The organism is Nostoc sp. (assembly GCF_036919675.1).
In the GTDB taxonomy this organism is placed as follows: domain Bacteria; phylum Cyanobacteriota; class Cyanobacteriia; order Cyanobacteriales; family Nostocaceae; genus Nostoc.
Map to the genome: position 1 here is coordinate 115,343 of NZ_JBALCP010000129.1, position 115,343 is coordinate 230,685.

Here is a 115,343-nt window from a genome sequence, read left to right on the forward strand (position 1 = left end):
AACATTTAGAAAAGTTCTTCTGGAAAGATGTTTTTTGGAACGGGTCTTATTTTGTGGCTAGTTGTGGCGGAGTCACAATTTCAAAGCTTAAAGAATATATTGAGAATCAAAATAATCCAGAATGAATATAGGTCATGGCTCGACATAGCAATTAATTGTTTTGGCTACGCCAAAAAGCATTAATCACTATCTCTCCCCACTCCCGCGCATTCATCCCACACTCCGTCTAGTGAGTGTGGGGCTTCTGCTCTTTTAGCTAAAATATGGAAAAAAAATTAAGAATGTGATTAAATATCATAGCAATCATTTTGGTGTGGCATCTCTAGCTCACAATAAAAAGAAAGCGATTCAGGGATTGAGTGAGCAGCTTATGCTCTATCCTGGCAACAGGAGGATACTCAAGGTCTACCAGCACTAGCAACAAGAGTAGTGGTGCATTCCAGTTACATCGGTAGGAAATGCTAGGGCGATGTCTAACGACAAGCCGCTACGCCAAAAAAACCCCCAGTGGGCGTTAGCCAACGAGGGGAGTTAGTTATCAGGGTGCATCTACCAATTAAATGTTCTCAGGTTAAACACCATACTCCGGATAAATCTGTACAAAGGTCAGTTATTTTTTTAAATAAAAACCCCCCAGTGGGCGTTAGCCAACGAGGGGAGTTAGTTATAAGGGTGCATCTACCAATTAAATGTACTCAGGTTGAACACCATACTCCGGATAAATTTGTACAAAGGTTAGTTATTTTTTTAAATAAAAACCCCCCAGATGGTGTTATTCTACTAGGGGAGTGAGTGATCAGGGTGCATCTACCAGTAATTTTTTCTAGGGGCAGCAGTATCTTCCTGAGAAAATGGTAAAAATCAGGGTTGATGGTAATGTCTATGAGGGGCGTAGCTGCGGCAACTAGAAAAAAATCCCCAATGGGTGTTAGCCAACCAGGGGAGTTAGTTATCAGGGTGCATCTAGCAATAATCTTTTCTAAAGTAAATGGGTAGCTAGCGAATAAATTAACAGAGGTTAAAATTGTTGCTGTTTAGCCACCAGAAAAAACCCCCAACGGGTGTTAGCCAACCAGGTGAGCTAGTTATCAGGTCACAGCTACCAATTAAATAACCAGTGCGCTGCCTTAAAAAATTGATGCGTTAGAGATGATTGCTGCTTACTTTCTTCATAAAAAAACCCCCAGTGGGTGTTAGCCAACCAGGGGAGCTAGTTATCAGGGTGCATCTACCAATTAAGTGTTCTAGGTTTAACCACCATCCTCCGGATAAATTTACTAGAAAGTTGATTATTGTTGTGTGTAAAAAAAACTCTAGTGAATATTAACTGAATTAGGGAGTTAAAAATCAAGCTACATTCATCTAGTAATCAAGTATTCTAGGGTTAAGCACTATTTTCTGGGAGAGAATATCTGCGTTAGAAGTTGCTGTAGTTTGCCAAAATTGAAAAAAACCCCCAGTGGGTGTTAGCCATCTAGGGGAGTTGAAGATCAAGGTGCATCTACCAATTAAGTGTTCTAGACCCAAGTAATCCGATCCGGATAAAGTTGTAAAGGCAAAAAAAGCAAAACAACACCGAATCAGAAACATTCAGGGGTAGGATGCATCTAAGTTATCAGAGGAAGCGAAAAATCGACTTGAAACTTTCGCGTTTCAAACCAGATTTAGGAGGCGGACAGGAGAAGCTGTGACCCAGGAATTTCATATTTCCGTGACCCCAGTAGGGCAAAATGACTACTTGGTGCGGACGGAACAAGTCGCGCCTGGGGTACCATTGGCAGAAGAATTGGTGAGTTGGCCTGTAGCTGATTGGTTGATGGCTGCTGGACATTTGATGAATGACCCGTTGAAATCGGTGTTGCAAGGAGATCCATTCGCCTCTGGTGGGCACGAAAGCAATATCGCCAGAAACTCTGTTAACTTGGTGGCGTTGGGTCAACAATTTTATAACGCCCTATTTCAAGGCACTCTCAGAGATAGTTGGATTACTGCCCAAGGTATTGCCCAAAACCACCAACAAGTACTACGCTTACGCTTGGGGCTAAAAGACACTAGGTTAGCTCGTCTGCCTTGGGAAGTGATGCACGCAGGCGATCGCCCTCTGGCTACTGGGCCTTATGTGGCTTTTTCTCGCTTCCAAAGTGGAATTTTGGGGGCTTCCCGTTTGCGATCCCTGCGGGGGGCTACGCCTACGCAAAATATGCCCACACTACCAGAAGGTGGTGTCAAAGTATTGATGGTAATTGCTTCCCCCTCAGATCAAGTCCGCCTTGATTTACAGAAACAGGAAGCTATTAAACTGCAAGCTGAACTTCACCGGCAAACATCACGACTGGCTGAAGGTAGCAATCGTTTCCCCCAAATTGAACTCACTGTATTAGACCAACCAGGACGGGAAGAATTAACGCAAGCCCTAGAACAAGGCAGATACCACGTTCTCCACTACTCTGGTCATAGTAACTTAGGTTCCAATGGCGGAGAAATTTATCTTGTTAGTCGCAGAACTGGCTTAACGGAAATCTTGACTGGGGACGATCTGGCTGGTTTGCTCGTCAACAATAATATCCAAATGGCAGTGTTTAACTCCTGTTTGGGGGCGTACACAGCCGCATCCGATCCCTCTGGAGATACTGGTGAACGTAATCTGGCAGAAAGTCTCGTGAAGCGCGGAATCAGAAGCGTTTTGGCGATGTCAGAACGGATTCCTGATGAAGTGGCACTGACGCTCACACAATTGTTTTACCGCAACTTGAGTCAAGGATATCCAGTAGATTTGTGCGTCAGTCGCGTGCGTCAAGGATTAATTTCTGCCTATGGTTCTCACCAGATGTACTGGGCATTACCGATTTTGTATCTCCAGCCAGAGTTTGACGGTTTTCTGAGTGAGGAAACTGAGTTATCTGAAAGTGCGGAGTCGCTGAATCAGTATAGTTCGCCTTTAGGGGCAACTTCCACAATGTACTCTGCGATCGCAGATGATACCGAGATGCCTTTAGGAATCGAGCAAATGATCCCTTCTGGTTTGGCGCATGACTCTTCTGGGTTAGACTGGCTAGGTGACGATACTTGGGGCGATCTCGTTGATGAAATTGAGTATGATGACCCCAGCTATGAAGAAGATTCTGCTATAGTTTCAGATTTATTTCGTCAGTTAGATAACCAAAAAGCTCCAACTGAACCGGATGAACAGATTCGAGAAAATAGTCTTCACCAGAGCCAGGTTTCAGAGGAAATGACTTCCCCAGAAGAGGAAGCAGATTTGTGGGGAGAAGTTCCACCGCCGCCACCCCCAACTGCTGCGAACCTTGAAGGAAATTGGCAAAATTCTGCTGATTTTTTGCGCTCGCAACCAGCCCCGCAACCAGTCCCACCAAGACCTCGTACCCAACGCCGCAAGCTGTGGCCGATTGTGGGTATTATGGGGATCAGTGCTTTAGCAGCTGCGATCAGTTTAAATTGGTGGTGGCAAAATCGACACCAAGTAACTCTGCCTAACATACCAGCAATACCTACCGAGTCTCTACCCGTTCAAAAGCAGCAAAATATCGACTTACAGACAGCAGCGACTGGGATTGTCACCACCACCGCCACTGAAAAATTGAGCCAGGGCGACTTGGAAGGTGGGTTATTGGCTGTAGAAGAACTACTCAATCGTGGCGCACTGGCTGCGGCTGAAACTGCCCTGAAACTAATTCCAAATAAACAAGCTGATGATCCATCTGTCAACTTTTACAAGGGACGATTAGCGTGGCAGTCTATCCAAACTGGAGACAATAACTATAGCGTCGATGATGCCCGCCGTTACTGGGAAACTGCTGCAAAAGCTAAACCAGAATCGCCTTTGTATAATAACGCCTTGGGATTTGCCTACTACACGGAAGGCAATCTGAATCGAGGTAATGATTCTTGGTTCAAAGCTTTGAATTTAGCTCTCAAAGAGCAGAACACACAATCAAGATCCACAAAGACAGCAGTGCCTCAGGATGCTTTAACTTCCTATGCTGGTTTAGCTCTCGGATTGTATAAATCTGCACTTAGTCAATCTAATGGTAAGCAGATACAATATCTCAAGGAAGCGATCAAGTTGCGGCAAATGGTAGTTAAGTCTGATCCAGTAAATTTCCAGGTAGATAAATTAGCTAAAAATTGGTTGTGGACGGAGAAGGCGATCGCAGATTGGCGATCGCTCCTTCAGGAAAAGAGCGAAGAACAGTAAGATGTTGCAGTGGAGCGATCTCAGTTGATTAAATAGCAGTTCTCAATTCCATGTAATATAGTCGGTTTGTAGGGGCACAGCAATGCTCATACGTGTCAACTTAAGCTCAAAGGCAGGCATGTCCCACAGGCGTTTTACCCCCCTTAATCCCCCCTTAGAAAGGGGGGAAACAGGAAATTTAGTTCCCTCCCCTTCACAAGGGGAGGGTTAGGGTGGGGTAACGCGGATCGTGATGGGAAGCCAGAGAACTGAATATCACGTCTTGACAAGGGTTTCACATTAAGTTGACACGCATAAGCATTGCTGTGCCCTTACTGCGTGTTGCTTTTGCAAGAGGGTTCACAATTTTCACGATTCAAATAGGATTTTTCTATACTCTTATTTATTACCTTGAAACTGCTTAATAATATTGCCAATTAAAGGCAACTGTTCCAATACCATTTTCGTCAAAACTACAAAAGATTTCTCAGAAAGGCGATCATCTCCACGCAGTTGTAAGACTCCGATTATGACTATAAATAAAACAGTACCAATAATGACTAGGGCTAGTGAATAAATTGGTAAGATACCTGCAAATATCCCAACTGTATTAAAGACTATTGCGAATACAAGTAAATAGAACATTCCATTTCGATAAGCCCAAGGAAGTGTAACTTGGTATTCTGGTTTAGAAGTTTCTGCCTGTTTATATGGTTTTGTCATAGAATTATTGTCTGGGTTTGATCCCTGAATTATAACTGTTTTAACATTTCCCCCTATTGTGACAGAAGAATTAGGCTGAAAATCGCCACCCATCTGCTGTTCTACTGGACGTAACTTCCCTTTATGCATTACATCATCAATCAAGCCCCAGACATTCACCATTTTGTATGGTTTTTTGCGACATTGAATCTGGTCTTGCTTATCAGCGATAAACTGTCGCAATTCTTCAAATAGATAAAAGTGTGGCTCTTGGCTATCTTTGCATGTGTCACAATTACAGGGGATTAACTTGTGGTACTTTAGTCGCTGGTACGAGGCATGAATTTCATCGAGTTTAAGCGTAACTTCGGTCATCAAATCTCTTTTATGACGACCTGAAACTCGAATCTTAATCTCCCGCTTGCCGTAATATTCAATCACCTCTGCCTTTGTCTGCTCTTTGCTGAGAACAACGCCGCTTTTCCAGACACATTCTTGTTGATTAATCAACTCATGCATGGCGACGATGAACTGGGTAATGATGCCCTTGGGCATGAACTCGTAAGTGTAACGCAGAATCAGGTTGTTGGTTTCATCCCACTTATATGGGGGTTGATTGGCAGATAGCAATTGTGGGGCAATATAATTTCCTTTGCTTCTAGGAATTTCGTAGCACAGCTTGAAATTGATCATCAGGCGCAAGAGTTCATCATGCATCGTGGTGTATTCGTCTTCACACCAGATGTTTGCCAAGTCAGACTGGGTAAAACTGCCCAGCTTGCGAATCACCTCTTCATTATCCAGCACTTTGTAGACTGCATCAGTTCCCCACTTGGGTTTGAGGATGATGGTTTTGTTCAAAAGTGGGTCTTCCTGGAAGTGCAAGCATACTCCCAAATCGTGCAGATAGCTGCTCAACTGCAACTTGTCATTTCTTTGGGTGAACCCATTTTGTTGGCAGATGTTCAGGTATTCATCCAAGCCGATGTAATTGCGTGCGTCACTCTCCAAAGCTTCCCGGACTCTAACCCAGGTTTTTGGGAGCGGACTGCCAATATGAGGTAGATTTTTAACGTAATGCTTGATTTGTTCTAAAACTTGTTCTAAACCTCTGTTGGTAGCAAGGTTTGTTGGTAAAGTCTCCTTCAAGTTAGTAAACTGCCCCCGTAACTGGAGTTCATTAATTTCCCGGTGGCGGTTTTGCTTCTCATTTTTAATGATTAGTAGGGGACTGTTATCGCTCAACAGTTCTACTACATTTAACCAGTAATAAAAATCCGTATCTTCCTTGCGATTATCCGCCACTAAAACGTAGAGGGAACGCTTAGTGAGGAAAAACTGGTGAGTCTCATGGTAAATCTCTTGCCCCCCAAAGTCCCAAATGTTGACTCGAAATTCTCGCCCGTTTTCCATTGGGAAACCCCACTGGATGACCTCAATTCCCTTCGTTGAGTCTTCCTCTTGAAGTTGATAATTTTGGTCTTCAATTTTCTTCGTCAGTGTTGTCTTCCCTGCTCCTCCTTCGCCGATAATTAGTAACTTTGCTTCACATAGATAATCTGTACCTTCTGCTTGCAGTTGCCGGAAATAATCCCTAATTGCCTCAATACCTTGTTCAACAATTTCTGGTGGCGGCTTTTCGATGGGATTGCCGCTTAAATTTAGGATAGTGAGTTGTTGCAGGCGGGCGATCGCTTCTGGCAACGTCTTTAATTGGTTGCCGCTTAAATACAGGGTAGTGAGTTGTGACAGGCGGGCGATCGCTTCTGGCAACGTCTTTAATTGGTTGCCGCTTAAATCCAGGGTAGTGAGTTGTGGCAGGCGGGCGATCGCTTCTGGCAACGTCTTTAATTGGTTGCCGCTTAAATTCAGGTAAGTGAGTTGTGGCAGGCTGGCGATTGCTTCTGGCAACGTCTTTAATTGATTGTCGTATAGATACAGGGAAGCGAGTTTTTGCAGGTGGGCGATTGCTTCTGGCAACGTCTTTAATTGGTTGCCGTATAGATACAGGGAAGTGAGTTGTTGCAGGCGGGCGATTGCTTCTGGCAGTGTAGTTAATTGGTTGCCGCTTAAATTCAAAACCTCCAACCATTCCAGTTGAAACACCTCAGCAGGAATCTCTGTTAATTTTTCCTTGTTATCAGTACGCCAATCATTGCTTAAATCTAATTCTTTAAGCTGTTTTTCTTTCGCTTCTCGGATTTTTTTAAGGTAACGTTGAGGCGTATTTGCCATACTGAGGTTCACCTATCAACGAAAGTTATATGTAATGCCCCTGATTTGCTAAAGAATCTTGCAACTATTAATATTTTGCACTAATCCCAACAACCGCCATAGGTTTCTAACCTATGGCTGATAGCAAAAGTCCTCTTCAGAGGACTAAATTCCTTCTAGACTTGGGTTTTAGTCCACATTAAGTAGACTTTAGCTATAAGCCTGGAACTTCGAGTTTCAGGCGATCGCGGCTGCTAATTGAGAATGCTGCAAGATATCAAAGCAATCTACTATGCTGTGTAAGACTACACGAGCGCTAATAATTTTTACGGTATTTTAAACAGAATTTATCATTACCAATGTTTAGGTTGACTCGTGAATGAGTCTTTGATACTCATTAATGGAGCTATGAACTCCGTTAATGAGTCTTTTATCCTCGTTCACGAGTATATTTTGCCAGTTCACGAGGATATTTTGTCGGTTCACGAGGATATTTTGCCAGTTCACGAGTATATTTTGCCGATTCACGAGTCTTTGATACTCGTAAATGAGTGTTTGTATCTCGTCGGTGAGTATCTGAGACTGATTAATGGAGTTACGAACTCCGTTAATTAGTCTTTGATATTCGTGGATGGGGCTACGAACTCCGTTAATCAGTCTTTGAGACTCGTCAATGAAGTCTTTTTTCCTAGTGGATGAGTGAAGCGAATAAAATTCGGGGAGTTTACAGGCACACAAACGGAGGTGTACCCCTACTCTTAAGCGAACTACGTTTAGCGTTCGGTAAAAGTCTATAGCAATCCTAAATTATTCGCAAACAACAAGATCCCCTACTTCTTGAAGAAGTTGGGGATCTGAGGCTGACGATTTTCACTAATCAAATAGGATTGCTATACTATCTACCTGCTGCTATCAAACGTTGATGCACTAAATACTCAAATTGATAAAGATAGGCAGCAATAATGACTCGAATTATGGTTTGGACTATCAGCAGAGGCTGCGCTTGAATCTTAAATAAACTGAACAAATTGAGTAAATCAGGAGATGGCAAGAAAAGCATTATAATACCAAATGCTATGATTAGCGAGAGAATATTCACCAACCAGCCATACAATCCTTCCCACCAACTGATCAAACTAGGAAAAACTCCTGTTGTTGGCTCTGTTTGTGGTAGTTGGCTCTCAGGAAAGAAGCTATCTAAAAATCGATGCAGCCAATGGTGAACCAATGCGACTACCACGATGGGCAAAAGTTGGATTAGTAAACTTAATAAGTACAAGAATTTGAGAGAAATAGGCTGGGGTAAGAAGTTAATCAGGGTGGAAATAATATTCCACAAATAGACGATCGCATACTGTAAACCAATTATCAACAAAATGAGGGCGATCGCATTTACCCAAAACCGGGGAGTAGGAATCCAAGATGGCCAATTTCGCATAAATTTTTTCGTGGATAAAAAATTTTAATCAGAACTGGATTAAAATCTTTTGGTGATTTTTTGCCAGTATAATCTATGCCATAAAGTTAGTGAAAATAAGTAGCGATAAGCCTTGATTCATACTTTGCCCCCTTGCTTTATGTCAAATTTGACCTCTCTCCAAACCTCTCCCTAACACGGAAAGAGGCTTAATCAGCGAACTAAGGTTAAACTTTCGCCGCAGCAACACTTGGTAAACTTACTTTCAACCGCTTAAACATCGCTTCCCGCGCTTGTACAGCAAGATTATCATCTAAAGGTTGCAATGCGATCGCCTGCTGATACTTTAGCCGCAGTGCTGTTTGAATTAACCAATCGGCGACAAAAGGATTTTTTGGTAACAAAGGGCCGTGAGAATAAGTTGCGATCGCATTCTGATAAAATGCTCCTTCTGTCCCATCTTCACCATTATTTCCCAAACCGTACACCACTCGCCCCAATGCTTCCACTTTCCCCAGTTTGGTACGTCCGCCGTGATTTTCAAAGCCTACCAAATATGGTGTGCTACCCGTCATCTCTTTTAAATCTCGCGCCAGACGTGAGGCTGTGACTTCAATTACCAAGTTACCAATACAGCGCTTAGTATTTTCACCAGGATGCACAGAAACTAAATCGAGTATTCCCAAACCATCAATCCGTTGTCCTAATCCTGGTTCATAATAGTGTCCCAGCAACTGGGGGGAACCACAAGTAAACACTCCTGGCGTACCATTTTCGATTTTCTCGCGCATGGCGTCAGCTTTTGCGCCTTGCAAATCACGCATGACAAGTTCTTGCTGACGATCTTGTGCGCCACCACCAACTATTACATCTACAGTTTTAATATCTGCGGCTGTGGCATTTTGATCCAGGGGTAACACTTTAACATCGTATCCCCGCCACTGGGCGCGACGTTCTATAGTAATTACATTACCGCGATCGCCATAGGTACTCATCAGCGTTGGGTACAACCAACCAATTGTTAATTCCAATTTTTGGGAACTCATAAATACTCTTGATTAATAACTAATAGTTTTTATCAACTTATGCTGAAATCACTCTGTGCATATCCAAACTTGGAGGAGCAATTTCCGTTTGGGTTAGCATATCGTGAATTTGTCCTCGGTGATGTGTCTGGTGGTTGAAAACTCTTTGGGTAACGAAATATGGGGCATAGGGAAAAATTTCTCTACTTCCCACTCCCCAATTTAAAGAATTTTTCGACCAGTCAGCACTTCTCGCACTTCTAACATTGCTGAATAGGTAGGCAGAATGTGCAAAGTTTCATTCTCTGGTGTATGCTCTAATGCAGTAGCGATCGCCTGTCGCAAATCTTCTTCGACTATTAAATTTAACTTACTCTCACAGTACTTCTCACTGTAACGTAGACGTAGTGCCATATCATAGACGCGATCGCCACTCACTACTAAAGTCCCTCCGCGTTCGACTAATTTCTCAGTATCCACGTCCCAAATCCAGGATACATCAGTGCCATCGGGCGTGCGATCGTTCAATACTAGCAGTGTGGTTTTATCTGTGCTTTGAGTAACCACACGAATGGTTTCATTCGTTCCTACAGGATTTTTTGATAACAGAATCCGCACCCGTTTACCGTTAATTACTAAATCTTCTGCCCGACCAAATGCAGCTTGAAAGGTGTTAATAGTATCTCTAATTGTTGCTTGATCAACTCCTAACTCAATAGCCGCAGTCGCAGCTGCTAAAGTATTATATTTGTTGTATAAACCAACAAGAATTTGCGACCATTCACCACTTTCGAGAGTCGGTTTACTTTTAGTAAAACCACACTTGGGACAAGTAAAATCTCCCAAATGAGACAAATAAACACCCTTGTAATCTAGAGAATGTCCACATCTAGGACAATAGATAGAATCAACAGCGTGAGGAATAGCTTCTAAATAATGTTCTGGTTCATTCAAGCCAAAGAATAACACTCGTTGAGGTAACTGCTGACCGAGGTTAGATAAAGTTGGGTCATCAGCATTGGGAATTACTACCGTTTCTGCTGGTAGGGTAGAAATAACTTTTGTCCAACGCTTACTAATTGTGTCTACTTCCCCGTACCTATCGAGTTGGTCGCGGAATAAGTTTAAACAGAGAATAATTCGTGGTTGGAGTGGCGTTAATACTCTTGGGACAATATTTTCATCCACCTCCAAAATGGCGTAATCAACATCTAGTGTACCTAATAAGGTGGTGCTTTCTAACAGCGCACTTATCAAGCCATTTTCTAGATTTGCACCTGTAGAATTATGAGCGATGCGGTAACCCTTGCGTTCTAGGATCGTGCATAAAAGCAGTGCTGTAGTGGTTTTGCCGTTAGTACCAGCAATTAAAATCACCCCGTTTTTAACTTGCTGACTCAATAATTGTAAGAGTCGGGGTTCAATGCGACGAGCAATCGAGCCTGGTAATACACTAGCAGCACCGAGACGGAGCGATCGCACTATAAACGTCACACTTTTTGCCACTGACACCGCGAAACCCAATCGCAGCCTATCTATGAATTGTATTTTGTTTCCCACATCGGTATCCTAGTCTTCTGGCGGTTGCTAATTGAAAGTATTTAATTACAAATTTAATATGCGTGAGTTTAGCGAATCCTGGCTGAAAAAGCCAGCCTCAAAATCAAGTTAGGGGCTGCTGGCTCCAGTCAGACATTGAGCCAGAGGCTCGATGAATGCATTCCCATGCAGAGCATGGGAACGAGGGAAGAAAATCAAGATGCAGGGGATGAGGGGGGAGTGGAGAAATGGGAGATTGAGCCTTTGAGGCTGAGACTTGAGCTTTTGAGGCTGAGACTTGAGCTTTTGAGGCTGAGACTCGAGCTTTTGAGGCTGAGACTTGAGCTTTTGAGGCTGAGACTTGAGCTTTTGAGGCTGAGACTTGAGCCTTTGAGGCTGAGACTTGAGCCTTTGAGGTCGAAACTTGAGCCTTTGAGGCTGAGACTTGAGCCTTTGAGGTCGAAACTTGAGCCTTTGAGGTCGAGACTTGAGCCTTTGAGGTCGAAACTTGAGCCTTTGAGGCTGACACTTTAAGTTCTAACTCTTTCCTGATTCCCCACTCGCCACTTACGAGAGATAATCTCAGTAGGCGTTATCTTAAAAAATAGTGCCCGGGCGTAATTACATATCCAGCCCAGTTTGCCGAATTCAGCACAAACTCACGACAAGTAGTAGCTTGCAAGGTTCCTTTTGATGAATAGCACAAAGTTTCTTTTTTTAGATAAACAAATTACTGGCTGGCGAAGGTTGCTGTCCAAATGCCTGTTTTTGCTTGCAAGTCTTTTCATTATAAGTATGCAACCTGCATATGCTGGTCTTAATAATGATTTATATGATGGCAACATCTTTGTCGTTTATGCAGGCAATGGTTCATTGGTTCCTCCCAGACAGACACTTGCACAGACTTTAGCGGAACATAAACCCATATTTTTGGCCTTTTATGTGGATGACAGCAGCGATTCCAAAAGATATGCCATTTCCATTTCACGGGTACAGGAATTCTATGGTCGGGTAGCAGAGATTATGCCTATTCATGTAGATAGTATCCCACCTAAACAGACCTATGACCCTACAGAACCAGGATATTACTATTCTGGGACTGTTCCTCAAGTCTTGGTGTTTAATAAATCAGGTCAGGTAGTTTTAAATAAAAAGGGTCAAGTACCTTTTGAAGATATAGACGATCAATTTCGTAAAATATTTGATTTGTTACCACGCACAGAAACAGCACTGCTAAAGCGGCGAGCTTTCAATGAGTTCAGTAGTGAGTTAGCTAGGTAACTTATGGGGTAGACCAAATTGGTCTGCCTTAATTTTTCGTGCTTGTTACTACATTTATGCTGATGTAAAAGCATAACATTAGAATATCTGTGTTAACCATTTAGGAAGTTAATCTATAGTCCCTTATAAAGTGTATTCTGATGTCAAAGGTTTACACCACCCAGGAGCTAATTCAAATTTTGGCAGCCGAACGCCAAGCTTGCCTCAACGGAAAACGCCTAAAATTAGAAATCACAGTCTCTGGCAATCCTGTAATTGACCAGTTTATCAGAACTGATGGGCTGCAACAATTCACAGCCTATCAAGATTTCAAAGCTGCAATTCACGACTATCAGAAAGAAAATCAAGTTTCAGGTATTATCTGGCGGGAGGTAACAGTCAAAGGTAAAAACTTGAACTATCCCGAAGTAAACACTGAGTTAATAGCCCTCACCAGTGACTTAGAGATATTAAAAACTGCTAAAAATTCCATCGTCGAATTTTGGCATCAAGTCTCTATGGGGATGGATTTATACTTGAGTTTCAATAATAGTAAACAATACCAACAAATTCTCACATTTGATGTAGAGAGAATTGTTCAAAGAACAGAATGGGCAAGTTTGTGCAAGTGGGAAAATTCTAACTTTTTGGAAATGATTTTGCAGCTAGGATGGGGTAAACCAGAAGAAGCCTACTATAAACGAGGAAGACCGCGATCTGGTAGTGAATATATTCATGCAGTCAATCCTGGTAATCGCCCCATTGGTTGACCAAACATTCTTGTCTCCTACCTTCTTCAAGGTTGATTTTGCTCGATCAGACTGACGATCGCTGTAGCTAAATCCCCTAGTTCGACGGGTTTAGGTAGGTGTTTTTGAAACCCTGCTGCCATTGCTTGGTTGTAGTTAATTTCTCCAGCATAAGCAGTCAAAGCGATCGCCGGAATTTGCCCCCCTAGCTCTGGCGGTAATTTTCTCACCTCGCGCAGCAACATATAGCCATCCATCAAGGGCATTCCAATATCGCTTAACAGGATATCTGGCTTTGATTGGGCTAATGTTTCCAACGCTTGGGCGGCTGATTCAACTGCTGTTACAATTGCTCCATATTGTTCTAGCGCAAAGCTAAAAAACTCTCGCACATCAGCTTGATCGTCCACCAGCAGGATTTGCACTCCAGCAAGTAATGTGTTCTCAGTACTGAGTTCTGGTTGAGAAGCCTCAGTACTGCTGACTCGCAACTCAGAATTTTTGAGCAAAGGTAGTCTGACTGTAAAGGTAGCCCCTTGTCCTTCTCCCAGACTCTCTGCCTGAACTGTACCACCGTGAAGTTCTACTAAATGACGCACAATTGCCAGTCCCAATCCCAGTCCGCCAAATATCCTGGTTGTCTTGGCATCTGCTTGTCGGAAGTAGTCAAATACGTAAGGCAAAAACTCTAGGATGATTCCCTTACCTGTATCAATCACCTGAATTTGAGCATCTGACCCAACTTGCTCTAAACGCACTTCTACTCGTCCTTCTGTGGGTGTGAATTTAACGGCATTGGAGAGGAGATTCCACATCACTTGTTGTAAGCGATCGCCATCGCCCAGAACTTTGCCGATATCATCACTCAGCACTGTTTGAATTTCAATTGACTTGGCTTCTCCTGCTAAACGCACCGTTTCTAGTGCAGCTGCGATCGCTACTTTCAAATCCACTGCGTAAAGATTTAGGTTTACTTTACCTTGTAGAATCCGCGAAACATCAAGTAAATCTCCAATTAATTGGGTTTGTAACTGGGCATTGCGCTCGATTGTTTCCAATGCCCGGATTCTAGTAGCTTCATCAAACTTGCGGGTTCTGAGTAACTTTGCCCACCCTAAAATAGGATTCAGAGGAGTTCTGAGTTCATGGGAAAGGACAGCGAGGAATTCATCTTTAATTCGGTTGGCTGTCTCGGCTTGTGCCCTTGCAGTCTTTTCAGCTTCATAAAGTTGAGCGCGAGCGATCGCTTGTGCACACTGCTGTCCCAATGTCAACATAAATCCCCGGTCTTCTTGATTAAATATTTGTTCATTGGTAAAGCTCAATCCCAGTCCCCCAATTACTTTGGCTTCTGCTATTAAGGGAATGGAAGCGCAGGCATTATTCCCTGTGAGAGCCACAGCATCTGCTAAGTTGGGATATTTAGCAATCATGGCTGCTAAATTTTCTAAAAAAATCGGCTGCCTAGTTCTGACTGTTTCTGCTATTTGGTTAGGGGCAGTGATCGGAAAATTTGTCCAGGCATCTATGAGTGATTGTGAATAGCCAATTGCTTGCACAACCTTCAGGGTAGTACCTCCCTCAGTAAGTAAGACAACAGAACCAGCAGTGGCTTCCAAGGCGGCAATCCCTTGGTTTACGATCACATCAGCCACCTGTTGGGGAGTTAGCGCTTCCGAGAGGGCAGCAGTTATTCTTTGTAAAAGTAGCGTGCGATTGACAGACCGTTCAGCTGCCTGTTTTGCTTGTTGAGTTTCCTGGTAGAGTCTGGCGTTGTCGATGGCTGTCGCCGCCCGAAGAGCAATATCCTCTGCTAAAGCCAAGTCTGTCTGTTTGTAGTGCCGACCTGACTCGGCTGTAAAAAAAGAGATTGCTCCAAATAATTGCCCACGGGAACGAACTGGAATCACCATTAAAGAATGAATACCCAGACTTCGCAGCAATTGCAGATGTTCATCGTCTTCAGCCATCTGGACAAGATGAGACTGAGATAATTCGGGATAAAAAACAGATATTCCCAACTGTAGGCGCTGCACAAGCTGTTTTGCTCTGGTTTGGGGTGGATAACGCCGTTGGATTTCGTTTAAAGTATTTTGTTTTGTGGGATCGGCAATTGCGATCGCAATTTGTTTACTTGACCAATCTTCCTGGAAAACATCTACAATACACCAGTCAGCTAGGGTAGGAACTGCTAGATTAGCCACACTTTCCAAGGTGATTTCATAATCCAATGAGGCAGCTAGTAAGGTGCTGGCTTCAACTAAAAAGTTTTGTGTAATTTCAACTCGTTTACGTTTACTAATATCTTCAATAATGCCTAATGCATACTTTGGAAGTCCATTAGCATCCCAAACTGCTGATGAAGTTAGGTTTACCCAAACAATGGAACCATCTTTGCGGATGTAGCGCTTCTCTAGGGAATAATCATTAATTTCTTTTGCTAAAACTCGCCGAGCATTCTCCGAATCAACTTCTAAGTCGTCAGGGTGGGTAATTTCTTCAAAGTTCATTTGAATTAACTCTTCATGGCTATACCCAGTAATTTCGCACATAGCAGGATTAATTTGCAGAAATCGTCCATCTAACGTTATTAGAGTAATGCCCACAGCTGCCTGGTTAAACATTGCCCGGAACCTTTCTTCGCTTTCCCGCAAAGCAACTTCTGTTTGCTTTGCTGCTGTCACTTCTGCCAGAATAATTCCAATTCCTACCGTTTCGCCCATTGTGTTGTTGACTGGGTAATAGTTGCCCAGCCAGTAGCCGTACCTTCTAGGTTGTCCCCTTGTCTCAGCGCTAATTTCTACATTCAGCAGAAGTTCTCCAGTATCCAACACCTGCTGTAACAGTGGCTCCAACTCAGCCGTCATCTTTGGCAACACTTCCCCAAATTTGCGTCCTAGATGTTCTTCTATGGTCAAACCGTTAATCTCAGCAAAAACTTGATTAATTCGGATATATCGCAGTTCCCGATCCAAAAAGCATACTGCAACAGGAGCAGCTCCTAAGAGCGCATCTAGAAGAGATAGAGATTCGGCATAATGGACTAAAGCCTGGTGGATATCTCGATAAAGTCGCGCATTTTCCACTGCTAAGGCAGCACGATGGGTAATATCTGTTGCTAAAGTTAAATCAGAGCGATCGTAGCGACGGTCTGATTGAGCGATGATAAAGCTGATGCAGCCAAGGACTCGCCCTTGTGCGATTAACGGCACAATCATCACAGACTTCATCCCCAATTGCCGAACAAGTTCTAAGTGTTCCTGATTCTGAGTAGTTGCCACTAATAGCGAGTCAGATACTTCTGAGATTAATTCGCTTTGCCCGGTTTGCAGTACTCTAGTAATTGCACTTGCAACCTTATAATCTGTGACATACTCCTGAAGTTTACGCGCCAACTCCGCTTTAGATGGGTCTGCATAAGCAATAGGTAGGCGGCGAATGGAACCATCTTCATTTAAAATGTCAACGCTACACCAATCAGCTAGCTGGGGAACTGAAATTTTGGCGATCTGTTGCAATGTTTGTTCATAATCTAGCGAAGTAGAGAGTACACTACTAATTTGGGCGATATAGCGGAGTGTTTCCTCAGCCTGCTTACGCTCTGTAGTATCGAGAACAAAAAAAGCTCCTCGATCTACAGTCCCTTCAAAATGGCTACCACCTGCCAAAATCGGCAAGCGTGAGCCGTCTTTACGGATATATTCTTTTTCATAGGGTGTGCAAAAGGGGCTGTCTTGAAATTGAGTCAGTGCTTGCTTATCGAGTTGCACGTACTCTGTAGGAGTCAAGTCTTGCCAGCGGAGTATTCCGGCAAGTAATTCTTCACGGGTATAACCCACCATATTCAGCAAGGCATCGTTCGCGTCTGTAATCCTACCGTCTTTATCCCAGAAGCCAATACCAATCATATTTGACTCAACCACGCTGCGAAACTTCGCTTCGCTTTCCCGCAGTGCTTGCTCAGTTTGTTTGAGTTGAGTAATATCAATTGAACTAATGCCTACTCCCAACAACTGCCCATCTGGCAAACATACTGGATAGTAGCTGACAAGACCATAACGATACACCCCAGGCGGATAAGTTTCACCGCTCATTTCCTGGTTAAGCAAGGATTGCCTAGTTCTCATCACTTGCTCAAAAACAGGTTCAATTTGCGCTGCCCATTCCGGTAGTACTTCCCTAAAGGTACGACCAATATGTTGACTTTGCGGTACACCGTTAATGGCGGCTAGCGCTTCATTAGCATGAACGTAGCGAAGTTCAGTATCGAGAAAAGCCAGCGCCACTGGTGAACTAGTAACCCAAGCATTAAGCAATGCCAGAGATTCGTCTTTTTGCTGAATAGCTTGCTGAAGTTCCTGATGCAACCTGGCGGTTTCTAGTTCTGCCTGTTTGCGCCCAGTAATATTCACACCTGCACAGGTAATACCCTGAATGTTATTGTCTGTATCTCTTAGCGGTTCAACCAGCAAATCATAGTAACGATCTTCTCCAGCAATTGTCAGATAAACCTCTTCACGGGTTGCAACACCAGTCTCTAATACCTTCAGCTTAATAGCCCTCAATTTCTCTGCTACTAAAGCTGGAAATAATTCATCATCAGACTTTCCTAACATTTCCTCAGCAGTGTTTAAACCTTGAGGATTATGAATCCACTGATATCGCAAATCGCGATCCTGCTGAAAGACCAGGATATCTGAACTGCTTAACGCTAATCGAAATCGCTCCTCACTAACTTTCAGCTTTTGGAGGTTTCCATCAGCCCATCTTTTAGCAGTCTTTAATACCTCACATAAAATGCTAAAGAGTAATCCTTGTAATCCAAACAACCCAATTCGCACAAAATTGGATAAGTCCAAACTCAACTCATAAACTGGAGGGAGAAAGAAGTAATCGCTCAGTAACACAGACAAGGAAGTTGCTAACAGCCCTGACTTTAAACCACCATACCAAGCACTCACCATTACAGCGCTAAAAAACAGCAAGAAAGGAGTTCCACTCATGCTGAACCAGAGGTCTAGTATCAACATTGGTATTAATGTAAATGCAACAATTAATACAACAATGCCATAACGCAGTAACTGGGAATAATGAATATGGGGCATGAAAATGTCTTGGATCAACCAATACTTATTGCAGCGGCTGTACATACCCTAAGCTAGTTTGTATATTTTAGGAACTTATCCACAGATAGATTTTTATTTAGTTTTAATAACCTCTTTTGTTAGAAGCTAATTCCTCAAGAATATAGTATTAAAAATAAAAAATTATCGTTAATTATATATAGTAATCCTGTTTGATTTGTAAAAATTCAAAGCCACAGAATCCCTGACTTCTCAAATAAGTCAGAGATCCTGTTTAGGATTACTATAAGTAAGTGGGCGTGAATAATTAAAGGTTTGTAGTCAGCGACTCCAGCCCTTAGAATAGGGCTGGAGTCGCTTTCTAGGTTCCGATTTAATTAATTTTACATTGCGTAATATAGTTTGGTTTATTTTTACTCTACTTACTTAGAAGCTCACGAGTCAAGAGATATCCTTCAGCACTGCTACCAATTTGTCAATATGTGCTGCTTCATGAGTTGCCATTAAAGATATTCTGATCCGACTTGTGGGCACCGTGGGAGGACGAATTGCTGGAGCAAAAATGCCAGCATCTCTTAGCTGTTTTCCAGCTTTGAGAGCATCAGTCGCACTGGGCAATTGAAAACATAATATAGGTGATTCCGAAGGCAGTAATTTTAGATTAGGTAACTGTTGTTGCAGCAAATTTTTCAAGTAATGTACATTTTGCCACAATTGGGCACGGCGTTGCGGTTCTTGTTGCACTATCTTGATTGCTCCTAAGGCCGCAGCTGTATCAGCAGGTGAAAGCCCAGTGGTGTAAATCCAAGTGGGTGCGCGGTTTCGCAAGAAGTCAATTAGGGCGCTACTTGCTGCTACATACCCGCCTAAACTACCCAAAGCTTTACTCAAAGTGCCAACTTGAATTAACTGCTTTCCTGTACATCCAAAATGTTCCACACACCCAGCGCCAGTTTTTCCTAGTACCCCAGTGGCATGAGCTTCATCAACTAGCAGCATACAGCTAAACTCATCAGCGAGATCCAACAGTGCTGGCAACGGGCATAAATCGCCATCCATGCTGAAGACAGTATCAGTAAGAATCAAACAGCGTCGATAGTTTTGTCGCTGCAAATTCAACTGGATTTTTAGTACTGCAAGATCACAGTGCGGATATTCCACAACTGCTGCACCGCTGAGAATCGCCCCATTTTTCAGACTGGAATGATTGTACTGGTCAGATAAAATTAAATCACGCTTGCCAACGAGGGCGGTAATTGTACCCAAATTGGCTAGATACCCGGAACTAAATACCAAGGCATCCTCTGTTTGTTTGGTAGATGCGATCGCCTCCTCTAATTCCCTGTGTAATTGTCGATGCCCACTGAGTAATCTAGAACCAGTACTACCAGTTCCAAATTCTGCGATCGCAGCAGTTGCGGCTGCCATCAACCGCTCATCCCCAGTCAGCCCCAAATAGTCATTACTGGCAAAATTAATTACCTCTTGACCAGCTAAAACCACCGTTGCACCCGGACGACCGTGGATTGTTTGTACTGAACGATACCAGTCTGCGCGATGAATTGTTGTTAAGGAATGTTCTAGCCAGGTATAAGGGTCAGTGGGCATAGGGGGAGTAGAGAGGCATACTTCGACTGCGCCCTTCGGCTACGCTCAGGACAAGCTCAGTAACCAGGGGAGGCAGGGGAAGAATAACAAAGGACAAAGGACAAATGACTATTAAACTTGTTCGCTGCTGAGATGAGCGATCGCTTGTTTAATCCAATCTTCGACATAGGCGTCTTTGGGTAGTCCGATATCTTCACTCACCACATGCAAGGCGTTACTGACCTCATGGGCAGTATATCCCAAGGCGAAGAGGGTCATTTGCACCTCTTCGAGAATTCCGGGTGCTGGCCCACCTGTGGCGACGAAGAACCCGGCTGATTTGCGCCATTCGACTAACTTGCTTTTCAGTTCCAAACAGATGCGTTCGGCGATTTTTTTACCGACACCGGGAGCCTGAATTAAGATTTGTGTATTGCCAGCGATAATTGCTTGGACTAAATCTGGTAGTTCCAGAGTGTCCAAGAGTGCGATCGCTAAGGCTGCACCAATACCGGTGACAGTCAGCAAGTGGCGAAATAAATCGCGTTCGGATGGCGAAGCAAAGCCATATAGTAACGGCACTTCTTCACGAATTTGGAAATGCGTAAAAATTTGTGTCACTCCTCCCGACTCTGGTAACTGGTTTGCTAGCCGTTGGGGAACTTGCAAATCATACCCCAAGCCATTCACTTCCAGAGTCAGGATCACGCGATTAGCGCCAATTGTTTGGATACCAGCGACTATACCTTTTAGATAACTAATCATTACAAGAGACCAAAATATTTTAATCCTTCGATAATTCCACCTGCACAAAAACCTTTTGCCAGGTAGTGATGATCAGCGGGATACTCATCGTGCCATTGGAGTAACTCTTTTCGGGCATTCCCCACAATGATTCCCCGTTCGTTGCCTACAGCAAATAAAGCAATATCATTACCTGAATCACCACAGACAACTGTTTGTTCTGCTGCAAATTTCCACTTCTGGCGTAAAAACTGCATTGCCTGACCTTTATCGCTGCTATGGGGTACAATGTCAAGGTCTATTCCGCTACTGTAGATTAACTTTACATTTAATTTATATTTCTGCAACTCCGCCTCAAGTTGTGGTATCACACTTGCAGATGCCTCTTGTTGTAAGAAAAAACTCACTTTGAAGGGACGCTGTTCTGAATCTGGTTGCAAAACTAACTCAGGATATTTTCTAGTAATAGATAATACTGTTTCCCGTTTCCATCCCGGAGAGAGGATTTCTGACCAACCTGAGTCTGGAGTATCAGTACCATCAAAGTAAATCTCAGTACCTACAGAAAGAACAAGAGCATCCGGTTGCAAAAGATTTTTTTGAGCTTGAAGTTCTTTGTAAAGTACAGGCGATCGCCCAGTAGCATAAACAATTTTCGTGCCGTATTCTTGGCGATGTTGATTCAGCAGTTGATTTAGTTCTGGTAAGGCGCTGTCATCGCCCACAGTGCGATATACGAGGGTGTCATCCAAGTCAGTCACAAAAAGAAATTTAGCCATAACCACCTCTTTTGCCAGCTTTACCATCAAAAAGTTTATGTCCTTTTTGCACTTATCTAGCAACGCCCCACAACCTCCGATCAATTGATCTGCTCACTCCTGGCGCTGTAATGCGTCTAGTGAAACACAAAAAAGCTCACCCTGTAAGCGTTTAGGATGGGCTTTTATTTGGATAGAACTGAATTTTTTGTGCCTACTATAATTTCATTACAACGATTGTTGCAATGACTTAAGCATTGCTTATAAATGAAAGAGCATTTGTTATTTCGGAGAACCCATTTGTTATTTCGGAGAACCCATTTGTTATTTCGGAGAACCCATTTGTTATTTCGGCGAACCCATTTGTTATTTCGGCGAACCCATTTGTTATTTCGGAGAACCCATTTGTTATTTCGGGGAACCCATTTGTTATTTCAGCGAACCCATTTGTTATTTCGGCGATCGCTAGTTCAATTCTCATCAAATCAAAGGCAGGCATCATTTCAAGCTATGCGATCGCCTTAGAGGTTGTTTGAAAAGTGGTATGTTGTGATTTTAATCGAATTATTACCCCCCTTATAAAGGGGGGAAATAAGAAAATCCGGTTCCCTCCCCTTTATAAGGGGAGGGTTAGGGTGGGGTAAAAAATATCTGATACATCAATCATGACTTTTCAAACATCCTCTAAAAGTTATTGATGAATAGCGATCGCTTATTTGTTCTTTAATAGCTGTAAAGCTTGAATTTGCGATCGCCCCTGGAGTTAGAAAAGTCTATTTAGCAGAGGGAAGCTTTAGTTGGATATTTAATTTGTTCCCTATTTCCATAACATTGTTTGCAAAGTCTGTCATACCTGCGATCGGAGCAGCGACTAAAGTAGCAGCAGCTAGTAAAGCTAGTAGACGCTTTTTGAGTTTGGGTAAATTGCGTTCTTTTTCTGGCTTTTGAATTTCTGCTTCTACATCATCAATATCAATGATGATGTCGTCGCGGGTTTCTGGCGGGAATTGGGCTACAGTTTGGCGCAGGTTGCCGATCAGTTGCAGAATTTCGCTGATGTTTGCGCCGCTTGTTTGGGTGAAGTTAGAGGCTTGCTGACTGGCGTTGTCTTTGACTTCGTTGGCAAAGTTGCCGATGTTTGCGCCTTTGAAGTCATTTTGGATTTTATCACCTGCAACGTTATCGCCTTTGCCGAATTGATTGATGGTGTTAGACATAGTTTTTAGGGGTTTGTAATGGAGTTTAAGGAGTTGATGGGCTGGTAAGGCTTGCATAGCATAGGTTTGACCGTCATCATCGCTAAATTCTACTTCGTATACTTCGGGGGCGAGAATTTCGACAATGGTTCCCACTTGACCTGCAAGGAGGTTATGTTCGGATAAGGGAGTTTTAAGAGCAACAATATCTAATAAATTGAATTTGTTTGGGGTCGCAAGCATGGGCATTATCTCAAAATATAGCAACTAACGAGACGGGGAAAATCATCGGTGGGGCGGACGATCCAAGTTGTGCGAATGTTAGCAGTGTTTTGGTTGCGGGTGATGGGGAAATCGACGATATAGCGTTGACCATATTCATCTAACAGGCTGGGAATTGCTTGATAATTTTGAATCGCATCTTCGATTAGCAGTTGCAGAATTTCTGCATCATCGCTACCTAAATCTAGGATAGCGGCAAACAGTCTGGCCTTATGCTTTCCGCGATCATGTTGGGAGTTAAGGCTATAGTTCCGCAGTTTGTTGCGATCGATAAAGGCTAATTCAAAGTTGGGTAACTTCATCCAATTTTATTGCCTTCGACCTCATCGCCAGCAAAGTTATCGCCTTCTCCATGTTGGTTAATGGTTTTAGAACGGCGATCGCTAACATTGACATTAACTGTAAGAGGTGAGTCGTCTGTTTCTATATCAATAACTTGATCGCCTTTTAACTTTCTTTGACGTATTCCAATGTCTTCATAGCCATCTAAAAGTTGACGCAAATCGAGTTTTAATTTTAGTTTGCCGATGGTGATTGTGCTTTCACCCATTGATTCAAGTCCGAGAAGTTCTTGGTAGTCAAGGGGCGGGTGGTTGGGATAGTTGGGGACGGGAACCCATTCGGTGATTTCGAGATTAGGAAGACTTTTGTGAATTTTTTGGAAGACATCGCGGAGAATGCCGAGAAATAAGCGGCGGGTTTCTTTACGTCTGCTAATGGTGATGAAGATTTTTTTGTCTTCGGGATCGGCTTTGATCCGAGCGATGTTGTAGATTTCGTTGTTTTCTTGATATTGCAGCATTACGCCACTGCGCCAATAGATTTGGTTATGAATTTTTTCGTGGCTGATGACGATAAAGCGGGAGATGATGCTTTCGGGGAGAACTTTGTAATGGTATTGAAATTCCAGGGTTTCGTCGTGGAGTTCTGTTTCGTCTGGTTGGTCTTTAGGCAAAAGTCCCGCAATCAGGAATTGTGGTGGTTTACAATCTAATTTAAAGCAAAGCTCAAATTCTTCCATCAGATCGCTCAGATATTTGTGACGATCGGTGGGATAACGCTCTGGATTGAGGATGCGGGTAAGATCGGCAAAGGTGAAGATGCCTTTGGTTTTAGTTTTGAGGTTTTCATCGCTCAGGAGCGCGTAAATACCTTCTGTCACCCAGTTGGGTTTGAGGACGTTGGTATCTTTGAGGATGGGATGATCGCGGAAGTTGAGAACTAAGCCGAGTCGATGCAGCAAGTCGATGAGTTGCTCTTGGTTTTGTTCTTCGGGAATCTTGTTTTCGTAGCAGATGCCAATATAGCTCCGGTAGCTGATGAAATCTTGGGGCATGGATTCGAGTTGTTGTTTAACCTTGAACCATGAGAGGGGTAGAAGGTCGTAGACTTCTTTGAGGTTGCCAACTTCCTGCAAAATAGCGGTGCGAAGTTCATCAATACCGATATTCTCTTGGCAGGAAGTTTCGATAATCGCTTGGATGTTAGGATATTTTTCGCGTAACGCCTTGCGGTTGATGTCGAAGGGTTGTTCGTCTTTTTTGTTGCCAACGATAATCACGGGGGAACGTCCGCCGAAGCTTTCGATTAGTTTCAGCCAATATTCGATGCGGTTTTCTTCTTCGCTGGTGCGACAATTACAAACGAGGAGATAGAGGCTGCGCTTAGTCAGAAAAAACTGATGGGTGGCATGATAAATTTCCTGTCCGCCAAAGTCCCAAACATTCAGGCGGATGTCTTTGCTATTGACCTGCACGTTCCAAGTTTCTACATTGAGTCCGTCGGTTTGGGGTTGATTTTTATCATATTTATCGCGGATTAGTCGCTCGATAAGGGATGTTTTGCCGACGCTACCTTGTCCGATGAGCAACAGTTTGGCTTCGTTGAGTGGACTCACTTCACCGCTTCGGAGTAATTGCAAGTAATTGAAAATGTCTTTAACTGAACCAACATCATCAGAAGATCCTAAAATCTCTGGTGAAATAGGAAGCGGATTTGTCCGTAAATCTAGTATTTCCAATTTCGGTAAACTTTTGATCGCCTCTGGAATCTGTGTTATTTGGTTGGATCTGAGGTGAAGCTCCCTCAGATTGGTTAATTTAGCGATCGCCTCTGGAATCTCGGTAATTTTGTTGAAACTAAGGTAAAGCTCCCTCAGATTGGTTAATTTAGCGATCACCTCTGGAATCTCAGTAATTTTGTTGAAACTGAGGTGAAGGTCGGTCAGATTGGTTAAATTAGCGATCGCTTCTGGAATTTCGGTAATTTTGTTGTTAAAGAGGACAAGCTCCCTCAGATTGGTTAAATTAGCAATTGCCTCTGGAATCTCAGTAATTTGGTTGTTATAGAGGTCAAGCTGCGTCAGATTGGTTAAATTAGCAATTGCCTCTGGAATCTGGGTTATTTGGTTGTCACTGAGGTAAAGCTGCGTCAGATTGATTAAATTAGCAATTGCCTCTGGAATCTCGGTTATTTTGTTACCACTGAGGTCAAGCTGCGTCAGATTGGTTAAATTAGTGATCGCCTCTGGAATCTGGGTTATTTGGTTGTCATAGAGGATAAGCTGCGTCAGATTGGTTAAATTAGCGATCGCCTCTGGAATCTGGGTTATTTGGTTGTCATAGAGGATAAGCTGCGTCAGATTGGTTAAATTAGCGATCGCCTCTGGAATATGGGTTATTTGGTTGTCATAGAGGATAAGCTGCGTCAGATTGGTTAATTTAGCGATCGCCACTGGAATCTGGGTTATTTGGTTGTCATAGAGGATAAGCTGCGTCAGATTGGTTAATTTAGCGATCGCCTCTGGAATATGGGTTATTTTATTGCCATTGAGGATAAGCTGCGTCAGATTGGTTAATTTAGCGATCGCATCAGGTATTTCAGTTAGCTCTACTCGAATTAAGATAAGTTCCTCTAAATGTAGTATTTGCGTTACCACATCGGGAATACTCTCTAAAGGATTGCCACTAATATCCAACTTACGCAAATTAGGCAAACCCAATAGTTCGAGTGGAAGCGTTTTTAAATTGTTGCCTGAAACCTTTTCGAGAAGGCGGTTTCTTACTGGTTCATAACCTTTAACCTTCTTTCCCAAAATCAAAGACTCAAGCTGCTTCAACTTACCAATTTCTACAGGTAACTCAGTCAACTCCTGCCCCGACAAGTCTAACTCTTGCCAACCCTCAGCCACGGCGCGATCTATCAGTACCAACAACTCATCCTGCGTCATAATTCCAAGGAGAAGGGTAAAAGGAAAGAAGATTGATGAAGATTATCTTAACTGATTAGCGAAAAATGCTAAATTATCACTTGTTGGCTACACCAACGCGCCTTGAGATGATAGGAAAAGCGATCGCGCGAGTGCTAACTTGTCAGTTTGCTGTTTGGGATATTGCGGATTTAGGCTACGCCTACGCATATATCTAAATCTGGTTTCTAGCTATCTCTGTTATGATACCTACGATCAATTTTTGGCATTGCTTACAAAACGAGCGATCGCATCCCTGACAGTACACCAGGGGGCAATCACGCTATCTAACAAATTTGAATATTTCTACTCATCACTCAAAGTTTCAATTAATAAATCTACTTGCTGCTGTCGCTGCTGCAAAAAACTTTCGCACTGACGCAAATACTCTACAGCCTTAGCAAATTGGTCAAAAACCTCTTCCAATTCCAACTCACCCGCCTCAATGCCAGCGATAATTCCCTCTATTTCAATAACTTTTGCCTCATAATTCCAACCTTCCTCAGAATTAGAAGCACTCTTACGTTTAACCATCAACCTCTCTGTGTCCTCTACGCCTCTGTGGTTCGTTAATCCTTCATTTCCATAACCTTCACTTTAACCCCACCTTGCCCCAACTGAATCAACAAATCATCTCCCACAGCCAACTCAGTTGCAGAACGAGCGATCGCCCCATCTTCCCGCCTCACCACAGCATAACCACGCTGCAACACCGCTTTCGGGTCAAGAGTTGCCAACTTTTGCCGCAATAATTCTAAATGCTGCGTTGCTTGCTGCGATCGCCCCGTCGTGATTTGCACCAATTGCTGACGCTTCCAAGCTAGCTTTTCTACCTCCTGCTGCACTTGTCGATCTAACCGCAAACGTCGCAAACGATTTTGTAATACTTGCAGTTTATTTTCAGCAGTTTCCCCAAAGTCATGCACCGCTTCATCTAAAGCCACAACTCGCTGCCGATGTTCAGTATACAACTCTGAAAGTGCTGGCACAACTCTTTCCGCCGCCGCAGTGGGTGTATGCACACAAGCATCTGCAACTAAATCTGCTAAAGATTCATCGCGTTGATGACCGATACCAGTAATTACAGGAATCGAACAACTAGCCAGTGATCGCACCACTCGTTCATCATTAAAGCAAGCCAATTCCTCAACCGCCCCACCACCCCGCGATAAAATTAGCACTTCGGCACGACCATCATTTTCCACCCGATCAATTGCTTTGACGATAGATTCCGGCGCTTGTTCACCCTGTACTGTAGCCGGAGAAAATAAAACCTGTAAACCTGGATACCTTTGCTTGAGAGTTTTTTGAATATCACCCCAAGCAGCAGCAGTGGGTGAAGTGACGACAGCGATCGTTTGGGGGTGGATTGGGAGCGATCGCTTTCTTTGCGCGTCGAACAACCCCTCAGCCAGCAAGCGATTTTTTAGTTGTTGATAGCGCAGCGCCTGTAAACCAACACCAGCAGGTAGAGTCTGCCAAACTGATAACTGATACTCTCCCCGTTGCGGATACAGGCGAATACTGCCCAAAATAATTATCTGCTCACCGGGAACGGGTATCTGGGCGAGTTTTGGCAATTCGCTATTCCATACCACACACTTAATTCCGGCGGTGCGATCGGTATCTTGCAGCGTGAAAAATAAACCACTGCGATGATGGTTAGCACTGGAAACTTCTCCAGTTACCCAAACTTGCCGTAATTGTTCATCTTGCTCTAACAGCAAGCGGATATAGTCAGTTAATCCAGATACTGAAAGCGCTGTATCGAGAATCAGAGAGTCGGGAAGGTCGAGAGTCATCAAAGATGCCTGAAAGCATTTGTGCTGGAGCGATTTTAGCATTTTAATGAAAACAGAAGTTTATGCTAGTAAACGCTTTAATCTTTTGTAGACATCATCATCATTGCGCTTACCGACTAAAATCACTTCTACTAAATCTTGATCAGGAAAATACCTGTAAACAATTCGATATTCACCACTATCAACTCGATATAAACCCTGATAACCAGATAGCTGCTCACTATCAGCGGGTAAAGGCTCAACATTCAAAGCCAAAACCTTTTTTGCAATCTGTGCTGCTATTTTAGGCTGCAAACCGTTCAGAAAATCAAGAACAGTTGCTAAACCATCAAGCTTCGCCATTAGCTAAATGCTCTAATGCAGATGTAAAAGCCTTTGTACCAATCATTTTAGACTGACTCAGAGCAACTTCAGCTGCTTGACCGAAAACCATATCCTCTAATTCTTCCAGCCGATTAATTAATTTTTCGTAGCTCTCGGCTGAAATAATCACATGGCTAGGCCGTGATTGCTTAGTTAGTAGCACTGGCTCAATAGCAGCTTTATCAAAAACCTCACCGTGTTTGTTACGAGCATCTGTAAGAGTGTAGGTCTGCATAGCAATTTTGACTATTTTAGACATTTTGACTATATTTTAGCAGATAACTCTTCTCATCTCAATTCTGGCTTAACAGAACTTGCTGCTCGTTTATGTAAATAGAATAGTTATGTAGAGAATAATTCAGCAATGAACATAACTTACTATTTTGTTACGATCAGTTTATGACTGCTACTCCTGTTATCGATGCCCTAATGAGTTTGAGATATAGCTGTTAGATGAGCAGAGCGTTTGAATTTTGATTAAGTAGAAATGTTTTCATCACTTAATTTTTATATCCTGTATTACAGTATGGATGCGTTATCTGTCCGTTATCTACACTCGCTAATCCGCCATCTTCTTTACGCTGGATATGATCAATCGAAATTGAGTTTCTATGGATAAGACCATTGCAGATTTTACACTTTGGTGCATTTTTTAATGCATCCTTTATATAAATCTCATTTTTTTTATTCGTATTAAAGTCTTGTGTAGATGAAGGAATTTCTTTATTTATTGTACGAATAGTCAAATATTGAAAATCATTGCTAGAGATAATCTCATTTATAACATTGCCAATTATTTTTTCTGTTTGTAAATTAGTTACAATTTTTTGAAATATTTTTGATACATCTTTGTAGCTTTTGTGAACAGACTTATATTTTAAATAAATTTGCTGAATTAAATAATCATATTTTATGAGGCATTCCTCAAAGTGTTCTCGTACTTGAATAAAGTCATCTATTTTTTTTCTTTTATCAAGTTCTATTACAAAATCAACTACAGCGAGTAAGGATACTGTTCTATGTCGTCCATCTTTTGAGTAAAAGTATATAACTGGATGTAACCCCAAAGATGAACAATGATTACTGTTTAATCTATATACAAGCTTCCTGGTATTTTTTAAAATCTGTATTGTTGCTTCCCCAGTTAAGTCATTGTTAATTCCCTTGTTATTAAAATCTAGATTGTTAACAACATTCACAAAATCTAAAATTAGTGGTAATGTTTGCGATGAATATAGTTTTCCTCCAACTGGTATGTCTAGAGTTTTTATAGGAGTCTTTAACTTAGGCGCAAAAAGTATCTCATTAATCTCTTTAGCTATTTCTTGTATTTGATATTGTGTTTCATCTGAAAAAGATGACCAATATTTATGCCCTTTACCGCTTCTGATAATTGCACGCGCTGCAATACTGTTAGGCTTTTTCCTAGATTCAAGGAGTTTTAGCTCAGTTTTATCAATTGGTGCAGCTTGTTGATTAATTTTGAAGAATGAAGTTTCTGCTTTAGTTGCATCACCTTCAACCTATTGAAGCTGGATTGCCAAGGCTGCTAGATTTTTAGCATATTTGACAACTTCGGGTTTAACTTTATCAGGGTGTGTGGAAGCTAACCTAAAATCATCATAGGAGCCGACTGTTTTGTTTACTAACTTTCGTGTTTCTTGAGCAACTTCTAGTTGTTCATCAGAAATTACCCCATCATAAAAAAGTTTTGAAATTTTACCATCACTATAATCATCGTTTACCCAAGCAGATAAAGCACTCAATCTATGGCTACCATCAATTACAAACAAGTAGCCACCTGTACTTCGCCATAAAATAATTGCTGGTATTAAATCGCCCTCAATAAAACTCTTGACAAATTCACAAATTCTATTTTTGTCCCATTCGTTAGTTTCTCTTTGAAAATCAGGTTTTTTGATGTTTGAAAAGAAGAATGAGTCGATTTTAAGGTCTTCAATAGAAATTGTTTCTTTTTTCTTACCTAGATTAATATTTTCTTCCACATCAAAATCTTCTCGTGGAATCAGAGCATCTAGATTAATTTTAGCCATGATGTTTTCCCCTCTATTAATACTGTATAATCTTTAGCTGGTAAGTAGAAGTCAAGCTCATCAGAGCAGCAAGTAAGACTGAGCATTATATCCGAAGCATAAATTAGCACCTTGGTGTAATACAGCGTTAAAACTATTATTTTAACTATTTATCCACTGAAAAGCGGTATTTCAGTCTGGACTAACAACTGAGCATTAGGTAAATACAAAAGTGAGAATTTCAGCGAAATTAACACACTTACGCTACTAAAGACAGAAAACAAAAGCGTAAGGTTACAACTATGGCTCAGACACTAGAACGCCAACCTGGTGGCTTATACATTCAAACCTCTAAGTAGGTAGGCACAATTAAACAAAACTGTGTAAATTTATGTAAAGTGCTAAAAACGCTTTAAATATAAGTTTTTAAGCGATTTACATTTATTAATTTAGTTATATTTTTTAACGCCCACCTACTTAATCAACAGCAAATCGCCTTTCCTCTTAAGCACACCGAAGTGCAAGCCAAACATATCGAGGCTGAAAGTCATCTAAAGCATTGAAAATCTCTTCACTACTACCCTATAAGCTGTCTACAGCTTACCCCGACCCGGTGAAGTACGCTGTAGATGATATGCTGATTCATCATATTAGCGATCGCTCCTAATTTATCAACCTCCGCAAATGCTCACAAGTACGGTTCTACTGACACTGTATATTTAGATAATTTTTTTTGAAAACCCCTTGCTTACTCAGTCAAAAAAAGCTATCTCTGAATGCAAGTTGGTATCATTGTGCAAGACTACTCTAATCTGGTAGCGATCGAGTTACGATCTTGTCACACCCTTTTTTTGATTTGGAGAAGTCCTATTCCAGAATTTTCTGGTTAAAATAGTATATCTGTTCTACTCAGACTCCCAGAGCAACACTCCTTAAAACCATATATTTAGAGGCATTAGAGGCAGGAATGGCTATCAACACCGATACTTCTGGCAAGCAAAAAGCGCTGACTATGGTGCTCAACCAGATTGAGCGCAGCTTTGGTAAAGGAGCAATCATGCGCCTGGGCGATGCCACCCGGATGCGGGTGGAGACGATTTCCAGTGGAGCGCTCACCTTAGATTTAGCATTGGGTGGTGGTTTACCCAAGGGGCGGGTAATTGAAATTTATGGCCCCGAAAGTTCCGGGAAGACTACAGTAGCGCTACATGCGCTCGCCGAAGTGCAAAGAAATGGCGGTATTGCCGCCTTTGTTGATGCTGAACACGCCCTTGACCCTACCTATGCTGCGGCATTGGGTGTAGATATTGACAATTTACTGATTTCCCAACCTGACACAGGCGAATCAGCTTTGGAAATTGTCGATCAGCTTGTTCGCTCTGCTGCGGTTGATATTGTGGTCATTGACTCAGTAGCAGCACTGGTTCCCCGCGCTGAAATTGAAGGGGATATGGGCGATATTCACGTTGGTTTGCAGGCGCGGTTAATGAGCCAAGCTTTACGTAAAATTACAGGTAATATTGGTAAATCTGGTTGTACAGTAATTTTCATTAACCAGTTGCGGCAAAAAATCGGTGTTACCTACGGTAGCCCAGAAACCACGACTGGAGGTAATGCATTGAAGTTTTATGCTTCGGTGCGCTTGGATATTCGTCGGATTCAAACCTTGAAAAAAGGTACAGAAGAATTTGGTAACCGCGTCAAAGTTAAAGTCGCTAAAAATAAAGTAGCTCCGCCTTTTAGGATTGCGGAATTTGACATTATTTTTGGCAAAGGAATTTCTACCTTGGGTTGTATTGTAGACTTGGCAGAAGAAACTGGCGTGCTTGTCCGCAAGGGAGCTTGGTACAGCTACAATGGCGACAACATTTCTCAAGGACGAGACAATGCCATTAAGTATCTAGAAGAAAAGCCTGAATTTGCTGAACAAATTAAGCAACTGGTGCGTGAAAAGCTAGATAAAGGCGCTGTTGTTTCTGCTAACTCTGTAGCTAAACCCAGTGAAGGAGATGAAGAGGAAGAACTGGATTTAGAGCCAGAAGAATAACTAGTGGAGATTTATTAATCTGCAACTGCTAATGGATAGTGCGTTATAAAGACAGCTAACGCACCTTTTCCAAGGTATTGATGAGTTACAACAAGCCTAAGGAAATGATTGCTACTATATGACGAGCAATCATTTTTTTGGCCTTTCTCGTTGGAATCAGGTAAAAGTAGGGGTGTACATCTGTATATTGGTGTCAACTTAAGCAAAAAGTCAGCATAAAATGTAATCTAGGAACATCTGCTTTGATGTTCTTAGATTCCACGCTTACAGCTATTTTCAGGTAAATAGACCACGCTCTACGGGCACAGCAATGCTGTGCCCCTACGACAGATGTGGTTCAAATATATGAAAACTGCTGTAAGTTAACACCGGTAACAGATATGCCCCCCTACGAAGCATTTTGCAACTCAGCTGTGCGGACTGAAAGCTGCTGTGTCTGATTACCTCGTTGCACTTTCACCTGTAATATTTGACCAAGCCGACTGTCTTCCACAAAGTTCTGCAATTGTTCAGCACTGGTAATAGCTTTACCATCAACTTGAAGAATTACATCGCCGCGCCGGATACCCGCAGATGCAGCTGGAGAATTGGGAACAACTCGCATTACAAAAACACCATTAACTTCTGGTATCTGAATAGGAGAGTTGGGATCGGTGTTATTTTCCTTGGCAAGATCGGGCGTTAAAGTTAGCATTTGCACACCTAGATACGGGTGAGCAACTTTGCCATCACGTTGCAGTTGGGCTGCGATCGCTTTGGCTTTATCGATGGGAATCGCAAACCCAATACCCATCGCGTCAGGACGAATGGCTGTGTTAATGCCAATCACTTCACCTTGGCCATTCAATAGTGGCCCTCCAGAGTTACCAGGGTTAATCGCGGCGTCTGTCTGAATAAAGTCCAAGCGTTTATCACTAATGCCGACTTGGGCGCTGGAACGTTTGAGAGTACTGACAATTCCCAAAGTAACGGTGTTATCAAATCCCAAAGGATTACCAACTGCGATCGCCCAGTCTCCTACCTGTACATTATTAGAAGAACCCAAGGGCGCCACTGGTAAATCGTTACCAGCATTTATCTTGACTACTGCTAAATCTGTGACTTCATCAATGCCTTGAACTTTCCCTTCAAAGGTGCGGCCATCTTTGAGCCGGACTGTTACTTTATCAGCCTTATCGACCACATGAGCATTAGTCAGAACTAACCCGCTCTTGTCAAGAATGAAACCTGAGCCTAAACCGCGCAACTGCTGCTCAGAAGGCATCTGTTGGGAGAAACCGTCACCAAAAAACCGGCGGAAAAAGGGGTCTTCAAAAGATGGATCAACGCGACGAGTAATTGTACGCTCAGTATCAATCCGAACAACTGCTGTGCCCACACGATTCACTGCTGCTGTGACAAAGCTAGTGCTACCGATCGCAGGAGTGGCTGGTGATTGCCGGGCAATCACTTTTGAAGTATCTCCAGCAGTCATAGAGGGTGCTGGTTCGGCTTGGGAGGGCAACACTTGCAGGGTGCTAACAGTTAGCACAACTCCTAGCGCGATCGCTAACACATGAGAACTGAGTTGACGTATAGACCGGAATAATTTGGGAAATCGCATAATCACAACCTAATTTATTAAGCCTAATTGTTGCTTAGTCGTGACAAATCTATTTACAGTTATTTTTACTTCAGGTTTCGCCTGCTTTTCCCAATACTGGGGTTAGGGCATTTTGCGAACTACCTCTAATCAACTTAATGGAAAATTTAACCCAAAAGCTATTATGGACATTTACACTTTACAAGTTCGGTTTTTACCCATTAATAAAACTTTTGGATTGCTAATGATACTAGACCTTTCAAGGTAATCACACTCATGAAAAGCGGACAGGGGATAGCCATGCTCACTTTTGGTTCAAAACCTTGTCAGATGATGACTCTGGACGATGAACTAACTTTTGAATAAAATTTCATTTCGACTGCTTGCACCTAGCTGGGGTAAAGAGTTGATAACTGAGTGGGGAGTGAGGGCAGCAGGAACGGCCAAAGGTAGTTGTAATTGTTTTACAACACTTTGCAAGAGTTGGTCTTGTCCAGTCCGGAAACCCCAGACATTTGTCCCCCGGTTGATAATCGCAAACCAAACCAAACCGCGATCGCGTGTGGGCATCACTCCTGCTAAAGCGCTAACATCGCGGAGCGTGCCAGTTTTGATCACAGTAGCAAGGGGAATGTGTCTGGTGTGTAGTGTACCTCGGTGATCAAACCCAGACATGGGGAACAAGTCAGCCAGATTCAGCTGATGGGCAGATGCCTCAACTTGAATAGCCATCAGCATGGCACAGACAGCCCTGGGGGAAATGCGATTTTCTGGGCCCAGTCCTGAACCATTGATTAACTGAATTTCCACTTGTGGCACTCTAGCAAGGTTAGCAGCAGTGGATTGGACTACACTTGCTCCTCCCACTGAGTCTGCCAGCATCTGTGCCATATCGTTGTTACTGTAAACGTTCATCTCCTTAAGCAGTTGCTTCAAGGGCAATGAGCGATGCCGGAGTAACAAAGTTTGTTGAGGATTTGGTTGCGCCTCAACTTTCACCCCACCTGCAATCACAACTTGAGGCTTGGGCGTTCCCTTGGGCATAATTGAGTACCTGAAAATAGCGGGGCGGCCCCAAGTCGCACGATTTAGTATTTGCTTGAGCATCAAACCTGCTAGCATCGGCTGACGTTGGAAATTCATGGCAAAATTGCCAGTAATGATCAAATTTCCCTTTACCTGCTTGATGCCCATTTTATTGAGAGTATTACCAAGTGCGATCGCTTCTTCCCAAACAAACATCGGATCGCCACGGCCTGTAATTACCAAATCGCCCTGCACAACTCCATTTACCACTGGGCCAGTCACACTCACCAAAGTATCAAATTGGTAATCTGGCCCCCAAGTTTTCAAAGCAACTAATGAAGTGGCAATTTTGGTTAAAGAGGCAGCCGGCAGAGGTGTTGTACCTTGGTGATTTGCCATCAGCATCGGCCCCGACTGCATCCAAATTCCCTGACTCTCAGCCAGATTTTGCGCCACGACTTTTGATGTTATGAGCTTTTTCAGATATTCCTGCACCGTAGTAGCCCCAGCTGGATTGGGATCAGGGGCTAGAACCAAGCCAGGGCTACTTTGCCAGGTCAAAGCATCTAAGGCATCTAGAGGTTTGATTTGTACCCCGGCCATTTCCAGCCAGAGTGACACCAAACCTGAACCCAATAATTCCAGCATCTTTTATTCCTCTGTTAGGATTTGATATGTTGTTTCCTGTGCTAATATACAAGCTTTTTTACCATAATCAGTATTGAGTCATAATAACTGGTGTTTTTCTCATCTGTAAGTAGGGTGAATCATTGTTTTCCTGGCTGCTTTGATAATGCCAAAATGCGATCGCTCATGAAGATAGCCGCATGAGTAATTGAACTACACCACTTCCTACTCCCTTCTCCTCATTACCCAGCTTAGTCGTGGTCTAAATACTTGAAAAATGCTCTATACAGACATTTTTGATATGTAGAGAGACTAGGCCGTTAGCCTGATTCAGTAACTGTCGATGTCTACGACGGGCTATGACGCTCTCTTCCGAGATACTGTGCGATCGCTATCGGCGTCGCAATTTTATAACCTTGAAACAATAAAAAGGTAAAGGATTCAAAATTATTCCCTTTACCCTTCCCTTTATTAATACCTACTTTCTTTCTGGATGTGCTACATCCTCTAGTGAAGGAGTACCCATCTGGTTAATTGTGGCAATCATCTGATACAAGCGCCCCAAGTCGCGTTGATTAAAGTACAAAATGAGCCGGGGTAGTCCAACAGTTTCATCTTGTGCTTCTTGAGGTAATGCTTGACTTTTTTCAATCCGTCCTTGAATAATAATATGGCTAAAATCAGCATTGAGTTGCTCTACCTGAGCGTCTGATATATCTGTCTTGAGGCGGATGACTAATTTATTGCCAACATATCGACAGGAGTGATAAACCTGGTAAAAACGAGTAATCACATCACAAGCCACATCTAAGTTGTCTGTCACCGTGTAAAGGCTGGGGTCTTCAGGACTGATAAGACCATTTTGTACTAGTTGCTTATCAATATATTCGCTCCAAGAGCGCCAGTAATCGCCACCAGGGCGATCGATTAAAACTAGAGGTACTGGGCCAAATTTACCATTTTGGGTTAATGTCATGCATTCAAAAGCTTCATCTTGAGTGCCAAAGCCTCCAGGAAACAAGGCTATAGCATCACTTTCTTTGAGGAGAAACAGCTTGCGGGTAAAGAAATATTTGAAGTTAATTAGCTTGGGATCGCCTTCTATAAACGGGTTCGCTAGCTGTTCAAAGGGTAACTGAATGTTTAATCCAAAAGAATTTTCTCGCCCAGCACCTTCGTGACCCGCCTGCATAATCCCACCGCCACCGCCAGTCATCACCATAAATCCTAATTGAGAAACAGCACGAGCAAACTTAAGGGCCATTTGGTACTCTGGCGTATTTGGCGCTAGACGAGCAGAACCGAAGACGGTGATTTTGCGAACGTGTCGATAATTATAAAAAAGCTGGAAACCGCGCTCCATATCTACTAGAGCAGCGGACAATATTTTCCAATCCAGCCGCTCAATTTCGGTATCAGCTAGACGAACAATAGTAGCAAGTGCTTGCTGTATAAGTTGCCGATTTTTTAATGTCGGTAAACGAGCGATCAATTCAGCGATATCCGCCTGTAAAGACTCTGATGTGTCAAACGACGCAGATGAGGTCATGAGAACTGCCGCAACAATGGCATTATATTTTACGTGAACTACTCACACTCTAGCAAGCGGAATATAGCCTTCTGATGTACAGTTAACACACTCACAACTGGCTTTGAGGTAGTATTGCTCATTACTCAAGCTCAGATAGCCATCTTTTGAGATTGGAAGTAGGAAGATGGTGTTCAGAACTCGGAAGGTAGTGTTCGGAACTCAAAAGGTGGTGTTCGGAACTCGGAAGGTGGTGTTCGGAACTCGGAAGGTGGTGTTCGGAACTCGGAAGATGGTGTTCGGAACTCGGAAGATGGTGTTCGGAACTCGGAAAATGGTGTTCAGAACTCGGAAGATGGTGTTCAGAACTCGGAAGATGGTGTTCAAACCTAACAATTTTAAAGCTTTTGGCTCTAACTTCTTGTGGGGTGGGCGTCTCGCCCGCCCGTAATGACCAAAGGCGGGCAAGATGCCCACCCTATAAGATTGGATAATTTATTTGTTGGAAATGTTGGAAATTCCTAAATTATTCTCCTTTGCTCACACCTCTTCTTAACTCAGCCCCAACTGTTGTTTTAAAGCTTCTGGCACATTCCTTGCTGTATCCAGCCCTTTGACATCATCCCATTTTGTATTTTTATTCCATCTAATATCTCCAAAAAATTCATCGCTGAGGTTTGCGCGGCTGAGGTTTGCGCGGCTGAGGTCTGCGCGGCTGAGGTTTGCTCCGCTGAGGTTTGCGCCGCTGAGGTCTGCGCCGCTGAGATTTGCACGGCTGAGGTCTGCACGGCTGAGGTCTGCACGGCTGAGGTTTGCGCCGCTGAGATTTGCACGGCTGAGATTTGCACGGCTGAGATTTGCACGGCTGAGATTTGCACGGCTGAGATTTGCACGGCTGAGGTTTGCGTCACTGAGATTTGCGCGGCTGAGGTTTGCGTCACCGAGATTTGCGCGGCTGAGGTTTGCGTTGCTGAGGAATCGCCTAACTACACTATTAAAAGTTCTAAACTGAATGCAATCACTGTAGTTAATGATGCGAAGCAGTTGGTCTGTCCAAGAATTTTCTTTTAGTTGACCAGATGGATAAAAGACAATTTCTTGTTTGAGGTCATCTCGCCTTTTAGCATAACGGTGCAACTCCAAAAGCAAAATCATCACATTCAACCCAGCATAAATATCCACCTGACGCTGACCTAGCACTTGAATTCTATACTTTTGCAACTGTCGCAGCTTTTTCTGGGGGAAAGTCTCTTCCGCAGAGTCGATAAATTTACCCTTACACCAGTTACCGTAAAACTTTTCTAAGCGTTTAAATAACTGCTCCCAAGGGAAATCTTGATTTTCAGTCAGCAACCCCATCAAATATTCCACAATTTCTGGTGTGAGTCCGCCAAAACCCAGCAAATCATAAATTTGCCAATTCATTTGGGCTTCGGGAATAACTAGTTGTCTTCCGTCTTCTGCTTCATAGTATTGTGTCCAAGATTTCAGGCGTGCTTTCAAGCGTTCAGCAAAGAGAAATTCGCCAAAACTCTTATGAAAAAACTCAACCCCACCTTCTTGTTTATCAGCAGGACGAATGTAAAAAGCAGCTAAAGCTGTCTTGAGAGCTTCGTTACCCAGTTTTTCTTTAGCTTTTTCAATTAAGGCTTTTGCTGTTTCGTCATTTTGTAACCGTGCCTCTAGCATTGACATGGAAGCAAATTCGCCTCCCGACTGCACAACACAAACAGCCGCTTCTGTGAGAATACGTTTTAAATCTTCGGGTTTATGTTGGGTTAACTCAATATTTAAATTAGTCCCATCTGCCTTGGAACGCTGTTTTGTCAGTACCCAGTTTAAAGCTTCCTGGTAAATTACAATTTTGGCTGTCCGCTGGCTTGCTTGCTCTAATTTATCAATTGCCAATTTCCTATCTCGATACATTGCTGCTAACAAATAAAGTAAAAGCGGCTCTTGGGCTAACTTTTTCACCTCAGATGGACATTTATCACCTTGTACAAACTGCCCAAAGGCTGTGGTTTTTCCTTTATTAGCTGGTAATTCTTCCCACTTCTCTAACCATTTTTGTTGGAGTTGTACATCCATTTCGACAATTTCCACCCGCTCTAAATTGCGGGGCAAGTAAGGGATACCTTGTAAAGACATCGACCTACCAGTGATTAACACCCGATGTCCCATTTCACGGTAATTTTTGCACTCATCCTGAAATCCAGAGACTTGTTTGATAAATTTTTCTAGATTGACGTCGGTTCTAGCCTCAATATGCAATTCATCAAACCCATCAAGGATAAACAAGAAACGGGTATTTTTATTCGCAAACCATTTTTCCTAATTTTGAATAAAACTAATTTTCAGTTCTGCTTCTAAAGTGTTTTCTAAACGGGATTCAAAGGAGTCTAGATCCCGTAAGCGAATCAAAATTGGTGTCCAAATGGGATGCAAATGCTGCCGCACCCAATCAGAAAACATCCGACAGAAGACACTTTTACCTCTTCCTGGGCCTGCTTGAACAAACATCACTTGTTCTAGGTTATTTGGATTTAGGAGAATTTCCTTAGCCCATGTTTCTAAATCTAAGGAGTTTACTTTTTCATCTATCTCCCCATTGTTATCTACAGGTTTGGCTTTTAAAGGTACGTAAATATCTTTAAATGAGAAGCTTTCGTCAAAAACTAAGTCTAAAGGCTTGCTAGCAATATGAGTTTTTAGGTATTCATCAATGCTAGAGAACTTTTGCTGTTCTTTCTGCCAGTCTCCAAAGGAAGGTTGAATTATATTTTTGATAGCATCGCCTGATCCAATCCAGGCTTTAATTATGTAGCGGTGAGTATTCCAAGCTACTCGTTGAGTCAAAATATGAGCATTAGCATTGGGAATGTTTGTTGCTGCTAACCGCGTCAAGAATACTTGATTAAATGCTTTCGCTAATTCTGATTCGTGGAAACAGGCTACAGCATTGCTGGCACTTTCATAATCTAATTCAATCTCATTGAGTTTTTGTAGTTGTTTGGTTAGTGCTTTATTAATATTGGGGTTAGCATCACAGTTAATAGATGGACATAAGGATAAAATTTCTTTGACACTTTCCAAATAAGCAACTTGACTAACTATAAATACGCAGTCTTCTAGAGAAGGATCTTGCTTAGTTATGTCGCGGGAAAACTTCAGCAAGGCTATTCCCAGTGGCACGAATGGCAAACCCGCACCCACTACCTGCGCTAAGGGTGAACACAACACATCTAGCAGTGAAGATGAATTTTGTAACAGAGGTTTCAAGAGTTCTACGCTGGCACCTTGTTCTTGAAAGGTTTTTGCGGCTTCTAAAACTGCCTTGCCAGTCTCAACTGTGGTGTTTAGACCCTCTCCTACTGAGAACGATTGCCGAAACTGCTGCCAGATTTGCGATAAACGCTTGTTCATTCGCTCAGACTCGTATAATTACTGCTTATTTAAAGTCTAATTTACATTTGTGTGCTGAGGTGCAGCTTGTTGTCACTAGCTACGTTGATCACCCAGTTGGCAAAATGATTGAGACTGGCGATAGAGGCGGAAAATTCGCTGAAGTGATTCTTAAGCCAGTTGTAACAGTGAAAGACTGTAAAGATCCAGCGATCGCTAAACAGTTACATGAAAAGGCGCATCACCTGTGTTTTATTGCCAACTCAATGAACTTTCCTGTACGTTGTGAACCATCATTTGAAGCTGGCACACAACCTAACTGAATTCTAGTAATAAATTTACCATAGCCGTTGGTTTCGACTTCTCTGCCAGACGCTACGCGAACGCTCAACCAACTGAGTGGTCGAGAGTTGAGCGACTTGTGCCGAGCGGAGCCGAGGTAAGTCGAAACTCGTTAACAGAAGGTTGGGCTACTGATCGACATGCCAAGCTTGTGGCATTGGCTACACGTCGGGCAGCGAAGTTCTACAAGGCATTGGGCTATGAAGAGTCTGCAACCTACTGGCGAAAGCTACTTTGAACGACGTGCAGCAGCTTGCCGTAAGCTACCGCCGAGGCGCAGAGAAGCCAGTGCGTTGGGCGGGTTCCCCGACTTGAAGCAACTGGCGCGACACAGAGGAAGAGAAAAGGCGATCGCATCGAGTTAGTAATTAGACATTTGCTGTTTCTGAGTTGATCATTCAAGCTAATATACTCATCTTTTGAGATTGAAACTCGGAAGATGGTGTTCAAAACTCGAAAGATAGTGTTCAGAACTCGAAAGATGCTGTTCAGAACTCGAAAGATAGTGTTTAGAACTCGGAAGATGCTGTTCGGAACTCGAAAGATGCTGTTCGGAACTCGAAAGATAGTGTTTAGAACTCGGAAGATAGTGTTTAGAACTCGGAAGATAGTGTTTAGAACTCGGAAGATGCTGTTCAAAACTCGAAAGATGCTGTTCAAAACTCGAAAGATGCTGTTCAAAACTCGAAAGATGCTGTTCAGAACTTAGCTTTTCCCCTTCCCCTGATCTCAATTCAATCCCAGTTCTTCCTTCAACGCCTCCGGCACATTAACTGCTGTCTCTAATCCCCGCACATCTTCCCACTGCTGCTTTTTACCCCAGGTCATTTTTTCCATATTAGCGTCGCTGAGGTCAGCACCACCCAGAATGGCATAACTGAGATTACTGTGGCTGAGATCCGCGCCGTTGAGGATAGCACCACTGAGGTTACTGCCACTGAGGTTAGCACTGTTAAGGTTGGCATAGCTGAAGTCTGTGCCGAAAAGGATAGCGTCGGTGAGGTCGGCACCACTGAGGTCAGCGTCGCTGAGAATCACCCCACTGAGGTCGGCGTCGTTGAGAGTTACCCGACTCAAGTCTACACCGCTAAGGTCTGCGCCTAAGAACATTGCCCCGTTGAGTCTGGCGTTGTTAAGCTTGGCACCGTTAAGTTTAGCGTAGCTAAGGTCTGCGGCAACAAGGATGGCATCGCTGAGGTTGGTACTGAAAAGAATTGTGTCACTGAGGTTAGTACCGTTGAGGATGGCGTGACTCAAATCTGCACCACTGAGGTCGGCGCGACAGAGGTCGGCATGGTTAAGGTTGGTGCTACTAAGGTTAGCTTCACTTAGATTCGCACCGAAAAGGATGGCGTTGCTGAGGTTAGCATGGCTAAGGTTAGTGCTGCTGAGGTCGGCGCGGTTGAGGTCGGCGTGGCTGAGGTCGGCGCGGCTGAGGTTGGTGCTGCTAAGGTCGGCACGGTTGAGGTCGGCGCGGCTAAGGTTGGCACAGCTAAGGTTAGCACCGCTGAGGTTGGTGCTGCTGAGGTCGGTACCACTGAGGTTAGCACCAGTGAGGTTGGCACTGCTGAGATTGGCATCACCGAGGTTAGCACCGCTAAGGTTGGCACCGCTGAAGTTTACCCCAGTTAAGTTGGCATCGCCCAGGTAAGCACGGCTGAGGTCGGCACCCCTAAAGTCTGCCCCAGTCAGGTTGGCATCGCCCAGGTAAGCACTCCGAAAGTTGCCGCCTTTGAGGAATTGCCCAACTATACTGCTAAAATTACCAATTTCTAGGGCATCACTATAGTTGATGATCCGCAGCAGTTGGGATGTGAAAAAATTGTCTGTGTCTGGTTGAGCAGATGGATAGAAGGTGATTTTTTGTTTGAGTTCATCTCGCTCTTGGGCGTAGCGGTGTAACTCTAACAGTAAAATCAGTACGTTCAGCCCTGTATATATATCTACCTGTCTCAGCCCGATCGCAATATTTTGTGTTGCCAACTTTAATCTTGTTTTCTGAGGCAGGTTATCATCTGGTGTCCCATCGATAAATTCTCCCTGACACCAGCGACGATAAAAATCTTCTAGCCGCCAGAAAAGTAGTTCTAGGCGAATTTTTTTACCTGTTACCAGTAATTCCATGAGTTCGTTGACTATTTCTGATTTCAGCGCTCCATTGCCCAGTAAATCATAAATCTCTTCATGCATCTGGCGATCGCCTACTCTCAAACAGAACTCTGATGGTAGCGGGACCGATGTCTGATCACCTATCTTAGAAGTCAAACCGCTCTTTGATATTGTCCATTTTTTTAAGCTTTCTTGCAGTCTTTGAAAGCATAAATCTGACTGCAAATTATCTTGAGCAAATTTAACGCTTTTGTCTGGTTCTTTAATGCTTTTTCTTAGAGGTAAAACTGCTTCGGTTTCCACAGATGTGGTCTTTGGCATCTCTTGTAAACTTATATCCCTCACATAATTTCTCAGCAGTTGCCAGACTTGAGATAAATATGTTGACATTTCTGTGTCCGTTGTTACATTTAAATTACTGTTTTGAGAATTCTGAACTAAAAATTTTTCTGTGCTAGTTTGCTTTTCATTGTCAAAAATTAATAGTATCAATAAATACTACATGAAAAATCTCATGCGTTGGCGATATCTACGATGGGCTACACTGACAGCGTTCCTGGAGGGCGGCTTATCGCTAACCCGTAGTAACCTCAAGCTTCTTCTCCTGATGCAAATAAAGGAGCATCGGAAAAATTCTTTCAAAAATCAAGTAATTTCCCAAATTTGGTTAATTTGTTAGATTTTTTTTCCCAATATTTACTAGTCTGATGTAAAAATAATACTTCCTGTTTGTGAGAGATGCAATTGTTAGGAAAAATCTTTCAGTATAACAGTGTAACAAAGCCGAAAAATTGCAACTAAAATTGAAGTCTAAAGTTTACTGCTTGATATAAAGCAACTGAGACAATTGCCAAAAAGCTGGCTACATAGCTTTGCAAAAGTTAAAAAGTAACTACGGTATAGTTATCGGGGGATTGATGCGATGAACAGATTAACCTTTTATATGATTTTGTTACATGGTTTGTTTTTAGGAATAGTAACGGCTAGCGCCAAGTCACCATCTGTGAATGTTGATACAGAATTGTCAGCCACCCATAAGACTGTGCGGGTTTTAGAAGCCGTCGTTACAGCCAGAAGTACAGAGAAATCTAATAGTCAGTTAACCACAGAAACTTCTTCAACTAAAATCTCAGCCTTATCGCTAAAGAATATCAATATCTCCCAGAAACAGAGGCTACCGTCAGGGCAAGTTTGGGTAGTTAATCAAAATAAACACGTACAGCCTCAACCGTTTATTTGGGTAGTAAAAGACCTTAAAAAAGCAGCACAGCAACCATTTTTGCAAGTTGCAAAACCCCCAGATAAACCGAATTCAAAGCCTAATCCTAGTGCCAAACCAGCAGCAAAGGATGATTTAGAGCCGTTTGCTGAAGTAATCAAAGGCACCCAAAAGTCAGGGGGACTGTTTACCCTTTATCGCAATAAAGAAAAGAATAAAATTTATCTAGAAATTAAGCCAGAGCAACTCAATAAAAATTACCTAGCTACAGCAACCCTGGAATCAGGGATTGGCGAACGGGGTATTTACAGCGGTATGCCTTTACAAGATTTTTTGTTTTATTTCCAACGGGTGGATGATAAATTAAACTTTGTCATCCGCAATGTCAATTTTCGCACTCGTGAGGGAGATCCTCAAGTGCGATCGCTGGTGCGATCGTTTAGTGACTCTGTTCTTTACACCATTTCCATTAAAAGCATTCATCCACAACGCAAAACTCTTCTCATCGACTTGGGCGATTTATTACTGACAGACTTAGGTGGATTATCTGCAAGTTTAGGAGTCCCAGCAACCACAGACCAGTCCTATTTTGGTACTGCTAAAGCTTTTCCCCAAAACTTAGAAATTGAGTCAGTTTTGAATTTCTCTGGTGGCGCTGGCCACGAGAGTGAAGTACCAAGCTTTGCATCATTACCTGACAACCGTGGCTTTACCCTACGCGTCCACTATAGTCTCTCTTTACTACCTGATAAAGATTATCGACCGCGCCTTGCTGACGATCGCATCGGCTATTTTATCACCGCCTACCAAGATTTATCCAAAGATGATCGCGGCGATTCTTTTGTCCGCTACATCAATCGCTGGAACTTAGAAAAACAAGACCCAAAAGCAGTAATTTCTCGCCCCAAAAAACCGATTGTCTTCTGGATTGATAACGCTGTGCCTTTAGAGTACCGCGATGCGATGAAAGAAGGTGTCCTGATGTGGAACAAAGCCTTTCTCAAGGCGGGATTCAAAGATGCAATTGAAGTCCGCCAAATGCCCGATGACGCCACATGGGACCCAGCAGATATTCGTTACAACACGATTCGCTGGATTAACACAGTCGATGGTTATTTTGCAATGGGGCCATCCCGCGTTAACCCATTGACTGGGGAAATTTTGGATGCAGACATTCTCGTAGATGCCAGCTTTGTGCGGGTACTCAAGAATGAGTATCGCAAAATCGTCCAACCTAGCCAAACACAAAACCAGACTACTCTATCAGCTTTGATGCAAAATCGTCTACTTTGCGCCAATGGTTTAGATGCCAAAAACAATGGTGTCCCTCAGCAGATGCAAGGGCAACAGGGGTTGTTGAGTAGTTTATCGAAAATGGCAGGCGAATACGATTTATGCTACGGGATGGAAGCTGCTAACCAGTTCGCCTTTGGTTCACTGGCAATGTCACTACTGCCAGATACCATGGCCACTCCAGACCAGGTGAAAGAATATATCAATCAATATTTACGTTTAATCATCGCTCACGAAGTTGGACATACTCTTGGTTTACGCCATAACTTCCGTGGTAGTACCCTGCTACCACCACAGGAGATGAATAATACGGAAATTACCAAAACTAAAGGTCTGACAAGTTCCGTAATGGACTACATTCCCCCAAATATTGCTCCTCAAGGTACAAAGCAGGGAGATTATTTTCCCAGTATGGTGGGGCCTTATGATGAATGGGCGATTAAGTACGGCTACATACCAATTCAAACATCAACTCCCATAGCGGAAAAGCCAATTTTGGAGCAAATTGCTGCACAATCCTACAAGCCAGAGTTGAGTTATTCCACAGATGAAGATGTGTATGACCTTGACCCAACTGCCGATGCTTGGGATAACAGCAGCAATGTACTGCTTTATTCTCAGTGGCAGTTGAATAATTCGCGGGTGATGTGGGAACGTCTCGATCAGCGTTACCCAATGGCTGGTGATAGTTATAGCGATGTGAGCGAACGTTTTAGCACAGTATTGGGTAACTATTTCCAGCAAATATTTTACACGACAAAATATATCGGCGGACAGTCTTTTTATCGCATTCACCCTAGCGAAATCCCCTCTGGAGTTAGCCAACACCGATTACCATTTGAACCAATACCAGTTGAAGAACAACGGCAGGCTTTAGAAACGCTGCAAAAGTACGTGTTTGCAGAAGATGCCCTGAGTTTTTCACCAGAATTACTGAATAAATTAGCACCTTCCCGTTGGCGACATTGGGGTGCTTCTCCCCAAGTTGGTCGTTTGGATTTTCCAATTCATGACTTGGTGCAACTCATTCAGGGTTCTGTGTTGCGAGATTTACTCTCAGGCGATCGCCTCTCTCGCCTCAAGGATATTGAACTCAAAACGAAGCCAGAAAATGCACTAACTCTGCCAGAACTATTTGAAACTTTGCAGTCAGGTATCTGGACAGAAGTAATCAAACCAAAAGATAAACCAATGAAGATTTCTAGTTTGCGGCGAGGCTTGCAGCGGCAATATCTGGATATTTTAACTGGTATGGTGTTGCGAAAAGAATCTGTTCCAGAAGATGCTCGGACTCTGGCTTGGTATAAACTCAAACAGCTTGATGAGAAACTCAAGGGGGTTAATTCCGAGGATGAATACACCAAAGCGCACTTACTAGAAACGCGTGATCGCATTGAGAAAGTCTTGAATGCGCCGTTGCAAGGGAATTAAAAAGTTAGGAGTTAATAGTAAAATTCATAACTCCTCTTCTTCCATGATTTTGGCAAAATATATTTATAATGCCCATACAGACTGAGAAAACAGTTTATATCAGCTAGAGATAAATTTCACACGCCTTATATCCGGCAGTATACAGATTATGCTGTGAGTTAAAGGCTTGTTGCCTAAGTCCGATTAAATTTACAATTGAGGTGGGATAGATACAGGCAGGAAAAGCTAATGACATTGCAAAACTTGCAAAAACAGGTGCTACAATTATCGACTAGTGAACGTTGGCAATTAGTCCAAACCTTGCTGGAATCCTTACAGCATGAAGCCCGCCCATTACAAGATAAAGGGAACTTGTCCCGATTGCGGGGGATTGCAAAAGATTCAGATGCGTCAGGTAATGAAGATATTGCAGGAGAATATATTACCTATCTTACTGAAAAGTATCAGTAATGCGAGTTTTGATTGATACTAATATCGTTCTTGATTTTTTGCAAGAGCGGGAGCCTTTTGTGCAGGATGCAGCAAGGCTGTTTGAGAGGATTGATGCTGGTGAGGTTCAAGGATTTATTGCAGCAACAACAATCACTAATATATATTATGTTGTTCGCAGAGCCGCAGGTGTGAAAGTTGCTCAAGACGCCATCATTCAAGTTCTAACAGACTTACACATTTGTCCCGTTGACCGCACTATCTTAGAACAGGCGATCGCATTAAATTTCCGAGATTTTGAGGATGCGGTGCAGTTATGCCTGTGGAATGACACATGGGGTAGATGCAGTTATAACTCGTTATGTCCCTGGTTTTGTAGATGTTCTGATTCCAGTGATGTCACCTAAAGAATTAGATCGGATATTAGCCAGTGAATAAATACGCAGAAATAGAGTTGATGCTGCTCACTCATGACAACGTATCCTAAGCGCAGATCATTCGCTCCACGTGTATCGCACCCTTGAGAAACTCTACGCGATACACATCTGGATTGCTCAATTTTTCCCATTCAGCATAACCAATGAGATCATCAAAATGCTTCAGGATCAGCGCCATTAAATTGCCATGCGTCACGATCGCAATTGTGCTTGCTTCTTGCTGCAATACTTCATCAATTACGGCGATCCCACGCGCCATAGCATCACGACTTGACTCACCACCATCTAGATATAAATCAAGATTGGTAAATGATTCAGCCAATCGCTCACGCCAATCATCAAGTGGTGTTGCACACAGCACACGCTCGGTAAGTCGGTTATCAATTTCGATTGAGAGGCTCAAACGTTCAGCGAGGGGAGCAATTGACTGATATGCTCTCATAAATGGACTAGAAATAACCCGCTCGATCCCACAACTGAATAATAAATCAGCAAGAGCGATCGCTTGGAAATGACCCTCTGATGTAAGAGGTGCGTTAGGTTCCTGTGCAACTGCTTTGCAATGTCGCACAATATACAGGGTTTTCAGCATCAAGTTTCTGTTTTAAAAATAAAAAACTCAAGATGAGGCAGCAGATGATCAAGTTTCCTACTGCTACCTCTGCTTTCTCCTAACTACTCAACGCTTTTAAAAACCGTTGCAAACTCTTAAACACACTGGGCTTTTTCGCGGGTGCCGCATCTGTTGTTGTTTGCGGTTGTCCCTTCATGAGGATGAGATCCAACTCATCACCCGATGGTTTGGTAGGTAATTCGGCAATTCTTTGATATTCGCCGTTGGTTTCCAGCCAAACTTCCCACTGTCCTGGGTAGCAACGACGTAGGGCACTTTCATCGTCTACAGGGCGGAGGTAATAGGCGGATTCAATCGTACTGATAAAACGATCGCGGATTTTTCTAGCTGCATAACCGATGCCCACAGTTCCAGAATCTTCTAGGCGGGGATTTAACAAGACTAAAGGGCGATCGCCTATTACTTCACATAACTTTTCCAACTGCGGCACTTCTACGGAAGTGGGGGCAATGAATAAGAAAATTTCATCCTCTGGTTGAATTTTTGTCTGCAAGGAAGCAGCCCTACCTGTACCAATATCCAAAATTTGAAATGGTGCATCAGCCCAATTGCGGCGGGCTAGGGCCGCAGCACCAGCGTCAGCAAAGAAAATCTTCAAACGGGAATCATATTCTGTAAACACGGGCAGAAATTGTTCCGCCACGGGCATAAACTTGAGTTCTGGGAACAGAAACTCAACTTGTATGCGAGTACAACCATCTGCAAGGGCAGCTTGGACGGCTGTCTGAGATTGGGCGATCGCATCTTCAAGAGTATTTGGAAGTTCACTCATAGTTTATATGTAACTCTAGCATTACTTCCATTGTTTCAGTATTAGCTCTGATTTTGGCGTTGCTAAATTTTAATATGAATCATTTGCTCTTGATATGGGAACCTTAAAAATGAAGTATTGATATCAAGGTCTTTGATGAAACCTGTTTTGCGTAAAGGTAAATTAACAACATGGAAGGATGACAAGGGTTTTGGCTTCATCCGCTCCAGTGATGGCACTCAAGACGTTTTTCTTCATATCACTGCACTCAAAGAAACAAATCATCATCCACAAGTTGGTAATCTGATTTGCTATCAGCTAACGGTTGGTAAAGACGGCAGAATTCATGCTTGCAACGCCTTCATTCAGGGAGTTGTATCTAAACCTCTGCCGAGAGCCTCATCTTCTGGAATCGATAAAGAAATATTCAAACCTAAAGCAAAATCTTCTTTAATGTTCGAGGTATTGCTCTTATCTTTATTACCAAGTTTAGGAGCAATGCAAAATGCATTGACTACTTTCAACCCAATTCCTCTGATTCTCTATCCTGTAATGAGTTTTCTTACCTTTACACTGTATGCAGATGATAAATATCGGGCAAAGCAGGGGCGTTGGAGAGTACCAGAAAAGACATTACATTTGTGTGAATTCATGGGTGGATGGTTGGGGGGATTTATGGCCCAACGAAGATTACGTCACAAAAGTAGCAAGGTTTCATACCAAGTCGTATTTTGGGTAATAGTAGCTATTCATATTATATTTTGGTTGGATTGGCTTTTCTTTGGGAAAAGACTAGTGGGTTTATTTCTGGGCAGTGTTTTTAGAGGATAGCAGAGATCCCTTGCAAAACAAACTGCTCAGTCGAGATTCCCTGACTGCTTGCTCATTTATTATATCTGCTGTTGAAGTTGAGGAGGAAAGTTCATAGGAGTAAACACAAAGATGCTTCACATCCCAATTGAAGAAGTGCGATCACATAGAAGACATACTCAAAATTTTACCTATTGGTAAAAGACTCGTTTAAGGCTTTTAGCGACGGTGACATAGAGCGCCGCTCAGATAAAACCGAGATATTTTGATACGCGATACCCAAGCCAAATTCCCACAAAGCCACCAATGACGCCCAAGAATATCGAGGTGAACGATAGCAAACTTCCACCCCACAATGCAGGGATGTAACTGCCAATCGTAGAGCCAATAAACATCCCAATTCCAATGATGGTTTTACTCATTCAAAAAAAGCCTCAAAAGTAATCAAAATAAGTCATGCTTGAATTCCTTTATGACTCAAAATATTACTTTTTGGGAAAAAACTCCTTTAACCCTTTTGGCGGCGTTGCTGATTAGATGTATGAATCTTTTTGTAGAGACGCAAAATCATTGTGGTAAAAATGTAAACGCCACCGACACTTGCCTTTCCCGTTAGGAGACGCTGCACGTAGCTTGTTTAAGAGTAGGGGTACAAGCGGGGCCAGCAACGCAATGTCATGACACATAGCCTATTCACAACTACTCAACCCAGTTTTCTAATAGAAGCGTAGGAATACGAGAAAACTCTCGCACATTATTGGTGACGAGGGTAACTCCTAAACTCAGCGCATGAGAAGCAATCAGTATATCCATTGCACCAATAATAAGTCCTCTACTTTCTAGATTGCTTCTGATACTGCCGTAAATTGTCACAGATGCTTGATTGAATTCGACAATTTCTAGAGGTAGCAGAAATTGCAGCAGGGCGGTGCGGTTTTTCTGTTACTGTTGGCTTTTAGCAACTCCATACTCGAGTTCGGCAACGGTGATGGAGGAGATACCGACATCAGAAATGCTAAGGGTTTGGAATTTATCCAGTACTTTTTGGGGTTTTTGCTTGATGAGGTAAATGCAGATATTGGTATCAAGCAGGTATTGCATTTAGAAGTTCTCTCTGGTGTCAAGGAGTGGCTGATCTATAGAATTCATGAAGTCATCGGAGAAATTGTCTAGACTATCGATGAGGGATTGCCAGGGGTTATCTTTGGCAATGAGGACAATGGCGTTACCAATTTTTTTGATATAAACTTCAGTACCAGTGAGTTGAAAGTCTTCGGGCAAAATAACGATTTGGTGAGTGCCATCAGTGGTGAGTTTGGCAGTGTTCATGGTGTTATTGTCCTGAAATTAGCTAATATTTCTGGTCTGGTTAGCATGAAATTTGATAAATGCAACTCTGAAATTTGCTTGAGTAGCTCATTGTTAAACTGAATCTATGGAAATCCTAGCAGTCCTGCCGAGGAATATGATGGTTACGAAAGGATCAATATGGTAAAGGCGATCGCCTATGGCCAGTTATTTCTTGCAAAAAGCGATCGGAAACTGCATAAATATCGCACTTACTCAGGAACTTGCACGAAATTGGCGATCGCACTTCTTCGTTATAATCTAAATCACTAAAGATACTTCTCCACCCGACGTTCTTCTAGCATGGACTCCACCTGTTCATCAGTCGGCGCTGGCTGATCGGTCTTCAATAAACCTTTCATCTGCTTGATAATGCGTGATCGTTCAGGTGGTTGGGTTGGAACATCTTGTAAGGATTCAATGATCGCACGGACAAGTTCAAGGCGATCGCTCACTGGCAGTTGACGGGCTTGCTCTTTAAGCTCTTGCAGGGACATAGAAAACACTCCGACAAATGCTGTATCTAAATTTTAGTATCAGCGATCAACAATTAGTTAGTATTTTGTAGCCTAGTCGTGCATGAAGTCCTGTTTCTTTTCTATTTCAATTTTTTCCCATAACGATTGAATACGTTGCTCTACGTATTGCTTATGTTGGAGAAAAGCTACACTATTGAAAAGTGGAAGCAGTGACTCTAAATACTCAACGCGCTTCTGATGTACTGGAACCCAACTTCCTACACAACTCCAAGAGCTAGGTTCTAGGCGAAGTTTTTCAAAGTCCTCGAACTTTTTGTTATACCTTATAAAAAACTCAACAAATAAACGTCTTCTTTTATACGAGAAGTCTGTAATTATGTCAAATATAAACTGGATAAACGGAATGTCATCACATCGAAATTCTAGTAATCTCATTAGGATATGATCTTGCCGCTTCCACAAAGTTTCATTATCTTGTGCATCTGCACTGAGAATGAAGAATTTGTCAATTCTAATTGTTCCTAAGACAAGCTGATTCTGATTATAAACATATTCAATTATCTGTCTCATCAATTGCTCATAGTTGTCGGATCGCCAAAGGAAGGAATAGTCTCGTGTATCATCAAAATGATATAACTGAGCTTTCTGCTGGTAAATCCAATCCATGTATTCAAGGATGAATTCTGGAGCACGTTTTAGGATATAAGCAAAGTATCGTCCATTCTCATCTATATACAAGTCATTTTTTAGAGCTTGAAGATAAGCTTTTTTCAGCAAATTTAATTGATTATCAAAAAGGTCAAGTAAAACTGTACTGACTTCGTATCTCTCAAACAAGGATGATATGATTTCGACGGTCTGTTTCTTGCTGAATCTCAAGGCATTGCTCAAAGAATTGTTTGTAGTCTTCCAAGTTGTAGTTTACAAAGAAGTCTTGAATTCGTTGTTGCCTCAGTTGCTGATATTCTTCATATCCTAGATTTAGATATTGTCTCTCTAATTGATCAGAAATAATAACTTCAGAGATTGCATAGGTTTTATTCGTAAAGAGAACGCGCAAATTTTCACACAATAGACATCTCCAGAAATTAGCCATTAGTTTAAGCCAAATAAGAGTTTTATGATCATTTTCGGAGATTTCTAATTTATGACCCTCTAATTTATCTAAGTAGCTTTGAACTATCAGGCAATTAAAATAGCTACTCCCATCCAGATATGACTCAATAAAAGGAAGCACCTCAGATGAATCTTGGATAATTATTTCATTTACTGAGACACTGTAGCCTGACGTACTATATTTGTGAAGAAGAGTAAGTACATCTTTTTTAAGAAGAGGTAGTTGATAAAGTTGGAATACCCTGTACCAAATTTTTTGTCTGAGTTCAACCAGTTCTGGCGTTGGTGGTAAGGTGAAGTTAAAGATGTTTATCCCTTTGCCTTTCATCCTACTAGTGCTGAAGTCGGTGTAAAGATAATATTCAGCCACCACGATAAACAGCTTTGAAAAAATTATGTCTTCACCATCTTTAACCCTTTCCCACAGTACATCAATTATTATCTGCTGGATAGCAAATCCATAACAATAGGATTCGTGATCAAACCCAAATCGTTCGGTAAGAAGGTAAAGCGCTTGCGATATTTCGGTCGGTCGTTTTGTGACATACTCCAAAATAAGCTCTAATGCCATTTGAAGATTATTCTCATTTGAATGGTTGAATAACCCTAGTGTGCTGAGGATAGAAGGTGATGAAATATTAGAATTAGGCTCAATTTTAAATTTAGAGAGGTCTGCTAATTCCGGTTCCATTGCGGAAATGCAGTTATGAATATATACAAGGATGTCTGTTTGCTTAAGGAACCAGAACACCTGTATGAAGTACATCAGATTTTTTTCGTCTCCTGCATTTTGATATGTTTGCCATGCTTGATTAACGTGTGGACGCATTACATCTATGATTCTTTCACTATCAAAAGTATTCATAACAGGATTGAGAGCGTCAACAATTCGATACTGAAGCTGAGGGAAAAAGTAATTTAGGAGAGTAGCAAAATTGAGTAATTTTTCCTTAAAGAAGGCAAGGTAAAAAAGATAGGTAGCCAGAACTTGATCAGAGACTCGCACGATCTCATTCTCGTACATATCGAGCAATTCATGATCATGTAGCTGGCGAACAGCTTTCCAAAAAACTTCTTGGCTAATACCGAATGCTGTCTCCATTTCTTCTATCATCTTTTCATTTGAACGATCTACCGTCCTAAAAAATGCAACAATACCAGCAGCTTTCAAGAGGTTTTCATCACCGAGTTCTTGCAAATCTTTTTGGATTGAAGAATAATACTCGTCGTAAAGATTAGATACGTTATTAATACTGTCAAGTCTATTTTCTTGTTTTGCTAACAGTGCAGCCATGATTGCAAGACGAGGATTGCCTTGTGCAATGTCGGCAATTCTATTGAGATAGAGGGAATTAATAATTTCGTACTCATCCTGAAGTATTTGCTTTATCTGATTTTCATCCAAAGAGTTTAGCTCTATCTCAGTCCGATTTTTATAGGAATGCGCTAATTCTTTAACTTTTTCAAAGGCATAATCTCGAACAGTAGCAATGACCTTGATTTGTTGATCTTCGCGTTGGTCATGAAGGATTTGAATGAAGTACTCAAATGAGTTGACTCGATTCGCATCATCTACAAAAATGAGGTGACAGCCCGGTTCTGAAAAATAGACACGGAGATCCTCAAAAATATCTGCTCCTCGAAGAAAAATACATCTAACCTGATATTCAGGGTGACTTACTAAAAACTGATTGCAACATTCGAGTGTCAATCGAGATTTACCAATGCCTGCTTTGCCAAACACAATAACAAGATTACTGTTATTCAATCCTTGCAATACTTGCTCTAACTTTTCCTCTCTAAAGTGAAAAGCTATATTAAGAGGAGTAGCACCTGCTTTTTTATCGTAAGCCTTAACAAATTCGGCAATATCAATAATTTGCCCTGTATCTACCTCAACTCCAAGGAAATCTCTTGCAATGCCTGGATACTTTTGGTAGAGATCATGAGAGATAGGCCCAATACCAAAGATATTGAGGTTGACTCCTCGTTTCTGGCATTCCTCCCTCAATAAGTTTTCCTCAGATGGGGAAAGCATAGAAGTGTGACATAAAACTATCTCTTGGATTTTTTCAACAGATATTCCAGTTTTTACCTCATCAAAACATTTGTCGAGGTCTTTTTTAAACTTATTAGCAACCCCTTCTTTTTGTGTTGTGTATTCTGCAAAGATATACTTTCCATTAGGTAGTACTACTAATGTATCAGGTGTTCCCTGTCTAACTTTGTCAGCACCAATTACAGATCCAAGGGGATTGATCGGGTCGTATCCTCTCTTGTAGAGGTAAGCATCTGCAAGCTTTTGGAATGCTCCACCATCCAGTTGCAGCAGTTCGTTTTCGATCTGGTTAATTTTTGACATATAACTTTACACGGTTTAAATCCTAGTAGCGTTGCCAATAATTTAACGCTTAACTAAAGATAAATCCGGTGTCAACCTTTGCAAAACTTGCTTCAATACCATCGCCGTCCAATCTATATCAGCTTCAGTCGTATCACGCCCCAATGTGATACGAATTCCCCCCAAGGCAGCTTTTTCGGAATAACCCATCGCTAAAAGTATCGGGCTAGGGCTAAGTTTACCACTGTGACAGGCAGCACCAGCACTGATGCCGATGCCAGCAAGGTTTAGCTGTCGTACCAAGGCTTTACCGCTGAATTTTTCGCCATCGGCGTGTTCTAGGCACATACTGACATGGTGAGGTAAACGATCGCAGCCATCCCCTGTAGCAATTAAACCAGGAATCTCAGCTAATTGGGCAAAGGCGCGATCGCGTAACTCAATCAACCGTGGTGTTTCTGTAGCCAATTCTTCTGCTGCTAATTCTGCTGCTACACCAAACCCCGCAATTATCGGTACTGCTTGCGTACCAGAACGCAGTCCCATTTCTTGCCCACCACCACCCATTAAGGGCATCAATTCCACACCAGGACGCACATATAGCGCCCCTGCACCTTGGGGGCCATATATTTTATGACTGGAAAGACTAAGTAAGTCTACTGGGAGTTGTTGCACATCTATGGGTAAGCGTCCCGCAGCTTGCACCGCATCTGTATGGAACAGAGCACCATGCGATCGCACAATCTTACCCAGTTCTGCGATCGGTTGCACAGTACCTACTTCACTTTGACCATAAATTACGGAAACTAAGACTGTGTTATGTTGCAATGCCGCCTTTAGATCCAGGGGATTGATTCTGCCTTTAACATCTACAGACAAGCGCGTAACTTCCCAACCCCACATTTCTAACAACCGTACTGTCTCAGAAATTGCGGAATGCTCGACGCTGGAGATAATTATATGTTGAGGAACAGCATACAACCGAGCCACGCCCATAATTGCTAGATTATTTGCCTCAGTGCCGCCAGAGGTAAAGATTATGGATGCCGGATCGACAGCGTTAATTAAACCAGCAACTTGGACTCTGGCTTGTTCCACAACGGTTGCAGCCCGTTGTCCCCACTCATGTAAGCTGGAAGGATTGCCCCACTGTTGGGTGAGGACTGTTTGCATAACTGCGATCGCTTCTTTTCGAGTGGGAGTGGTGGCGCTGTAATCTAGATAAATTTGCATATAACTGAATAATCGTGAGGACACACGTTGGTAGTAGGCTGCTGATCTTTTCAGAATATACAGTTTTAGTGGACAAATCCTGAAAAATTCTTTGTAATTCTACCTCTAGGAGTGGATTTTTCCCTTTGCTTGGAAAGCTATTTATCTACTTAATTCAAAACATCAAATTTTGGGAATGATAAATATATCCACTCCCAATCCATTTTTAACAGATTACAGTGCAACTTATCTCTAGACAAAGATATTTTTTATATATCTTTTTACTGATATTTCCCCTCGCTGCTTGTCAACGAGTCGAGTCCTCCAATCAGCGTCCAGCACCCTTACCACAAGACCCATTAGTTCAAGTTTACTTTAACCATTCTGAGTCTTCAGAATACAAAGAACCTTACCGTCAGCAAACTCGCCTGGGGGATGATTTAGAAAAACAAATTGTCAATGCTATTACGCACGCTAAATCTACAGTAGATGTGGCGGTGCAAGAATTACGTTTACCCAAAGTTGCCCAAGCACTGGTTGATAGACAAAAAGCTGGGGTAAAAGTCAGGATAATTTTAGAAAATACTTATAGCCGACCTTGGAGTAATTTAACATCTGCTGAAGTAGGTAAGTTAAATAAAAGAGAACAGGAACGCTATCACGAATTTCGCAAATTTATCGATATTAACCAAGATAATCAACTTAGTCCAGCAGAGATTAATCAAAGAGATGCTTTGATAATTTTGCATAATGCCAAAATTCCCTGGATAGATGATCAAGCAGATGGTTCAGCAGGTAGTAGTTTGATGCATCACAAATTTGTGATTGTGGACAATCGCATTGTAATTATTACTTCAGCGAATTTTACTTTAAGTGATACTTATGGGGATTTTACAAATTCAAACTCTTTAGGCAATGCTAATAACTTGTTGCAGATTGACAGCCCAGAATTAGCATCTTTATTTACAGAAGAGTTTAACGTTATGTGGGGAGATGGGCCAGGAGGTAAACCAGATAGTCGATTCGGTTTGCAAAAACCGATGCGATCGCCTAAACAAATTACATTAAATCAAACCATAATTACTGTGCAATTTTCGCCTACTTCTCCAACTCAACCCTGGAATAACAGTAGTAATGGTTTAATTGGTAAAACTTTAGATTCAGCAACTCAATCTGTTGATATGGCGTTATTTGTCCTTTCCGATCAACGTCTTGCCAATATCTTAGAAAATCGCCATCAACAAAGTGTCCAAATTCGCGCTTTAATTGAACCACAATTTGCCTATCGTCCCTACAGCGAAGCATTGGATATGATGGGGGTTGCTCTCAGTAACAAATGTAAATACGAAGTTGATAACCATCCTTGGCAAAATCCAATTACCACCGTAGGCGTACCTGTATTACCCAAAGGCGATTTATTGCATCACAAATTTGGTGTGATTGATAGCCAAACAGTAATTACAGGTTCTCATAATTGGTCAGACGCTGCCAATAATGGTAACGATGAGACACTTGTAGTGATTAAAAATCCCATAGTTGCTGCTCATTATGTGCGAGAATTTGCTCGTCTTTATGCCAAAGTTAAACCCGGATTACCACCAGCAATTCAAGAAAAAATTAAATTAGAACAAACACGGTGTCCGCAGATAAAAACTTCTACATCAAGTGAACTACAAGCAATTAAACAAATAAATATCAACACTGCAAGTATGGAAGAATTAGCAACTCTCCCTGGTGTGGGTAAGAAGTTAGGACAACGGATAATTCTTAGCCGTCAACAGCAAAAATTTACATCTTTACAAGACTTAGAAAGAGTTCCAGGAGTTAGTGCTAAGACATTGGAAAAATGGCGCGAGCGAGTTACTTGGTAGCAGTCTTTATTTAACGTGAGTTCAATAAACCTCTCCTTGCCTTGAACTAAAGTTCAAGTCTGTACCTCTGAGACTCAGAGAGAGACAGATTTTGCGTAGTAAAACCTCTTAGAGGTCTTTTGATTTGACTAACAAGATCCCCGACTTCGTAAAAGTTGTCGGGGATCTGGGGCAGACAATTTAAATGCGATCGCTACCTAAACTAAGGAACGAGGATTTAATAAAATCCACAACTTTTTTCTGGTAGCAGCGCGCTGAAATAGTTTCTACGCAGGAAATTTGGAAGTTAATAAATCCGCATTCCTAAGCAAACTGCGGGAATGCCCATTCTGAGAAAATCGTTCTGCTATTACTTGTTGATAAACCGCCTCATAGCCATCAGTCATATGCTTAACGCTGAAAATATTTTCGACATGCTGGCGACAGGCATAGCGGTCTAACTCTGTTACTTGGTCAATAGCACTGATGCACTCTTGAATATTATTGCAGAGGAAACCCGTCTTGCCGTGGGAAATTACCTCTTCAGTAGACCCCAATTTTATCGCAATCACTGGCGTACCAGAAGCCATTGATTCAACCATCACCAACCCAAACGGTTCCCGCCAAGTGATCGGAAACAGAGTTGCGACTGCACCTCCCATGAGGGCATTTTTTTGAGTATGGTTAGCTTCACCCAGATACTCAATTTGCTTCCCGTCAATGTGCGGTTTAATTTCCTTCTCAAAGTATTCCACATCAACGACATCCACCTTGCCTGCCATTTTCAAATGCCAACCAGTTTCTTTGGCAATTTCTATTGCTAAATGCGCTCCCTTTTCAGGAGACATTCGACCCAAAAACGCTAGGTAGGGCGGATTTTCTGGTTGGGCGTGAAACTCATAACTGCTGACATCAATTCCGTTATAGACCGTTGCTAGATAGTTTAACCCTAACCTTGGTTCTCGTTGTGCATCGGAAATATTGACGTAGGGTTGTTTTTTAGCAAAACTAAATATCTTTTCGTTGTCAGGGGTAAAAATACCGTGCAACGTATGAACTGTAGGGGTTGTGACGAGATTTGCGTAGGACAGTGTGCCATGCCCCACATGAGAGTGAATAATATCAAACTCTTCTGCACGTTCATACACCGAAGCGAGATTCAGCATTTCGTAAACGCCGTAATCTTTGATGGTGCGATCGAGTCTGAGGGCACGGGGATGAACTGACGTTAGTTTTGCCAGACTAATAGAATCTCCCGATGCAAATAAAGTTACTTCATGTCCGCGTCGAACTAATTCATCGGTCAGTAACCCCACTACTAACTCTACACCACCATAAGCTGGAGGCGGAACTCTTTCCCATAATGGAGCTACTTGAGCAATTCGCATCACAAACCTCCTAAAAAATAAAAATTGAATTAGAAGTTTTTTCTTTCTGTTGCTCTAGTGCTTGTAATTGATTCACTCTGCATCAGAAAGTAACTTCAGATACTAAACTTATTAACAATTCCCTTCAAATACTAAGCTCATCTTTCTACATTTTTTATCTATCCTAGTACGGAAATTACCCACTCCTAAAGAGGTAAATCCATTCTAATTTATTAATTTTTGGTGATTTAATACAATTTTAAATATAGTTTTTTTATAATAATGAATTTTATTTAATCGTCAAAATTTCAGCTAAATGGTGATAATGGACGAAAAAGCTCTATTCTGGCCTGTTAATTATCTAATTTTCAAATATTAATTAAAGAATAAAGTGTCTAGCGACTCTTTGGGCGGCTTTCCGTACCTCAAGGATCACCTGTAGCTGCCCAAAGGGCAGATTTTCGTAAGATAGGGTAGTTTTAAATCAGGAGTGCCAAAGTTTGATTAGGAGTTCTATCCAAATTCTTACCGATAACAATTAAACTGTATTGGGGTAAGTTATTCAGCCGATTGCCCACAAGAGAGCGAGTTAAAACTCCCAACTGATAGAACCGATGATTGTAAAGGGCGCACCTGTTTTAACCCTTGCTCTTAGTTCCATTGCTGTCAACGAAATATTCCGTATCAAATAGATTACGGATATTGATAGCAGCCTTTAAAGCATCTCTACGGTAGTAAATCGCCGCATCGGTACGCAAGTAATCGGGGATTTCAAATGAGTTATCTAAATCTCCCGCCCGCGCACCCACATAAAACAGTCCCAGACCAAATCCCAAACCCTTGAAATCGCCATTTTGGAGTTCATAGGTTGTCCAAAGGCTAGCTTGATTCTTTGGCACATCCTCCAATCTATTGCCTACCACATAGGTTTTATCCTCAGTGACTTCTGCATTGGTATAAGCATAGGAAGCGATCGCCTTCCACCCTGGTAAAATTTCAACTGTAATATCCAACTCAATCCCCTGACTTCTTTGCTCTCCTACCTGAATAAAGAAATCAGGGTTAGGGTTATTAGGATCGTCTGTTATAATATTCGTCTTGGTGACTTGATAGACTGCTAATGTTGTCGAGAGTCTGCTTTCTAGAAAGTCAACTTTAATGCCCGCTTCATATTGGGTTCCTTTAGTTGGCTCGAACTGGCTACCATCAGGGTTAAATCCCTGAGTAGGGTTAAAAGATTGACTATAGCTGGTGTAGAGAGAAACAGATTTGCTGGGCTGATACACCAACCCGATTCGAGGGCTGAACGCATTATCATTCTGTTCTGGTTGGTCTGTGCCACTCTTTTGTGAAATCCAATCAAAGCGCCCGCCAATCAGTAACTTCAGGTTATCTTGAAAGCTAATCTGATCCTGAAGGTAGAACCCATAAGATTGAACAGTCCCAAAGTTACTATAAGTATAAAGAGTAGTAAGTGGCTTGGGAATATTGTAGTTGGGGTTGAAGACATCTAGAGCAGGCACAGCGAGGATAGTGGGATTATAAATTTGTACAAAGCGGTTGACATCAAAGCCAAACAAAAGTTGGTGTGGAATCGAGCCTGTATTAAACTTACCAAGCAAGTCGATCTGTCCAAAATAGTTGTCTCTCATGTAGTTACGGTTTGCAGCATATTGCTCTAAGAAACGATCGTCCACTAAATTTGTTCCTACCGTATACTCCTCGATGGCATTAAAAGCAGTTATAGAAAAATTATTACGGAGCTGCCAGTTATCGCTAAACTTGTGGTTTAGCGTGTAGCCATATTTTTGAGTGGTATAATGTTGACCATCGAGAGGATAACTTAAGTAACGACTTCGAGGCAGCCTGAAGGTATTATCGCTGAAAACAGTCGTGAAAGTCTCAGGAATCCCATTGAATTTAGTAGATTCATAGTATAGATTTAGGTCTGTTCTATCTCCCAATTTGCAAGTGATTGAGGGTGCGATCGCTAATTCCTACCTGTTGAGCTAATTCCACTAATAAGGGTGGATTTTCTAAATGAGAGTGTAAAATTTCTCTAGCATGATGGATTCTGGCAATGGTTTGTGACTTTAATCTCGGTGATGGTTGCAATCCCTCCTGATATGCCAAGATTGGGGTTAGTTGCAATGTCATCAATTCCAAAACTTTAGCTTGCAAATACATCCGCTTGGTTACACCGTGGTAAGGACAATTAATGATTTGCTGTACCACTCCTTGTATTGTTAGTGTAATTTCAGGGTAAACTAAAGTTTGCCAATCATCACCTTTTGCTAAGAGACGCAACTGGGGCAAAATTTCTCCATGTGCTGTAGGGAAAAAGGTTTTTAACACATTAGAGGACATATGGATGTCTACACCCACACGTCGTTTTTGAGGAATTTTGATGGACATCTGGCGTTGGATACCACCACCAGAGATACAAGTGTATCCTTCTCCTAGCTTCCCTCCATATTCATCTATGACGCTGCCTGAAAGCAAAACGCCAAATTGTAAGGGGTGTTCGGATTCGGTACATCTTATGATCACATCATTATGATATTGATAATCCATAATCGCCAGCGAAATTTCGGGATGTACTTCAATACTGCGAGAACCACCTTTGCCTAATTGCTTAGGCATTTCACAAGTAAATTCAAATGGTTCTGAGGTAGCATCACATACAACACTCTGGGCAACCTCATCCCATAGTTCCTCTTCTTCCTGCGCTGTCATGGTAATGGTCATAGCTGGCGATTGATGGGAGAATTAATGCTAGTAATTAGCAATAATCTTACAAGAACTAGGCCAAGATGCCATGAGAAATGGGATATTTACCATTTGAGCAATTCAAGAGTTCAAAGAGCTGCCAGGAGCGATCGCTTGTCTTACAGCAATTTTCAGATAAATAGACCACGCCCTACGGGCACAGCATTGCTGTACCCCTACAACAGATGTGGTTCAAATAAATGAAAACTGCTGTAAATAGAGGAATCCTCACAGATTATATTATTTGTCATTGCGAACAAAATGAAGCGATGTCTACGACGGGCTACGCCTACGCGCACAAGGATAGATTTTTTATTAGTTATATTGACTTATTGCATAAAGTATGATATATTATATTGCTATCTATAAAAATCAAATATAAACGTGAATATTTCTCCATCTCTCAAAAAACCGCGTGTCTCATGGCAGGCGGTTTTCTCACTGATCATATTTGTGTTCATGTATCTGCCCATACTGGTACTTGGCTTTTATAGCTTCAATCAGTCGCCCTACAGTGCAACTTGGCAAGGATTCACTCTCGATTGGTATGGCAAGTTGTTCAATGACGATCGCATCTTATCAGCTTTGCAAAACAGTATGATAGTTGCTGGTTGTGCAGTGGGGATTTCAGCAGTGCTGGGAACCTTGATGGCGGTTGGGTTGGCGCGTTACCAATTTCCTGGTAAAAAATTGTATAGCGGTATTGCTTACCTACCATTGATTATTCCCGATATTGCGATCGCAGTGGCTACCTTAGTATGCCTAGCGGCGTTTGCAATACCTTTAAGTTTGTGGACAATAGTTGCAGCCCATGTGGTGTTTTGTCTCGCCTACGTCGGACTTGTGGTGGCTTCACGACTGACTAATTTAGATCCTCACTTAGAAGAAGCAGCACTAGATTTAGGCGCTACACCCACACAAGCTTTCCTGAAAGTATTGTTACCTCAATTGATGCCTGGTATTGTAGCTGGTTGTCTCTTGGCCTTTGTCCTTAGCTTAGATGACTTTCTCATTGCCAGTTTTACTGCTGGTAGCGGTTCTAACACCCTACCAATGGAAATTTTTAGCCGGATCAGAACAGGAGTCAAGCCTGATATTAATGCTTTGAGTGTGATGTTGATTTCAGTATCTGCGATCGTTGCTCTTGTAGCTGAATCCATTCGCGCTTCTGAAGAGAATAAAAGTTTCAAATAACAGTTAAATCAATCTTTACAATCTTCGCCTACTTTAGCTTCAACGATCTCGCCTGTTCAATGGGATTAAATAGCATCGCAGTTTCTAAGGCTTTGAGTACTGTACCTGATTTGATCACAGGTGAGAACAGTAAGAATCAGCGATCGCTTCCATCGGGCGGGTAGGTTGGGAGCAAAGTTCAGTTTCCTTTACTGCGATCGCTTCCATCACCCTGCATCAAGATTGATCGCCTGACTCATTCTCCACTGTTCAATAGCTTTCAAATCTGTAGCCCTTATCCTGCATAGCTTAGAGCTTTTATTAGTGCCATTCGGCTAAGAATTTAATATTTATAACAATTGCTTAAAATCCCGGAATATTTCAAATTAAGTAAGTTTACGGTGTTAATTATTGTGCTTTATAAACACAATAGAGTATGTAAAGTTCAGTGCCAATTCAGCCCAGCAGCGTTAGTTTTTTATAAAAATATAGATGAAGTTACTTTCAATCAAGGTTATCAGTAATAGGGCTTTGAAAGTACAAGTCTAATGTTGAATTTGTTTTCATCCACTTAATTTTTTAATTTGTCGATTAATTATATGTAAGAGATAAACAGACCATAAGAGATTATGGTATTTCTGTTATAAACTTTTACATAAAAATCCAAAACAAATTCATACATTTGTGGTTTGATTTTGCAGGGATTTTTGCATCATACCTTATCCCTGAAACTACTACAGTTCGGTGTCAAAAAGCCGTCCTTATAAAATGTCTAAAACTCTTAATTAACAGTAAATACGAATTAGGTTAGTAAGTTTGGGAACGTCATTAAAAATTATGCGTTCCCCCAGCGTCTCGTAGAGAAGCGGAATTAGGAACATTTATAACTCATGTCTTGCACCATTATCAATATTTGTAGAGTGAGCAGCACTTATAACTTAAAAATTGTGGCTTGAGCCAACAGAAAGAGTTTGACTTTTCACAGTATGTGGATTCATGTCATTTTGAAGGTTTCCCAAGCCCTGATTTTTCTGTTAGCTATTTTCATTAACTCAGGGCTTGAGGACTTCCCGTGAAAAATTAGAAAGAAGTATCTGATCTACAAAAAGTGTTTTAAATGAACTGGTGCAAGATGTTAAACAACAAAAACTAAATGACTGAAAAACAGTTGAGAAATCATGAAACCATCACGCAACTTTTTTGCTCATAAATTACATCAATACCGTTTTTTATTAGCAGCAGCAATTTCTTTAGGAGGAGCATTTACACTTGTAATGCCTTCTCTAGCAGATGGTACAACTGCTGGTACTGTTATCGACAACACCGCAACTGCTGAATATAATTACGTAAATAATTTGGGAGTAAATGTTCTTAATAAAGCTACTTCTAATACTGTAACAATTACTGTAGCAGAGATAGCAGGAATTACGGTGACTTCTCAAGGCATGACAGATACAACAGGTGGTAGTGTTGTTTCTAATGATTTGCTGTACTACGATTTTTTGATTACTAATGTGGGGAATGATCCCACCCGTTTCTTTATTCCAGGTAAAGCTACTATTACAGGGCCAGCAACAGCTGGCGCAATTACCGCAGATTTAGATGGCAACGGTACATTTGAAACTACTATTCCCAACGCTGGTTTTACCACTGGTTCCATTCCTGTTAGTGGATTTGTCAAAGTGCGTGTTCCTGTCACAGTTAATTTTTTAGCAACGCCGGGTTCTAATATTTCAGTATTACTAGGTGATACAGGCCCTAACGATAACAGTAATACTACTCAAAACCAACCTGATAGTCCTGATGGCTCAAACGCTACGGAAGTCCGCACCGTTGATAATTTAGATGCAACAGCAGGAGAAACGGCAGGGGTACCTCTGAATGGAGAACGAGAAGCTAGCGCTATCCAAACAACTACCATCTCTGCGATTCCACAGGCCTTTGCTAAAGTCTTAAAAGTTCGTTCTGGGTATTCAGATTCCAGTACACCCAACAATCTGAGTGATGATAAGTTGACCTACGATTTGAGTCTAAAAATTGATTCCACAAGTCCCGCAGGTAGTACAGGATTAACTCCCGCAAATTTGGTAGGTACGAATATTAATGTAGATGCGCTGATTGGTGCCAAAATTTTGGTATCTGATGCCATTCCCGTAAATACTCACTTAGCGAGTGTAGTTACCCCTCCTACAGGTTGGACTGTTGTTTACACTGTGACGCCTACAGTAGTGACGGCAAACAATGCCCTTTGGACTAGTATTGTACCCGTTGATTTAACATTGGTAACTCGTGTTGGATTTGTTAAATCTGGCACTCTCACTGCCGGGACAACAGTAAATGGATTGTCCTTCCAAGTGGTGACAAATGGAGTCCTGACTTCCACAGCTACGATTTCTAATATTGCTCAGAGCTTTGGTCAAACTCAAGGTGATACACTCAATCAGCTAGTTTATGATGAGTCAGGCGACCAAAACCCTAGCAACTTTAATGATGATGGTACTGTTGGTTCAAATATTCCTAATAGTGGGGTAGCAAATGTTGCTAGTCAAGGGGCAGATAGCAGTAATAACAACACAGGTCAAGGGCCTGGAGGTGAAGTTAACACCTTCACAATGACTGCCCAAACTTCGATTTTGAATGGGCCGCATTTGCACCCTGACGCTGTGGGAGCGACTGATAATAATAATGATTTTTCAAACCAATCAGCGATCGTTCCACTCTATCTGCCGCCAGGATCTACCATCGATCCTGGTGCTGTCAGCTTCTTCAATACTATACTAAACCCCAATCCAACCCTGTTGAGTAATGTCTTACTAGTACCAGTTACCCCAACCAATACTAGTGACCTACCATCAGGTACAACTGTAACTTTGATCTCTGGAGCCAGTGTTGCCACTTACACATACAATGGCACTGTCTTCACCTTGACTTCTGGCTTAGGAATTGTCCTACCAACCCTCAATAATCTCCCAGTTGATTACACCCTAACTGTAGATTTACCTGGAGGAACGCCTCTATCAACAGATACAGGTAAAGCTTTTCCTGTGACAATTCGAGCTTTTGTGGATAGCAATAATGATGGAGCGTTTAATTCTGGAGAATCTTACAATAATACTATTGACCAAGTTTACACAGGTTTCTTGAAACTTGTGAAAGAATCTCGAATTATACAAGGAAGTGGATCTGCTGTTGCTACGAATGATAGCACTTTTAGCACAACAGTCAAAAAGCCTGGTGTAGGCAACATTATTGAGTATCGGATTACTTACACCAATATTTCATCAGTTCCCATCGGCTCAAATAACGCTACTATGAGTGCAACTGGAATCATTATTACTGAAAATGGTAATTCCACTAATAATAACTGGGCGAAAGACAATGATGGCAATGGAACGGTGGATACCAGTCATGTGTTTAATACTGCAATTGATCCTGCCGGAATTGTAACTTATCTAAATTTAGGAGCAGCAGTAACGGATGCAATTGGCGTTAATATCACCATCTATCTAGACACAATTCCTGGGCCACTTCAACCTGGACAGTCTGGAACATTTAGTTTCCAACGTAAGGTCAACTAAGTTATCTGATATCTAGAGTTAGGAGTTAAGAATTATTATTTTCTTCCTTGTCTCTCCCATTCCTCTACGGTTCGGTTAAAGGGAAAAGGGTAATTTTAAACCTTTACCTTTTTAGCAATTGATAGGATAGGTCAAGAGTGCTTATCTGAAATGTATTGAGAGTCAAACTCGCAATAAAAATTATGGGTTCTCTTCAAATAAAACACATCTTCAGAAATTAATTATACTTTACCGAAAACCCTTGTAAAGATGTTGTAATGCAACGTCTTTACATTCTTTTTTGAAGATGTATAAAGAATTTTATACCCCTAATTATACAAGTAGCTAAAGTTTCACTGGGGTTTAAATACCCTTATGTAACTCTCTGAAACTTTGAGTTTTTAATTCTTTAATTGGTTCTTGATGAACTTTTTTGGATAGTGAATAACAGCTATATTAAAATGTAGGGTGCCTTCCGGCAAGCCGAAAGCACTAATATCAGTTTCATTCGGGGTTTCAATTCCCTATGTAACTCTCTTAAATTTTAAATTTTGAATTGTTAATCATCCATCTCTCCTCGTGTAAAAGATATTTTTAAGCACATAAATAAACTTCCGTGTTCGCTTATCTACATAACTGTTTTCAATTAGACAATATTGGGGCTAACTTTGGAGAAGATGCTATTTCCTCCTGATTATGCAAATCTGCCAAAATCCCAATTGCTCAAATCCATTCAACTCTGATGGCAATAGATTTTGCGTGAGTTGCGGACAAAGCAACTTTGGCAAACTTCTGAGAAACCGTTACCGCGTATTGAGACTCTTAGGTGAAGGTGGGTTTAGCAGAACCTATGCAACAGAAGATGTAGACAGACTAAATGCGCCTTGTGTCATCAAGCAATTTTTCCCACAATTTCAGGGAACAGGACAACGCACCAAAGCAGCCGAATTTTTCAAAGAAGAAGCTTTTCGGTTGTATGAACTGGGAGAAAATCATACACAAATTCCCAGATTACTAGCTTATTTTGAACAAGGTACTAGCTTGTATCTCGTACAAGAATTTATTCAAGGAAAAACTCTCTTACAAGAAGTTCAGCAAAAAACCTATGGTGAAAAACAAATTTGGGAACTTTTAACTGATTTATTGCCAGTTTTGGAATTCGTTCATACCCATAACGTCATTCATCGGGATATAAAACCAGAAAATATTATCCGCCGTGCAAGTGATGAAAAACCCGTATTAATTGACTTTGGTGGTGCTAAACAGCTAACACAAACCAGTTTAGGAAGACAAGCTACAGTAATTTATACCCTTGGTTATGCCCCAACAGAACAAATGGCTGGATTTGCTTGTCACGCCAGTGATTTGTATGCTTTGGGTGTAACTTGCGTGCGTCTTTTAACTCGATGTTTGCCTTTACAAGATGCTTCTGGACAGATTAATGACCCTATTTATGATGCCATGAATGCTAAGTGGTTGTGGCGTCAACGATTACAAGAAAAAGGTATTACTATCAGCGACGACTTAGGGAAAATTTTAGATAAATTACTAAAACATCTACCGAGCGAAAGATATCAAACAGCAGTAGAAGTTCTCAACGATTTGAAGTTTACAACATCGAACATTGAACCGGTTGCCCTAAAAATTGTTTCGATGTCCCAATCTATATTACCGCTGCTACCGCAAAAAGTAATAATACCATTACTCTCCTTAGAAACCTTTGAATTTGATGTAGTGACAGTAGACACAGGTGGTAGAGAAGTAAACCGCGTGAACATCAATGCAAACTTCTTTGCTGAAGAATTGGGTAAGTCTGTCACATTAGAAATGGTATCAATTCCTGGTGGTACTTACATGATGGGTTCACCAGAGTTTGAAGGGGATGCTGACGAACGTCCTCAACACGAAGTTACCGTCGAACCATTTTTTATGGGGAAATTTCCTGTAACTCAAGCACAGTGGAGAGTAGTAGCAGCTTTACCCAAAGTCAAACAAGCTTTAAATCCCCATCCATCGAAATTCAAAGGTCTAGATAGACCAGTGGAAAATGTATCTTGGTATGAGGCTGTAGAATTCTGTCTCAGACTATCAGAAAAAACCGGACACGACTATCGTTTACCGAGTGAAGCTGAATGGGAATATGCTTGTCGGGCTGGAACTACAACATCCTTCCATTTTGGTGAAACGATTACCTCTGAGTTAGTCAGTTGTGCTATCGAACCAAAAAGCAAATTCCGTAAAGAAACAACAAACGTCGGTAGTTTTGAAGTAGCTAACGCCTTTGGATTGTACGATATGCACGGGCTAGTTTGGGAATGGTGCGCTGATTCTTGGCACAACAATTATAACGATGCACCCTTAGATGGAACAGCTTGGGAAGTTGGCGGTGATATTAATCGCCGAGTCTTACGCGGTGGTTCTTGGAGTTTCAGTGCAGAACTTTGTCGCAGCGCCAGTCGTAGCTGGAATGAGTCAGACGGTGGACTGAGGGTTTGTGGCTTTAGAGTAGTATTTTCTGTAGAGGAGATTATTTAGCAATTTAATTCAGAGGTTGTAGAAATTATGAAGGACAGAATTGATAAAGGTGACATAGTACTTATAAATAAAAGTGGGAAATATCATAAACAAGTAGGTGAAGTTAGTGAGGTTGATTACAATAGTTTCTTGGTTAAAATAGTGAGAATAAAGTTAGGTAATCAAGAAGAAACCTTTGAAGAGAAAGATTTACAATTAAAAACTAAAAAGCCGAATATTGAAGAGATAATTGCATCAAGAGATAAAATTATAGAACAAGTTGATCAGATTCCCAACTTGCCGACAAGAGAGAAAGTAGAGTTACCCAACCGTCTGAAATATCTTAAATTAGATATTCCTAAACTAGATAAGCAGTTGATTCAAAAAAACTTTGACAGTATAGATAAAATATTCACAGCAGCAAGAGAAGCAGACTCATCAGCAAACTTTTGGCAGAAAATAGATCCTAATTTGGAGAAAATAAGCTGGTGGATTAGAACAAGTCTATAAATCAACAAGTAAGTCCGATAAGAGTAAATTCAACTATGTCTTTTGCAAGAGTCAATGCGTTTCTTTGTGTCAACGTAATGTGAAAACCATATACAATCCAATCCGCTTGGGTTAAGGCTAAAACTCTTTGTCAAAGTCAATTTTTTGAACGTAGATGCGAATGCAATAGTGTCTTGTAGAGTTGCGGCTAACCGCAGGGTAACGGATTTGTGTAGCGTCTCGCTGAGAAGAAACAAAAAAAGAAATACTTATACCAATTCTTTGTGAAACTTCACAAAATCAGGCTAGGTAAGACTTTGGGCAAAATCCCCTTGTTCTATGTAACCTTACAGGTAATCGCTGTTAACTGTATTGATACAAAATCGCGCCAAGGGAGAAGACTCGCTAACGCTGCGCTATGCGCGGTATCGTCTCCCCTTCTCCCAAAGGGAGAGTAGCGCCAAGGTAGAAGACTGCGCTGCCTCCCTTTTGCAGTTCGTTTCTCATATAGTTTGGCGCATCTTCATACAGAATTGGAATTGGTATAACCAAAAAAATAACATGAGCGCCTAACGCACCGCCATAGAACATGGTGAGTTACGGCTTTAGCCTAATGCATCCTACTTAGGTGAATTCTAGTAATAAATTTACCATAGCCGTTGGTTTGGACTTCTCTACGAGACGCTACGCGAACGCTCAACCAACTGAGTGGTCGAGAGTTGAGCGTTCGCGTAGCGTCTCGTAGAGAAGTCCAAACTCGTTAACATAGGTATTTTTTTCATCAGAAATCACCTTAAGATTTACTTTATAAATAACCTTTAAGACAGTGCTTTGCCTCTTAACCTAATCTTATCAATAATTAGAGGAAAAATTTATATTTTACCAGATCATCATTGTTAGGTTTAAAACTAAATAATTGACATTGGACATAATTAAACGTAACTATATTTTTCTCGTTTTTTATGTTTAATGTCTTATGCCTCATACTTTTTCCTTCATCCTCAGCAATGATATTTATTTTTACCCACTTATCTAACTTTGTATTTATAACTGTATGATTAGAATTTTGTTATCAACTTGATAATTAATTCATATCAAATTAGCAAAAGCATTTTTTATCTTTTAAGACCAGCTTATTAGCGGTACTCCATAAAATTTTAGATTAATAAAGAGCGTTTTTTTAGATAGAATAAACTACGAAGATAAGGAGTATCTATGCGTTTTTATCAATTTGCAGGGGTTCTAGGTTGTACTACAGCAGCTTTTATATCAATTACACCCATACAGGTAGAAGCTGCAACTTTTAAAGTGATATCTGGAGTCACCAGTATTGATCGTGATCACGAGGATATTCTTAAAAACATCGGGCTAACCTTGACAGATACTAATAATACAGTTGCACCAATTCCTAGCAATTATTTAGTTGGCTTCAACATCGACTCAGCCACCAACTTTACATTCAGTGACGAGGGCGGTTTTACTCCCCTCTCAGGTACAATCGAGCATACTGGTAGTGTTACCTTCAATGATAAAATTACTGTTGGTGACTTTTCAATTGGTTTTGCTCCAGGACGTACTGTCACAGGTGCCAGCGGATTTGTTTTAAGAGATACACTTTCTTTAAATACAATTTTGTTTGATTTGAGTATTCCAAAACCTGTGGCTTTTGATGGCGAAAATCTAACCATCTCTAATGTTAAATTGTTGATTTCTCCAGAGTTTGCGACTATACTGAAAAACCCTGACTTGTCCGGTTTGTTTGCTGGAACTGCACGAGTTGATGCTCAAGTTGCTGCCGTACCTGAACCTGACAGTGTACTAGCAGTTTTGGCAGCAGGTGCGGCTCTCTTAGCAACTAGATTTTATACTCGAAAAATTAAATCCACTTGATATCTTGAAGCATAGCTAAATGCTTATTAACCGGTGCAAGGGTATTCGCAGCAATCATCCCACTAGCGGCGACTGCTGGTAAACCAATACCGGGAAATGTCGAGTCGCCACAGCACATTAGTCCTGGTAGAGGTGTGCTGGGGCCAGGAAACATACCAGCACCAGCCGGAATTGCTGGGCCGTAGGAACCTTGGTGACGACGGAGATAACGCTCGTGGGTTAAAGGTGTACCAACAAGTGTGACTTCGCAACGAGAGCGAATATCTGGAATGATCCGTTCTAAAGCTTGCCACATTATTTCTGCACGCGATCGCTTTTGTTCGGCATATTCTTGGTTCCTTCTATCCATCCCTTGCCACAGAGCATATGGCTCATTACCAGGAGTATACACATGAATCACATGCTTACCTGCTGGTGCTAGGGATGGATCGAGAGTTGAAGGGATTGATATCACTACAACATTCTGAGGTGCCCTCACACCCAATTCCCAGTTATTAACTACGATGTAATGACACCGCAAATCTGACTGTAATCCTTGAGCATCAATGCCTAAATGTAGATGCATAAAGCTATCACACTCAGGCGTAGCTTGTCGTTTGCTGCGGTACTGTTTGGGTATTGCCTTTTCTGGTAGCAACTTCAGTGTATCCCAAACCGATGCATTAGAAATTACTGCCCGACGGGCCCGAATTTCTTGGCGATCGCGCAGACGCACACCCATCGCGCGATTACCTTCTACAAGCACTTGCTCCACATGAGCGCCTAGCATCAGCTTCCCACCGTGACGTTCCAATCCTTGTACAAGGGTGTCAACTAAAGCACCACTACCACCAATCGGATATTCAAGTACTGCGTCTGGTCGATACCAGTCGGCAAACATAAATGCTACCTCTGCGGCGCTAGTACCATCTGCTGGTAGTCCAGAAAGTAGAAAACAAAGTAAATTGAGCCAATTTCGCGTAAACGAGTCTTTAACAACCCCATCCATAATCCGGCTGAAGGGGCCCGTCAGCTTGATGATATTCGCCACATTTTTTGTCATAGATGGGACAAATGGGCCCACAGTTCTAGCTGCACCAAAATCAAAGCGTAATGCGGCTGGTGGTATGGAAGTTGCTGCATTAGCAAATGGTTTCATAACAAGCTGGAGTTCCTGCCATTCGGCTACAGCATTATTACCACGGAATTTCATCAGCACTTCACAAAATTGCTCGGCACCAACCCCCGTGTCAAAATCACCTTCTGGCAGACAACAACCCCAAGTATCGTAGATTACGCATGGTAATTCAGAGCCAATTGCATCTAGTACTTGTCGCAAAGGGTTAGCAGAGGGGCTGTAAGACAGTCCAGAGTAGAGGGACGGGCCCGAGTCAAATTTGAAACCATTGCGCTCAAAAGCATGGGCAGCGCCTCCAGGAATGGAGTGACTTTCGCAGACTATCACATCAAAGCCATACCGTGCCAAAAGAGCAGCACAACTCAAACCGCCAATACCGCTACCAATGACAACTATATCTGTGTTTTGCATATCCCTTATGTTGGCAACAATGGTTTGGTTTTCAAGGTATGCTAACTGATCTAGAGTTAGCGCGTCTAAAACCCTATTCACAGAGGGATTCTAGCACAAGGGAAGAGTTTGGCAGAGCCGCCGCACACACAGAAACCATCTACTGATCATTCATAGAATAAATTTTAATATAGCAATCTTATTTGAGTGATGAAAATTATCGAACCGCCAAGCCGCCAAGAGGAGAAACAGAAAAGTTCATAAATGATTTATATAGAGTAGCCACGGCTTTTTGCGGTTTCGTGCAACTGATATTACCACGGAACAAAGTCCTGAGTCTGAAGATTAAAGACTTGATTCAGACAAACTGATGAGAAACTTAAACTAGTAACTGAGTTTACCCAAGTCAAAGCAAAACTTTTGACTATTTACTACTCTCAGATTTATCCGTACTATTTTACTTAGGACGGGGTAAACCATAGCTATCCGCAAACACGACTCAGCACTCAGATGGAGAGAGGAATTTGAAAAATCAGCAATTGGGAAATTGGCAAACCACAGTTTTAGGAATTGTGTTAGCAATATTAGTGATTCTCGGACTAAATTCCTTTGTGATTATTAACCCTGGACAAGCAGGAGTAATCAGCATCTTGGGTAAAGCTAGAGATGGCGCTTTATTGGAAGGGATTCACGTGAAACCGCCTTTTATCTCAGTGATAGATGTGTATGATTTGACAGTCCAAAAGTTTGAAGTGCCAGCGGAGAGTTCTACTAAGGATTTGCAAAATTTATCTGCCAGATTTGCCATCAACTTTCGCCTCGATCCCGTACAGGTCGTTGAAGTTAGAAGGAAACAAGGAACCTTAGCAAATATTGTATCGAAAATCATTGCACCTCAGACACAAGAGGCATTTAAAATTGCCGCAGCTAGAAGAACTGTAGAAGAGGCAATTACCAAAAGAAGTGAATTGAAAGAAGACTTTGATAATGCGTTAGGCGATCGCTTAGACAAATATGGGATAATTGTGTTAGATACTAGCGTAGTTGACTTAGCGTTCTCACCAGAATTTGCCAAAGCAGTGGAAGAAAAACAAATTGCTGAACAGCGGGCGCAAAGAGCCGTTTATGTAGCACGGGAAGCTGAACAAGAAGCACAAGCAGATGTGAATCGCGCCAAAGGTAAGGCAGAATCTCAAAGACTCTTAGCAGAGACACTCAAAGCCCAAGGAGGACAGTTGGTTCTACAAAAAGAAGCAATTGAAGCTTGGAAGAGTGGCGGCGCTCAGATGCCAAAAGTCCTCGTTATGGGTAGTGACTCAAAAAGCGCTGTCCCCTTCATGTTCAACCTTGGGAATGTCCAAAATCAACCTGATTCGAGTAAATAATACTTAGTAAGTTAGGCTAGTCCCAACTCAAACACAACAGAAAAACTAACAAGATAATAATCGAAGTTTATGTCAACCCCCAATCCTCAGAATCTCACCGCCGAAGAAGCGAAAAAATTACTGAATAAATTCAACTGTCTAGACATCGCACCTATCCTCAAGCCATCAGAAAAATCAGTAATTCGTAGTGCCTTAATTTTAATCACCAAGCTTGCTGATTATCAAATTTTAGGAATTTGTGCTGATACAGCAGAAGAAGGAATACTGGCGATGAAGACCTATTCTTTGGCTTTGGGTTATGAACCACCAAACAATTTACTTACACCGGAAGGCCCAGTTTATATCAAATTAAATGGTAAAAATGGCTTGTGTTATCTTGATTCCTATGCGGGTCATCATCGGGGAGTATTAGTATCTTGCCAGTCTTACCATGAAGACGGAATCAACGAAATGTATGGACATCTCCCCTTGGATTTATTTGTATAGAATTCGGACAATGTAGGTAAGGGTATGTGGCTAGCCCGCGTCTTGGTGGTCGAAAGTATGCTGAAACCTTTGTTATGAAGTTAAATTTGGTTTTGCAAGTCCCCTATGTATCCTTTTCTGACCACCCAAAAACTATCAATCTCTCGTTCCTATGCAGAGTATAGGAATGAGATCATCTTACCAAGACGTGGGCTAGGTATGTGCCTTACCTACTAACTAATGACCAATGAAAAATAACTAAATATTATGAGTATTATTACACTCCAGTCAGTAACAAAAGACTTTGGCATCAAAGAAATTTTAAAAGATGCCAGCTTTAGCCTAGATGCTACCGATAAAGTTGGCTTAATTGGTACTAACGGTTCTGGTAAATCAACCTTATTAAAAATGATCGCTGGGTTAGAATCGATAGATAGTGGTCAAGTTTTAGTCAACTCCGGTTCTAAAATCATCTACTTATCCCAGCAGCCAGATTTAGATGAAAATCACACAGTTTTAGAGCAAGTTTTTGCTGACAGTGGCGAACACATGGCTTTGGTGCGTGAGTATGAAGAACTGTCAGATAAATTGGTTCATTATCCAGATGATAGCCAATTGATGTCTCGCCTTTCTGTGGTGATGCAACGGATGGATACGAGTGGTGCTTGGGAATTAGAAACCAACGCTAAAATCATCCTTACAAAATTAGGAATTTCTGACTTTGATGCCAAAATAGGCACTTTATCTGGGGGTTATCGCAAGCGTATTGCTCTAGCATCGGCGTTGCTAGCAGAACCAGATATTTTGCTCATGGATGAGCCGACAAACCATCTCGATGCTCTTTCTGTTGAATGGTTACAAAGTTATTTAAATCGCTATCGTGGCGCACTTTTTCTGATCACCCACGATCGCTACTTCTTGGATCGTGTTACCAATCGGATCATTGAAATTGACCGAGGCGACATTTACACCTATACAGGTAACTATTCATATTACCTGGAAAAGAAAGCTTTAGCTGAAGAATCTGCTGTAAGTACTCAACGTAAACATCAAGGCTTGTTGCGGCGCGAGTTGGAATGGCTCAAAAAAGGACCGAAAGCCAGAAGTACTAAGCAAAAAGCTAGAATTGACCGCGCTCATGCTCTGCGGGATACTGAATTTAAACAAGTTCAGGGTAAAGTTGATATTTCTACAGTTGGTCGTCGCATCGGCAAAAAAGTTATTGAATTAAATAAAATTTCTAAAGCCTATGATGGACGTACCCTGATTAATAATTTTACCTACGAATTTAGCCCAGAAGACCGCATCGGCATTATCGGCGCTAACGGTGCAGGTAAATCCACTTTAATGGATATTATTACTGGTCAGATTCAGCCAGATTCAGGTCTTGCAGATATTGGTACTACAATTCACATCGGTTATTTTGACCAGCATTCTGAAGAATTGCTCACAGCCTTAAACGAAAATCAGCGTGTAATTGACTACATCAAAGAAGAAGGGGAGTTTATCAAAATTACTGATGGTACTCAAATAACTGCTTCCCAAATGTTGGAGCGGTTTTTGTTTCCTGGTAATCAACAGTATGCCCCAATTCATAAACTTTCTGGTGGGGAAAAACGCCGTTTATTTCTGTTGCGGGTTCTGATGAGTGCGCCCAATGTCTTGATTTTAGATGAACCGACGAACGATTTAGATGTGCAGACATTGGCAGTACTAGAGGATTATTTAGAAGATTTTGTCGGGTGTGTAATTGTAGTTTCTCACGATCGCTACTTTCTCGATCGCACCATCGACACAGTATTTTCCTTTGAGGAAGGCGGTAATCTCCGGCTATATCCAGGTAATTACTCAGTTTATCTGGACTATAAGAAGGCTGAAGAAGCACAGCAGCAAGCTGCTAATACTAAAGAGAAGCCCAAAAATGTCGAAGTCCAAAATGGTGCAGCTTCACCCAAAGATGTAGAGAATCAAAAGCGGCGCAGGTTATCCAATTGGGAAAAGAAAGAATTTGAGCAGTTGGAAGGTAAAATTGCCCAGTTAGAGGCTGAGAAAGCAGAAACCGAGAAAACACTAGCGAATGTCTCACCGGGGAATTATAGCCAAGTGCAGAAACTCTACGAACAAGTGGAATCTCTCAAGCAAGCGATCGATGTGGCGACTGAACGCTGGTTAGAATTGGCTGAGATGGAGTCTTAGAGTACGTTTGATAGTATTGGGCGAATGTGAAAATTCGCAGTGTCCAGTGATCTTACCTCTTAAAACAGTTGAGCATCCGTAATGTGGCAGCTGCTGCATAATTGCGCTTTGCCGCAAGATTAGGAGAAAAGGCATTTCCTGTTTCATTCAATGGAGAAGCTACACCGCAGTAAGCAGACATTTCTTTAATCGAATTCTGCGCCCAATGATTAGATATATCATTAAAAGCTACTGCCTGCTGCTTGGCTCCTATACTTGAACTTCCGGCATTTTGCCCATATTCAGCCGCTTTACGCAATACCGCCATCAACTCAGCACGGGTTACTATTTGGCTAGGACGAAAAGTGCCATCAGAATAGCCGAGTATAATCCCGTTTGATTTTGCCCACTCAATCATTGCAGCACTCCAACGAGTTACGTTTACATCCCGGTAAGGTTTGCTGGTCACTTTCAATAAGTTTGCTGCTGCTGGTGGTGGATCGTATGGCACAGTCAAAGGACTGACGGAGAGCTTACTGAGCGCGTTTATTACCATCGACAACATCTGTTCTCGTGTTAGTTCTAACGTGGGACGGAATGTATTATTAGAAGTGAAGCCTGCAATAATCCCTGTTTGAACAGCCTCTTGAATCTCTTTGGCATATACATCATTGCTAACATCAGTAAAGCTTATAGGCACATTAGCAAGTACTGGTTTAGTGGTAAAAGTGCATAACAATATAATCGCAGTAGCATTTACGAAATTTTTGGTAGTTATATCACTAAAAAAAGAGTTAAAAATTGGTTTGAGCATAAGGTATTATGATAGATTAAATGCTTATTATTGTAGACGTTGCTCTCTTTTAGAAGGTTTCTTAAAGTTATTAGTTATACCTGAAATTGCGATCGCTTTTAGAGGATGTTTATAAACTTGCCGAGCGACTAGAAGTCGCAGCTACACAAGACTTTACCCACCGACTTGAGTTTCCAACCCTCAATTTTTCCTTAGAGGTTGTTTGAAAACTCTAAAAGGATACTAAAAAACCCCGCTTCCATTCCTCTGCCCGAAAGGTCGAAAGGCTTTGTAACCCCCATTCCCTTGTAGAGAATGGGGGTTAGGTTTGGGAGCTTTTGATGTTAGCAATAATACTTTTCAAACATCCTCTTAGCGCTATTTTATTTTTTAGCCTTCAAATCTCGTTTCCAGCCTCTGCCTGGAAATGCTCTCTCATTGCGGCTCTGCCGCAAGTCTTGAGGCTCTGCCTCAAAAATAGGCATTCCCAGTCGGAGACTGGGAACGAGACAACCCTCATGTAGAGACGCGATTTATCGCGTCTGATAAATTTGTTAAATTAATATCATTCAAGTCGAGAATTTAACCATGCCCAATGTCTTCATCAGTCATCGTAAAAGTGATGCTCAACAAGCTGAACAGCTGGCTAATGAATTAGTTGATGCTGGGCATGAAGTATGGTTTGATGAATGGAAGATAGACGTAGGAGATTCGATTGTTGAGCGTGTTGACCAAGGGCTAGAAGGATCTAAGTATTTAGTGCTGTGTTACTCCTCGTCTGATATGTCATCTTGGGTAAACCGTGAGTGGATGTCAGTGTTAGCTCGACAATTGTCAGGACACGAAGTAAAGGTATTGCCAATTTTGCTCACGGGAGGGCAACCGCCTGCTATTCTAGCTGATATCAAGTATGCAGATTTGGTTAATGACTGGTCAAAAGGCGTATCTCAATTGCTGCGGGCAATTAAATGAGTGAGAGAAACTGGCATATTTACATTGTCCATGCCAAACAGGAAGAAAAATTAGCAGAAAAGTTAGAAAAAGACATTCGCGAAGCCGGCTATGAGGAGATAGCACATCGCGGAACTGTCATGGTAGGAGAAGGATACATTGCCGAAGCCTCAAAAGCTCTTAGTACTGGCGGGCCAGTGATATTGTGTGGAACCTGTAAAGCAATGGGAAGCAATTGGGTAGAACTCATTGTCAACGCAGCAAGAGATCGGACTTTCGATGAACCGCGAATTTTTTGTCTTCAGATGGAAGAAGACGCTAATGTAAATAGATTAAACTTTGGTGAATGTATTGCTCTTTATTGGCAAAACCCTGCAAAAGCAATTGAGGATTTGATTGCTGCACTCAAAAAGCACTATCCCCTTAATACTAATATTGGCAAGATACACTTCATGAGTTATCTATTCGCACTCGCCCTAATTTGCTGCAAGATATCAAGGCATTGTTTCCAGTTATCTTTGCATTAGGTGGCGAAGCAGCAACGGCAGAAGTTGCCCACGCTATTGTAGATGTGGGGCGATGGTGGAAATAATTCGTAATACTTCGACTCCCTTCGGCTTCTCTACGAGACGCTGCGCGAACGCTCAGGGCAAGTCGCTCAGTACAAGTTCGTAATACTTCGACTGCGCTCAGCACAAGTTCGTAGTTTTAAATTGCATCTGTAGCCTGGTTTTGGTCAATTGGTATAAGGGGATGCAGTATTTATAGTTTTAAGCAAAGTGCGATCGCCTTTTACAGCTACTCAACCCAATTCTCTAACAACAGCGCTGAATGCCAGGTATCGAATTTACAAACTCTCTCTGGTGTCCATGAGTGGGCGATCGCAATTAGTGATAAAATCATCGGAGAAATTATCTAGACTGTCGATGAGCGATCGCCAGGGGTTATCTTTGGCAATGAGAACGATCGCGTTACCAATTTTTTTAATATAAACTTCTGTGCCAGTGAGTTGAAAATCTTCCGGCAAAATAACAACTTGGTGAATGCCATCAGTGCTGAGTTTGGCGGTGTTTATGATCTTACTTTTCTTCTGTTGCAGTTGCTCATCGTTAAACTATAGATGTAAGCGACTACCTAAAAGTGAAGCAATGCGATCGCTTGTATCTCAGCAGCACCTACAGAAGAGTGGGCTTATCGCTCCGCTAACCACGACTGCAAATCAGCCACACTGGTAAAATCTAACAGTGCTTCACTCAAGTCTTCCAGAACAGGTAAAGGTAAACCAGTGATGGCAGAACGCATTTCTGAAGTCAGTTCACCAAATCGCTTTTTTAGCAGTCGGTTAACTAGATTCACTGTTGCTTCCTCGCACCATCTCTCACAAACTGCGATCGCCTATATTGGTCTTTCCTACAGAATACTAGGCGATCGCCCTTCTATAAACTGCGATCGCCTGTTGTTGCTCTGCCTACGCAGCGATATCTAACAAAAAATCGCTTTGCCTCTACGCACTCCCCAACAAACGGGAGCGGTCTCCCTCGTGCCGGGAGCGGTCTTCCTCGTGACGGGAGCAGTCTTCCTCGTGACGGGAGCAGTCTTCCTCGTGCCGGGAGCAGTCTTCCTCGTGCCGGGAGCAGTCTCCCTCGTGCCGGGAGCGGTCTGCCTCGCGCCGGGAGCGGTCTTCCTCGCGCCGGGAGCGGTCTTCCTCGTGACGGGAGCGGTCTTCCTCGTGCCGGGAGCGGTCTTCCTTAAAACTTTTATGAAACTTAGACAATTATTTCTACAAAAATCAACATCTAATGATTAAATACCGAAAAATTACTGGTATCACCTAAAAATTTTATGAGAAAAATTGCGAGTTATGCTGAACCGGAATGTAGTTTCATTAAGGCAAGCTAGCTATATAAGCATTTTAAAGGAATAAATTTATGTCTCGTCAAAAACGTACATCCCGCGTTTTAGAAAAAGCTCAGTTAAGATCCGCTGGACTGAAATCGATTGTTCCAAACATCAAATATGATGAAGATTATAGTCTGGAAAAACTGATTGAGTCAATTGACCAGTTACGTAACAAAATTGATGTTTATAATACCGCTCTGTCTGTGGTTGACTCTTCTGTAACTGAAATTGAAGAGATGGAAAAAAACTTGAGTCAGCTTTCTGAGAAGATGCTAATGGTGGTTGCTATAAAGTACGGCAAAGACAGCCGCGAATATGAGATGGCGGGTGGTGTTCGCAATAGCGATCGCGCCCGCAAAATCAGGTCGAGCCGCTTGAAAAATGTTGCAGAACAAGCCGTAGATGATAATGTTAAAACTGCATAGTAGAGTGTGTTACGCCAAAGGCTAACGCACCGTTTTTATGATCTATTGCGGTGCGTTAGGCTAACGTTATAACGCACCCTACATATATTTACACAGTGCTAGCATATATCCTAATTTTAGAAAACACTACTAGTTGACAATACCGGCTTTTTGAAAAAGCCTCACTAGCGAACGACTTGTTTTTGATACCTCGGAAGAGAAAACATACTCCCCATCATTGTTTTCATAAAAACTACCGAGGTAGTGATTACCGATAACTCCAACTATCTTCTTCGCACGTTCCAATAAGTCCTCTAAGTGTGGCCACATTATTGATGATATTTTTGTTTCATCGATAAACTCATGATGAGCAACTCGTTTATCTCTTACATCTTTGATGTCTTTTATTTCATCTTGTGATGGGAGTTTTGTACTAAGTGCTTCAGCAACAATATTTGTAAGTTCTGAGTCAGATAGAGATATCAAACATTTTTTATCAAACCCCCAATTAGTTAGTTTTTCTTCTAACTGTTCTCTATATTCTATTTTCAAGTCATTGCAGTTATCTTTTAGTATTTTGACAGCATCAGGAAGGCTTCTCAATTGATACTTATTTTTAGGCTCTTCATAAATTTTATTTATAGCAAGAATAGTATTCTTGATCAAGGCAATTTGAAACACTCCAAATAAATTGTCAAAATTATCTTTAACTAATTTTTCTTTATAATTACCAATAACTTCGTATAATTTAATTGCTTCTTCTGCATCAAAAATGTCTATTTTTACACCTTGGTTAACTATGTCTTTAAGTTTGTCTTTCGGTGTAGGAACCATAATTTGTTAGAAAAATAATTTATTTATATAAAGCATACTCACCAAATTAGCACATAATACATATAACTAGCTTATACTGCCAGCCACTCATGCCGCAAAATAACCAAACTGCCGTCGAATTCCGTGATGTTACCTTTAGCCGCAATCATCGCCCATTGGTGTCAAATCTCAATTTCACCATCCACCAAGGAGAAGCACTGGTATTACTCGGACGCAGTGGAAGTGGCAAAACCACGACAATGAAGTTAATTAATCGCCTATTTACACCCACACAAGGCGAAGTTTTATTTGATAGTATTCCGACAACTGAATGGGATGAAATTAAACTGCGGCGAAAGATTGGTTACGTAATTCAAGAAATTGGTTTATTTCCCCATTTCACTGTAGAACGCAATGTGGGTTTAGTCCCGGCTTTGGAAGGTTGGCAACCGAAACAAATTAAAACGCGAGTTTATGAATTGTTGCAATTAGTAGGCTTAGAACCAGCACAATTCGCAGGGCGTTACCCGCACGAACTTTCGGGAGGACAAAGGCAAAGAGTCGGTGTAGCCAGGGCTTTAGCAGCAGATCCGCCAGTGTTGTTGATGGATGAACCCTTTGGCGCACTCGATCCAATTACGCGGCTAGAACTTCAACAAGAGTTTCGGCGTTTGCAGCAAGAGTTAGGCAAAACAGTTGTGTTTGTCACCCACGATATTCAAGAAGCCTTGGTTTTGGCATCGAGAATTGGTTTAATGTATGGGGGAGAATTGGTAGTATTGGGGACAACAGATGAATTTATGCGATCGCAACACCCAGAAAGCCTAGCGTTTCTTCAATGTCTGCGTTCCTTCCAAGACAATTTATGAAAAATTTCTTCCTCGTTAAGTATGCCCCAGAAATTCTTCAGCATACTCTAGAACACTTATTTTTGGTAGGAATCGCGATCGGAATTGCCATACTTGTAGGCATTCCATTAGGTATTTTGATTACACGCAAAACCTATCTCCGCCAACCAATTCTCGGCATAGCAAATATTCTGCAAACTATTCCCAGTTTGGCACTGTTTGGCTTACTGATTCCGGTTCCTATAATTGGCGGAATTGGCGCAGTCCCAGCAATTGTTGCCCTGATTGTATATTCCTTGCTGCCGATAATTCGTAACACTTACACAGGGATTACTAGCGTCGATCCGGCTATTCGGGAAGCTGGGAGAGGGATGGGGATGACAGATAGACAATTGTTATTGCAAGTTGAAATTCCCTTGGCAATGGGAGTGATTTTAGCAGGAGTGCGGGTAGCAACGGTAATTGCCATTGGCATTGCAACCATTGCAGCAGCAATTGGTGCAGGTGGTTTAGGAGTGTTTATTTTTCGCGGCATATCAGTAGTGAATGATCAGTTAATTTTAGCTGGTGCAGTTCCGGCGGCGGGAATTGCATTACTAGCTGATTTTGCAATTGGCTGGTTGGAGAATAAATTAAAAATTAAGAATTAAGCAAGTTAGAGGTCATTTATAAAATAAAAATAAAATTACTTTAGGGGAGCCAGCAGGACTATACGTGTCAACTTAAGATAAAAGCTAGTCTATAATCAGCTTTTAGAAATTGTCTCTTTATCTCGTTCCCAGTCAGAGACTGGGAATGCCTAATTAGAGGCTCTGCCTCTTAACTTGCGGCAGAGCCGCAATGACTTGCATTTCCAGCCTCTGGCTGGAAACGAGATTTTAAAGGAGTTTTTGCTTAAGTTGACACTAATGGCAAGATGCCCACCCCACAAGAGATTTATTTTTTGGAGGTCGTTGTTTCATTTTACCTTCATGAAACAGAAGATTTACCATAACTTTTCAGAGCCTTTTTGTCTAAGAATATTCCTGGTTCAAGATTCGCTGACGTAAAAGTATCCAGAATACAAACGATATTATGCACCTAACGCACCATGTTATATAGCGGTGCGTTAAGCTACTTAAGATTGAATTTATAAATAGTCTCTAATGAAAAGATTTTTGACATTTTGCTTTTTAACTTGTGCTTTGTTACTGCTAATCACTAGCTGCACGCCGAATTTAAATAGTAGCAGCAATGGCAATATTATCGTTGCTTCCAAAGATTTTACTGAACAAGATATTTTAGGAGAACTTTTAGCACAGCAAATTGAGGCGACAACTAATTTAAAAGTGGATCGTCGTTTCCGTTTGGGTGGTTCTTTTGTTTGTCATAGCGCTATTACTGCTGGCAAAATTGACGCATATATTGAGTACACAGGTACAGCTTTTACTGGGATTTTGAAGCAAAAAGCAGTTAAGGATACCAAAGAAGTTTATGAAAGATTAAAGCAAGCTTATGCCCAGCAATTCAATCTGGAAGTAATGCCAAGCTTAGGTTTTGAAAACACTTTTGCGATGATTGTCCGGGGTAATGATGCCAAGCGCTACAACATTCAAACTCTCTCTCAAGCTACTCAATATACACCTCAGTGGCGCGGTGGTTTCGGTTACGAGTTTTTGGAACGGGAAGATGGTTTTCCAGGATTAGCTAAAACTTACGATTTGCATTTTGCTAAACCACCCCAAATCATGGACTTGGGTTTAATATATCGTGCTTTGATTCAAAAACAGGTGGATATGGTAGCGGGTAATTCCACTGACGGACAGATTTCTCGCTTGGGTTTAGTTGTACTAAAGGACGATAAAAAATATTTTCCACCTTACGAAGCGACACCAATTGTTCGACAAGAAACTCTAAAAAAATACCCCGAATTAAGAAAAGCGATCGCCTCACTTGCCGGAAAGATTTCGGCAGATGAAATGCGGCAATTAAACTATTTAGTTGAGGGTGAATTACGTGATATTAAAGATGTTGTCCAGGAGTTTCGCAAATCCAAGGGACTAGGTTCATCTCAAGGATAGACGAGGAGCGATCGCTTATACCAGTTTCCTGTTTCCCCATTAACGTCTGTCTATTGTTGTCCACGCAAAAAGTTCTTTAACCACCTAATGACCTCACTTGTTGTTTGCTCGGTTGCAATTTGGAGGCATTGCTGCACAATTTCTCTGACATTAGGAAAGTAGCTGCTTTCTGTAAGCACATAACTTTCTAAGAGCAATCTATAAATTAATAGCCGATTACTCTTTAATATCCAAACTTCTGGCACTCGATAAGGCAAGTAATCATTAATGGCGGTGTAGCTTGTAACATCTATTTCAATTGCTAAATCTGGTGGTGGATCTGACTGCCAATCAATTCTTTTTTTGCCTACTACTGCTCTGCAATTTTCAATGTAAAAGCAATAGTCTGGTTCAATACCACTAATTTCTTGCAAGCTCATGGTGATGGGCGTAAATGACTCGTACATACGGTTTAAGTGGTCAAGTAGAGCTATTACTATCAATGCCAACAAACTCGCATCTCTTCCATGCTCTGGTAGCGGTGCCATCAGTAAAATCTCTCCAGGTCGATATTTAATGCGAGGCGAGGAGCGATCGCCCAGTTGCTGACTTAATACTTGATAGTTTTGCCAGTTTCCCAACAGTTTCAACACCGCGCCAGGTGGTAACTCGATTCTTTGTGGTGTAATTACGGTATCCATATTGACATTTTAGATATTGCCGATCGCATTGTTTACATGGAGGATGGGCGATTACAGAATTCATGAATTCAATGAACAGATTGTTATATCAAGGGCTTTTGCTTACAAATACAAAGCCACGGCTTTTATTTGATGAGGGATCATTTGTGAACATTGCTTTCCATAAATCAGTTGTTTTTACCCAAACTGGTGGATACTTGTAACGAGAAACATCAAGAATTAAAAATCTATCTGTTTGCTCATTATATGCTGCTAAAGGAGAAATATGCCCACCTTTCTCTTGACCGATTTCTTTGCGTAAATAGTTTACTAAAACGAAATTTTGCGGTTGTTTTAAATTTTCTGCTGCTTGTTTGCGGAACTCTTCTAAACTAGTGTCAGCAGCGTGATAAACATTAACTTTAACGCCATAGCTGGCTAGTAATTTCCCTAACTGGTCTAGAGTCATACCTCCGTGAGACACAGCTTCAGGTGTTAACACTTTTTTTGTATTATCATTGCTAAAAAAGTTTTCTTGAGTAAATACTCGATATGGCTTGTACTGGGGTACTTCTGGTGCTGGGATTTGTAGACTATTCAGGATCATAACCATACTAGCAACACCACAATATGCTTGATTATTTTGAGTGGTGAATTGCATACTCAGTGGAAAGAAGTCTTCTTTTGATTTACTCTGAAATAATAATTTTTCCCCTTCAGGCGTATTAAAACCTACTAAGTTAGAGGAAAGCGGTAATGTCTGAGAGAGAACGCTTCCGCTAGAGATACATAACCCAATAGTTAAAGCTTTGAAAAATGTCTTACTTGTTTTTATTAACATAGCATTCATGAGGACTGGAGATTTCTGAAATCATATTAATAATCTCACACCATGATGCTAAACAAGTATAATATTTTAAGAAAAAATTGTATCGCCTCAATAACTAAACTAAAAATGCTTACTGTTGTTAAACCCAAGCGAGTTGCGCTCGCAATCTTTTCCTTCAACGTCTTACTTTACAGCCAAGTTGCCTCAGCGGCTTTAACTTTACCCCTACACAGCAAAAAGGGAATGGTAGTTTCGGCCCATCCCCTAGCAAGTGAAGCGGGAATTTTGATGTTACGCAAAGGTGGTAATGCAGTGGATGCAGCTGTAGCCACAACCTTTGCAATATCGGTAGTTGAGCCTTTTTCGGCAGGAATCGGCGGCGGCGGATTTTTGCTGATGCACTCTGAGAAAACTGGCGAGATGAAAGCGCTAGATTTTCGGGAACGCGCCCCCCTGAAAGCTACAAGAAATATGTATCTGGATGCAGAAGGAAAGGTGCGTCCGAATGCAAGTATCAATGGTTATTTAGCAGTAGGGACACCAGGAACGGTAGCGGGACTTTATGAAGTGCATCGTCGCTATGGTAAGCTACCTTGGCAAGAGGTAATGAAACCTGCGATCGCACTCGCTAAAGATGGCTTTGTTATTGGCGATGTAGAAACTTGGCGTTCTCTGCAAACAAACCAATCTTACAAGCAAGCACTTCTCAAGAATCCAGCACTGCGAGAAATTTTCACTCGCAATGGCGAATTTTATAAACCAGGGGAGAAGCTGGTGCAAAGTGATTTGGCCCGCACCTTAACAGCAATTGCCCAAAATCCCCAAAGTTTTTACACCGGAAGTATTGCTCGGGCGATCGCCTCTGATATGGTAAAAAATGGTGGTTTAATTACTCTAGAAGACCTGAAAGCCTACAAACCAATCTGGCGCACTCCCGTTTGTGGCAATTTTCGTAAAGCTAAAATTTGCTCAATGCCACCACCTTCATCGGGAGGTGTTCATCTATTGCAGATTTTAAATATTATCGGTGACACTGATTTAAAATCTTTAGGATGGCATCATCCCGATGCTATACATTTAATGGTAGAAGCAATGAAGATTGCTTACGCCGATCGCTCAGAATATTTAGGCGATCCAGATTTTGTCAAAGTCCCTGTACAAGAACTGCTCAGTCCAGCTTACGCCAAAAAACGCCGTCAAGAAATTAATATGCAAGTGGCTCGACCCTCGACCGAGGTCAAGCCAGTAGATAAACAAACACTACAACGTTTTAGTCAAGCTAATAATCAGAGTTTAGGAGAAAATATCATTCCGTTATCTGCTCAATCTCTGAAACTGCACGCGACTCAATATGAATCTCCCCAAACCACTCATCTTACTGTTGTGGATGAAGAACGCAACGCCGTAAGTCTGACTTTCACGATTAATCTCAGTTTTGGTGCTGGTGTGGTGACACCGGGAACTGGAATTGTCCTCAACAATGAGATGGATGATTTTGCTTCTGCGCCAGGAGTGCCTAATGCCTTTGGTTTGGTTGGTAACGATGCCAACAGCATTGCCCCCCGTAAAACTCCTCTATCCAGCATGACTCCCACAATTGTCACAGAAAATGGTCATTTCCGCATGGCAGCAGGTGCGCCTGGTGGTAGCACGATTATCACCCAGGTTTTACAAGTGATCCTGAATGTGCTGGAATACAACATGGATGTTGGTGCGGCTGTTTCTGTTCCACGCATACATCATCAATGGCTTCCAGATGAGTTGCGCGTCGAATCCTGGGGTTTGGATGCTCTAACTGTGCAAGACTTACGCCGTCGGGGGCATAAAATTAAGGAAACTGCTCCTTGGGGTAATGGTAACGCGATCGCGGTTACAGCCGATGGAACTTTAGAAGGGGCGGCTGATCCTCGCGGTGAAGGTTCCCCAAAAGGCTTGTGAGCCAGACAAGGAGAATAATAACTCCTAACTGCTAACTCCTGTACAGACGCGATTAATCGCGTCTCTCTATTGATTTTGAGCTGTTGACTCTGCGTAGCTGCTGCCGCCAAACTCGTTTGCCCGTGTGCTAGGTACTAGTGTCCAACCTGCTTTGAGAAGTTTTTGATAAGTTGCCCAACCTTTAGAACCACCTGGTATTTGATAATCTGGGACTGCAAAATGTCCAAAAGCTGTGTAGGGACGCCAAGGCTGATTGGGTTCTGCCTGCAAATACAAAATTTTCTCTCCGTCGCCACCAGACTTAGGTAACCAGCACATTTGTCGATGCATTGCAAACTCCTTTGCTTTTAGCTAATAACTAACGCCTAATGGCAGACTTTTGTCAAGTAAAATCTCACCCTTGTGGAGTACTTTTTTGCCTAATACTTTAGACAAAGTGTAATTAAGTTCTATCTACTACAGGATAATTACTTAACAAGTCATACCCTGAGAAAGCTGCTGTAGGATACAAGAGATCAACAGCTTTCCCTCACCTTCCTTCTAGGGGAGATTTTCTAATGTTATCCGCGCTTTTAATGAGTGTGTGTAACAATAACTACTATTTAAGCTAGAGTTTACAATCAGACTATTTGTATTTCTGGTTACATAAGCGCAGATTTTAGAAATTAATTATAAAGTTCCGTTGATTAAACACTACGAGCAAACAATATAAAATCTAACAGCAATGCTTGTTGTTTGAATCGTCCGTTTGATGACCAGACACAATCCCGTATTTATCTAAAAGCAAGATCATTTATAACAGTAAAAATCAAATTAACTGTAGGGTAGAATGGCGTTACTTAACCTAGATTTAGATCCCCGACTTCTTGAAGAAGTCGGGGATCTGGGCAGGAAGTTGGGTTATTAGAAAGATGGAGCATACAACTTATCGCCGACAATGCCGCGAATTGTCTCTACTAATTGGGTGTATGCAAAGTCAGACAAAACTGGTTTTGCTCCTTGCAAGTGAATTGGTTGATCTAAATCAATCCATGACTTGCAACCGCCGTATTTAGAATGGTAGGGAATTTCTTGTTGAGGTAGTTGATATGTCCGCAAGAGGAGAATATAAAGCGGCTGGCGTGGTTTCCATTTGAGGCGATCGCTAATAAAATGCTCGTTCCAAATATGGAAGGGAAGCAAGGCGTTGACAAGAAATTCGTCACTAACTGGCAAAATATCCGTAATTTCGGCCCAACTGCCGATGCGAACTGTCTCTGGATGCCAACATGATGTTACTGGATATACATGATTGGCATACTCAGCTTTGAGCATGAAAGCTTGTTGATGTTCACAAGTAGGGTAAAGCAAAATTTGCTTCTGGGCAACTTGGAAATGTCCATTTCGTTCATGGATACCGCCTTTGCGGAGCAACATAATTGTTTTGCCATTTTCCAAAGCATTTATGGCGACTGCCCATTCTTTGAGAGCATGAAAAGTTGTGGTCAATTCCATCAGCATCTACTGTAACTCTGATTTAATTTCAAGCTAAAACCGATAAAGTGTCAAACTATCCAAGGGAATGAATTAGGAAGCAGTTATGGAAAAGCGATCGCTAGGTACTTCTGATGTCCAAATTACACCTATCCTTATGGGAACTTGGCAAGCTGGTAAAAGAATGTGGGTGGGAATTGAGGATGCTGACTCGATTAAAACGATCCGAGCCGGATTTGAAGCTGGTATCACCACAATTGATACTGCTGAAGTTTATGGTGAAGGACACTCTGAGCGAATTGTTGCTGAAGCTTTATCTGATGTACGAACTCGCGTGGAGTATGCTACGAAAGTTTTTGCTAACCATCTCAAGTATGAACAAGTGATTGAGGCTTGCGTAGACGCGTAGCGGCTTGTCGTTAGACATCGTTCCCTAACCAACCTGAAAACTGATTACATTGATCTTTACCAAATACATTGGCCCTCCGGTGCTTTCAAAAGTGAAATAGTACCTATCGAAGAAACTATGAGCGCTCTAAACTTTCTCAAAGAGCAAGGTAAAATTCGAGCGCTTGGTGTTTCCAATTTTTCTCACGCCCAGTTAGCAGAAGCAGCAAATTATGGACGTATTGATAGTTTACAACCACCCTATTCTTTATTCTGGAGACAGGTAGAACAAGATGCATTGCCCTATTGTATCGAAAATAATATTTCTATCCTTGCTTATTCGTCTTTAGCCCAGGGATTGTTAACAGGAAAATTTGCTCTTGGTCATAAATTCGACCCAGCAGATAACCGTGCTAAAAATACCCTGTTTCAAGGCGATAACTTTGAACATGCTCAACAAGCGTTACAAAAATTGCGTCCCATAGCCCTTCTTCATAATTGTACCCTTGCTCAGTTAGCTTTAGCGTGGTTAATTGCTCAACCCCAAACAAATGCGTAGACGCAGAGCGGCTTGTCGTCAGACATCGCCGGGGCGCGTTATCCCGAACAAGCACTAGACAACACATTAGCCGCCCAAATTCAACTTTCTGCCGCCCAATTGGCAGAAATTGATGCGATCGGCCGGATTGTCACCGACCATCTTGATAACAGTCCAATTATGTGGAATTGATCACAATGCAGTTTGGTTAGCCATGCTAATCTCTCTCTTTTGGAGACGCTACGCGTAGCTGGCTTTTGAGTAGGGGTACAAAGATCCCCTCAACTCTCTTAAAAATAGGACTTACGCATTGACAGGAAATACTAAATATAAATGAAAGGAGAGAGGAATGGAAGTGAGGTCAGAGCATCCATAGACGTGTAGCGGCTTCCCGCAGGGTACGAGCGATCGCTATCAAAGCCTGAAACGACCTATTTTGGTAAATTTATACCATGATTAATTTGTCCAGTGCGTAAGTCCTAAAAAAGATAGTCGGGGATCAAATTGGAGCTAGATTGCAAAATCTAACAAAACGTCAATTTTAGTAACCTAAGGGTTGCGATTTACAAACTAACTGATAATTTAAATAGTAGGACACCAAACAAAATAAAACCAAACAAATAGGGTCAATGACTTAGTGTCCCCTTGTCATCAATCCAAGCAAATTTCAGCATATCAAACATTATATAAGTGGCAAAAAGCTTAATGTAGAAGGCAAAGCCGAATCCCAAAGTGGAAAAACGCAAGAATGCTGAGTTTGTTAGTTTTTAGTCCACCTTAGTTATTAACTTTCAATTACTTAATTAGTTTAACAATTTGAAACCTGTGAACTCGATAAAACCTGGTCAACCCCGACCAGGTTTTTGGTATTTTATTATGATAAAATTTTTTAATTACGGCACTCCCTGCCGGAATTCACGCTTGAGGAGCTAGTTGTGAGACTAGGATAATATTAATTTTGCTTAGAAAAACAAGCCCACATCTGTGGGCTTGTTTTTTACAGTATCAACTCAAATAAGACTGTTCCTCCGTTGGCACAGCCCGCTGCACGCATCCAAACTTCCTTTCTTTCCCGCCGTTGAGGCGACTGGTGTACCAAGAACACTAACCCCTAAGGGGTGATCGCACCAGAATAATTCGTAGAGTCTGCCTAAAGAGATTTAGCCAGTAAAACCTCATCCAACCCACGAAAAATAAGATTGTGGAAGGCTCAGGGATAAGTAATGGATGTGAATGGTAACATTACCCTGGTAGCCCAAACACCTACAGTTAATCCTGTGCGTTCTTGGTATCACTTACCTTTTGTCATGCTTGTGACTAAACCAACTACGATTTTTGGCGCGAATTCTGTAAAAGTTAAAAGGCAAAAGCAGCCAGGGTGTTGGGAGAAGACCACGCTAGCTCACTTTTTACGTTTGCCTTTGTACTTCTTAATAGCTTTGCTATGCATCCTTGGTTCACCCGTACTGGCAAAAGTTCCTGGCTCAATTAATTCCTCATCCCAACTACCAATTAATAGTCTTATGTCGCTGGCGGTGGCCGCTGACCCCGCCTCACTATTAGAGCAGGGCCAAATTTTATACAATGCTGGAAACTTTACCAAGGCAGTAGAAGTGTTACAACAGGCTGTCCAAGCATATAAGCAGCAAGGAGACAGCCTCAGCCTAGCAGTAACACTAAGTAATCTTTCCCTAGTTTACCAGCAACTGGGTGCATGGATTCAGGCACAGCAGGAAATAACAGAAAGCTTAAATTTGCTCAAAGGACTGGATGAAAACCAAAATCTGCAAAAAATATTTGCCCAATCACTGGATATTCAAGGTCGTCTCCAACTAACAATGGGACAGGCCGAGGAGGCTTTAAAAACTTGGCGGCAGACGGAAAAAATTTACAGGCAAGCAGATGATCAAAGCGGTGTGGTGCGATCCCTAATCAATCAAGCACAGGCGTTGCGAAGCCAAGGACTTTACCCTCGGGCTGTCAAAACACTCGAAGAGGTAAGTCAGACGTTAAAATCGCAACCAGACTCAAGAGAAAAGACAGTGAGTTTGCGATCGCTCGGTGATGCCCTTTTGGTAGTGGGGAATTTGAAAGACTCATACCAGGCGCTAGAAAAAAGTCTAATGATTGCTCAACATCTGCAATCAAGCACTGATATTGCGGCAAGTCTGTTCAGTCTGGGGAATCATGCCCGTAAAAAACAAGACAATATACAAGCGATCGCCTATTATCAACGAACAGTCACAGCATCTCCTTCATCCCTGACAAAAGTCCAAGCGCAACTCAATCAACTAAGTCTACTCATTGAAGATCAACGATGGGCAGAGGTTCACACTCTCTCACCATTGATTGAGTCCCAACTCGATCAACTCCCCCTCAGCCGTGCTAGTATTTACGCTCAAATTAACTATTCACAAAGTATCTTAAAAATCAAGAGTGGTGTGTTACCAACATCTAGTCAGAATTACTACTCTGGATTCAGCAAAAAAGACTCAACAGTATTACTTACCAGGGCCATCCAGCAATCCCGTAGTTTAGGGGACAAGCGGGCAGAAGCCTATGCTCTGAAAAGTTTAGGCGGTTTGTACGAAGAAACCGGACAGTGGTCAAAGGCGCAAGACCTGACCCTGCAAGGATTAGCTTTGGCACAGAGCAGCAATGCACCAGAAATTATCTATACTTTGGAGTGGCAGTTAGGGAGATTGCTTCGGGCACAAAAAGATATTAATGGTGCGATTAGGGCATATGATCTTGCTGTGGAAACCCTTCAGTCTCTCCGCAGAGATTTAATAGTCAGTAATGTAGTGAATCAGGATGTGCAATTCACCTTCCGGGACAGCGTAGAACCCGTCTACCGAGAGTCAGTAGAGTTACTGCTGAAATCCCAAAAAGAAAAATCAGATGAAAAAATATTGGAGAAAGCACGAGAGCGGATTGAAGCACTCCAACTAGCAGAATTGGACAACTTCTTCCAGGAAGCTTGCCTGCAAGGTCAGAGAGTAGCCCTCGATCAAGTGGTAGAAAAAGAAAATGCCACGGCTGCCATCCTCTATCCGATTATTCTTCAAAAAGAACTCCAGGTAATTGTCAAAATTCCCAAACAACCCCTGCAAAGCTACACTACTCAGATTTCCCGCCCAGAAGTAGAGGAACTCTTAGTAGAACTGCAAAAAAATCTTGTTGATCCCACTGCTACCAAAGCCGTCCAAACCCACTCGCACCAAGTTTATAACTGGCTACTCAAACCGATTGAGTCAGAATTGCAAAAAAGTCGGGTAGATACCCTAGTGTTCGTCTTAGATGGCCCGTTACGCAATTTACCAATGGCAGCTCTCTACGATGGCAAGAAATACTTGGTAGAGAAATATGCAATTGCTCTAAGCGTTGGTCTGCAACTCCTCAGCCCTAAACCACTGGTAAAACAGCAACTAAGAGCGCTAACCGCAGGACTGACTAAGCCGCCACCAGGTTTTTCCAACTTTGCACCGTTGCTTGCGATAGAATCTGAATTCGACGGGATTAGCAAAGCAGGAATCTCGACAACTAGCCTACTAGATAAAGATTTTAAGAAAAAGAATTTAGAGAGTAAAATTGGTGCTGCTCCATTCAACATAGTGCATTTAGCAACCCACGGTCAGTTTAGTTCCCGCCTTGAAGACACTTTTATTTTGGATTTTGATGGTGAGATCAATGTCAAGGATTTTGATACTCTCTTCAGCAGTCAGGGTAAAACCATAGTAGAACTATTAGTTTTGAGTGCTTGCCAAACAGCAACAGGAGACAAGCGTGCAGCACTGGGTCTTGCAGGAGCAGCTGTCCGAGCTGGGGCACGCAGTACTATAGCCTCGCTGTGGCAGATTGATGATGAATCGACAGCAATGTTTGTTAGTGCCTTCTATCAAAAACTCAACAATGGCAAAATCACCAAAGCCAAAGCTGTCCACCTTGCCCAGCTACAACTGCTGAACCATCCCAACTACAGAGCGCCAAGCTTTTGGTCTGCTTATGTGTTGATTGGCAACTGGTTGTGATTTGGGGATTGGGGACTGGGAACAAAGAAAATTAGAGACTCATTTATCTCTTTAAGAACTCCGTTCATCTCTTTGAGAACTCCCTTCATCCACCTCAGAACCTCAAACCTCTCAATCCCTAATTTTCTAATAATCATTCTCTGTTTTGTGGCATAAATTTAGTGAATGCGGGTGATATGTACATAGCAGCATTGATGACTAGGGATTGACTTATGAATAACTCCACCTATCAGCTAGACGATTTCGCTTTAACATTGCCGATTTCCCAATCAGCTCGCATAACTGCCCAGCAATTTGCTAACCAGCAGCCAAATCCTGAAAAAGCAGAACAAGTTCGGCTGAATACGCTGGCTGTGTGGGTAGTGAATGACTACTTGGAAATGATGGATATTCCTACTGACCTCCAAGCTAGTGACAGCTGGAACTGTGTCATGCGCCTCTGTGGGAATATAGCTGACTTAGAGGTGCCCTCAGTTGGTCGTCTAGAGTGTCGCCCTGTGCAGGAACACCAGCAGATATGTTCCATTCCTCCAGAAACCTGGGAAGAACGGGTAGGTTATTTAGTAGTTCAATTTGATGAATCGCTCCAAGAAGCGAGGCTGCTTGGTTTTATGCCTAGTGTCGCAACTGAAACACTGCCTTTAGAACAACTGCAACCATTGGAAGCGTTTATTGACCACCTGAGTCAACTGCGCCAATCCCCAGTTAGTTCACTGGTGAATTTAAGTCAGTGGTTTGCTGGTATATTTGAGATAGGTTGGCAGACTATTGAATCCCTGTGGAACGTGCCGGAACTCAGACCAGGTTATGCCTTTCGCAGTACTGAAACTTTGGAACTAAATACCCTTAACGAACCAGAATCAATTACTAAACGGGCAAAACTGATTGATTTGGGTATCCAAATTCTCAACCAACCCGTCATGTTGATTGTGGAAATCAGCCTAGAAGAGGATCAACAAACCAGTATTCGTCTCCAATTGCACGCCACTGGGAATCAAATCTACTTGCCCCCAGGAGTTCATCTCACCGTTCTAGATAGTTCGGGAGCAGTATTTCTAAATGCTCAATCGAGAAAATTAGACAATTATATTCAGTTGCAGTTTCGCGGTGAACCTACAGAGCAATTTAGCGTTAGAGTGGCTATCAATGATATTAGCATTACCGAATATTTTCGGATTTGAAACATATAGCTATCTTTCCTTTTTGTTGGTAATTTATTAAGTGGTAATTGGTTAATTAAAAATTAAAAGTGAAAAATTCAAGCTGGCTTTTGGGGATTTTTCAAAAAGTCTGTAAAAGCTTGTGGAGCTTGTTATGAGACATTAGAACAGGGCATGATTTTGCACAGGGAGATTAGTGACAGTCATGGGTAAGTTAGTGGTTCTGAAATTCGGAGAGGGTAGTTTTGAGCAGGGGTTTGCTGTTACTCTCCAAATTGGTGAAGAACACGAGCGTGCTGCAACAGAAATCACGGGGAGGCTACCTTCATTCCCTGAAATGCCGCTCTATTACAGTCATTGGCAGTCTAGTTATCGGCAGATAGGCAATCGTTATCGCCTCCATGCTGACCAAATGCAGGTGACGAATGTATCGATGATTCAAGACTGCGAAAACACTTCCCATATTTTGCGGGCACGCTTTAATACCTGGCTGCGAGCAGAGGAGTTTCGCCCTTTGAGGGAAAAATGGTTAGAAAGATTGTCGTCCACGGAAGAAGTGCGGGTGATTCTGCAAACAGAAAATAGCCAATTGCAACTATTACCCTGGCATCTGTGGGATTTGTTAGAACGCTACCCCAAGGCTGAAATCGCCCTTTCTTCACCATCCTACGATCGCATTCACAAGCCACGCACTCCAAATAAATTAGTCAACATTTTAGCAATTGTGGGCAATAGTCAGGGGATTGACACCCAGGCTGATCTAGCTTTACTGCAACAGTGTGCTAATGCAAAGGTCAGCTTTCTGGTAGAACCACAACGTAAGGAATTGACTGACCATCTCTGGGGAAAAAACTGGGATATTCTCTTCTTTGCTGGGCACAGTTCCAGTAACAAAAATGGAGAAAGTGGACGAATTTACCTGAATAAAACTGATAGCCTTACTATTGGCGAGTTAAAGTACGCTCTTAGGAAAGCCATTGAAAACGGTTTGCAACTAGCTATATTCAACTCCTGTGATGGATTAGGATTGGCGCGAGAATTAGCTGATTTGCAAATTCCTCAAATGATCGTCATGCGCGAACCGGTTCCAGATCAGGTTGCTAAGGAGTTTTTACAGTATTTTCTCGAAGGCTTTGCCAATGGGAAGTCTTTATATCAAGCGGTACGCCAAGGGCGGGAACGATTGCAAGGACTTGAGGATCGATTTCCCTGTGCGACTTGGCTACCAATGATTTGCCAAAATCCAGCCCAGATACCACCCACTTGGGATGAATTAAGGTATACAAAAACTGAAGATATACCGAATTTAGCTTACTCTCACAAACGCAGATTTACGATAACTTTGTTATCGAGTTTAGCGATTACAGCCTTGGTTTGTGGGGTGAGATGGCTAGGATTGGTGGAAAGTCCAGAGATGCAAGCCTTTGACCAGATGATGCGATCGCGCCCTGCGGAAGGACTAGATTCGCGCCTGCTGATAATCACAATTGATGATCAGGATATAGCAACTCAACGACAAAATGGCGAGTCCTTGATCGGCGCTTCCATTTCCGAAAAATCACTCAATAAACTCCTGGTAAAACTGAATCAGTACCAACCCAGAGCGATCGGCTTGGATATCATCCGTGATTTTAAAGCTAAAGACAAAGATTTAATTAATCATCTGCAAAAAACTCAGAATTTGATTGGCGTATGTAAGGGGAGCGATGGCACAGTAAATATCGCAGGCACTAAGCCGCCACCAGAAATCCCCAAAACAAATTTGGGATTCAGTGACTTTATTCATGATCATGATGGAGTTATGCGTCGGCATCTCCTGTTCATGAACCCGGAGGCGACATCGTTGTGTCCTGCTCGTTATGCCTTCAGTTTCAAACTAGCCGATCTTTATCTGCGACCTTTAGGAATTCAAACAAAGTTTACCCCTGAAGGGAATTTGCAGATGGGTAAAACTATTTTTCCAAATCTGAAATCTCGCACTGGCGGCTATCAAAATATTGATGTTAATGGCGGTCAAATCTTGCTCAACTACCGTTCCTCAAAAGAGATAGCCCAACAGGTAAACCTAACCAAATTTTTATCTAGTCCGGTTGACCCCAGTGCGATCAAAAACAGGATTATTTTGATTGGTGTGACAGCAAAGGGAGATTCTCCAGACACCTGGACTACACCTTATGGCGCTCCTTTTTATGATCAAATGCCAGGAGTGTTAGTACAAGCCCATATGATCAGCCAGATCCTCAGTGCTGTCCTGGATGGGCGGCCGTTGCTGCGGGTTTGGTCACAGTGGGCTGAGGTGGGCTGGATTTGGGGCTGGTCTTTCTTAGGGGGAATCCTGGCTTGCCGAAAGCTTTCGTTTTTTTGGTTGGCATTGGGAGGCAGTATTGCCTCTAGTGTTCTGTATATAGTTTGCTTTAGTCTGTTAATTTTGGGTGCTTGGGTGCCGTTTGTACCGTCAGCTTTATCGTTGGTAGCCACGCTTGGCTTGATGTCAATTTATAATGCAAAAATAAAACATCGGGCGATGAGCGAGAAATAGGGAATAAGGAAAGATTTTTTGATTAAATTTTTGGAGAATCAGCAGCTAAATCTACAAGATTTACATACTTAAGGGAAGGTTTTTATGAAGTCAAATTCACAACCGATAAAACTGTTTGTAGTAGTAGCTTTTAGCTGCACCAGTTTACTAGTTAGCCTGACTCCAGTCCTTGCAAAACCAACTCTTAGTTCTTCACTTAGCGATCGCTCTGATGCTAAAACGACCCTTGCTCAAGCCACAACCTTTAATCTACCTCCACTTCCACCTGGCCCTCCTCCTGGAGGTCGCGTTCGTGGTGGAGCGAAGCGTGGGGAACCGATATGTCCACTTACTAAACCTAAGCTGACTGCTTTAGTGCCCTTTACTAAGTCAGATGAAGTGATCAATGTCTGGGGACAGACAACGGTAGAACGCCCAAGTTGGTTTTTCTATGTGCCGTATACCAAAAATTCGCCCGATGAAGTTGAATTTGTGCTGCAAGATCAGGACTCTAACGAGATTTCCCGCCTACCAATCGCTCTACCAGATAAACCAGGAGTCATCCGCGTTTCTCTACCTTCCACTGCTCCTGTTTTGGCACTAAACAAACAATATCGCTGGTTTTTCACCATTAACTGTAACAAGCAAACGATTTCGCCCCCGACTTTCGTCGAAGGGGTGATTGTCCGAGTCGAACTAAATCCAACCGTAGTCAAAAAGCTACAAACACCAGAACTTCTAAAGCAGTATGCTATCTATGCCGAAAACGGGATATGGTACGACGCACTGACGATACTGGCTCAACTGCGTCAGAAAAATCCTAAAGATGCAACACTGCAAGCAGAGTGGCGGCATTTGTTAGGTCAGATCGACTTAGATGATATTGCAGCAGAACCGATTCTCTTAGAGCAACCTTAGATTAAGAAACACAAGGAATACTACGCTGTATACACAAGTCCTAAAAAACTAGTTTTTTCAAGTGTGTTATTCCTGAGGGTACGGCACTATCCCAGATTTTTGGTGCGTTATACCAATTTTTTATGAAGACGCATAGAAAGAACCCCACCGCCTACGGCACCTCCCCTTGCCAAGGGGAGGTTGGGAGGGGTCAAAATAATGTGTAGCTTCACAGAGAATTGGTATTAGGACTAATGTCCATAACGCACCCTACGAGTGACAACCCAATGTGGATTGTCACTACAGTTTTCAAATGCTAGCAACTATTAATGTGGCAAATTTCTCACCCTTATTTACTCTAAAAAATAAGTTCCTAACTCTTTTATTCTCTCTACCCAAACTTTCACCTCATCAGCCACCTTATACTTCCATTGAAGTTGAAGTATTTCTCTAGTATGAGAATCATCAAATATAACTTTGTCTTTGTTTTCAAAGACTGGCGCAAGAAATTCTACCTGAGCAGCCTCCGCAAACAAAGTTGATATCTGACTAATACTCAAATTTTCAGGCGCAGCAAGGTAACGTCCTCCTTTGGAGCCTTTTCGCGCTGCGGCAATGTAGCAGTCTGCCAAATCTTCAACATGAATCCACGCCGTCATAAAATCTGGTGGAAATGGCTGATAGCCTTGGTGTGGTTTCCCTGTAATGAACTGCTGAATTGCAAAATCCCAGAAACTGCCACGAGTTGGCGCACAACCATACACTGATGAAGGATACACAATAGAAGCGTTACCTCCATTGCTGATATATTCTTCTACTAGCGCATCTTTCAACACATTTACACCCGCTAGTAAGTCAAAACATACTAAATATTCGGGCCATTTATAACCTTTTGGCGGAGGTGTTTCTGTGATTCGTCCTCCATCGGTGGTAATCAAAGAGAAATTCCCACTGGTTGTAATTACATGAATATCTGGTGAAACGGCCCTAGCACCGTGTAAAGCGGCTTCTAACGCTATACGGTCTTTCGCAAATTGAGCTTCTTTGGTTGATTCTGGAGGCATATGCCACGCTACATTAATTACCGTTGTAATATCATGCTTGCGAATTGCTTGTGCAACATCGTTGTTGGAAATTTCTACCTCCTGAGAGCGGATTATTTCCTTGCAGAAAGGCTTTATAGCCTCAATATTACTACTAGGACGCACAAGTGCCAATACGGCAAAATCTTGTGTATGGGAAAACTGACGACACAGCGCTCCGCCAATATAGCCGGTTGCACCTACAATCAAGATATTTTTAACGGAAGAGCTTTTTTCGGATGAAAATTCTTTATTGTCTGACATATTTGAAAGTTGTAGTTAATCAAGCTTTTCAAGATTTACAAAATAGTGGTTAAGACAAATTAGATATTGTCAAAAACAATTAATAACTTTTTGCAATAACTTCTCAGTGGCGTGACTATCAACGAAATCATAGGCATCTTGAGGGTGTATAGTGTCCATAATAAAACCGTGTACACCGGACACTATCACCAGTCATAAATGAGGTTGCCACCCCCTACTCGTCTATCTAACAAGCATTACAGGTCTAAAGAATACCTTACACCAAGTGAAGTGCGATCGCTCCTCGATGCTGCCAAAGAACGTAAAGCACGTTATTCTCACCGTGATTATACAGGCTCTGCTGATGATGTTCCGCCACGGTCTGAGGTAGAGGAAGCTGTAGGCTCTAAATGCGGTTTAAGGTGGGACGCAGTGATGTGGGGCGAACGTCAGATTTTGATCACCAGAGAAAAGGGGAGTGATTCCGGGGTACATCTGTGGGTTGCAATTCTCACAAATCAAATAGGATTGCTAAGTAGATAAACAAAATTAATTACACAATGTCATTGCGAATGGAGCGTTCGCGGTAGCGTCTGGTAGAGTTGCGAAATGAAGCAATTCGCTTGCGGCTGGGATTGCAACTCTACCAGACGCTTCGCGAACGCTTCTCTACGAGAGGCAACTCTTAGAGACGCTGCGCGAACGTCAACGCTCGCAATGACTGTAATTAATTCTGTACGGTTACTTATATAACTAATCTTCATTTTGCAAGATATCATGATCAATCGGTCGCTCCTTTTTAATATCAGGACTTTCTGCTGTCCAATAGTCATCTACTTCAGGAGATTCAGAAACCATCACAAACTCAGTCTCTTTTCTATGGTTATTTCCCCATTGATCCAAAACATCTTTAATTAACACCTCTTGCACCCAAATTTTAGCGACGACAGTTAGGGGTAGTGCTAGAAATAATCCTAAAAAGCCAAAGAAAGTCACGAAAAATAACTGGGAAATTAAGGTTACAGCTGGTAGCAATGAGACTTGATGCGCCATCACAATGGGCGTGATGAAATTACTTTCAGCCTGTTGAATAAAAAAGTAGAGAATCAAGACAGCAACTGCTTTCCAGGGTTCATCCAACAGAGCGATCGCCATTGCTGGTACTACACTCAGCGTTGGGCCGAGGTTGGGAATTAAGTTCAAAAATCCTGCCAAAACCCCTAAAGCAAGTGCTGCTTTTACACCCAAAACAGATAAGCCAATTACACTCATCAACCCGACTACACCCATAGCAATGAGAGCGCCTATTACCCATCCCCCCAAGGATACTTCGCATTGATCTAAAATCCCTTCGACTCGTCGTCGATAAAATGAGGGGAAAAGCCGCACAAAGACTTTGCGGTAAGCCACGGGGTTGGCTAATGTCATTCCTGTTAAAACTAGCACTAGTAAAACCTTGAGGACAATTTCTAAGGAGCCAGATACAAAGGCGAAGGAGTTTCCTAATACCCGATTGGCGATGGGCTGTGCTTGTTGGATCAGGCTGTTTAAATCTGGGATGTAAGGAATCAATTCAGTAGGAATGCGGGTTCTCAGACCGTCAAGCCAACTATTAAAGCGTCCAAATCCTTGGGGAACCCGATAGGTTAGTTCTTGAAACTGCTGGGCAAAAGGTGGCACAATTAGCCAGAAAAAACCCACGATTCCGGCAAAAAAGATAGCTACTGAGAGAAGGACAGCGAATCCACGCTTCATACCTGAGCGTTGGAAGCGTTTCGCTAGCCGATTTAAGGTGGTGGCTAACACAACTGCGGCAAACACGAGCAAAAGTACTTCCCGAATTTGCCACAGAATGTATAAAGAAAGAACTATGGCGATTAAGCCGATCCATTGACCGAGTTTCACAGGCTGACTTCCAACAGTTGGCGAGATGCAATTTTGTTGTAATTCAGCTAGGTTAGCTGATTTTAGTAACTTGTGCGTAAATGGTTCGAGTTAATTTTGTTTCTGTGCTTGGAATCGCCACAGTAGCGCGATCGCCATAATCACAATCGGCAAAAATATTATAATCAGCGCGTTGGTTGCTGTCGCCGGAATTGATAGACTTGGCCCTGCATACTTAATTAATACCGATAACAAAGCCGAGAGTAAAAGCAGTTTCAGAACAAATCCTAGTTGATTTTCCATAAAAGCACGGCATACAAATTTTTTTGGTACATACGAATTTGCGCTGTACCATCCAGTTTCTACAATAAACCTACAGATACAATCCTTTCCAACTTTCTCTAGGAAATGCGTTCTTTTTCACGTCAAACTCAACCAGCCAAAAACTTGTCCTACAGTTAGTTCTAATTCGATACCCTCTAGGATGGGTAATTTATCAGCAGCTTCATATAATTCCACTCGCTGTCCCGGAAAAATCCTCAGCACACTTTCGTCTTCAGGGTTGATTAACCAGCCTAATTCAGTACCATTGCGCGAACAATACAATAACTTACTCAACACTTTTTTTAACCTTTGGTCTGGGGAAAGAATCTCAATTGCCCAGTCAGGATGAATTTCAAAGCGATTAGCAATTCTGCCAGTTGAAGTTTTAGGAATTCTATCCCAGCTAAACACAGAGACATCAGGAACGATCGCAGCGCTGCCGAAGGTGCAACGCAGTTCTGGGAAAGCGTAAGCAATTTTTTGACTTCTAGCTATGCCGTTAATCGTTTTGCAAAGAGTAGTTTGGAGTAAACTATGTTCACCTTGGGGCATTGGTTTTTGAATAATTTCCCCGTTGATAAAATCTGATGCTGGCTCAGTTTCTAGCAGTTTGAGGAACTCTTCTAAAGTTAATTGGGGTTGAGTTGCGATCGCCATAAGTGAGTGAAATAGAGGGGATGATTTAATTATGTGCGTTAGCGATCGCTTACTCTTAGAGTTTGCTACCTCTCCTATCCCTCGCAAACTCAAGCCGTTGATTCAGCTTTGCATTTGGAATGCAATCGCACTTTTACTTGGTACAATATTAATCCAATTGCGATCGCCACCGGAAAGAGCGGGTACGCCATCGCTCCGCAGACAAAGCCGAGATTGGATTGACAAACCTAGACGCAAACAACAATTCTCAATCCAAAATCTGGCGTTGCGCTTTCAGTGCACCAAAGGTGCGACCTAAAATCCAAAATGGTATTACTTGGACAAAACCACGCTTTGACGCACAGCACGCTTGCGATCGCTTTTACGAGTACCTCCAGCCATTTGATATTCATGGCTATTGTTACCATATTTATAAGCAATACCACGCAAAATTTTCTCAGAATAGTCTGCTAAATCTTGTTCATTTTCGATGAGCTGGGTTAGTAAGACATCAATAGTAGAGAGGGTGGTATTATATGCTTCTAGAGATTTTCGGAGGCTTTCAATTTTTTCAGTATAATCTTTGACTGTTAAACTTTCTCCGACATCGAGAGTTGGACTAATGGATTTAATGCTTGCTAAACGTACTTCAGCTTTGCCCAAACTACGTGAATTGCGTTTTCTCCTCGCCATAATTAATACTCACTTTCTAAATTTATGATAACTCTATAGTGGACAATTGTTGAAGAAGTTGTCATACGTAAAATTGTTGATTTTTCTAAAAAAGCCTTCGTAGATTGTAGGGTGTGTTATCGCGACAGCGTAACGCACCTATTATCTGTTAGGCGGTGGGTTAGGCTACGCCGTAACACACGCTACTGGATAATTTTTTTTGTAATTCCTTTAAAGGAAGATGCTGTAACACGAGTCTGTTTCTCATCACAATAAGGCGGAAGCTGCTACAGGCTGCGCGGAACACGGAAACGTCAAAGCGGAAGCTGCTACAGGCTGCGCGGAATACGGAAACGTCAAAGCGGAAGCTGCTACAGGCTGCGCGGAATACGGAAATGTCAAAGCGGAAGCTGCTATTATTAAGGTGATGCAGTAATAATACGCTTATGTCAACAAAGATAACAGAAGTTATTGGTTCCGACGGAGAAAAAATCTATATTCAATACGACGACGCTGATACTGATGAATTGCAAGCTGTCGGATATATTGACGCTAACATCGAGGAAAGGTCAAAAAAGCTACAAATAATGATGAGTAGTACGGTACGCAATTATTCCACACTGATACTCAATAGCGTTAAGCAGGGAATGAGTGATAGCGCACCAAGTAAAGTGACGATGGAATTTGGTTTGCAAGTTGGAGGAGAAACAGGAGTTCCTTTTGTTACTAAAGGAAGCGCACAAGCTAATGTGAAGGTAATGATTGAGTGGGATTTGAGTCAGGAAAAACCATCACAGAAACCCCACACCTTTTAGCCCTTGTTATCAACCACATTTTTGTAACAGCCAAAGCATCGCACTGAGCGTTATCCCGCTCAGAACTGAAGTTCAGCGGCTCATAGCTTAAGTCCACTTTAGTGGACTGGAATCTTGCTTAATCTATTTTCAAACATCCTTTAAGGGCTTCGCTCAGAATTACAGTTTTAAGCCGTTTTGAGTATATCTCACGAACATGAGCAATTACACCCTGGATGAACTGAGAAAATCAATGGTCAAAATCCTCGATTCTAAGGGGGATACTGTCGGTTCTGGGTTTATTATTCGCGCTGATGGCTATCTTGTCACCTGTCATCATGTTATTTATTTGTTGGATGCACTCAGTGTAGAATATCAAGGAAAAGTTTATCAGGCAGAATGGTGTGAAAATTTATCAAATTTAGAAGTAGATATTGCAATTTTAAAGATAAATGTTGAGTCGTTGGCAGAGGCGGTTCCAATTATTAATCCTCGACAGCTATCAACATCAGTAAAAATCTATGGTTTTCCGCCAGCGAAAAAGGCTAATTTTCCGGAAGGGTTTGATGTTTTTTCCGAAAGTATTCGTCCTAGTGCGCCTCTGAATGTAGTTTCAACTTATAAAACTCGCAATCAAAATGAAATAAAGTTTAATAATCCCTGGAATAAGCTTCCACATGAAAATTCTACCTTTTCGTCCCATAAACTTGATGCAAAAGTTGAATCGGGAAGTAGTGGCGGTGCGGTTTTGGCTGAAGATTTGGGCGGTGTGGTGGGAGTGATTCAATGCAGTAAAAGCGATGCAAGTTATGTAATTCGCTGGGATAATCTTCTTGATAGCTTAGACAAGCTAGGATTAGAACCAGAAAAAAATGCTGTTTGCCATTTCTTGGCAGATATTAAAGAATATTTTAAAGATATTAAGCTGTTCCATACTCAAGAAAGAGTTATCCTGAAAAAGCGATATATCCCGATTCAAGTAACTCTACAAAGAAAATATAAGCATGAAATAGAAACAAGCTGGACATATACAGAAGGTGAGGCGGAATTTAAGCGTCTCTATGCGATGAAAGGTTTTGATGAGGAATTGCAAAAAAGAAAAGAAGAGGAAACAAAGCGAGTTGTTGTTGACTGGGAAGAGGCAAAAAAAGAAAACCAAAAAATTATGGTTTTAGCTGACCCAGGTATGGGAAAATCTACTTTATTAAGGATGGAGGCTGGCTTAATTGCTCGTGAGCAAAGAAAGAAATTATTAAGAAACCTCTCCCCTTCAAGGGGAGGGGAGCAAGACACGCCCTTTTCTTCAAGGGGAGGAGGGGTTAGGTCAAAATTAGGTGTAAATGATGTAATATTTCCGTTGTTTTTGCGGTTATCTGATTTGGCTGAAGCTAAAGAAGAAATTATTGATGCTATTCCTCGAATTATTGAGAGGGATTATCAAAAAATAACAAAATCTATCAAATATTTATTAAAAGATAAATTAAAGAATGGTAAATGTTTTTTACTTTTAGACGCTTTGGATGAAGTTCCACAAGAATATCGCCTTCGTTTAAAACAAAGGCTCAACCGTTTTCTGAGAACTTATGACTGTCCAATTATTTGCACTTCCAGAATTGTCGGTTACAGTGGTGCTTTTGTAGATAGTGCTAAGGAAGTTGAAATTGTTCCTTTTAGTCAAAAGCAAACAGAAGCATATATTCAAATTTGGTTTAAGAATGCGGCTGATTATATTAAGGATGATTCTGTTTCCGCAGAAGGGCTGATTGTTGAAATACAAAATAAACCACAAATTGCTGGTTTAGCGCAAAATCCTCTACTTTTATCTTTGCTGTGTAGCTTGTATCAAACCAAAGGGCTGACGCTTCCCGCACGTCGCGCCCAGGTTTATGAAAAAGCTGTAGATTATATGTTAAGTCAATGGAGGAATGATAATAATCGATTATTCTCCGAAAATGTGATTGCTAAAAAGAAATTATTGGCTGAACTGGCATATAACTTTAGCAGCGAAGGCAAAGAAGTTTTTTCTCGTGATGAATTGCATAATAGAATTGAAACATATTTAAACAACCAAGAAACCCGCGATTTCCAAAATAAGACTACTGAGGAATTAATTAAAGAACTTTCAGAAGCAGATGGAATTATTCAAAAGCTTTCACGAAATGAAGAGCAATATTTATTTTTACATCGCACCTTTCAGGAATATTTCACAGCATATTATCTCAATCAAGCCATCAGAAATAATCAGAGTGATGGTATTGCTTTAGCAAAAAAACTATTTTGGGAATATGATTTTCATGAAACTTTGACTTTATTGGTAAGTTTAATGAAAAATCCCATGTTGTTGATAGAAGCGTTGTTTAAAGAAAAGGATGATATTTTTCAGACGCTGTTATTATTGGCGGGGAGATGTATTGTTGAAGTTCAGCAGAATGGAGAGGCTTCTGGTGAAATCAGCAAAAATCCAGAATTAATTGCCAAGATAATCAAGAAGATTTACAAGTTTTGGCGACGTTACCCCAACGCTATTTTTATTGAATCGGTTGTAGTGGCATTGGGAAAAGTTAATTTGCGGATGTCTCAGGAATTAATCGCCGCCCTCAAGGACTCTGAATCTGACGTCAAATACTACGCGGCATCGGCTTTGGGTAATATTGGCAATGCAGAAGCGTTAAACAAAATCATCCGCCTTTCGGAAATAGACATTTATGAAGACAAAATTTTTACTTCAGCAAGGACGTTAGCAGTTAGATTTAGCAAGCAAAAGGAGTCTTTTATTCCTGTTTATCCTGAGTTAGTTAGATTTAATCCAATACTGACATTTGTGAAGCGTCGTTTGCGAGTATTTAGATACCGAGTTCAAAAACTTGTTAACGAGTATCAAAGGTAGATTCATCCAGTTCAAAAACTTATTAAAGGAGTTCTGAGTTTCATTCACGATTATCAAAGACTCCACAATTACGTAGCTTGCTTCTTACGCTTTGGCGAGTATTACGTTAGCGTAGCCGATTACGAATTAGTCTTAAGAGGTTGTTTGAAAAGTGGTATGTTGTAATTTTAATCGAATTATTACCCCCCTTAATCCCCCCTTATAAATGGGGGAAACCGTAAACTTAGTTCCCTCCGTCTTTGCAATATAAAGGGGGGAAACCGTAAACTTAGTTCCCTCCCCTTTCCAAGGGGAGGGTTAGGGTGGGGTAAAAAATATTTGATACATCAATCATGATTTTTCAAACATCTTCTAACTGCGTTGCCAAATTTTAATTGTCTTATCCAAACTCCCGCTAACTAACATCTCGCCGGAAGCCGTAAAAGCTAATGCTGTGACTATATGAGTATGACCTGTAAACGTACCCAGCAATTCTCCGGTTTGTAGATGCCACAACTTGATGGTTTTATCAGCACTACCGCTGGCGATAATTTGACCATCTGGACTTAAAGCGATCGCATATACTCTATCTCTATGTCCTCTGAGAGTATGAAGTAATTCCCCAGTCTCCAATTGCCAAATTTTAATCGTTTGATCCCAGCTACCACTCACCAGCAGTTTAGCATCTGCACTGATTGCTAAGGAACCAACAATGTGAGAATGACCCATCAGGGTATGCAGTGGTTGTGCATCCTTTAAACTTTTGACTCCCATCAAAAGTGAGGTGCGCCAGACTTTGATTTTGCGATAGCTACCTGTCACCAGAGTTTCCCCGTCTCGACTCAAAACTAGGGAATGAGCTGCTGTATCATCTAAAGAGAGAGCGATCGCAACCTGACGTTGCATCAAATCCCAAAACAGAATTTTCCGATCATCTCCGCCTGTAGCTAACATTCTGCCATCTGGGGTAAAGGCAGCACACCGCACTACGCCATTATGTTTGTGCAAAATATCTATCAAGTCTAAAGCGCCGACGTGCCAAAGCTTAATTGTGGAATCTGCACCGCAACTCACTAAAGTCTGCCCATCTGAACTAAAAGCCAGAGAATTCACTTCATCCACTAGCCCAGATATCACCCAAGGATACTCTGATAATGTATCTATTAATTCCCCCTTGCTTAAATCCCAGAGCTTCGTCTCTCCCCGACTACCACTTGCCAATATGGGTAAAGCTTTGCCATTCTTACACGCAGAACTGAAAGCCAAGCAATTAATCCCTTTGTTGTGCCCTTGCAAAGTCTGCCAGCATTCCCAATCACCTACTATACCCTTGAGGTAATGCTCTGATGGTAGAGTTTGTATTGTATCTGCGATCGCCTTCTCATTAATTACTGGTGACGTGTCTTTTTTAGCAACTAGTGATTCTAAATACCAACTCAACCCCCCCGCATATAACAAATTACTCGGACTGATATCCAGTTTAGGTTCAGTAAGTTCAAGGGTATTTGTAGGTAAAAAGCCTGTTATTATACTTTGCTTCTCGTAACCTAATTTACCTGTAGATGGATAAAACAAACAAAGAAAAATTAATCCTTGGTGATTTATCAAATCTTCTTGAGTAACTGACCACCTAATTTTGTCTTTCTTAATACCATTAAAACTTTCTCCATCAGCAACATAAACTTGAATACTTAGCTGAGGATTATCTTTTAGGACATAAGGAAATTTACTTTCGCCACACAAATTTCCTTCATCATCTAAAATCATGCTTTGCAAGGTATCTTGTGATACCTTTTTTACCAATTTCCCCAAGCGTTCAGTTATCATCCAGTCAACGATTTGCTCCCGCAAAAAATAATCTTCCGCTTGTCGTTGGAAGTATTTGGGAAAAGGTATCGTCCAGTCGGGAGGTTCAGGATATTCAGGCGGCGTCGGCGGCGGATTTTTGGCGAGAACTTCTGCTTGTTGGCGAGAAAGTTCTTGGAGTTTTGCCAAAGGCTCACCCCGAAATCCGATTATTTCAGTGTGACAACCTTTAACTTGACTTTCCAGCAAAGATAAGTCATAAGTTTTAGGTTTTTTCACACGTTGAAGGAAGTCAGTTTGTTGAGCTTTGAGTAAGCTAATCCAATCCATCTGCATTCCTGCGGCAAACTATTGCATACCCAAGGTAAGCTATACCAATACAATTACTCAAGTTTATAACCTTAGTTAATTAAAAATTCAGTAATGTTAGTAGTCTAAAAAAACACAGTCATTGACAGATGTTTGCGGGAAAGAGATAGATGGATAGCACTTAGACATTTCATTCACTGATGCAACTTAAGTATATAGAATTAGTTGATGTCAGTTAATTCTAACGGAGATGGAGAGCGAGATACTGTTTCCCTAGAAACAGTTCTAGTTGCAAATAAAAGTTTAATCTGAGAGGGATTTCAAAGGTTGCAGTAACGTTAAGTCAACAAATACCTACACAAAAATAACCTAGTAGCGCTGATTCTAGGGGAGATCATCTGAAATAAGTATAAATGGTGAAGATTGGTTAATTTTAACCTTTGCGTTTTGGTTGTCTGGGTGTAGTACTTACATCAGAGGAGTTGCCAAAAGTATCCTTTGCTTCGATCTGTTTAATTTTCATTTGCAAGTTCAAGTCATCACTGCTAACAATTGTTTCTAAATTCGCTAATCTTTGCTCTAACAGTTCTATTTGCTGTTGTTGCAAATCGTTAGTTTTTGATTTTTGCTTATCAGAACGCCAAACAGCAACTGTACCAACAGCTGCGCCACCAATAGCAACTAAAGGAAGAATAGCACCGCTTCTGGTAACTGCTGACAGTGGGACGCAAACTCCGAGAATGGCGACTGTAATTACCCAAATTCTTGTGGTGGCAGATAATCTGACATCTTGATATTGTTCTAGATTAGGTTGAGATTTTTTAGCCATAAGTAAATCCCTTGAAAAGTTATTTGCTAGATTGGCACAATTGTTTACTAAAATACTTCCTACAATTGGGTTAAGTATAATTCTTGTACTAATATTTTTAATTACCAGTAGGTAAATATAATTCAACATTAGGACTTACGCAAAAAACCTCTCAAACTCTCATTCCTCCGTGTTGCGCCAGTTGCTTCTCCTAAGGGAGACGCTGCGCGTAGCTTGCTTCCCCGCAGGGGTACAAGTCGGGGAACCGCAAGGGCGCACTGGCTTCTCTGTGTCTCTGTGGTAGCCTGCGGCAAGCCCTCCGGGTGACGCTCCTACGGACGCTCGTTCCTCTCTACGAGACGCTGCGCGAACGCTACCGCTTCGCTAACGCTACCGCTGCGCTAACAGCAGTCGCTCATGGGGGAAACCCCCTACAGCCCTTCTCCTAAAGGAGACGCTCTTGCGTTCGGGCATCCTACGGCAGGCGCTGCTTCACCGCTTTGCGTCTACGTTCTTTCATAACCCGTGCGTAAGTCCTGAACATAAAATCCCAATCAGTGAAATGATTTTTCTGACTCCTATACAGAGGCGATTAATCGCGTCTTTACTGCTGCCTTTTGCTTACTTCGTTATTTTAGATCATTAGATTTTGCTTGCAAGGAACAGTTGTAGACTGAGAGGAAGATTTTCTTGAAGTCATAGTCAGGAAGGTACAGATGACAGTTCGGGCTTTTTTTGAAGCTGCCAAAGTTGAAGGTTTCCAGTCACCTTACGATACCATTCACCTGAAAATTCTCTATCCAGCACAGATACCGGTTCAGCTAGAAAAAAGTACCGGAATTGAGCCAGCTAATCCAGAAAACGCACCTTTTCCAGTAGTGATTTTATTCAACGGCTTTAACTGTGATGCTCAACAATACCAATGGCTAGCGGTTAAACTCGCTGAACGTGGATTGGTAGTGGTTCTGTTTAATTGGATTACCGAAAATCTACCAGGCGTAATTAGTCTTACACCTGGGCTTGATTTAGAAAAGATGAAACCCACTATTTATCGTACTGCTCCCACAGCTTCGGCTTTGCCAGCACTCCTAGCTAAATTCGAACAGTTACAAAATCAGGGAATTTTAGCAGGAATGCTGGATTTACAACGGATCATTCTCGGTGGACACTCTGCGGGTGGTATGGTATCTATCGAAAATGCTGACCCTCGGTTTTTCCCTGAAGTTGCTGCATCTTTTGCTTATGGCGCAAGTAGCACAGGATTTCCAATCATGGGGTATGAACCAGGAACCATCTTACCTTTACCAGATTCCCTACCACTTCTACTGATGGGAGGAACCCGTGATGGATTCATGCTTAACAGTAGCGAACTCTATGGTGTAAGTCCTGGGGATGCTGCCATCCCAATCATCCGTACATTCCAAGAAGCAATTGCTGGGGGACGAAATGACAGCTATGTAGTAATCTTAGAGGGAGCAAATCACTTTTCGATAGTTGATCAGCCAGACTCCACTACAGGTAGATCGTCTCTCGACTTAAAAGCTACTCAACCCCAAGAAAACTTGCATTTGCTAATGAGTGAAATTATTGGTCTATTTATTGACACTTATGTTCGCCACCAACCAGAAGCATCTCAGTTGCTTGAGCAATTATTGAATACTGCCAATCCTCTGATAAAATCCTTTGAGCGTAAGTAGTTAGGCTGATTATGACAAGTGCATCTTATATTTTTCTGGCTGGAGCAAGTCGCGGTGTTGGTCGAGAAATTGCCCAATCCCTCACAGGACAACAGCTAAAGGTCAAAGCACTCCTGAGAACAGCAGCAGTTGCTGCTCAACTAGAAGGAATCGGTATTGAGGTAGTTCTGGGAGATGCCTTGAATGTTGGCGATGTAGAACGGGCAATGCTGACAGATGAACCTATTGACACTGTTATCAGTACAATTGGCGGTTTACCATCAGACGTAGAAAGGCCAGATTACCCTGGTAATAGAAATCTGATCGATGCAGCAGTTAAAGCTGGGGTGCAAAAGTTTATTCTTGTATCTTCCATAGGTGCTGGCAATAGTGTTGTTGCTGCCTCACCCCAAGTTTTAGAGGTACTGGGAAAAGTTTTAGCTGAGAAAGACAAAGCTGAACAACACTTAATTGCCAGTGGACTCACCTATACAATCATCCGTCCTGGTGGACTCAAGTCAGAAGCAGCAACGGGTAATGGCGTTTTAACCGAAGATCCGCAGATTATTGGTAGCATTAATCGTGCAGATGTCGCGCAGTTAGTTGTTCGCTGTTTAAATAGCGATCGCGCCAATAATAAAATTTTGTCAGCCGTAGACCGAAACATGCTGTTTGGGCAAAGAGAATTTGCAGAATTTAGTTTGGATTAGTGCCCCTAGAGCTTCTTTTCAACGCCCAATGCCTTTTAGATCAACTTGTCAGGTGTAATGGGTAAATCACGGATGCGCTTACCTGTGGCATGGTAAACTGCATTGGCGATCGCAGCTGAAACACCTGTGATCCCAATTTCGCCTACACCTCGTACACCTGCTGGGTTGAAGTTGAAGTCAGGTTCGCCGACGAAGGCCACCTGAATGCGAGGAATATCTGCATGGGCTGGGAAGTGATAGGTAGCAAGGTCATAAACCACGGGGTAGCCAATGTTTGGATCAAGATGGCACTCCTCCATTAAGGCTTGCCCAATACCCATGATCACCCCACCACGGACTTGACTGGCTGCTGTCTTAGAGTTGATGATTCGCCCGATATCCATCACTGACACCCAGCGCGTCACCCGCAAACGTCCGATTTCTTCATCCACGTTGACTTCGCAAAAATGTGCCCCCCAAGACTGGAATGCCCATTTTTTGGCTTCATCGCCAGGAGCAGAGGATGCTGTGGCCTCAATTGCTGCCTGTCCGGACTGACTCAGAGTCGCAAACGCCTCCTCTGCGGTCTTAGCATTAGCAGTTTTCAGGACTTGCTCACAAGCTGACATCACCGCCGGGAGGAGAGATGCTGTCATCATGGAACCACCTGCCATGCCTCCATCTGGTAGCAAGGAGTCGCCTAACTCTACGTGTATCTGTTCGACGGGTAGCCCTAATGCGTCTGCTGCTGTGGCTGCAACAACGGTATATGCGCCAGTGCCCATGTCATTGCCGGCGGCGAGAATATGGGCAGTACCATCTGGTAGCAGCCGTACCTTGACTGATGCTTTACCCCGCCTGCCAGGGTAGGTTGCTGCCGCCATTCCCCAACCAACGAGTTTACCATCGGATGTCAAAGAACGGGGCTGTTTTGGTCTGTCTTTCCAGCCAAATTGTTCCGCACCCAAGAGCAAACAGTCAGCAAAATGTTTGGCTGAGAATGGCTGACCTTGGCGCTGGTGTTCTTTAGCTTCGTTTTTTAGGCGCAGTTCTACCGGGTCAATCTTTAGCATCCAGGCCAGTTCGTCCATCGCTGACTCCAACGCCCACATCCCAGGATTCTCTCCTGGCCCGCGCATGAATGTTGGTGTACCCATGTTCAGCACCGCTAGTTCCTGCTTCAGTTGCAAATTCGGCGCTGTGTACATAACTGGCGTGACCGCAGTACAGGGTTCTGTAAAGACATCCACTGGTGAGGTACAGGATTTAACCTCATGGGCGATCGCAGTTAAACTACCATCAGCAGTTGCTCCCAAACGCATAGTTTGCTCGGTTTCAGAGCGGTGTCCGGCGTTCGCTGTCATTTGCCGTCGGCTGAGGACGACTCTGAGAGGACGCTGAAGTTCACGGGCAGCCGCAGCACAGAGAATAGCGTGGGGCCAGGGAAAGGCTTTGGAGCCGAAAGCTCCACCCAGGAATGGTGTGACCACATGAACCCGCTCAATTGGGAGTCCAAAGAGTTCTGCATAGGTGCGCTGGCTTGCCGACACCCACTGGGACGGTTCGTAAACAGTGAGTGAGTTTGCATCTTCCCAGTGGGCAATGATCGCATGGGGTTCCATCGGCGCGTGCATTTCCGTGGAAGTTTTGTAGGTGGCTGTAAGTTTGGTTGTTGCACTCGCCACCCCTGCCGCAAAATTCCCCTTTTCAAACTTTAGCTCTTGACCCATTTGCGGTGGTGCCTCCTTGAAGGTGGCTTTCGCAGCTTCCACGACTGGCTTTTGGCTTATGTATTCCACCTTGACCAAATGCGCCGCATCACGCGCCCGCTCGAAGGTGTCTGCCACTACCAAACC

Annotated in this window: 95 protein-coding genes and 2 pseudogenes (2 of these 97 running past the window's edge); 44 read left to right on the plus strand and 53 right to left on the minus strand. The window is 42.1% G+C overall.

The window, feature by feature from the left end; all coding sequences use genetic code 11:
• On the plus strand, positions 1-125 hold the 3' portion of the coding sequence (tnpA, locus tag V7K49_RS28790; protein ID WP_335208778.1) for an IS200/IS605 family transposase. Its footprint begins 283 nt before the window's first position; the window shows 125 of its 408 coding nt (coding positions 284-408); the start codon falls outside the window, past its left edge; the stop codon is at positions 123-125.
• Between the two features lie 1,562 nt (positions 126-1,687).
• A complete protein-coding gene (gene hetF, locus V7K49_RS28795; protein WP_335208670.1) occupies positions 1,688-4,216 on the plus strand; it encodes a cell division protein HetF in 2,529 nt (842 codons plus the stop codon).
• A 378-nt stretch (positions 4,217-4,594) separates the two neighbouring features.
• Here hetF and V7K49_RS28800 read toward each other — a convergent pair whose 3' ends face one another.
• Entirely contained in the window at positions 4,595-7,132 is a 2,538-nt protein-coding gene (locus tag V7K49_RS28800; RefSeq protein ID WP_335208671.1) for a COR domain-containing protein, read from the minus strand.
• Between the two features lie 387 nt (positions 7,133-7,519).
• Between V7K49_RS28800 and V7K49_RS28805 the strand changes: the two genes are divergently transcribed.
• Positions 7,520-7,726 (plus strand): hypothetical protein, encoded by a 207-nt coding sequence (locus tag V7K49_RS28805; RefSeq protein WP_335208672.1) that lies wholly within the window; start codon positions 7,520-7,522, stop codon positions 7,724-7,726.
• Positions 7,727-8,006: 280 nt separating this feature from the next.
• On the opposite strand, the gene V7K49_RS28810 is transcribed toward V7K49_RS28805, so the two are convergent.
• From V7K49_RS28810 to V7K49_RS28825, 4 genes are all read right to left on the minus strand, one after another.
• Positions 8,007-8,549, minus strand: coding sequence for a hypothetical protein (locus V7K49_RS28810; RefSeq protein WP_335208674.1), 543 nt, complete (start codon positions 8,547-8,549; stop codon positions 8,007-8,009).
• Between the two features lie 206 nt (positions 8,550-8,755).
• Positions 8,756-9,574, minus strand: a complete 819-nt coding sequence (locus V7K49_RS28815) for a type 1 glutamine amidotransferase (protein ID WP_335208675.1) — start codon at positions 9,572-9,574, stop codon at positions 8,756-8,758.
• Positions 9,575-9,611: 37 nt separating this feature from the next.
• Complete coding sequence (locus tag V7K49_RS28820; protein ID WP_334960899.1) at positions 9,612-9,767, minus strand: DinB family protein; 156 nt, start codon at positions 9,765-9,767, stop codon at positions 9,612-9,614.
• 8 nt (positions 9,768-9,775) lie between these two features.
• A complete protein-coding gene (locus tag V7K49_RS28825; RefSeq protein WP_335208676.1) occupies positions 9,776-11,113 on the minus strand; it encodes a Mur ligase family protein in 1,338 nt (445 codons plus the stop codon).
• Between the two features lie 135 nt (positions 11,114-11,248).
• On the opposite strand from V7K49_RS28825, the gene V7K49_RS28830 reads away from it, so the two are divergent.
• From V7K49_RS28830 to V7K49_RS28840, 3 genes are all read left to right on the plus strand, one after another.
• On the plus strand, positions 11,249-11,626 hold the full coding sequence (locus V7K49_RS28830; RefSeq protein WP_335208677.1) for a hypothetical protein: 378 nt from the start codon (positions 11,249-11,251) through the stop codon (positions 11,624-11,626).
• Positions 11,627-11,785: 159 nt separating this feature from the next.
• Positions 11,786-12,373, plus strand: coding sequence for a thylakoid membrane photosystem I accumulation factor (locus tag V7K49_RS28835; RefSeq protein WP_335208678.1), 588 nt, complete (start codon positions 11,786-11,788; stop codon positions 12,371-12,373).
• Between the two features lie 140 nt (positions 12,374-12,513).
• Positions 12,514-13,122: a hypothetical protein gene (locus V7K49_RS28840; RefSeq protein ID WP_334873518.1), complete on the plus strand. Its 609-nt coding sequence runs from the start codon at positions 12,514-12,516 to the stop codon at positions 13,120-13,122.
• A 26-nt stretch (positions 13,123-13,148) separates the two neighbouring features.
• On the opposite strand, the gene V7K49_RS28845 is transcribed toward V7K49_RS28840, so the two are convergent.
• The 7 genes from V7K49_RS28845 to V7K49_RS28875 all read right to left on the minus strand — a co-directional run bounded on the left by V7K49_RS28845 (position 13,149) and on the right by V7K49_RS28875 (position 25,981).
• Positions 13,149-18,206, minus strand: coding sequence for a PAS domain S-box protein (locus tag V7K49_RS28845; RefSeq protein WP_335208679.1), 5,058 nt, complete (start codon positions 18,204-18,206; stop codon positions 13,149-13,151).
• Between the two features lie 420 nt (positions 18,207-18,626).
• Positions 18,627-19,793, minus strand: a complete 1,167-nt coding sequence (gene bioF, locus V7K49_RS28850) for an 8-amino-7-oxononanoate synthase (protein WP_334873522.1) — start codon at positions 19,791-19,793, stop codon at positions 18,627-18,629.
• A 111-nt stretch (positions 19,794-19,904) separates the two neighbouring features.
• A complete protein-coding gene (gene ruvA, locus V7K49_RS28855; protein ID WP_334722020.1) occupies positions 19,905-20,537 on the minus strand; it encodes a Holliday junction branch migration protein RuvA in 633 nt (210 codons plus the stop codon).
• Complete coding sequence (locus tag V7K49_RS28860; RefSeq protein WP_335208680.1) at positions 20,537-21,295, minus strand: sucrose-phosphate phosphatase; 759 nt, start codon at positions 21,293-21,295, stop codon at positions 20,537-20,539. The genes ruvA and V7K49_RS28860 overlap by 1 nt, the downstream gene beginning before the upstream one ends.
• A 752-nt stretch (positions 21,296-22,047) precedes the next feature.
• Positions 22,048-22,713, minus strand: coding sequence for a DUF4926 domain-containing protein (locus V7K49_RS28865; RefSeq protein WP_335208681.1), 666 nt, complete (start codon positions 22,711-22,713; stop codon positions 22,048-22,050).
• A gap of 5 nt (positions 22,714-22,718) precedes the next feature.
• Positions 22,719-23,054 (minus strand): DUF6883 domain-containing protein, encoded by a 336-nt coding sequence (locus tag V7K49_RS28870; RefSeq protein ID WP_335208682.1) that lies wholly within the window; start codon positions 23,052-23,054, stop codon positions 22,719-22,721.
• Positions 23,051-25,981 carry a leucine-rich repeat protein gene (locus V7K49_RS28875; RefSeq protein WP_335208683.1) on the minus strand — a complete coding sequence of 977 codons (2,931 nt, stop codon included), beginning with the start codon at positions 25,979-25,981 and terminating at the stop codon, positions 23,051-23,053. Before V7K49_RS28875 ends, V7K49_RS28870 begins: the two co-directional genes overlap by 4 nt.
• A 65-nt stretch (positions 25,982-26,046) precedes the next feature.
• Here V7K49_RS28875 and V7K49_RS28880 point away from each other — a divergent pair, with 65 nt between their 5' ends.
• Entirely contained in the window at positions 26,047-26,178 is a 132-nt protein-coding gene (locus V7K49_RS28880) for a hypothetical protein (RefSeq protein WP_335208684.1), read from the plus strand.
• Positions 26,179-26,305: 127 nt separating this feature from the next.
• On the opposite strand, the gene xseB is transcribed toward V7K49_RS28880, so the two are convergent.
• From xseB to V7K49_RS28910, 6 genes are all read right to left on the minus strand, one after another.
• Positions 26,306-26,533: an exodeoxyribonuclease VII small subunit gene (xseB, locus tag V7K49_RS28885; protein ID WP_334873835.1), complete on the minus strand. Its 228-nt coding sequence runs from the start codon at positions 26,531-26,533 to the stop codon at positions 26,306-26,308.
• Positions 26,534-26,568: 35 nt separating this feature from the next.
• Positions 26,569-27,801: an exodeoxyribonuclease VII large subunit gene (gene xseA, locus V7K49_RS28890; protein ID WP_335208685.1), complete on the minus strand. Its 1,233-nt coding sequence runs from the start codon at positions 27,799-27,801 to the stop codon at positions 26,569-26,571.
• A gap of 60 nt (positions 27,802-27,861) precedes the next feature.
• Positions 27,862-28,143, minus strand: coding sequence for a type II toxin-antitoxin system RelE family toxin (locus V7K49_RS28895; protein WP_292805626.1), 282 nt, complete (start codon positions 28,141-28,143; stop codon positions 27,862-27,864).
• Positions 28,130-28,399, minus strand: coding sequence for a type II toxin-antitoxin system Phd/YefM family antitoxin (locus tag V7K49_RS28900; protein ID WP_335208686.1), 270 nt, complete (start codon positions 28,397-28,399; stop codon positions 28,130-28,132). Before V7K49_RS28900 ends, V7K49_RS28895 begins: the two co-directional genes overlap by 14 nt.
• A 265-nt stretch (positions 28,400-28,664) precedes the next feature.
• Complete coding sequence (locus V7K49_RS28905; RefSeq protein ID WP_335208687.1) at positions 28,665-29,363, minus strand: HNH endonuclease signature motif containing protein; 699 nt, start codon at positions 29,361-29,363, stop codon at positions 28,665-28,667.
• Between the two features lie 324 nt (positions 29,364-29,687).
• Positions 29,688-30,218, minus strand: a complete 531-nt coding sequence (locus tag V7K49_RS28910; protein ID WP_335208688.1) for a DUF262 domain-containing protein — start codon at positions 30,216-30,218, stop codon at positions 29,688-29,690.
• Positions 30,219-31,164: 946 nt separating this feature from the next.
• Between V7K49_RS28910 and recA the strand changes: the two genes are divergently transcribed.
• Complete coding sequence (gene recA, locus V7K49_RS28915; protein ID WP_292823097.1) at positions 31,165-32,244, plus strand: recombinase RecA; 1,080 nt, start codon at positions 31,165-31,167, stop codon at positions 32,242-32,244.
• A 388-nt stretch (positions 32,245-32,632) separates the two neighbouring features.
• Here recA and V7K49_RS28920 read toward each other — a convergent pair whose 3' ends face one another.
• From V7K49_RS28920 to V7K49_RS28930, 3 genes are all read right to left on the minus strand, one after another.
• Entirely contained in the window at positions 32,633-33,847 is a 1,215-nt protein-coding gene (locus tag V7K49_RS28920; RefSeq protein WP_334873822.1) for an HhoA/HhoB/HtrA family serine endopeptidase, read from the minus strand.
• A 330-nt stretch (positions 33,848-34,177) separates the two neighbouring features.
• A complete protein-coding gene (locus V7K49_RS28925) occupies positions 34,178-35,500 on the minus strand; it encodes a D-alanyl-D-alanine carboxypeptidase (RefSeq protein WP_335208689.1) in 1,323 nt (440 codons plus the stop codon).
• Between the two features lie 457 nt (positions 35,501-35,957).
• On the minus strand, positions 35,958-37,028 hold the full coding sequence (locus V7K49_RS28930) for an LOG family protein (RefSeq protein WP_335208690.1): 1,071 nt from the start codon (positions 37,026-37,028) through the stop codon (positions 35,958-35,960).
• Positions 37,029-37,194: 166 nt separating this feature from the next.
• On the opposite strand from V7K49_RS28930, the gene V7K49_RS34810 reads away from it, so the two are divergent.
• On the plus strand, positions 37,195-37,458 hold the full coding sequence (locus tag V7K49_RS34810) for a hypothetical protein (RefSeq protein ID WP_442948703.1): 264 nt from the start codon (positions 37,195-37,197) through the stop codon (positions 37,456-37,458).
• Positions 37,459-37,559: 101 nt separating this feature from the next.
• On the opposite strand, the gene V7K49_RS28935 is transcribed toward V7K49_RS34810, so the two are convergent.
• Together V7K49_RS28935 and V7K49_RS28940 are read right to left on the minus strand one after the other, a co-directional pair.
• Complete coding sequence (locus V7K49_RS28935; protein WP_335208692.1) at positions 37,560-39,305, minus strand: pentapeptide repeat-containing protein; 1,746 nt, start codon at positions 39,303-39,305, stop codon at positions 37,560-37,562.
• A gap of 33 nt (positions 39,306-39,338) precedes the next feature.
• The gene (locus V7K49_RS28940; protein ID WP_335208693.1) at positions 39,339-40,430 is read right to left on the minus strand and encodes a hypothetical protein; all 1,092 of its coding nucleotides are present in this window, start codon (positions 40,428-40,430) and stop codon (positions 39,339-39,341) included.
• 59 nt (positions 40,431-40,489) lie between these two features.
• Here V7K49_RS28940 and V7K49_RS28945 point away from each other — a divergent pair, with 59 nt between their 5' ends.
• Both V7K49_RS28945 and V7K49_RS28950 read left to right on the plus strand, forming a co-directional pair.
• Positions 40,490-40,732 (plus strand): OsmC family protein, encoded by a 243-nt coding sequence (locus V7K49_RS28945; RefSeq protein ID WP_335208694.1) that lies wholly within the window; start codon positions 40,490-40,492, stop codon positions 40,730-40,732.
• A 219-nt stretch (positions 40,733-40,951) separates the two neighbouring features.
• Positions 40,952-41,116: a hypothetical protein gene (locus tag V7K49_RS28950; protein ID WP_335208695.1), complete on the plus strand. Its 165-nt coding sequence runs from the start codon at positions 40,952-40,954 to the stop codon at positions 41,114-41,116.
• Positions 41,117-41,480: 364 nt separating this feature from the next.
• Here the strand turns inward: V7K49_RS28950 and V7K49_RS28955 are convergent, their stop codons facing one another.
• Positions 41,481-43,250: a pentapeptide repeat-containing protein gene (locus tag V7K49_RS28955; RefSeq protein ID WP_335208696.1), complete on the minus strand. Its 1,770-nt coding sequence runs from the start codon at positions 43,248-43,250 to the stop codon at positions 41,481-41,483.
• A gap of 532 nt (positions 43,251-43,782) precedes the next feature.
• On the opposite strand from V7K49_RS28955, the gene V7K49_RS28960 reads away from it, so the two are divergent.
• From V7K49_RS28960 to V7K49_RS28970, 3 genes are all read left to right on the plus strand, one after another.
• The gene (locus V7K49_RS28960) at positions 43,783-46,803 is read left to right on the plus strand and encodes a zinc-dependent metalloprotease (protein WP_334873805.1); all 3,021 of its coding nucleotides are present in this window, start codon (positions 43,783-43,785) and stop codon (positions 46,801-46,803) included.
• A 228-nt stretch (positions 46,804-47,031) separates the two neighbouring features.
• Entirely contained in the window at positions 47,032-47,253 is a 222-nt protein-coding gene (locus V7K49_RS28965) for a hypothetical protein (protein WP_335067511.1), read from the plus strand.
• Positions 47,253-47,639: a type II toxin-antitoxin system VapC family toxin gene (locus tag V7K49_RS28970; protein WP_335208697.1), complete on the plus strand. Its 387-nt coding sequence runs from the start codon at positions 47,253-47,255 to the stop codon at positions 47,637-47,639. The genes V7K49_RS28965 and V7K49_RS28970 overlap by 1 nt, the downstream gene beginning before the upstream one ends.
• Positions 47,640-47,715: 76 nt before the next feature.
• Here V7K49_RS28970 and V7K49_RS28975 read toward each other — a convergent pair whose 3' ends face one another.
• Complete coding sequence (locus tag V7K49_RS28975; RefSeq protein ID WP_335208698.1) at positions 47,716-48,261, minus strand: histidine phosphatase family protein; 546 nt, start codon at positions 48,259-48,261, stop codon at positions 47,716-47,718.
• A gap of 79 nt (positions 48,262-48,340) precedes the next feature.
• Positions 48,341-49,075, minus strand: coding sequence for a DUF1995 family protein (locus tag V7K49_RS28980; RefSeq protein ID WP_334873798.1), 735 nt, complete (start codon positions 49,073-49,075; stop codon positions 48,341-48,343).
• A 135-nt stretch (positions 49,076-49,210) separates the two neighbouring features.
• On the opposite strand from V7K49_RS28980, the gene V7K49_RS28985 reads away from it, so the two are divergent.
• On the plus strand, positions 49,211-49,885 hold the full coding sequence (locus V7K49_RS28985) for a cold shock and DUF1294 domain-containing protein (protein ID WP_335208699.1): 675 nt from the start codon (positions 49,211-49,213) through the stop codon (positions 49,883-49,885).
• 224 nt (positions 49,886-50,109) lie between these two features.
• On the opposite strand, the gene V7K49_RS28990 is transcribed toward V7K49_RS28985, so the two are convergent.
• From V7K49_RS28990 to V7K49_RS29000, 3 genes and pseudogenes are all read right to left on the minus strand, one after another.
• Positions 50,110-50,286 (minus strand): hypothetical protein, encoded by a 177-nt coding sequence (locus V7K49_RS28990; protein ID WP_334873794.1) that lies wholly within the window; start codon positions 50,284-50,286, stop codon positions 50,110-50,112.
• Between the two features lie 277 nt (positions 50,287-50,563).
• Positions 50,564-50,965 (minus strand): annotated as a pseudogene (vapC, locus tag V7K49_RS28995) (type II toxin-antitoxin system tRNA(fMet)-specific endonuclease VapC).
• The gene (locus tag V7K49_RS29000) at positions 50,966-51,193 is read right to left on the minus strand and encodes an antitoxin (RefSeq protein WP_334873793.1); all 228 of its coding nucleotides are present in this window, start codon (positions 51,191-51,193) and stop codon (positions 50,966-50,968) included.
• A 159-nt stretch (positions 51,194-51,352) separates the two neighbouring features.
• On the opposite strand from V7K49_RS29000, the gene V7K49_RS29005 reads away from it, so the two are divergent.
• Positions 51,353-51,484 (plus strand): hypothetical protein, encoded by a 132-nt coding sequence (locus tag V7K49_RS29005; protein ID WP_335208700.1) that lies wholly within the window; start codon positions 51,353-51,355, stop codon positions 51,482-51,484.
• Here V7K49_RS29005 and V7K49_RS29010 read toward each other — a convergent pair.
• The 4 genes from V7K49_RS29010 to V7K49_RS29025 all read right to left on the minus strand — a co-directional run bounded on the left by V7K49_RS29010 (position 51,481) and on the right by V7K49_RS29025 (position 56,380).
• Positions 51,481-51,708: a hypothetical protein gene (locus V7K49_RS29010; RefSeq protein ID WP_335208701.1), complete on the minus strand. Its 228-nt coding sequence runs from the start codon at positions 51,706-51,708 to the stop codon at positions 51,481-51,483. The genes V7K49_RS29005 and V7K49_RS29010 overlap by 4 nt on opposite strands.
• A gap of 72 nt (positions 51,709-51,780) precedes the next feature.
• Complete coding sequence (locus tag V7K49_RS29015) at positions 51,781-52,527, minus strand: hypothetical protein (protein WP_335208782.1); 747 nt, start codon at positions 52,525-52,527, stop codon at positions 51,781-51,783.
• The gene (locus V7K49_RS29020) at positions 52,520-55,168 is read right to left on the minus strand and encodes a hypothetical protein (protein ID WP_335208702.1); all 2,649 of its coding nucleotides are present in this window, start codon (positions 55,166-55,168) and stop codon (positions 52,520-52,522) included. Before V7K49_RS29020 ends, V7K49_RS29015 begins: the two co-directional genes overlap by 8 nt.
• Positions 55,169-55,210: 42 nt before the next feature.
• A complete protein-coding gene (locus V7K49_RS29025) occupies positions 55,211-56,380 on the minus strand; it encodes a cysteine desulfurase family protein (RefSeq protein WP_335208703.1) in 1,170 nt (389 codons plus the stop codon).
• A 218-nt stretch (positions 56,381-56,598) separates the two neighbouring features.
• On the opposite strand from V7K49_RS29025, the gene V7K49_RS29030 reads away from it, so the two are divergent.
• Positions 56,599-58,230 (plus strand): DUF655 domain-containing protein, encoded by a 1,632-nt coding sequence (locus V7K49_RS29030; protein ID WP_335208704.1) that lies wholly within the window; start codon positions 56,599-56,601, stop codon positions 58,228-58,230.
• A gap of 266 nt (positions 58,231-58,496) precedes the next feature.
• Here the strand turns inward: V7K49_RS29030 and V7K49_RS29035 are convergent, their stop codons facing one another.
• The 3 genes from V7K49_RS29035 to V7K49_RS29045 all read right to left on the minus strand — a co-directional run bounded on the left by V7K49_RS29035 (position 58,497) and on the right by V7K49_RS29045 (position 62,324).
• Positions 58,497-59,597 carry a glycosyltransferase family 4 protein gene (locus V7K49_RS29035; RefSeq protein ID WP_335208705.1) on the minus strand — a complete coding sequence of 367 codons (1,101 nt, stop codon included), beginning with the start codon at positions 59,595-59,597 and terminating at the stop codon, positions 58,497-58,499.
• A 617-nt stretch (positions 59,598-60,214) separates the two neighbouring features.
• Positions 60,215-61,540 (minus strand): TonB-dependent siderophore receptor, encoded by a 1,326-nt coding sequence (locus V7K49_RS29040; RefSeq protein WP_335208706.1) that lies wholly within the window; start codon positions 61,538-61,540, stop codon positions 60,215-60,217.
• A complete protein-coding gene (locus V7K49_RS29045; protein ID WP_335208707.1) occupies positions 61,530-62,324 on the minus strand; it encodes an AraC family transcriptional regulator in 795 nt (264 codons plus the stop codon). Before V7K49_RS29045 ends, V7K49_RS29040 begins: the two co-directional genes overlap by 11 nt.
• Positions 62,325-62,729: 405 nt before the next feature.
• Here V7K49_RS29045 and V7K49_RS29050 point away from each other — a divergent pair, with 405 nt between their 5' ends.
• The 5 genes from V7K49_RS29050 to V7K49_RS29070 all read left to right on the plus strand — a co-directional run bounded on the left by V7K49_RS29050 (position 62,730) and on the right by V7K49_RS29070 (position 71,968).
• Positions 62,730-63,539 (plus strand): ABC transporter permease, encoded by an 810-nt coding sequence (locus V7K49_RS29050; protein ID WP_335208709.1) that lies wholly within the window; start codon positions 62,730-62,732, stop codon positions 63,537-63,539.
• Between the two features lie 1,157 nt (positions 63,540-64,696).
• Positions 64,697-67,096: a beta strand repeat-containing protein gene (locus V7K49_RS29055; RefSeq protein WP_335208711.1), complete on the plus strand. Its 2,400-nt coding sequence runs from the start codon at positions 64,697-64,699 to the stop codon at positions 67,094-67,096.
• A gap of 675 nt (positions 67,097-67,771) precedes the next feature.
• Positions 67,772-69,610, plus strand: a complete 1,839-nt coding sequence (locus V7K49_RS29060) for a bifunctional serine/threonine-protein kinase/formylglycine-generating enzyme family protein (protein ID WP_335208712.1) — start codon at positions 67,772-67,774, stop codon at positions 69,608-69,610.
• A gap of 27 nt (positions 69,611-69,637) precedes the next feature.
• Positions 69,638-70,099 (plus strand): hypothetical protein, encoded by a 462-nt coding sequence (locus tag V7K49_RS29065; protein ID WP_335208713.1) that lies wholly within the window; start codon positions 69,638-69,640, stop codon positions 70,097-70,099.
• 1,194 nt (positions 70,100-71,293) lie between these two features.
• The gene (locus V7K49_RS29070; RefSeq protein ID WP_335208715.1) at positions 71,294-71,968 is read left to right on the plus strand and encodes a hypothetical protein; all 675 of its coding nucleotides are present in this window, start codon (positions 71,294-71,296) and stop codon (positions 71,966-71,968) included.
• On the opposite strand, the gene V7K49_RS29075 is transcribed toward V7K49_RS29070, so the two are convergent.
• Positions 71,955-73,496, minus strand: coding sequence for a phytoene desaturase family protein (locus V7K49_RS29075; protein ID WP_335208779.1), 1,542 nt, complete (start codon positions 73,494-73,496; stop codon positions 71,955-71,957). The genes V7K49_RS29070 and V7K49_RS29075 overlap by 14 nt on opposite strands.
• A 503-nt stretch (positions 73,497-73,999) precedes the next feature.
• Between V7K49_RS29075 and V7K49_RS29080 the strand changes: the two genes are divergently transcribed.
• From V7K49_RS29080 to V7K49_RS29090, 3 genes are all read left to right on the plus strand, one after another.
• Entirely contained in the window at positions 74,000-74,860 is an 861-nt protein-coding gene (locus tag V7K49_RS29080) for a prohibitin family protein (RefSeq protein ID WP_335208716.1), read from the plus strand.
• A gap of 69 nt (positions 74,861-74,929) precedes the next feature.
• A complete protein-coding gene (locus tag V7K49_RS29085) occupies positions 74,930-75,346 on the plus strand; it encodes a DUF1824 family protein (RefSeq protein ID WP_334874583.1) in 417 nt (138 codons plus the stop codon).
• Positions 75,347-75,592: 246 nt separating this feature from the next.
• The gene (locus V7K49_RS29090; protein ID WP_335208717.1) at positions 75,593-77,521 is read left to right on the plus strand and encodes an ABC-F family ATP-binding cassette domain-containing protein; all 1,929 of its coding nucleotides are present in this window, start codon (positions 75,593-75,595) and stop codon (positions 77,519-77,521) included.
• 52 nt (positions 77,522-77,573) lie between these two features.
• Here the strand turns inward: V7K49_RS29090 and V7K49_RS29095 are convergent, their stop codons facing one another.
• Positions 77,574-78,314 carry an S-layer homology domain-containing protein gene (locus tag V7K49_RS29095; protein ID WP_335208718.1) on the minus strand — a complete coding sequence of 247 codons (741 nt, stop codon included), beginning with the start codon at positions 78,312-78,314 and terminating at the stop codon, positions 77,574-77,576.
• A gap of 567 nt (positions 78,315-78,881) precedes the next feature.
• On the opposite strand from V7K49_RS29095, the gene V7K49_RS29100 reads away from it, so the two are divergent.
• Both V7K49_RS29100 and V7K49_RS29105 read left to right on the plus strand, forming a co-directional pair.
• The gene (locus V7K49_RS29100) at positions 78,882-79,265 is read left to right on the plus strand and encodes a toll/interleukin-1 receptor domain-containing protein (RefSeq protein ID WP_335208719.1); all 384 of its coding nucleotides are present in this window, start codon (positions 78,882-78,884) and stop codon (positions 79,263-79,265) included.
• Positions 79,262-79,771, plus strand: a complete 510-nt coding sequence (locus V7K49_RS29105; protein ID WP_335208720.1) for a hypothetical protein — start codon at positions 79,262-79,264, stop codon at positions 79,769-79,771. Before V7K49_RS29100 ends, V7K49_RS29105 begins: the two co-directional genes overlap by 4 nt.
• A 320-nt stretch (positions 79,772-80,091) precedes the next feature.
• On the opposite strand, the gene V7K49_RS29110 is transcribed toward V7K49_RS29105, so the two are convergent.
• Positions 80,092-80,271, minus strand: coding sequence for an antitoxin (locus V7K49_RS29110; protein WP_335208721.1), 180 nt, complete (start codon positions 80,269-80,271; stop codon positions 80,092-80,094).
• Between the two features lie 164 nt (positions 80,272-80,435).
• Positions 80,436-80,600, minus strand: a complete 165-nt coding sequence (locus V7K49_RS29115; RefSeq protein ID WP_335208722.1) for a DUF4351 domain-containing protein — start codon at positions 80,598-80,600, stop codon at positions 80,436-80,438.
• Here V7K49_RS29115 and V7K49_RS29120 point away from each other — a divergent pair.
• Positions 80,533-80,730 (plus strand): hypothetical protein, encoded by a 198-nt coding sequence (locus tag V7K49_RS29120; RefSeq protein WP_335208783.1) that lies wholly within the window; start codon positions 80,533-80,535, stop codon positions 80,728-80,730. The genes V7K49_RS29115 and V7K49_RS29120 overlap by 68 nt on opposite strands.
• 442 nt (positions 80,731-81,172) lie before the next feature.
• Positions 81,173-81,568 carry a hypothetical protein gene (locus V7K49_RS29125; protein WP_335208723.1) on the plus strand — a complete coding sequence of 132 codons (396 nt, stop codon included), beginning with the start codon at positions 81,173-81,175 and terminating at the stop codon, positions 81,566-81,568.
• 129 nt (positions 81,569-81,697) lie between these two features.
• On the opposite strand, the gene V7K49_RS29130 is transcribed toward V7K49_RS29125, so the two are convergent.
• Entirely contained in the window at positions 81,698-82,381 is a 684-nt protein-coding gene (locus tag V7K49_RS29130; RefSeq protein WP_335208724.1) for an AbiU2 domain-containing protein, read from the minus strand.
• 89 nt (positions 82,382-82,470) lie between these two features.
• Between V7K49_RS29130 and V7K49_RS29135 the strand changes: the two genes are divergently transcribed.
• The 3 genes from V7K49_RS29135 to V7K49_RS29145 all read left to right on the plus strand — a co-directional run bounded on the left by V7K49_RS29135 (position 82,471) and on the right by V7K49_RS29145 (position 85,268).
• A complete protein-coding gene (locus V7K49_RS29135) occupies positions 82,471-83,229 on the plus strand; it encodes an ATP-binding cassette domain-containing protein (protein WP_334864412.1) in 759 nt (252 codons plus the stop codon).
• Complete coding sequence (locus V7K49_RS29140) at positions 83,226-83,858, plus strand: ABC transporter permease (RefSeq protein ID WP_298904275.1); 633 nt, start codon at positions 83,226-83,228, stop codon at positions 83,856-83,858. Before V7K49_RS29135 ends, V7K49_RS29140 begins: the two co-directional genes overlap by 4 nt.
• A 495-nt stretch (positions 83,859-84,353) precedes the next feature.
• A complete protein-coding gene (locus tag V7K49_RS29145) occupies positions 84,354-85,268 on the plus strand; it encodes a glycine betaine ABC transporter substrate-binding protein (protein ID WP_335208725.1) in 915 nt (304 codons plus the stop codon).
• A 50-nt stretch (positions 85,269-85,318) separates the two neighbouring features.
• Here V7K49_RS29145 and V7K49_RS29150 read toward each other — a convergent pair whose 3' ends face one another.
• Together V7K49_RS29150 and V7K49_RS29155 are read right to left on the minus strand one after the other, a co-directional pair.
• Positions 85,319-85,948: a Uma2 family endonuclease gene (locus tag V7K49_RS29150; RefSeq protein WP_335208726.1), complete on the minus strand. Its 630-nt coding sequence runs from the start codon at positions 85,946-85,948 to the stop codon at positions 85,319-85,321.
• 88 nt (positions 85,949-86,036) lie between these two features.
• Entirely contained in the window at positions 86,037-86,777 is a 741-nt protein-coding gene (locus tag V7K49_RS29155; RefSeq protein ID WP_335208728.1) for a phytochelatin synthase family protein, read from the minus strand.
• Positions 86,778-86,882: 105 nt separating this feature from the next.
• Here V7K49_RS29155 and ggt point away from each other — a divergent pair, with 105 nt between their 5' ends.
• Positions 86,883-88,694: a gamma-glutamyltransferase gene (gene ggt / locus V7K49_RS29160; RefSeq protein WP_335208729.1), complete on the plus strand. Its 1,812-nt coding sequence runs from the start codon at positions 86,883-86,885 to the stop codon at positions 88,692-88,694.
• Between the two features lie 66 nt (positions 88,695-88,760).
• Here ggt and V7K49_RS29165 read toward each other — a convergent pair whose 3' ends face one another.
• Positions 88,761-89,024 carry a hypothetical protein gene (locus V7K49_RS29165; protein ID WP_273769203.1) on the minus strand — a complete coding sequence of 88 codons (264 nt, stop codon included), beginning with the start codon at positions 89,022-89,024 and terminating at the stop codon, positions 88,761-88,763.
• A gap of 573 nt (positions 89,025-89,597) precedes the next feature.
• Complete coding sequence (locus V7K49_RS29170) at positions 89,598-90,194, minus strand: DUF1802 family protein (RefSeq protein ID WP_335208730.1); 597 nt, start codon at positions 90,192-90,194, stop codon at positions 89,598-89,600.
• Positions 90,195-90,273: 79 nt separating this feature from the next.
• Here V7K49_RS29170 and V7K49_RS29175 point away from each other — a divergent pair.
• The 5 genes and pseudogenes from V7K49_RS29175 (at position 90,274) to V7K49_RS29195 (ending at position 99,719) form a co-directional block, all read left to right on the plus strand.
• Positions 90,274-91,284: pseudogene (locus V7K49_RS29175) on the plus strand (aldo/keto reductase).
• A gap of 1,115 nt (positions 91,285-92,399) precedes the next feature.
• Positions 92,400-95,123, plus strand: coding sequence for a CHAT domain-containing protein (locus tag V7K49_RS29180; protein ID WP_442948704.1), 2,724 nt, complete (start codon positions 92,400-92,402; stop codon positions 95,121-95,123).
• A gap of 212 nt (positions 95,124-95,335) precedes the next feature.
• The gene (locus tag V7K49_RS29185) at positions 95,336-96,304 is read left to right on the plus strand and encodes a DUF1822 family protein (protein ID WP_334864431.1); all 969 of its coding nucleotides are present in this window, start codon (positions 95,336-95,338) and stop codon (positions 96,302-96,304) included.
• 184 nt (positions 96,305-96,488) lie between these two features.
• The gene (locus V7K49_RS29190) at positions 96,489-98,822 is read left to right on the plus strand and encodes a CHASE2 domain-containing protein (RefSeq protein WP_334864433.1); all 2,334 of its coding nucleotides are present in this window, start codon (positions 96,489-96,491) and stop codon (positions 98,820-98,822) included.
• Between the two features lie 84 nt (positions 98,823-98,906).
• The gene (locus tag V7K49_RS29195) at positions 98,907-99,719 is read left to right on the plus strand and encodes a DUF928 domain-containing protein (RefSeq protein WP_335208734.1); all 813 of its coding nucleotides are present in this window, start codon (positions 98,907-98,909) and stop codon (positions 99,717-99,719) included.
• Positions 99,720-100,051: 332 nt separating this feature from the next.
• Here the strand turns inward: V7K49_RS29195 and V7K49_RS29200 are convergent, their stop codons facing one another.
• Positions 100,052-101,044: an NAD-dependent epimerase/dehydratase family protein gene (locus V7K49_RS29200; protein ID WP_335208735.1), complete on the minus strand. Its 993-nt coding sequence runs from the start codon at positions 101,042-101,044 to the stop codon at positions 100,052-100,054.
• 198 nt (positions 101,045-101,242) lie between these two features.
• On the opposite strand from V7K49_RS29200, the gene V7K49_RS29205 reads away from it, so the two are divergent.
• Positions 101,243-101,566 (plus strand): hypothetical protein, encoded by a 324-nt coding sequence (locus tag V7K49_RS29205; protein ID WP_335208736.1) that lies wholly within the window; start codon positions 101,243-101,245, stop codon positions 101,564-101,566.
• A gap of 210 nt (positions 101,567-101,776) precedes the next feature.
• On the opposite strand, the gene V7K49_RS29210 is transcribed toward V7K49_RS29205, so the two are convergent.
• The 3 genes from V7K49_RS29210 to V7K49_RS29220 form a co-directional block, all read right to left on the minus strand.
• Entirely contained in the window at positions 101,777-102,928 is a 1,152-nt protein-coding gene (locus tag V7K49_RS29210) for an AI-2E family transporter (protein ID WP_335208738.1), read from the minus strand.
• Between the two features lie 90 nt (positions 102,929-103,018).
• Positions 103,019-103,210, minus strand: a complete 192-nt coding sequence (locus tag V7K49_RS29215) for a hypothetical protein (protein ID WP_273769186.1) — start codon at positions 103,208-103,210, stop codon at positions 103,019-103,021.
• Positions 103,211-103,327: 117 nt separating this feature from the next.
• Positions 103,328-103,888 (minus strand): Uma2 family endonuclease, encoded by a 561-nt coding sequence (locus V7K49_RS29220; protein WP_335208741.1) that lies wholly within the window; start codon positions 103,886-103,888, stop codon positions 103,328-103,330.
• A 31-nt stretch (positions 103,889-103,919) separates the two neighbouring features.
• Between V7K49_RS29220 and V7K49_RS29225 the strand changes: the two genes are divergently transcribed.
• Positions 103,920-104,186 (plus strand): hypothetical protein, encoded by a 267-nt coding sequence (locus V7K49_RS29225; protein WP_335208743.1) that lies wholly within the window; start codon positions 103,920-103,922, stop codon positions 104,184-104,186.
• 14 nt (positions 104,187-104,200) lie between these two features.
• Here the strand turns inward: V7K49_RS29225 and V7K49_RS29230 are convergent, their stop codons facing one another.
• On the minus strand, positions 104,201-104,560 hold the full coding sequence (locus tag V7K49_RS29230; RefSeq protein WP_335208745.1) for a hypothetical protein: 360 nt from the start codon (positions 104,558-104,560) through the stop codon (positions 104,201-104,203).
• Positions 104,561-104,985: 425 nt separating this feature from the next.
• Between V7K49_RS29230 and V7K49_RS29235 the strand changes: the two genes are divergently transcribed.
• Together V7K49_RS29235 and V7K49_RS29240 are read left to right on the plus strand one after the other, a co-directional pair.
• Positions 104,986-105,354, plus strand: coding sequence for a CU044_2847 family protein (locus V7K49_RS29235; protein ID WP_335208746.1), 369 nt, complete (start codon positions 104,986-104,988; stop codon positions 105,352-105,354).
• Between the two features lie 196 nt (positions 105,355-105,550).
• Positions 105,551-108,220 carry a trypsin-like peptidase domain-containing protein gene (locus V7K49_RS29240; RefSeq protein WP_335208747.1) on the plus strand — a complete coding sequence of 890 codons (2,670 nt, stop codon included), beginning with the start codon at positions 105,551-105,553 and terminating at the stop codon, positions 108,218-108,220.
• Between the two features lie 351 nt (positions 108,221-108,571).
• On the opposite strand, the gene V7K49_RS29245 is transcribed toward V7K49_RS29240, so the two are convergent.
• On the minus strand, positions 108,572-110,341 hold the full coding sequence (locus tag V7K49_RS29245; RefSeq protein ID WP_335208749.1) for a WD40 repeat domain-containing protein: 1,770 nt from the start codon (positions 110,339-110,341) through the stop codon (positions 108,572-108,574).
• A 406-nt stretch (positions 110,342-110,747) separates the two neighbouring features.
• Entirely contained in the window at positions 110,748-111,143 is a 396-nt protein-coding gene (locus V7K49_RS29250) for a hypothetical protein (protein ID WP_335208750.1), read from the minus strand.
• A 695-nt stretch (positions 111,144-111,838) separates the two neighbouring features.
• Here V7K49_RS29250 and V7K49_RS29255 point away from each other — a divergent pair.
• On the plus strand, positions 111,839-112,819 hold the full coding sequence (locus tag V7K49_RS29255; RefSeq protein WP_335208751.1) for an alpha/beta hydrolase family protein: 981 nt from the start codon (positions 111,839-111,841) through the stop codon (positions 112,817-112,819).
• Between the two features lie 11 nt (positions 112,820-112,830).
• Positions 112,831-113,508 carry an SDR family oxidoreductase gene (locus tag V7K49_RS29260; protein WP_335208752.1) on the plus strand — a complete coding sequence of 226 codons (678 nt, stop codon included), beginning with the start codon at positions 112,831-112,833 and terminating at the stop codon, positions 113,506-113,508.
• Positions 113,509-113,543: 35 nt separating this feature from the next.
• Here V7K49_RS29260 and V7K49_RS29265 read toward each other — a convergent pair whose 3' ends face one another.
• Positions 113,544-115,343 carry the 3' portion of a xanthine dehydrogenase family protein molybdopterin-binding subunit gene (locus V7K49_RS29265; RefSeq protein ID WP_335208753.1) on the minus strand. Its footprint extends 315 nt past the window's final position, so only the last 1,800 of its 2,115 coding nucleotides appear in the window; its start codon lies off the right edge, out of view; the stop codon is at positions 113,544-113,546.

Bases quoted from the DNA above. Each gene is read 5' to 3' on its own strand.
- V7K49_RS28800 (WP_335208671.1), bottom strand. From the start codon at position 7,132: ATGGCAAATACGCCTCAACGTTACCTTAAAAAAATCCGAGAAGCGAAA.
- V7K49_RS28805 (WP_335208672.1), top strand. From the start codon at position 7,520: ATGAACTCCGTTAATGAGTCTTTTATCCTCGTTCACGAGTATATTTTG.
- V7K49_RS28810 (WP_335208674.1), bottom strand. From the start codon at position 8,549: ATGCGAAATTGGCCATCTTGGATTCCTACTCCCCGGTTTTGGGTAAAT.
- V7K49_RS28815 (WP_335208675.1), bottom strand. From the start codon at position 9,574: ATGAGTTCCCAAAAATTGGAATTAACAATTGGTTGGTTGTACCCAACG.
- V7K49_RS28835 (WP_335208678.1), top strand. From the start codon at position 11,786: ATGAATAGCACAAAGTTTCTTTTTTTAGATAAACAAATTACTGGCTGG.
- V7K49_RS28840 (WP_334873518.1), top strand. From the start codon at position 12,514: ATGTCAAAGGTTTACACCACCCAGGAGCTAATTCAAATTTTGGCAGCC.
- V7K49_RS28845 (WP_335208679.1), bottom strand. From the start codon at position 18,206: ATGCCCCATATTCATTATTCCCAGTTACTGCGTTATGGCATTGTTGTA.
- bioF (WP_334873522.1), bottom strand. From the start codon at position 19,793: ATGCCCACTGACCCTTATACCTGGCTAGAACATTCCTTAACAACAATT.
- ruvA (WP_334722020.1), bottom strand. From the start codon at position 20,537: ATGATTAGTTATCTAAAAGGTATAGTCGCTGGTATCCAAACAATTGGC.
- V7K49_RS28860 (WP_335208680.1), bottom strand. From the start codon at position 21,295: ATGGCTAAATTTCTTTTTGTGACTGACTTGGATGACACCCTCGTATAT.
- V7K49_RS28865 (WP_335208681.1), bottom strand. From the start codon at position 22,713: ATGCTTGCGACCCCAAACAAATTCAATTTATTAGATATTGTTGCTCTT.
- V7K49_RS28870 (WP_335208682.1), bottom strand. From the start codon at position 23,054: ATGAAGTTACCCAACTTTGAATTAGCCTTTATCGATCGCAACAAACTG.
- V7K49_RS28875 (WP_335208683.1), bottom strand. From the start codon at position 25,981: ATGACGCAGGATGAGTTGTTGGTACTGATAGATCGCGCCGTGGCTGAG.
- V7K49_RS28880 (WP_335208684.1), top strand. From the start codon at position 26,047: ATGCTAAATTATCACTTGTTGGCTACACCAACGCGCCTTGAGATGATA.
- xseB (WP_334873835.1), bottom strand. From the start codon at position 26,533: ATGGTTAAACGTAAGAGTGCTTCTAATTCTGAGGAAGGTTGGAATTAT.
- xseA (WP_335208685.1), bottom strand. From the start codon at position 27,801: ATGACTCTCGACCTTCCCGACTCTCTGATTCTCGATACAGCGCTTTCA.
- V7K49_RS28895 (WP_292805626.1), bottom strand. From the start codon at position 28,143: ATGGCGAAGCTTGATGGTTTAGCAACTGTTCTTGATTTTCTGAACGGT.
- V7K49_RS28900 (WP_335208686.1), bottom strand. From the start codon at position 28,399: ATGCAGACCTACACTCTTACAGATGCTCGTAACAAACACGGTGAGGTT.
- V7K49_RS28910 (WP_335208688.1), bottom strand. From the start codon at position 30,218: ATGGCTAAAATTAATCTAGATGCTCTGATTCCACGAGAAGATTTTGAT.
- recA (WP_292823097.1), top strand. From the start codon at position 31,165: ATGGCTATCAACACCGATACTTCTGGCAAGCAAAAAGCGCTGACTATG.
- V7K49_RS28920 (WP_334873822.1), bottom strand. From the start codon at position 33,847: ATGCGATTTCCCAAATTATTCCGGTCTATACGTCAACTCAGTTCTCAT.
- V7K49_RS28925 (WP_335208689.1), bottom strand. From the start codon at position 35,500: ATGCTGGAATTATTGGGTTCAGGTTTGGTGTCACTCTGGCTGGAAATG.
- V7K49_RS28930 (WP_335208690.1), bottom strand. From the start codon at position 37,028: ATGACCTCATCTGCGTCGTTTGACACATCAGAGTCTTTACAGGCGGAT.
- V7K49_RS34810 (WP_442948703.1), top strand. From the start codon at position 37,195: ATGGTGTTCAGAACTCGGAAGGTAGTGTTCGGAACTCAAAAGGTGGTG.
- V7K49_RS28940 (WP_335208693.1), bottom strand. From the start codon at position 40,430: ATGAACAAGCGTTTATCGCAAATCTGGCAGCAGTTTCGGCAATCGTTC.
- V7K49_RS28950 (WP_335208695.1), top strand. From the start codon at position 40,952: ATGAAGAGTCTGCAACCTACTGGCGAAAGCTACTTTGAACGACGTGCA.
- V7K49_RS28955 (WP_335208696.1), bottom strand. From the start codon at position 43,250: ATGTCAACATATTTATCTCAAGTCTGGCAACTGCTGAGAAATTATGTG.
- V7K49_RS28960 (WP_334873805.1), top strand. From the start codon at position 43,783: ATGAACAGATTAACCTTTTATATGATTTTGTTACATGGTTTGTTTTTA.
- V7K49_RS28965 (WP_335067511.1), top strand. From the start codon at position 47,032: ATGACATTGCAAAACTTGCAAAAACAGGTGCTACAATTATCGACTAGT.
- V7K49_RS28970 (WP_335208697.1), top strand. From the start codon at position 47,253: ATGCGAGTTTTGATTGATACTAATATCGTTCTTGATTTTTTGCAAGAG.
- V7K49_RS28975 (WP_335208698.1), bottom strand. From the start codon at position 48,261: ATGCTGAAAACCCTGTATATTGTGCGACATTGCAAAGCAGTTGCACAG.
- V7K49_RS28980 (WP_334873798.1), bottom strand. From the start codon at position 49,075: ATGAGTGAACTTCCAAATACTCTTGAAGATGCGATCGCCCAATCTCAG.
- V7K49_RS28985 (WP_335208699.1), top strand. From the start codon at position 49,211: ATGAAACCTGTTTTGCGTAAAGGTAAATTAACAACATGGAAGGATGAC.
- V7K49_RS28990 (WP_334873794.1), bottom strand. From the start codon at position 50,286: ATGAGTAAAACCATCATTGGAATTGGGATGTTTATTGGCTCTACGATT.
- V7K49_RS29000 (WP_334873793.1), bottom strand. From the start codon at position 51,193: ATGAACACTGCCAAACTCACCACTGATGGCACTCACCAAATCGTTATT.
- V7K49_RS29005 (WP_335208700.1), top strand. From the start codon at position 51,353: ATGGTAAAGGCGATCGCCTATGGCCAGTTATTTCTTGCAAAAAGCGAT.
- V7K49_RS29010 (WP_335208701.1), bottom strand. From the start codon at position 51,708: ATGTCCCTGCAAGAGCTTAAAGAGCAAGCCCGTCAACTGCCAGTGAGC.
- V7K49_RS29020 (WP_335208702.1), bottom strand. From the start codon at position 55,168: ATGTCAAAAATTAACCAGATCGAAAACGAACTGCTGCAACTGGATGGT.
- V7K49_RS29025 (WP_335208703.1), bottom strand. From the start codon at position 56,380: ATGCAAATTTATCTAGATTACAGCGCCACCACTCCCACTCGAAAAGAA.
- V7K49_RS29035 (WP_335208705.1), bottom strand. From the start codon at position 59,597: ATGCGAATTGCTCAAGTAGCTCCATTATGGGAAAGAGTTCCGCCTCCA.
- V7K49_RS29045 (WP_335208707.1), bottom strand. From the start codon at position 62,324: ATGACCATTACCATGACAGCGCAGGAAGAAGAGGAACTATGGGATGAG.
- V7K49_RS29055 (WP_335208711.1), top strand. From the start codon at position 64,697: ATGAAACCATCACGCAACTTTTTTGCTCATAAATTACATCAATACCGT.
- V7K49_RS29060 (WP_335208712.1), top strand. From the start codon at position 67,772: ATGCAAATCTGCCAAAATCCCAATTGCTCAAATCCATTCAACTCTGAT.
- V7K49_RS29065 (WP_335208713.1), top strand. From the start codon at position 69,638: ATGAAGGACAGAATTGATAAAGGTGACATAGTACTTATAAATAAAAGT.
- V7K49_RS29070 (WP_335208715.1), top strand. From the start codon at position 71,294: ATGCGTTTTTATCAATTTGCAGGGGTTCTAGGTTGTACTACAGCAGCT.
- V7K49_RS29075 (WP_335208779.1), bottom strand. From the start codon at position 73,496: ATGCAAAACACAGATATAGTTGTCATTGGTAGCGGTATTGGCGGTTTG.
- V7K49_RS29085 (WP_334874583.1), top strand. From the start codon at position 74,930: ATGTCAACCCCCAATCCTCAGAATCTCACCGCCGAAGAAGCGAAAAAA.
- V7K49_RS29090 (WP_335208717.1), top strand. From the start codon at position 75,593: ATGAGTATTATTACACTCCAGTCAGTAACAAAAGACTTTGGCATCAAA.
- V7K49_RS29095 (WP_335208718.1), bottom strand. From the start codon at position 78,314: ATGCTCAAACCAATTTTTAACTCTTTTTTTAGTGATATAACTACCAAA.
- V7K49_RS29100 (WP_335208719.1), top strand. From the start codon at position 78,882: ATGCCCAATGTCTTCATCAGTCATCGTAAAAGTGATGCTCAACAAGCT.
- V7K49_RS29105 (WP_335208720.1), top strand. From the start codon at position 79,262: ATGAGTGAGAGAAACTGGCATATTTACATTGTCCATGCCAAACAGGAA.
- V7K49_RS29120 (WP_335208783.1), top strand. From the start codon at position 80,533: ATGGCAGAACGCATTTCTGAAGTCAGTTCACCAAATCGCTTTTTTAGC.
- V7K49_RS29125 (WP_335208723.1), top strand. From the start codon at position 81,173: ATGTCTCGTCAAAAACGTACATCCCGCGTTTTAGAAAAAGCTCAGTTA.
- V7K49_RS29130 (WP_335208724.1), bottom strand. From the start codon at position 82,381: ATGGTTCCTACACCGAAAGACAAACTTAAAGACATAGTTAACCAAGGT.
- V7K49_RS29135 (WP_334864412.1), top strand. From the start codon at position 82,471: ATGCCGCAAAATAACCAAACTGCCGTCGAATTCCGTGATGTTACCTTT.
- V7K49_RS29140 (WP_298904275.1), top strand. From the start codon at position 83,226: ATGAAAAATTTCTTCCTCGTTAAGTATGCCCCAGAAATTCTTCAGCAT.
- V7K49_RS29145 (WP_335208725.1), top strand. From the start codon at position 84,354: ATGAAAAGATTTTTGACATTTTGCTTTTTAACTTGTGCTTTGTTACTG.
- V7K49_RS29150 (WP_335208726.1), bottom strand. From the start codon at position 85,948: ATGGATACCGTAATTACACCACAAAGAATCGAGTTACCACCTGGCGCG.
- V7K49_RS29155 (WP_335208728.1), bottom strand. From the start codon at position 86,777: ATGAATGCTATGTTAATAAAAACAAGTAAGACATTTTTCAAAGCTTTA.
- ggt (WP_335208729.1), top strand. From the start codon at position 86,883: ATGCTTACTGTTGTTAAACCCAAGCGAGTTGCGCTCGCAATCTTTTCC.
- V7K49_RS29165 (WP_273769203.1), bottom strand. From the start codon at position 89,024: ATGCATCGACAAATGTGCTGGTTACCTAAGTCTGGTGGCGACGGAGAG.
- V7K49_RS29170 (WP_335208730.1), bottom strand. From the start codon at position 90,194: ATGCTGATGGAATTGACCACAACTTTTCATGCTCTCAAAGAATGGGCA.
- V7K49_RS29180 (WP_442948704.1), top strand. From the start codon at position 92,400: ATGCTTGTGACTAAACCAACTACGATTTTTGGCGCGAATTCTGTAAAA.
- V7K49_RS29185 (WP_334864431.1), top strand. From the start codon at position 95,336: ATGAATAACTCCACCTATCAGCTAGACGATTTCGCTTTAACATTGCCG.
- V7K49_RS29190 (WP_334864433.1), top strand. From the start codon at position 96,489: ATGGGTAAGTTAGTGGTTCTGAAATTCGGAGAGGGTAGTTTTGAGCAG.
- V7K49_RS29195 (WP_335208734.1), top strand. From the start codon at position 98,907: ATGAAGTCAAATTCACAACCGATAAAACTGTTTGTAGTAGTAGCTTTT.
- V7K49_RS29200 (WP_335208735.1), bottom strand. From the start codon at position 101,044: ATGTCAGACAATAAAGAATTTTCATCCGAAAAAAGCTCTTCCGTTAAA.
- V7K49_RS29205 (WP_335208736.1), top strand. From the start codon at position 101,243: ATGAGGTTGCCACCCCCTACTCGTCTATCTAACAAGCATTACAGGTCT.
- V7K49_RS29215 (WP_273769186.1), bottom strand. From the start codon at position 103,210: ATGGAAAATCAACTAGGATTTGTTCTGAAACTGCTTTTACTCTCGGCT.
- V7K49_RS29220 (WP_335208741.1), bottom strand. From the start codon at position 103,888: ATGGCGATCGCAACTCAACCCCAATTAACTTTAGAAGAGTTCCTCAAA.
- V7K49_RS29225 (WP_335208743.1), top strand. From the start codon at position 103,920: ATGTGCGTTAGCGATCGCTTACTCTTAGAGTTTGCTACCTCTCCTATC.
- V7K49_RS29230 (WP_335208745.1), bottom strand. From the start codon at position 104,560: ATGGCGAGGAGAAAACGCAATTCACGTAGTTTGGGCAAAGCTGAAGTA.
- V7K49_RS29235 (WP_335208746.1), top strand. From the start codon at position 104,986: ATGTCAACAAAGATAACAGAAGTTATTGGTTCCGACGGAGAAAAAATC.
- V7K49_RS29240 (WP_335208747.1), top strand. From the start codon at position 105,551: ATGAGCAATTACACCCTGGATGAACTGAGAAAATCAATGGTCAAAATC.
- V7K49_RS29245 (WP_335208749.1), bottom strand. From the start codon at position 110,341: ATGCAGATGGATTGGATTAGCTTACTCAAAGCTCAACAAACTGACTTC.
- V7K49_RS29250 (WP_335208750.1), bottom strand. From the start codon at position 111,143: ATGGCTAAAAAATCTCAACCTAATCTAGAACAATATCAAGATGTCAGA.
- V7K49_RS29255 (WP_335208751.1), top strand. From the start codon at position 111,839: ATGACAGTTCGGGCTTTTTTTGAAGCTGCCAAAGTTGAAGGTTTCCAG.
- V7K49_RS29260 (WP_335208752.1), top strand. From the start codon at position 112,831: ATGACAAGTGCATCTTATATTTTTCTGGCTGGAGCAAGTCGCGGTGTT.